Origin of the sequence: Lacibacter sediminis (genome assembly GCF_014168535.1) — a bacterium.
GTDB classification, from domain to species: domain Bacteria; phylum Bacteroidota; class Bacteroidia; order Chitinophagales; family Chitinophagaceae; genus Lacibacter; species Lacibacter sediminis.
The window spans coordinates 2,364,535-2,479,877 of the sequence record NZ_CP060007.1; the positions used below are offsets into that span (position 1 = coordinate 2,364,535).

Consider the following 115,343-nt stretch of genomic DNA (forward strand, 5'->3'; position numbering starts at 1 on the left):
GGTTTGAATTTGTAAGACAATTTTCCAATGTTTTAAACCGCACAGAGTCCGGAAAAATCGTTTTTTATTGCTTACGAGTAATAGATATCCGGATTTGGGATAATCGTTGCAACAGCATGAAAGTTCGCTTTGTATTTCTTGCTGTTCATTTTATAGTACCATGCACCTCTTTTTGAGTTTTCCTTATCCTTTTCATTCAATTTTTCCAACAGGTTCATCGAAAGTATTTTCCTGCTGAAGTTGCGGTTGTCCATTTCAATATTATATACTTCTTCATACAGACTTTTCAATTGAGGTAAAGTGAATTTCGCAGGAAGTAATTCAAACAGGATGGGGTGGAAAGCAGATTTGTAGCGTAACCTAGCTTTGGCTTTCGCTACCATTTGTTTATGGTCGAAAATGAGTTTTGGGTGCTTATTGATATCAAACCATTCTGCATGGAAATCGTCGGTAATTTGTTTTTTATACTTATTGATATCGATCAACGCAAAGAAGGCTACTGAAACTGTTCGTTCAACAGGGTCACGGCCCGGCTCACTAAAGGTTGATAATTCTTCTAAATAGACATTCGATAAACCCGTGCGTGTGTGTAGCACACGTGCAGCTGCCTGCTCAACATTTTCGTTGGCAAAGACAAATCCGCCCATTAAACTCCAGCTGCCCATTTCCGGTTCCAGTGCCCGCTGTACAAGGAGTATTTTTAATTGCTTTCCATCAAAGCCAAAGACGATACAGTCGACAGCTAAGAAAACCCTGGCTTGGTCAGGATAACGGCTCATAGTATTAACGGTTATTAGTAAGATAAAAATAACTGTAATTTTGACAGTTAAAAAATTTTATTTTACTTTGTTAGACCCGAAAGGGTCATAATCAATAGTCGGCGGGTGGTTTCCACTCTCCGCCCTTTTTAAAATCTTTATTTTAAACAACAGTTTATTTCGTTTGAGGTTGACATTTTTTTATCAAACAAATAATACTGAACGAAACTGAATGCTATATGAAAGAAAAATTAAAGGCTCAATTTATTGAGCAGTATCAAACAGAGCCTTCTGTTATTGTACGTTCTCCCGGTCGTGTAAACATTATTGGTGAACACACAGATTATAACGAAGGTTTTGTATTACCCGCAGCAATTGATAAAGCTGCTTACATTGCTTTATCTCTTCGTGATGATGATGAAATTCATCTTACTGCTTCCGATCTTAATGAAACATTCTCTACAACTGTTGCAGAGTTAAAACCGGTTGGCGATATCAGCTGGCCCAACTATATTCTCGGTTCGGCAGCGCAATTCATAAAGCGTGGAGTTAAGTTACCGGGATTCAATGCTATTCTTTCAAGTGATGTGCCGATAGGTGCAGGTTTATCTTCATCTGCAGCGGTTGAATGTGCAACGGTATATGCATTGAACGAATTGCTGCAAACAAATATCGATCGAGTTGCAATGGTGGAGATGGCACAAAAAGCCGAACATGAATATGCCGGTGTAATGTGTGGTATCATGGATCAGTTTGCATCAATGATGGGAAAGAAAGATCATGTGATAAAACTTGATTGCCGTTCGTTAGCTTATGAATATGTTCCGTTTAAACTTGACGGAATAAAGATCTTGTTGCTGAATACAAACGTAAAGCATTCTCTTGCTTCATCTGAATATAACACAAGACGCAATGAATGTACACAGGCAGTTGATTGGATAAAAATTCATCACCCTGAAGTAACATCGCTGAGGCATGCAACCATCGCAATGTTAAATGAACATGTGTTACCGAAAGATAAAACCATTGATGATCGCAGCCGTTTTGTTGTGGAAGAGATCGAACGCTTGATTACAGGTTGTGCCGATCTTCAGAAAGGTGATATTGCAGCACTAGGCAAAAAAATGTTTGCCACACATGATGGTCTCAGCAAAATGTATGAAGTGAGTTGTAAAGAACTCGACTTCCTGGTTGATTTTGTTCGTAACCGTCCGGAAGTAATTGGTGCACGCATGATGGGGGGTGGTTTTGGTGGCTGCACCATCAACCTGGTAAAAGAATCTGCTATTGAAGAATTGGTCAAGGCAATTAAACCGGCTTACGAATCTGAAATGGGTTTACAACTCGATTATTACATCGCTTCTATTGAAAATGGAACAGAAATTATATAATTATGTTTGACAGTAAAGAACATTCACACACACGTTTAAACATTCTTACAGGCGACTGGATACTTGTTTCACCACATCGCATGAAACGTCCATGGCAAGGTAAAGTTGAAACAGTGCCGGCTGATAACAGACCTTCATACGATCCTACCTGTTATCTCTGCCCGGGAAATAAACGTTCTGACGGAAGTATGAATCCTGCTTATACAGATGCATATGTTTTCGTCAATGATTTCTCTGCGTTGTTACCTGAAACACCGGATGGCGGAGAAAGCGATCAGGGCTTACTTGTCAGCAAAAGTGAAACAGGTATTTGTAAAGTCATTTGTTTTTCGCCTGATCATAGTCTCACGCTTCCTGTGATGCAGGAGGATGCAATCGTAAAAGTGATCCATTTGTGGAAGCAGGAGTTTGAAGAACTTTCTAAGCATAAGCACATCAGGTATATCCAGATATTTGAAAATAAAGGTGAGATCATGGGTTGCAGTAATCCGCATCCGCATGGACAAATATGGGCTTCATCTTCGTTGCCATTGGAACTCACAAAAGAAACCACGCAACAAAAAAAATATTACACACAACACGGAAAGAGTTTGTTAAGCGCCTACCTCGATCTTGAGTTGGAAAAACAAGAACGTATTGTTGTGGAAAATGAACATTTTGTGGCACTGGTTCCATATTGGGCAGTGTGGCCTTATGAAACAATGATCATCAGCAAACGTCATGTGCAAACTATTTTGCAATTCACTCCTGAAGAAGAAAAAGCATTTGCTGCTATTTTGAAGCAACTTACTACCAGGTATGATAACCTGTTCAATATCTCTTTCCCTTATAGCGGAGGTATGCACCAGGCTCCTGTAAATGATGGTGAAGATCATGCCGAATGGCATTGGCACATGCATTTTTATCCGCCTTTATTGCGAAGTGCAACGGTTAAGAAATTCATGGTTGGTTATGAAATGCTGGCGAATCCGCAACGGGATATTACACCAGAAGCAGCCGCTGCCACTTTGCAGCAGTTATCTGAAATTCATTATTCGCTTCGTTAGAGTAAATTCATTCAAGGAAGAAAACAACTGTTTGTATGCAGACAAACAGTTGTTTTTTTATGCATACTATGTATTGGTCATAGAGTTTTTTAGCTTTAGTTTGAATTAATGCAATCGTTTTCTCAGCTCATTTCAAAACGGATTGAATATATTTGGGCTCTTATTTAAAAAATTTAGAAAGTATGGCCAGAAAGACTGCTTCCATAGATCTGCTCGATAGTTTTGAGAAAATCCCTACCAAGATTTTTACTGATGCAAAAGAAGGTTCAGCCTATGCTGCATCACAGATCGCTGCATTAATTCGTGAAAAACAGTCGAAGAATGAAAAATGTGTGCTTGGTCTGGCTACAGGCTCAACTCCAAAATCATTGTATGCTGAACTGGTGCGCATGCACAAAGAAGAAGGACTCAGCTTTAAGAATGTAATTACATTCAATCTCGATGAATATTATCCCATCGAACCTGATGCCATCCAGAGCTATCATCGTTTTATGAAACAGCAGTTGTTTGATAAAATTGATATTGATCAGAGCAACTGTCATATTCCTGACGGTACAACAGCCAAAGAAAATATCAAACAACATTGCTCTGCTTACGAACAAAAGATTGCAGATGCGGGTGGGGTTGACTTACAGGTTTTAGGTATTGGTGTGAACGGCCACATTGGATTTAACGAACCGGGTTCGAGTGTTTACACCAAAACAAGATTGACTACACTCACCAACTCTACACGATTAGCAAACAGCTACGAGTTTGCCAATATCAGTGAAGTGCCACGTTTGGCCATCACAATGGGTATTGGTACAATTCTGAAAGCAAAGAAAATTATACTCATGGCATGGGGCCCTACAAAAGCTCCGGTTATTCAGCAATCAGTTGAAGGTGATGATACAGAACATGTGCCTGCTTCTTTATTGCAGAATCACGATGATGTAACATTTGTAATTGATGAGATGGCTGCGGCTGAGCTTACCCGTTATAAAAGTCCATGGCTTACCGGTGAATGTGAGTGGACGGATAAGATGATCAAGCGTGCGGTGGTGAACATGGCACTTAAGCTCAATAAGCCAGTCTTAAGTTTAACCAATACAGATTATAACGAATACGGTTTAAGTGATCTGCTGGTAGAGAAGGGTGATGCATATGAAATTAACCTGCAGGTTTATTATATGTTGCGTGACAGTATTACGGGCTGGCCCGGCGGTAAACCCAATGCGGTAATACCAAATCATCCTGAGCGCAGCAATCCTTACCCCAAAAAAGTGATCTTGTTTTCGCCTCATCCTGATGATGATATTATTTCGATGGGTGGAACCTTCCAGCGTTTACACGATCAGGGACATGAGGTGCATGTTGCTTATCAAACAAGCGGCAACATTGCAGTAACTGATGAATTTGTTACACGCTTCCTCGATTTTGCAGTGGGCTTTGAGCAGATGTTTGGTATTGATGCCGATAAATCGAAGAAGATATTAAGCGAAGCAAGAGGCTATCTTGAAAAGAAAAAGTCGAATGAAGTTGATACGCAGGCAATACGTGAGATAAAAGGATTGATCCGCCGTTGTGAAGCAGCAGCCACCTGTCGTTATGTTGGATTGAAAGAAGGGCAATGGCATTTTCAAAACCTTCCTTTCTATGAAACAGGTACCGTTGAGAAAAATCCGATGGGTGAAGAAGATGTAAGATTAACCATGGAGCTGTTCCGAAAAATAAAACCACAACAGGTGTATTGTGCAGGGGACTTTGCAGATCCCCATGGAACACATCTTGTATGCTTCAACGTTGTGCTTGAATCTTTGAGAAGAATTAAAGCCGATGGTGATGAGTGGATCAACGATTGCTGGTTGTGGTTATACAAAGGCGCATGGCAGGAGTGGAACATGGAAGAAATTGAAATGGCCATCCCCATGAGTCCTGAACAGGTGATGAAGAAACGCTTCGGCATTTTTATTCATCAATCACAAAAAGACATGGTGCCGTTCCAGGGTAGCGACAGTCGTGAGTTTTGGCAACGTGCTGAAGAACGCAATGCAGCCACTGCTGATCTGTATGGTAAGCTTGGCTTAACACAGTATGCAGCTATGGAAGCATTTGTGAGGTGGCACTATTAATAAAACAAAAATGATTTTTCGAAAAGCTGATCAATTCATTGGTCAGCTTTTTTTGCTGTAATAATTTAAGTTTCCGTTTGTCAGTTTTAATTTCCGTTCATGCAGGTAAAACAACTTGCGGGAGAGAATACATAAATATGTCAACACGTAGAAAATAGTTTTGCTCCACAAAACAAAACCTTATTATCTATGCGTTTCACATCTATCGCAATGGCAGCATTACTTCTGCAATTGTTCATTTTTTCAGGTTGTAAAAAAAATACACAACCACAACCACAAACACCAATTGATATTTCAACAATCAAGATTAGTGACTTTCGTTTTTCGGAGGTGAATTATTCTTCAATCGATATTGATCATCCAACTGTTGTTAATGGGATTGAAACCGAACCTGGTCGCATTACCATCAAAATTCCAAGAGGTACTACGGGATTACAGTTGACACCCCTTGCAACAAATTTTCAAAAGCAAGGGTTCAGCATCGCTCCGCAGTTGGGTGTAAAAACTGATTTTCTGTTTAAAGAGTTGTTGTACAGCATCACATCTTCAAGCGATCCGCAGAAAAAAATAAATTATCGGGTAACAGTGCAGGAAGAACCGGTAGCCGGCACACTGGCAATTACGAATTTTCGTTTTTTAAAATCTATGAATGCCCAACTTTCAGAGGATATCTCTGCGGTTCAAATTATTCATGAAAGTAGTTCGATCGGTAAAATACATGTGATTGTTCCGGCAGGCACTCACTTTGGAGCATTAACACCTGTGATCGATCATAACGGAGAACAATTACGGTATACACAAAATGCATTTGAAGTGCCGGCGAATAGTGCAACTATTTATCCGCATACGGGTTTGTCAATTGATTTCACTTATCCCAAAGGTTTTTACATTGCTGTGAAGAGAGGTGAAGAAGTGAAGACCTACAGTGTGATTGTGGATGTTGAAAAACCAATCGTGTTTGTGAACGATCATGTGATCATCTCTGGTTTGCGAAGTGGTATCACCCAAACGGTAAAAGTAAGCGAGTTGTATAATCGTGGTAACAGGCCCATATCAATTACACAGATCGCTCATAGCGATCATATACCCTATGGATCAGACTTGCGCACTTTTGCAGCAGTACCCTCAATGGGACTGTTGCCAGGTGAGAAAACAGATGTAACAACAACCATAACAGAAGGATTCTTTTTTAGCGGCACATACGAAGTAAAAGCCAGCATGCGGCCAAGCTTTTTTCAGGAACCTGAAATGCAGAGTTTTTTGCAGCCTTCATTCTTTAATCTGAAAGTGCAGTTGCAATAAAAAAATAAAAGGAACTGCATTAAGCAGTTCCTTTTATTTTCAATACGGTAAAACGAGATTAATCTTTTATTTCAATTACCCGTTCTTCAACATTTTCCATTCCTTCTGCAGTAACTTTTTTGGTTGACACACTGTAAATAACCCAACCATAATCGTGTATACGTGAACCTATCTGTAGTTCATTCACAAGGTTTTTAATGCCAAGGTCTTTAGGTGCAGTTTTTCCGGCTGTTTTTGCAATTTTGCTGACATATTCTGTTACTGCAGCCAACAGTTGTTTTTCATCAACAGTTTGTTCATAGCGTAGAATATAGTTTTCATCTTTTTCATTGATCTCATCAAGATAAAGTAAGGCGTCTGCATCAAATGGCTTCCCGCCCATTACGTTTGGTACTTGTATTGTGGCTTCTATTGTTTCACCTTTGATGTATTTGGCACCATAAAACAAATAAAACTGTTGAATATCATTAATGGCAAGGGCTTCAATATTTTCTTTGCTGTTATAAATCTTTCCCACTTCGGCCATGACCTCCATTAGTTTCGGTTCGTTTTTAAATTCCTGCAGTAAAAGGGTAGTTGTCTTTTTTATGTGATCCCTTACTTCCTGCCAGTTGAGCAATTCGTCGAAACCTCCCATTTCATCTGTTTTAAAACGGATAGTAAGGTCCTGGAAAAAGGCATCAATTTTTTGCCTGATGAGTTCACCACCGGTAACTCTGTAATTACTGTACTTCCATTCGATTACATATGAATTTGCTGTTGAATCAACGATGGTAATATCTACATCATAAGTGAGTTGCGATTTAGAAATGGTGTCGCCTTCTCTTATTTTAAATTTATCAGTAGTGATGATATAGCTCTGCTTTTCATTTTTATCCCAATAACCAATGGCCTGCACACTTGAATCTTTGAGATTGATTTGTGCAGAAGCAATTACAGTTATAACTATTGAAAATAGCAGGAAGGCGGTTTTCTTCATGAATGCTTTTTTGCAAAAGATAGGAAATATTTTATGAGTTCGACTATACTTCTCTGACCTGTGTATGTATGTTACTAAAGTAATTGTGTTGGTAGGAAAGGAGAAGTAACGGATGGTATCAGGTCAGAAACCTGCACCAGAAAAAAAGGTCAAACACCCACGTCAGAAATGACAACAGTTTATTAATCAATCAATATACCAATTTAACTTTCCTTCAACTTCAGAACATAACCCAATTCCAGCCTTTCCAAAATCATCGAATGCAATGTGATATTCTATTGTCAAATCGTTTCTTGTTACAATGTCATTTAATTCAGTGAATGCTTTTGATAAGTCCGAAAATGAAGATTTTAAATCGGCAAGCTCCTGAAGTATATTTTCTTTCGAAATGTTATTGAAATTAATGGTGCTTGTCCAGCCAGTCACTAAAAGTTTACCTGAATCTTTCGTTCGAATAGTCATGTTATCCAGCTTAAGTGGAATGCCGTCTGCAATTAGCCAGATTCTTTTTCTTATATTTTCGTCTGAATACATTTTAAAATTGCTGCTCTCAAGCCTATATATGCAACTTTTAGTAGGCGGCCTGTGTAATAAATTTATGAATACGTAGTTTGCTAGATAGTTATAAAGATTGAAATTGATACAATTGTTCTACATGCAATTACCCAATCCCCTCCAAACTTCCTCCCTTCGCAAACAACCGATCAATCTTGTTTTCAACCGCAGGATCTTTTTCCAGCGCCGGTGCATTATGCGGCTTCATGCGTACATCAAATACAACAGGTCCTCTGCAGCCCCAGTGTTTGTGTGTAATAAATGAATCAATACCATACACGTCATGACTTGGATTGCAACGTGTGTACGTTACCCATAAATAGTTTTTCAACGTTGCAGCTGTAAAACTGCTATCGTCACAAACAATGATCTGTGCTACGGTATTTAATTCGCCATTCACTATTGACAACTGACCATTCAGCATTTCCATTTCTTTCACCGCTTCTTCATACGTTGTAAACTTTTTCGTTTGTAACGCAACAACACCCGGCATACAGAGTTGCGGATTTTCGAACTGTTGTAATTCTTTTAATGCAGAAGGTACTTCCCTGCACAATTCCCGTTTTTTATCACCATAAGCTGCCAATACTAATTTGCTCCCGCTGTTTAAACCGGTTCCGGAATAATCCAATGTATCGATCGTTGTGTTGGTGTGAAAGTGAAGATCTCTTGTAAGATCGATGCGTTCAAAAATATATTCTAAATAAGGCTGTACCTGGTGTGTGTGCAGTTGATTGCTTTCATCTGCAGTTATAAATAAAAATTTTGCTAAGCTTAATTGCCCGGTACCAAGCACATGATTGGCGATGGTTAATAATTCTGCCGGTTGTTTGGTGGGCATGTAAGGTGTGTAACGTTCGCTGCCGATTGCCAATAACAACGGATGTACACCCGCTGCATCAACTGCATGCACTTCTTTCAATCCCGGTACTTCCTGTGGAATAGCATTGCCCGTTAGTTCATGTATCAGTTCGCCAAAGCTGGTATCTTCCTGTGGAGGACGACCAACAACGGTAAAGGCCCAGATAGCATTCTTCTTTGCATACACATTGTTCACCTTCATCAACGGAAAGGGATGTGTTAAACTGTAGTAACCCAGGTGATCACCAAAAGGCCCTTCAGGTTTATTCTGCAGCGGATCAACTTCACCGGTAATCACAAAATCAGCATCGGTGCTGATGGCATTGCCCAATGCATCATACGCATAACGAAAACGTCGTCCGCCTAATACTCCTGCAAATGTCATTTCGCTGATACCTTCAGGTAAGGGCATTACCGCACTTAAGGTATGCGATGGTGGTCCGCCAACAAAACAACTTACTTTCAGCGGTTGTCCTTTTGCGTTAGCTTTTGTTTGATGAATACCAATTCCACGATGTAGCTGGTAATGCAATCCAATTTCTTTATTCAATTCATATTCATTACCGCTTAGCTGAATGCGATACATACCAAGATTCGATTTCATAATGCCGGGCTTATCTGCATCTTCAGTATACACCTGTGGTAATGTAACAAAGGCACCGCCATCCATTGGCCAATGTTGAATGAGTGGAAGATCACTCACCTGTATTTTATCAAACGAAAACGAAGATTGTTTTTTGGGTAATGCTTTCAGCGCTGCCAATCCCGTGCTGAGGTTTTGAATCGGACTCTTTAAAGCTTTCATGGGATCGCCTTTCAGTTCAATGAGCTTTTGCACTGATTGCAATGTGTCACGAAAGATGAATTTACTGCGATCGAGTGTGCCGAAGATATTGGAAGCAGCACGGTATTTTGATCCTTTCACATTTTCAAACAAAAGTGCAGGGCCTTTTGCTTCGTACACACGGAGATGAACAGCCGCCATTTCCAGGTGCGGATCTACTTCTTCTTTAATACGAACAAGATGACCGTTCCGTTCAAGATCAAGTAAACATTCTTCGAGTGAGCTGTATGCCATAGTGCAGCAAAGTTAGGGGAGGATAGTTTGTAGTTTATGGTTTGTTGCAGGTTACAGTTTACAGGTTTCAGGTAGGGCACGCTACATTGTTATACAACTAAACAAGTAAGGGTAAAAGTTATAAGTACCAGCAACTGGTAACTTGCAGCCTGCAACGTTCTTCTACCCGTAACTCCTGACACTTAACTTCCTCTTTTCTAAACAAAATCGTCTCCTCCTTGTTTAAACAACTTCACACATCTTTGCAGTATGGTTCAGGCGTATAATTTTTTAGCATCATGGCAGTTGTTCCCGGAAAAATGCAGTTACGAATTTGGCGAAACACCCAAGAGTGGCAACTGTAAAATTGAATCGGTGAAGAACGGGGCGGCATTGATGATGAGCACCAACTGGGTTACACATCTTAACGAAGCGTTCTATACCTCTTACAACTTTGTACCGGATGGCGCTCTGCATCCGTTTGAAAATACAGAAGTGGCGCAGCAGATCCGTTCAGAGATTCCTAATTCTTCCACCATGATCGTGGAGTTACTTACGAACGGACAGGTGAAAGTTTCTGCTACACATGAAATACTTTCCAATGGTTTTTTAAAGATCACACACCAGGGGTTTACACCGGAATACAAACGGTTCACCAATGTGGAAGTGTATCACAAGCAGATGAGTGTGTTGCCTTACGCATCGAGCATTAGTGGTGTGGCTATACGTCCAACAAAGGAAGGTGTTATCCGTCACCAGGCATTAACAGCCATGGAAGAGCAAACCAATATGCAGCTCGACCAGATCAAACAACAAATTGAATTACTGGCAAGGCAGGCTCAGGAAATAGTCAAGCGAAAAGAATTGTCGTTAATGATCTATGATGCAAAACTGAACTTCCGTCCTGTTATCGGACAGGTGTATCATTTGTATCAGAAAAACGATGACAGTTATTTGTTGTCGATGGTGAGTCCGAAAGAGTGGGGCGGTACCGGGCCGTTTAAGCAGTTTGTTGCTTCTGCAAAATTGTTAGCTGATCATACGTGGATGGAAGTGAGTTGAAGTACGAGGTAGGAAGTACGAGGTACGAAGTAAGAAGTATGAAGTATGAAGACTCCGAAAGCGGTAAGGTTGTTTGGAATTTGGTTTTTGGGTTTTGGTTTTTCTTGTGCCTTGTACCTTGATTCTTGTATTTTTAATCTATGAACTTTCCCATTGAAGTAAAGAAAAGCAAGGTGGCAGGCAAAGGTGCGTTTGCATTAAAAGCGATTCCTGCAAAAAAGAAACTCGGCAATATGGCCGGCGAAATTATCAGTTACAAAGAAGCGCAACGAAGAGTGAAACAACAGCATGCCGGTGAGTTGCTGATGGTGGAATTTGATAATGATCCGGTTGCTCTCGATGCAAGCATCAACCGTAACGCATTATCCTACATTAATCATTCCTGCGATCCCAATACGTATATGCGTCGTGCATACAGGCAAGTAGAGTTCTACAGCAAACGACCCATCAAAAAAGGAGAGGAGCTTACTTGTGATTATGGTGAAACACATCATGATGGTAAGCTGCCTTGTAAATGTGGGGCGAAGAATTGCAGAGGATTTATTTAGAAGGCGCAAGAAAGAAAACAAGGGACAAGATTAATACATCGAACTGTGCGAATAAATGTTGAGACGTAAATCTTGAACCTTGTCCTTGTCCCTTGTTACTTGCGCCTTGTCTCTTGTTCCTTTTGTATTCTTCTTACCTTTACACCATGACGAAGCTCTCCGTTAACATCAACAAATTTGCCACGCTCCGCAATAGTCGTGGTGGTAACAGGCCAAACGTTTTGCAGGCTGCTATTGATGCACAAAAATTTGGCGCTGATGGTGTAACCGTTCATCCACGACCTGATGAGCGGCATATCCGTTATGATGATGTGCGACAGATCAAACAGATTATCACTACTGAATTTAATATTGAAGGTAATTGCCGTGAGCAATCATTTGTTGATCTGGTGCTGGAAGTAAAACCCGATCAGGTAACACTGGTGCCCGATACATTGGGACAACTCACCAGCGATCATGGTTGGGATACCATTCAGAATAAGAAGTACCTGATTGATATGATTGCGGTGTTTAAAAACGCCGGCATACGCACTTCGATTTTTGTTGATCCTGAAATAAGAATGATCGAAGGTGCAGTTGAAACCGGAACCGATCGCATTGAACTTTATACCGAGGGGTATGCCAAACGTTATACAACCGATCCCCGAGAAGCTGTGCAGCAATACCTGGTTGCGGCTACTCGTGCCCGTTCGATGGGCTTAGGTATCAATGCCGGTCATGATCTTGATCTGCAGAATCTGCATTATCTCGTGCAAACCATTCCCTGGATCGATGAAGTGAGTATTGGTCATGCATTGGTTTGCGATGCATTGTATCTAGGTTATGAAAATGCTGTGCAGTTATACAAGCGACAGTTGAATGTGGAGTAGAGATGACAGGGTACTGGTCACGGGTTCTAATCAATCATCAATAGTAACACATTATACAAATTATTTAAATTTTCTCTGTGACTGATCCGGTATCATGAAGAACCGGCAACACAGGGTAGCGGTTAAAAGTTCTGCTGCAAACAACATTAAATTTATTCAGGCGAATTTCTTAGCTTTATTTCACAATCGATTCTGCACGTTTATCATAAAATCTCCCCTTGCAAACTCGATAAGCTTTACCTCGTAGTTTTTGTAGTAAGATGTTCCTGTGAACAAACTTCGTATTACATTATTCCATCCCTGGCTTGCTGATACAATTATTTATTTACAATAAAACCAACGATTATGCGTAAGTCATATTTATCGCTTATCATGGGCTTGGTATTCATTACCATTTCGTTTAGTAAATGCGCTGATAACGAACAATCCCAAACAGTGGGTGAGTCTGCCACAGGATCAGAAAAAAACAAATTCGGAGGTTATGAAACAAAGGAAAAATGGGGGGAGCATCTCGTTACCATTGCCGGTTGCAATGATTGTCATACACCAAAGATTATGACACCCCAAGGGCCGGTTGATGACAGCAGCTTGATGTTATCGGGTCACCCTGCCAGTTTGCCTGCACCGGATGTTGACAGGAAGCAAACGGAAAGTAAAGGGCTGGTGGTTACCGCTGATTTTACCGCCTGGATAGGTCCATGGGGAATTTCTTATTCAGCTAATCTTACGCCACACGAAACAGGAACCGGCAATTGGACCGAGCGGCAATTTGTTTATGCTATCAGGAACAGTATCAGTAAAGGAATTCCGGGATCACGGTCATTGATGCCACCCATGTCTATGATGCCCGTTAAACATATGACAGATGATGAGCTGAAAGCAATATTTGCTTACCTGAGAACAGTTAAGCCTGTTGAGAATAATTCGGTTCAGCCAACGCCTCCTGTGTTAGCAGCAAAACATTAACAACGTACTGCAAACAGCTGCAATAAACAGCATTCAGGCGCAAAGTCATTAACGCAGAAATAAATAAACTGCCGTTAATGTGTTTTCTTTGTGCCATAGCCAGCGCCTTTGAGGCAAAATAATTTTATTCATATGTCAAACATCAATCTCATTATCGAAGAACGTGCAGTTAACATTGGAAAGTTTATGGTGGGCAGGTTGCTTCCGTTCCGTCAAAAAAGAATGGTGGGCCCGTTTATTTATATCGATCATATGGGTCCGGTACAAATGAACGAGCGTGAGAACGTTGATGTGTTTGCGCATCCGCACATCGGACTTAGTACACTCACGTTTTTATTTGAAGGAAGCATGATGCACCGTGATACCATTGGTACAGAAGTGGAAATTAAACCAGGTGCGGTGAACTGGATGACGGCCGGCAAAGGAATTGTTCATTCAGAACGTACACCTGAATACCTGCGACATTCAAGTAAATCAATGCATGGCTTGCAGATATGGGTGGCTTTGCCGAAAGAGCTCGAGCAAATGGAACCTGAATTTTTTCACATTGAAAAAGAACAGATACCTGCCTGGGAAGAAGATGGGTTGCAGTATAAATTAATTGCCGGTGAAGCATGCGGCAGAAAATCGCCTGTGCCCGTTTACAGTAAATTGTATTTGATCGAGATCAAAGCTGACACTACACAAACCGTGAAGTTAGGAAGCGAGTTGTATGGCGAATCGGGTTTGTATATTCTTGAAGGGAGTATCGAAAGCGAAGACAATGTGTTTGCCCCAAAACAATTACTGATTGCAAAAGACAGCAAGCTATGCGAGTTTACCATTAGAGCAGGCAGCAGCATTTATATTTTTGGAGGCGAAACTTTTCCTGAAGAACGTTTTATTGATTGGAACTTTGTATCATCCGATAAAGCACTCATTGAAGAAGCAAAACAAAAATGGATCGCACAGAAATTTGATAAAATAAAAGGAGAGGAAAATGATTTTGTTCCTTATCCGGCACCGAAGAGATAATTGTTAATGGTGAAGTCTTCTCATCACTGATCATTTATTGCTTTCACGGTACTCATAACTCAATCTCCACATTTGATTCACTGTTTCTGCCATTACATGCATCCTGTTGTTTCACATTGTTTGAAAGCAAAATAGTTTTGATGAAAAATAAAACATCATGAACTACATCTTGCCACATGCCATTGAAAATGTACTGGGTGAAAAACTTGTATTCCTATCAGCCGAAAAAGGAGAGGAAGGAGATAAACTGATCGTTGAGAATTTTGTAGATCCGGGTTTTGGTCCCATCATGCATACACATTGGTTGCAGGATGAAAGTCTTACTGTTGTAAAAGGACGTATCGGTTATATGGTAAAAGGCGGCACTGAACAATTTGCCGGCGAAGGAGAAACAGTGCTGTTTAAACGTGGAGTAGCGCACCGGTTTTGGAATGCAGGCGAAGAAGAATTGCATTGCAGGGGATGGATCTATCCTGCCCATAACATTGTGTTTTATCTTACTTCCATTTTTGAAGCGCAAAACAAATCGGGCAAAGCACAGCCCGAAGCATTTGATGGCGCTTATCTCATCACCCGTTATAAATCAGAATTCGATGTAGATATTATACCGCCGTTTGTAAAAAAAGTGATTCTTCCCGTTACCTGTTTTATTGGTAAGCTGTTGGGCAAGTACAAACACTTTGAGCATGCACCGGCGCCGGTAAGAAAATAAGCAGGTATTTGTAAAACCTATTTAAGGACAAGCCAAAATTGTCGACGCCTTGATTTGTGAAACACAAATCAAGGCGTCGATACAAAAATGAATATCTAGATAAAACCAACTGTCCGGCAACTTAAAACTCAGAACTTAAAAATTTCTATCATCCCCCCGTTTGCCCTGTTCTCACTTTTATCTTTTTCTTGCCGGCATTCTTTTTTTCGTAATCGAGTATCTCTTTGGGTTTTACTTTTTCTTTGGGTGTTTCCTTCTTTGTTGTGTTGGCATCGGCAGGATCATTAGGATCTTTTTTGATGATGCCGTTTGCTGAACCTGTGCCATCATCAAGCTTGCCGAGTATGAAATTTTCTTTACGTAATACTTTGCCTGTACCCGGTTCATAAATGGTCCAGAAACCGTGTGCAACTGAAGAAGCTTCCAGCTTTACTTCTACGAGGTAAACTTTTTTGGGATCGTTTACATCATACACTTCAATAGTTTCAGTAGGTTTCTCCGGATTTTGTGCAAGCCAGCTTTCTTCACGTATCATATCGCCCATGGCATTAAAGTATTGTTGTTTGCCGTGCTTATTTCCCCAGCGGTAATATTCTATGGCCAGCACATCGCCCATGAGTGTGTACACACGCCATGGACCTTCTTTTTTCCCATTACGGAATTCACCTTCTTCTTCATAGCCGGGTTCGCCACGCACTTCTTCGTAACGCACTATCCATTTACCTTGTTTCATGTCTTTCATGTCGGTACAGTTCAAGGTATCGCCTTTTACACTAATGGTATAGTCTTTACATTGTGCCGAACCGTTCATCCAAAAAAGGAACATCGCCACAACAGTTAAGGCGGGTATTCGTAAGTTTGAAAGGTTGAATAGCTGATTCATTTGTTTATTTTTCATTTGATGTTGGCCAGTTCTTCTATCAAAACATGAGATTAAAAAACCAAAGCTGTATGCTCTATTACAAAACGACCGCAATGTTCAAAAATTGCCTGCTCAAAGTTACCCCTGTTCTTTCGTTTCTGCTCTTTGTTCTTACAACTAATGCACAAATTAAGCCAACCCCTGCCGATGAAAGACTGAAAGGCATGCAGGTGCGTAAGGAAATGGAGAAGAAATCTTTGTTAAAAGATGTAAAGTTCCGCAATATCGGTCCGTCGGTCATGAGCGGAAGGGTAAATGATGTGGAAGTGAACCCTGAAGATCCTACTGAATTTTATGTGGCTTATGCCAGCGGTGGTTTGTGGCATACCAAAAACAACGGACAATCTTTTACACCCATTTTCGATAACGAAGATGTGATGACCATTGGCGACATTGCTGTAAAATGGTATGGTAGTCGTGTGATATGGGTGGGCACTGGTGAAGTAAACAGCAGTCGTTCATCTTACGCAGGTAATGGTGTGTACAAAAGCAGCGATAATGGAAAAACATGGGAATACCTTGGTTTGCCTGAAAGTCATCATATAGGTAAGGTGCAGTTGCATCCAACCGATCCTAATACTGCATGGGTGGCAGCACTGGGTCATTTATATTCAGCAAACAAAGAACGTGGTGTGTATAAAACAATTGATGGCGGTAAAACATGGAAACTCACATTAGCTGTTGATGATAACACAGGTGCTGTTGAAATGGAAATGAATCCTAACAACCCGAATGAATTGTATGCAGCGATGTGGCACCGTACCCGTCGTGGCTGGACGTTTACAGAAAGCGGCCCTACAAGTGGTATTTATAAAAGCATGGATGGTGGTAATACCTGGAGCAACATTACAGCACCCGGCAGTGGATTTGCAGAAGGAAAGAAACTCGGCCGTATTGGATTGAGTGTGTTTGCCCAAAATCCAAATATCGTTTATGCAGTTATTGACAACTATAATCCATTACCTGATACGGCAAAGAAAAAACTCGTGAGTGATACTGTTCTTCAGCTCGATCAGTTTAAAACAATGACCATTGATAAGTTTCTGGCCATTGATGATAAAAAGCTGGATACGTTTATGCGCAGGCAACGCTATCCTGCAAAGTATACAGCAGCATCAGTAAAAGAAATGGTGCGTGCAGGAAAAATTCAACCTGTTGCCATGTGGGATTATTTTGATGCCGGTGATGATGGTTTCAGCAACAGCGGTATCAAAGGATGTGAAGTATACCGCAGTGATGATGCCGGTAAAACATGGAAACTGGTGAATAATAAATTGCCGCAGGTGTTCAGCACCTATGGTTATTACTTCGCAAAAATTTACGTGTCGCCAACAAATGCAGATAAGATAGTGATACTTGGTGTAAATGCATGGATGAGTACCGATGCAGGAAAGAGCTTTAAAAATATTGAAGGAAGAAATGTGCATTCTGATCATCATGCGTTGTGGATCAATCCCAAAAAAGATTCACACATGATCAATGGAAATGATGGCGGTATAAATATTACTTACGATAATGGTGCAAACTGGTTTAAAGCTAACTCCGCTTCGCTTGGTCAGTTTTATGCCATTGCGGTTGATGATGCAAAACCTTACAATGTATATGGCGGTTTGCAGGATAACGGTACATGGTTTGGCCCAAGCAACAACCGTGAAACAGTTGACTGGCATGATAACGGCAGCTATGCGTTTAAATCAATTGGTGGCGGCGATGGTATGCAGGTGCAGGTTGATACAAGAGATAACACAACTGTTTATGCAGGTTCACAATTTGGTGCTTATAGTCGTGCTAATAAAAATGCTCCGTTTGCCGGTCGTGTAAGTGTGCGTCCGCAACATGAGCTTGGCGAAAAGCCATTGCGTTTTAACTGGCAGTCACCCATCCTCTTATCAAGACATAACCAGGATGTATTTTATTTTGGTACCAATCGTTTTCACCGCAGCTTCAACAAAGGTGAAAACAGTGTAAATCTCAGCAGCGATCTTACCGGTGGAAGAAAAGAAGGCAATGTCCCCTTTGGTACATTGGTAACCATGAGTGAATCGCCTTTACGTTTTGGTTTGATCTACACGGGTAGCGATGATGGCTTTATCCATATAACAAAAGATGGTGGTTATAGCTGGAGTGCTGTTCATACAAAATTACCCAAGAATGTACAGGGGCTTTATGTAAGCCGTGTCATTGCATCGAAATACAAAGAGAGCAGGGTGTATGTTACATTGAATGGTTATCGTAACGATCATTTTGCAGCATGGGTATTTGTAAGTGAAGATTATGGCATCACCTGGAAACAGATCTTTACTGATCTGCCTGCAGAACCGGTGAATGTGATTCGTGAAGATCCGAAGCAGGAGAACCTTTTGTATGTTGGAACTGATCATGGATTATATGTATCGTTTGATGGTGGTGCAAGCAGCCAGGCATGGATGAGTGAGTTGCCACGTGTGGCCATTCATGATATTGCTATCCAGGAAAGAGAAAATGAAATTGTGCTGGGAACACATGGTCGCAGTATTTATATTGCTTCTCTTAGCGAAGCTCAAAAACTGGCTGCCGACAAGGCTTATTACGACAAGAAAAAAGCAGATTTAAAATAAGATTAATAGCCATTTGTCAATCAGGCAACAATATTGCTGGGAATTTGTTTTAACTTGAAACCTTAATAAAAAACAGAAGAACATGAAACGTATAACAAGTCTATTGTCTGCCTTTACGTTATTCGTAGCGTTTACAGCTTGCGCACAAAATCAGAAACCTAGTCCTCCTGCATCAACCGAATTTAAAGCAGGTGGAGCAAACATCAAGATCAGTTACAGCGCTCCTTCCGTAAAAGGAAGAGAGATCTGGGGCAAACTGGTTCCTTATGGCGAAGTGTGGCGCACAGGTGCTAACGAAGCAACCGTTTTTGAAACCGATAAGGATATTAAAGTAGAAGGTAAAACATTGCCTGCCGGTAAGTACGGACTGTTTACAGTACCGGGTAAAGATGAGTGGGTGATCGTTTTCAACAAAACATGGAAACAGTGGGGCGCATACCAATACAAAGCAACAGATGATGCTTTGCGTGTAACAGTGAAACCTGCTGCAGGGGAAATGACAGAAACACTTAAGATCGATGGTGCCACTGACGGTGTTACCATCAAATGGGAAAAATTAAGTGTACCATTTAAGATTTCACAATAAGTATAAACCATCAATGTGTGATCGATCCCCTGAGCAATCGGGGGATTTTTCATTTCACAGCTTATCCACAACCAGCAAGGGTTTCAACGCAGCACTGTAATTAATGAGTAGTTTGCACGGGAATGAAGGATACAAGGAACATACTGCTGGTGATCGTTTCGCTTTGTTTGATCGGCACATGGGTTTATCATCTCTATGATAAAAATAAATATGCCAATACAGATGTGTTGCTGCCGGTAAAAGATTCGTTGGCAGAGCAAACAAAAGTGAATGATTCGCTCCGTGTTGCCTACAACGGCTTGTTGCAGCAGATCGATTCATCACGCTCAGTTGCAGTTGTTGATACGGCATTTGTTCCACTCGATTCGACCAGTAATGCCATCGACAGTTTACGCAATGAAATAGCTGCCATCCTCGCCATCAATAATATCACCAAAGAAGATCTGCGCAGGGCAGAAGAAAAGATCAAACAGTTGCAGCAACGTTTATCTTCTTCAGCTTCAACGCCTGTTACAACTTCAACTGAAATAAAAAATACAACTACTCCGGTAACAAACCGTGTGGAGACTATCAGCAAACCAATAGCAGAAGAACCGGTGTTTACGGCATCAGCTATCAGTTTCCGTGCCATGCAATCGGGCAAAGAGCAGGTAACAGCCAATGCAGATGCCACGGGTTATTTCAGCATTGCCTGCACGGTGCAAAATCCAACAGCTTCCTTTAGCGATACAGAAGTATACATGGCCTTGATCGATCCTTCAGGTGATGTGGTGCAGGATGATCCCTGGCAATCAGGGATGTTAACTACTTCAGGCAATGATCGCATTCCTTATACACGCAAAACAAAATTATCCTATGCAAAAGGAGATGCAAGCCGCATTGCCATGAACCTGAAACTGCCTGCTTATGATAAGGGTATGTACAGTGTTCAATTCTATCACAATGGGGTGCGGATTGGCAGAGGCAATCTTCGTCTCAATTAACAACACCTATAAGGTTTGCCGGGTTGAAATTGCTGCGCTGCAAACCTTATAGGTGTTGTTGTTAATCACATTTTTTTCACAGTTGTTCAAATGCGCATCATTATTGGGTTTAACAGAGTTCCTTTGTGTTACTTTTACCCAAAGCACAACCTACATTATGTTGAAGAAGCAAGTTTTGTTACTGATGTCCCTCGTTATAATGTGGGGTTATCAGTCATCTGCTCAAACCAGCACCCAAACCAAATACACAAGTGTTCCTGATCTGTACGCAGGCATTGAAGTGGGATCGAAAGGCGTTAAGCTGAGTGTGATTGAAATGAAAAAGAATAAAGAGACCGGTAATAGTTTCTCCATTGTTAAGGATACCTCTTTCAATACCGATTTTATTTCTTTCACACAACCAACCTTTGATGCAACGGCCAACAGTTTTGCCGGTATGTTTCAAACAGCGCTCACAAAATTCAACATTCCATCTAAAAGAGTTTTCACCGTTATCAGCAGTGGTGTAAAGATTCAGGCCGAGAAAGAAAATAAAAAAGACTGGGTGGAGAAACTCATCAAAGAGTTTCGTTCAAAAGTAAATGAACCGCAACGGAAAGTAGAAGTGGTGGATGTGCAGCAGGAAGCAAAATTATCGCACCAGGGAATTGTGCCGGTGAACCGTCGTTACAATACATTCTTGATTGACATAGGCAGCGGCAATTCAAAAGGTGGCTTCTTTCCTTATGGCAATGATAGTTATTTCTATCTCTTTCAATTATCATGGGGCACCAAGAGCACAGCCAATGCAACTGAAAAAATGTGTGGCGATGATAAGTCGCATGAAAATTATACACGCCAATTGTTACGTGTAGCAGCAGGGGCTGAAAATTCGGAGATCGCTTATACTGTTAATACAAGTGGCAGTTATCCGGTGAGTGATCATATTGCATTCAGTGGTGGTATTGCATGGGCAACAGCAACATTGTTGTACCCTGAATTAAATAATAATCCTGTTGTGCCCGTTACATACGAAGATGTTGAGCGTTTTCACAAACGTGTTACAGAGAATTATTCTTCTTTTTCAGAAACCTATTTAATGAGTAAGCTCACGAATGGCAAGTGGGATAAAAAAACAATCTCAACTGAAATAAAACGTGTGCATGGTGTGTTCGATCAGCGTTCACTCATGGCCGGTAGTGCTTTATTACTTCGTATTATGCGCCAGTTTAAATCGGTGAACGAAGCCAAACAGTTTTACCTCATCAAGAACGGCCAGGTAGGCTGGGTTTCAGCATATGTTGATAATGCTGTTGATTAAAGTGTACTTCTACTCCATTATATAAAAGCTCCGGCATTTGCCGGAGTTTTTTTATTGGGGCATTAAACCGCTGTATTTTCTCAGGGTCTATGCATCCGGCCTTTGTATTATTTCGTAAAGTAGAAGGGCATTTAATCCGTCACCATAACAATCGTAATAATAGTTTGGCATGGTGTTTGGCAATCATCAAAAAAATTACGTTTATGAAAATCAAACTTATTTGTCTTGCTTTTTTTGCTGTAACGATCAGTAGCGTGTCAGCACAAAACTCTTCAGTATTTATTAAAGCCGGCTATAACATGGCGAATATCTCTGTTACTGAAAGTGGAAATATTGATGAAGCACGAATGCTTTCCAGTTTCCATGTAGGTTTACAAGGTGATATTCCGGTAATTAAAAATATTCTTTCTATTCAACCCGGTCTCCTTTTTACAGGAAAAGGAGCAAAATTTCAACAAGGCAGCACCAGCGATGCCAGTTACTATCGTGAGTCTACAAACCCAATGTATCTGGAAGTGCCTGTTAATGTAGTTGTGAAAGCACCATTAGGTGATGGAGCAAAGTTTTTTGCAGGCGCAGGTCCTTATGTAGCTATGGGAATTGCGGGGCGCAATAAAGTGGAGGGTAAGTTATTTGGAGTTGCGTTCGACAGCAATGAGAAAATTAATTTTTCAAACGACGATCCAACCACATCTGGAGAAGAAGGTGCAGGTTATGGCATTCTTCGTCGTTTCGATTATGGTTTAAATGGCACCATTGGATTTGAAGGTGAAAAAGCAATGTTCTCTGTCAACTATGGATTGGGATTGGCTAAAATTCAATCGGGCACTAACAGTAATGCGGATGATAAAAATAAACATAGAGTCCTGAGTTTTACAGTCGGTTTCCGTTTGTAATAACCTGCCGGACTGAGAAGGGCGCATTGCTTAGCAATGCGCCCTTTTGTATTTAACCACTGATGAAATAATTTTTTTGATTCGAATGAGTTAGCCACAGATGGGCACTAACGAACACAGATTATCAAATGGGTAATGTATTTGCTTACCACTTTTTTCTATTTCTTAAACTTATTCTTCAAAGCCGCCAAAGCATCATTTACACTAAGGTTGCTTAAATCTTCTTCCTTCTTTTGGAATTTGGCGCTTGGGTTTTTATTCAGCCTTGTGCCTCTTGCAGGTGCTTCCTGTGTTTGTTTGATGGATAAAGCAATCCGTTTACGTGGAATATCTACCTCAACCACTTTCACCATTACTTTATCATTCAATTTTAATTTTTCTGCAGGATCAGTAATGTAATCATGTGAAATTTCAGATACGTGTACTAATCCATCCTGCTTCACACCAATATCAACGAATGCACCAAAGCGTGTAAGGTTAGTAACAATACCCGGTATCACCATGCCTGCCGTTACTTCTTCAATTTTGAATATGTTAGCATATTCAAATGCCTGTACTTCACTACGTGGGTCAAGACCGGGCTTCACCAATTCTTTCAGGATATCAGTAATTGTTAATTCACCAATTGTTTCACTCACATATTTTTTAGCAGAGATCTGTTTGATGGTTGTTTCATTACCGATCAGTTCTTCCACTTTCAATTGTAAATCATTGGCCATTTGTTCAACCACAGAATAGGCTTCAGGATGTACGGCGCTTTTATCCAATGCATTTTCTCCATCAGTGATGCGTAAGAAACCTGCACATTGTTCAAATGCTTTGTCGCCGAGGCGAGGCACTTTTAATAATTGCTTACGTGATGAGAAGCGGCCGATCTCATTTCTGTACTTCACAATATTTTCTGCAATGCTGCTATTAATACCACTTACATAGCTTAGCAAATGTTTGCTGGCTGTATTTAAGTTAACGCCTACCTGGTTTACACAACTCACTACTGTCTGATCGAGACGTTCTTTTAAACGCACCTGGTTTACGTCATGCTGGTATTGTCCAACGCCAATACTTTTCGGATCGATCTTTACTAATTCAGCCAATGGGTCCATCAAACGCCGACCGATACTTACAGCACCACGTACCGTTACATCTTTATCAGGGAATTCTTCACGTGCCACTTCGCTTGCACTGTAAACAGATGCACCATCTTCATTCACCAAAAAAATCGGCAAACCAAGATTTAATTTTTTAATGAACTGTTCGGTTTCTCTTCCTGCAGTTCCATCACCAATGGCAAATACCTGTGTCTGGAATGCATTCACCAAATGACGGATGGTCATTTCAGAAGTATAAAGTTTACCAGGCTCATGAATAAAAATGAGATCAGTTGTTTGCAGTTCGCCTTTTTCATCTAAGCACACAACTTTACAACCGGTGCGGTAACCGGGATCAAGTGCAAGAATACGTTTGCTGCCCAGCGGACTGCTCAACAACAATTGGCGAAGGTTTTCTGCAAATACAGTAATCGCTTCTTCATCGCCTTTTTGTTTTAACAGCGAACGGAATTCTGTTTCCAGACTTGGTTGCAGTAAACGTTTATAAGCATCTTTGATTGCTTTCTTTACATGCGTAGTGCTTTCGCTCATGCCTTTTACATACTGTGCATCGATCAACTCAATAGCCAGTTCTTCTTCAGGTTCAATACTCATCTTTAAAATACCTTCTGTAAATCCACGGAGAATTGCAAGTATTCGATGTGAAGGAATTTTATGCACGGGCTCACTGAAATCAAAATAGTCTTTGAATTTAACGCCATCGGCTTCTTTGTCTTTCATCACAGTGCTCTTCACCAACGCTTCATCTTCAAAGAACTTACGCAGCTTGGCACGCACATTCGCATCTTCATTCACCATCTCCGAAATAATATCCCTTGCACCTTGCAAGGCATCATCTGCTGTTGCCACTTTATCATTAATAAAAGTAGCAGCCTGTTCGGCTACCGAAATATCCTTTTGCTCAAGTAACAACAAAGCCAAAGGTTCTAAGCCATTTTCTCTTGCAGTTTGCGCTTTTGTTTTGCGTTTGGGTTTGTAGGGGAGGTAAATATCTTCCAGTTCATTTAGGGTTGTTGCTTTATCAAGCTTTGCCTGCAAAGCATCCGTCATCTTACCTTGTTCAGTAATTGTTTTTTCAATAAAGGTTTTACGTTCGGTAAACTCTTTCAGAAATTTTGCCTGGTCCTGTATCTGTTGAATAGCCACCTCATCGAGGTTGCCGGTTTTGTCTTTACGGTAACGGGCAATAAACGGAATAGTGGCTCCTTCGTTCAATAATTCGATCACGGCCTCGACCTGCTGCACACGCAGGCTCAGTAAGCCTGCGATCTTTGATGAAAATTCTGTCATTCTTCTTCAGTTATACTTGTTAAAAGGGGATGCAATATAGTTGTGCTTCAGTAGAAAAAAAATTTGTTCATTTCAAACAGCAGAACAAAAAAACAACTAAAGAGCGATGACGTTATCATGACAAAACACATGCAAAATAAAGATGTTATGTAAAAAACGTACAATTGATGTTTCGTTCAACCCGACTTTTTTGCCACTCTTCAAAACAAATACGTTAAAACGCAGCATCACATAAATATGTGTTGTCAGTTAATTCATAGTGTACGTTATTCGCACACTTTTAATTGATCTTAACAAAGAGAAAGGATCAATCAATTTATTCATCACATCAAAACCTTATCATTCATGACAAGAGAAAACCTCCGGGTTCTCTTTGCATTTGTGATTGGTCTGTTCTCCGTTGCCTTTGTGCAGGCACAAACAGTAACGGGGAAGATCACATCACAAACAGGAGAGCCGCAACCTTTTGCTACTGTTCAGGTAAAAGGCACACAAACCATCACCACTGCTGACGCACAAGGAAATTTTTCAATCAAAGCAAAACAAGGCGATGTGCTTATTTTCACAAGTACTTCTTTTGAACGTAAAGAAGTGCCTGTTGATGGCGCAGTGATGAATGTAACTGTAACCGCTACGGTTAACGCATTAAAAGAAGTGGTGGTAACGGGTTACACCACACGTTCAAAACGTTCTAACATTGGTTCAGCCTCAACGGTTGTGATCGACGACATCCGCACACAACCCATTGCATCATTCGATCAGATTTTACAAGGACAGGCGCCTGGATTGAATGTAAAAACAGGTTCGGGTCAACCCGGTCGTAATGCGGATGTGATCATTCGTGGACGTACATCTGTAAATGGTTCTGTTGATCCATTGTATATCGTTGATGGGGTAGAAGTAAGAGCCGGTGATTTCAGCACTATGAACCAAGGCGATTTTGAAAGTGTATCTGTATTAAAAGATGCTGCATCAACAGCTATCTATGGTTCACGTGGTGCAAATGGCGTGATCGTTGTTACTACCAAAAAAGGTAAAAGTGGTAAAGTCCGTTTTGCCTATGACGGTCAGATAGGTGTTTCAACATTGCCAGAGAACAAGTTGAAACTGATGAACACGCAGGAGAAACTTGATTTTGAAATGAACATTGCAGGTAATCCATGGGGTTGGTCGCCTGCAGAAGTTGCTGAATTCCGCAATGTAAATACAGATTGGAACGATGCTGTTTTCCGTGATGGCAAAATGCAATCGCACCAGGTAAGTGCAAGCGGTGGTAATGAGAAAACAACGTTTTACACATCGTTCAATTATTTCGATCAGGAGGGTGTAACCATTAACACTGGTTTAAAACGTTATAACGGACGTTTAAATCTTTCACACGCAGAACGTAATATTAAGTTTGGTGTAAACTTAGCCGGCGGTTGGTCTAAATTCAGAGGAACATTTGAAGGTGATCAAAGTATTGGTTCACCGTTGAACACCGTTATCTGGGCATTGCCTTATGAGAAAGTGTACAATGATGATGGTACTTATGCCGGTTCGGTACAATTCCCGTTCTGGTTAAACCCGGTTGAAGAATTGGTTGTAAATGGCGACAACAGCTGGCAATTAAAATCAACAGGTAATGTGTTTGTGGAATACAATATTCCATGGATCAAAAATCTTACTTATCGCTTAAATGCCGGTGGTGATTATTCTCAAACCGAAGCATTTGGTATTACAAAGAATGGCACACAATCGGCTCAGCAAAATGCAGCATTCGGAAGTGCATTTGCAGGAGAAGGCGCATTGGCAAGAAGTCTTGATCGTCGTTTCCGTTCAACGATCACCAATAGTCTTACTTATAAAACAACCTTTGGCGCAAATGATGATCATGAGTTAACTACTTCTTTATATACTGAGTATATCAGACGCAGAGGTCGCAGCTTTAATTTTACAGGTTATGGTTTATTGCTGCCGTTTGATAATGAAGCAGGTCTTGTTACAGGTACTGCTGCCAATGGGTATATTCCTGTAGTTGGTGGTGGTTTTCCTGAAAACAGTTCATTGCTTTCTTATTTCGGTACAGCAGATTATTCTTTCCGTAACAAGTACTTCCTTTCACTTTCCGGAAGAACAGATGGGTCATCACGTTTAAGTCCTGCAAATCGTTGGACACAGTATGGTTCAGTTGGCGCAGGTTGGATCATTTCAGAGGAGAAATTCTTTAATGTAAATGCGATCAATTACCTCAAGTTAAGAGCAAGTTTTGGAGCTGTTGGTAATCAAAATGGTATTGGTGAGTTCCCATATATACAACAATACGGACGTGGTACTTATGGCGGACAAGGAACATTAAGTATCAATAGTCTTGGGAATTCTGAACTTACCTGGGAAAAGAGAAGAACTGCAAACGTTGGTGTTGAAATGGAATTCTTTAAAAGCCGTATCAGAACATCTGTTGAATACTATAACAGCTTAACAACAGGTTTATATTTCCAACCTACTGTACCTGGAACAAGCGGTGGTAACGGTACTATTCTTGCAAACAATGGTAGTATGGAGAACCAGGGTATTGAAGTAAATCTTTCGGTGAAAGTGATAAATGCAAAAGATTTTAAATGGATCATTGATGCAAACTATGCATACAATAAGAATACCATCAAATCATTGCCAGATAATCAAACCTTCCAATTGTTCAAGAGTTTTCAGGCATTGCAGGTGGGTAAACCTTTGAACAGTTTTTATCTCGTTCAATATGCAGGTGTAAATCCTGCCAATGGTAATTCACAATACCTGAAAGCTGACGGAAAAACCATCACAGAAGATTATGATGCAAATGATCTTACTGTATTAGGAGGAAGCGATGCGCCTCATAACGGAGGTCTTACAAATACATTCAACTTTAAAGGCTTGGAGCTTTCTGCCTTCTTTGTTTATTCACAAGGTAACTATGTGTATAACAATGCACGCTATAATGTTGAGTATTATGCATACACTACATCAGGTTTTGCACGCAGTGGTTTAACTGCATGGACAACTCCCGGTCAGCAAACAAACTTCCCTCGTATTGATGAAGCTACACAAGGACAAACAACACGTTTCCTGGAAAAAGGAGATTTCCTTCGTTTGCGTAATGTGATGCTTTCTTATTCACTACCAAGAAGTGTAACAGAAAAACTGAAGATACAGGGCTTGCGTGTGTTTGTACAAGGCCAGAATCTTTACACATGGCACAAGTTCCAGGGATGGGACCCGGAAGTATCAACTATTGTTAACTCCGATGCTAATTCCAATGCTGCGGTAAGTGGTGCGCAATATCCATCCTTACGTAGTGTAAACTTTGGTTTGAATTTAAATTTTTAATGAACGAAATTTTTAAGATATGAAGATGACACTAAAACCGGTTTACATCATGCTTGCCCTGCTGCTCACAGGATTCATGGCATGTAAAAAACCATTAGACACAATACCTGATACTTCATTAACGGATCTAAAAACCTTTGATGATGTACGCAGTGCTTTACGAGGAGCGTATGATGGTTTCCAGAGTAATAATTACTATGGTAGCCCAGCAGCTTCCGGTACCGCCAGCGCATGGAGTGCATTACCTGAATTGATGGGTGATGATTTTGTAGAGGCATTGGAAAGTTTAGGCAACTGGAATATCATGAGCGAAATGAGTTATGCTTCAGATAACGGAGCAGTTGCAGCCGCTTTTATTCAACCGTATGAAATTATTTCAAGGGTGAATAATCTGCTGAAGTTTGTTGAGAAATATGAAACAGGTTCAACTGAAGCTGAAGCAAAACGCATCAAAGCACAGGCATTGGCTATTCGTGCACATGCGCATTTTGATCTCATGCGTTATTTCGCACAAGATTTTGGTCGTAACTCAACGGCACTTGGCGTGCCATTCGTAACTGTTTTCGATCCGCAAAAGCCGTTTGCTAACTTACCTGCCCGTAACACCGTAAAAGAAAACTATGATGCCATTCTGAAAGATCTGGGTGATGCACTGGTTGCTTTTCGTGCCGGCGGTAACACTACAGGAAATGGTTCACGCAATTATATTGACAGTGTGGTTGTATACGCTATGCGGGCACGTGTAAACTATTATGCGTCTGATTGGGCAGCTGTTATTGCAGATGCAAATATTGCATTAGCATTGAGACCTGTGGGTACTGCCGCCAATTATATTTCCACATTTGCAACAGCCGGAGAAGCTGCTCCTTCAAGTGAAGTGTATTGGGCTGTTCCTTCTGATAATGCTTTACGTCCCGGTGGTGCTATTAGCGGCACTAGTCCAAACTATCGTGTAACTGCCGCTATGAGTGCAATCTTACAGGCACAAGGTGGAGCTTATGTTGATCCAGGTATAAACCGTTTCAACCAGGCAGGCTCAGGCGGTATTCAACGCACACTTTGCTGGAAGTATCCCGGCATACGCAGCTTCAAAGTTTTCCGTGCAGGAGAACTGTTATTGATGCGTGCGGAAGCAAAACAACGTACCAATGATCTTTCTGCATTAACTGATCTCAACAGCTTGCGTACAAATCGTGGCGTAGCTATTGGTGCTGAAGTTGGCGCTGCATTGCTTGATGCCATTTTATTGCAACGCAGGGTTGAATTATTGGGCGAAGGTCATCGCTGGTTCGATCTGCGCAGATCAACCAAAACAATTGTACGTGCTGAATGTGGTGTTGCCAACGGCTCACGTGCCGACAATTGCAACATCCTGCCCACATCAAGGTCATGGACATTCCCGATCCCTTTCAATGAATTAAAAGTTAATCCGAACCTTGTTCAAAACCAAGGTTATTAATTACAGTAAGGCTTTATAAGAAAAAGCTGTTCAGGTAATACTGAACAGCTTTTTTCTTTACGATTGTTGCTGTTGCTCTTCCTGTTGTGGAAGATGCGCATTCATCACTTCTTCGATCTTCTCGTGCAACACCGTAGTTGAAGAGGTCACCCAATCGGGCAGATCATGGTTTTCCAATATTTTCCACCTGTTATCTTCTTTGTGCATTTTGAAGAGTAACCTGTTCCCACGTTCATCGGCCACATCTACACTAAAGGTGCCTTCCTGTAAGCCACCAAGCTTTCTGAAGTTGAATTCACGTAAGCGTCCGTCTGCTTTGATCAAACGGGTGAATTGAATGTTTTTTACGACTTGTAGTTTCATCTGCTCAAATTTTGTGGTTTTTGATTGCCAGATGTTATTCGTCCTGAAAATGATCATTGATTTGATGTACAAATTGACCGATCATTTTTATGACTCATTTCATCAGTAAGTTTTTAAAAGTTGTGCGTTCAGTGATTTACTGATGCGGATATGGGATATTTTATAGAGCAAAACTCATGCACAAATGATTTTTTGTGGAAAACTTGCCTTTTACAGCTGTTAAAAAAACAGATTGTTGTTGATCTGTTTTCAAGGTTGATTGCTAAATGAATATTTCAGTGCAATAATTAAACAAACGGTCAGTCTTTAATGATCCGTGCTTCTTTGATGATATCGATCTGCGGAAATTTGTTGATGAACCATTTATTGCCTTTGAAGTAGATGGTATCAGCAGGTTTCATGGCATCATTACCATAACCTGAAAAGAACTGCCTCACCACGTCCATACCAGTGATCACTTTTGCGAAAGGTACAAAACCTTTAACGCCTCCGGCATTTAATGTGTCGTAGGTGAGATTATTACGCAGGTTGATGAAGATGGATGTTTTACGGGTGTTGGGAGCGCCACGTGAAAAGCAAATGGTGCTGTCGGTATTGGAGCCAACAACGGGTTCGTCTTTGAGATTCTTTCCCTGCCAGAAAATATTCTTCTGTTTGTCTTCGCTAACGCCAAACTGCACCAAAAAATCTTCCACCACACGGAAAATGATGGTGTTGTTGTAATAACCGCTGCGGATGAGTTGATAAAAACGATCAGCTCCCAGCGGCGACCAGCTTCGATATACTTCAACAGTGAAGTTTCCTTTGCTGGTAAAAAACTCTGCTTTGAAGGTTTCCGGTGCTTTTAGCTTCAAAAGGTTGGCATCTGTTTTTAATATCTGTGCGTGGGTTTGTGCAAACAAAAGAGAACCGAGTATCAAAAATAAAAGCGATTTCATGTTGAATAGTTGATACCGAAAATTACAAAGCTTTCAGTAAACAGGCGGCAATAAAAAATCCTCACAATTTAGTTGTGAGGATTTTCTTTGTGTTCATTGTGAAAATCTTTGTTACATCTGTGCTACTTAAAAATTACACAAAGAGCACGAAGAATTCACAAAGAAAACGGAGCGTGTCGTACTTCTTACTTCGTACCTCGTACTTCATTCATCATTTCTTAGCAACACCACCCTTCTTACTATCAACACTGATCGTGTACTTTCCGCTCCCTTGCACCACCCAGCGAACAGTAACAGTTGATAAGCCCGGGATGTTCTCTACTTCAATTTTCTCAGGATTACTTGTTTGTTCTGTTGTGATGTTGAGATCAGCATTTTCAACGATCATTCCTGCAATTGCTTTTACACCGCTGATTGAAATACAATCGGGACGTTCGATCTTGTACTTTAAATCATGACTGCTGTGTGTTGGCATAATGCGACTGTTAGAAATAACAGCCGTCACTTCTTTCAACCCATTGCCCAAATCTTTTTCTGTAACCGTATCTACTTTCAGCAACGGAGTATGGTATGCATGGTAGATAGTGAAGGCCATGTTCCGGTGCGCATCGCTTTCTAACAAAAAGCCCGGATGTGCACGGCCAAAATTTTTCTTGAAACCACCAATTTCAATTTTACCGTATTGCGGATGATCGTATTCATGCCAGTCAACAAATGCATCTTTAAACAAGAGGTAGGTGTCAAAATTGAAGTTGGTATTATCCTGCGGGTTACGTGTTGCATCTTTATTGAACATCAAATACGGTGTCCATAATTCATTGGAGTAGGTGTAGATACCACGACCACCATAAAACCAATCGAGCTCACCACCATAAGCAGGGTAGAGATCTTTGTGTACAACGAGATAACGATAGCCTGGAATCAATTCTTCACCTTTCTTTGCAATGATATCATACACCTGTATGTCTTGTGGATTGTATGTAACCTGGTCGGTAGGATCGCCGGGGCCACGTAAGATCATGCCACCTGCATTGTGATACGATTGTGCACCTGCAATATTCGGATGCTTCATAACAAAGTCCATCACCGCTCTTGTTTCAGGTAATGAGAACGGATATTTATAGGCACCATTCTGTATATAGTTTGGTTGCCATCCCCAGCCCCAGTCACGATTGGGATCGTATTGAAACGTATAGCCATCTTCATTTACCACACCATCACCATCATTATCTTTTCCTTCAAGTCCAAGCATTTCATATTCACCTTTTTCATCCGGACCAACCTGGATCATCCTGCGTGGATCAGAAGGATCAATACGTAAACGTCCATTTGGATTTTTGCGACGCATGATCAACACTTCATTATCGCCATCAAGATCATCATAACCATCTTCATCAACTAAACCATCACGATCATTATCAACAGGCAATACACCCGAACGTGGTGAACTTCCGGTGTTAGGTTCATGAAAATAACTGTCACGACCATCAGGATTAATTGTTGGAACGATGTAAAAAACTTTGTCAGCCAATAATTCTTTGATGAAACGTGTATCTTTGAATGACTCGGTTAAGTACCATGCAGTGTACATGGAGAACTCAGCACCTTGTACTTCATTGGAGTGAATATTCCCATCGATGTACATGCCGGGTTTCTGATCTGCATTTCCTTTTTTGAAATCAGTGATCGTAAGACACCAGATATCACGGCCTTTAAATGATTTGCCAATGGATTGCAGTTTCGCTAATTCGGGATGTGCTGCAGCAATCTTTTTTAGGATATCTGTTATGCCTGCATGATCGTAATAACGGTTCCAGCTAACCGTAACTTTCGGATTGGCTGGCGAGCCTGCTGCTTTAAATATCTGATCAGCAGTTTGTGCTGTCGCAAATAGTGCTGTAACGCTGAGTGCAGTTACTGCGATGAATTGTTTTATCTGAAGTTTCATACTTGAAAATTTTGGAGTGAACATTAAAGCGTTACCTCAATTGTTTTTGTTCCGGTGGTAGGACTGCCGGCTTCAATTGTGATCTTGCCGCTTCCTTTGATCAGCCAGCTCAATTGTTTAGAAGTATAACCTTCCAGTGTATTCAGCAGTTGAATTTTCTTACCACTGATGATCGATTGAGCATTACTGCTGTTCACTTTTACATTGATGCGTTTAACCCAATAGCTTCGTTCGCCCAATTTTGAATGTGAAGGCAATGCAGATTTATTAATCACATCAAGCGTTACTCTTGTTAAACCGTTCGCCAGTTTTTCTGTTTTGATATTTACGATATCAATCTCTGGTTGTGTTGCGGCAAGTTTTATTAAAAAGCTGCTGTGTTTCTTCACCAGATCAGCAACAAGTGAGTAGGGAGGTGTGTGCAATGCAAACGGATCAACGCCGCCCACTTCTACTTTTTGATTGGGGAAATCAGGATGTTGAATCGTCTTCCATTCCGTATAAACATTGCTGCTATTTTGTTGCGATGCCCAACGCAGGTAATTCGCTGAAGGATCTTCTACTGTAAATGCTTTTTCATTCTTAGCTGTATCAGGTTTTGTTTTCGGCACCCACCAGCCCGGTGTACTGAAGCTGAAACGGCCATAGTGATAATAACCCCACGATAACAGATCGCCACCAGTTGCTGATGATGCAGGTGCATCTTTCAAACCAACTGTTTTGTTATACAGATCACTCACCATGCTGTTCACTTTTGTATCGGGCATTAACCAGCCTGCAAGAATAGGAGCCGTTGCAGCTTGCGGGTTAAATGCATAAGGGGTACTTAAATTATTGTTGCTGCTGAAACTGATGACCGCATATACATTGAACCGATCGAACAATTCATCTAGCAATGCTCTTGTTTCTTTTTCTGATGCAGGAAATTCGCCGGCGCCTTGTGAGAAAGACGGATGTTTGAAAGTTAAGTTCTTGTTGAACCATACACCGCCTTCACCATCTTCATTAAAACTACCATCTTTATCATTGTCTTTTCCTTCAGCAAAAACAAGATAGTTTCCTTTTTCGCCTTTGCTTACATCAGCTTTGATTAATACTCTTGGGTCATTCGGATGAACACGATGCGTGCCAATTGGTGATTCAACACGCATCCAGGTGATCTTTCCGTTTCCATCGAGATCATCATATCCATCTTCATCACTACTGCCATCACGGTCATCATCAGTTGCAGTTGCATTGCCCATTCGTTCGTAACGAAGCGATGCAAAATATTGTTCCATTGCATCAGGACTCATATTCGGAAAAATGTAGAAGGTTGTTTTGTTGAGCAGGTTTTTAATGCTGTCGGTTGCAATGCCCTGCATTAATTGTTCTGCAAAACCAATGGCGAGCTCTGTACTCAAAGGTGCATTCCCTTCCACGCCACCAATCACTGCAATCGCAGGTTTTGTTTCTGTGTTGCCCGAGCCAATGGTGATTTGCCAAATGTCTTTGCCGCCGTTTGTTTTCGCAAGCGATTTTACTTTCACCCATTGTGGATTTGCTTTTACCAATGCATTGATGCGGTTGGTTTGCTGGGCGAAATTGCTGTAGCCGGTTTGTGCAGTTATGCTGTTGTAACATAACAGGCACAGCAGATAAATACCTATTCTTTTCATCATAAAGAAATTGTTTTGGAAACCGAATATACTGAAAACAACACCCCGCCAAATTGCTTTTGATGAATGGTGGAATAGGGGGATAGAGAGTGGTAGTGAAAACAGGAATTCGGAATCAGGAGTTAGTAGTTGATAGATTAGACTGCATTTAGCAGGTCTAATCTATCTGAATTTTGCAGAGATGGTATAACAAACCTTTTCGTTAATACGATAAAATATTTCGTTGTTTACTTTTCTTTGCCGCCGTAGGTTGCGTCTGTCGAGCAACACTCCTTTTTCATCGTAGTATTGTGGCTGATTATAAAACGTAAGAATAAAATATTTTTCGGGAGCAAAAGGTGCACGAAGCGATTTATTGCGGATAGACATAAATGTGAGCAAGCGTTTTTGCCCATCAACATAATAGTCGAGCTTGTTTACCCAGGTGCAATGTGCTTGCTTCATATACTGCAATAAATAAGCAGTTGCGGTTGTATCGTAGCCGTACTTAAATAAGCTGTCGTACAATGACGGATCATTGAAATTAAATTCATACACATAACGTATGCTGTCGGTTTTCATTTCGATCAATACATGTCTGTAGTCTCTATCGGTAAAGCCAAGCGAAAGTAATTTTGGTTGTGCAATATGGCTATAGACAGCTTCAATTCCTACAATATCTTTTTCGTGTTCGTTGTAATAAGTTATGGGGAACTGTCGTGATACCGAACAGGAGCTCATAGTTACAATGAGCAATAAGAAACAGATGATATGTTGTAAGCGGTTGTTCATTTCCTGTTTCTTACGCTCCAGCTAACGCCATAGAGTAAACGTTTAAAAGTGCTCAATTCAATTTGCCGCAGCGTAGTGAAGCCTGCATCCCAATAGGTCATGGTGACGATACCGTTTTCTTCTGTCAGGCTTTTTAGAATGACGAAGTGAGTGGGGATGTGTTTTTTTACTTTTCCATGATTCTTGCGACGAAGAACTGCGTTGTTGAGATAAAGAAACACATCGCCGATCTCTAATTTTTCCTGCAGGAACTGCACCGTCTGTTTTAATTTAAGCCGTGTAAGATCGTAACCACGTGATTGTATTTCTGCTTTCATGGTTACACGCAGCATATCATTAAACTTCGAAAGATTGGTTGCGGCCCAAAGACCAAGTTCTCTCCCTTCTTTGTAACGAAGGTGAAAAAGATTGATATAACCTTTGAAATGATCGGCCAACGTAAAGAAGAGCATCTGGTCGGCATCGTTACGATCGAGCTCTCCTTCATATAAAACCAAGCCCACCTGTTTTCGAACCGCATCAGATGGTTTGTACATCACACCTGCATATTCAGCTTTGCCATTTTTGTAAAGACTGATCATAAATTTTACATACCCCAATGGATCTTGCCTAGACATAACATAACCAACTGCTGCAAATGCACAGAAATTGGTGTTACGGCCTGCATAGAGAAAAACCGGTTGCTCAATATTCCGTTCAAGATTCTGTAAAAATAATTGCTGACTCACCGAAGTCCATTGGCTGCTGGCGCTAAGGGTAGTTTGTTTCAGAAAGGCTAAAGCCTGCTTCTGTTTGCTGACAACAGGACTCGCATTTGTTTGTGAATGGGAACAAATGGGTACAATGGAAATGAAGCAGAAATAAATAAAAACCGTTGATATTCTCATCCTTGAGCGCTGTTGGCGGGTAAATGTAACGAGAAACTTGTTATGACGAATTTCTATTAAAAGCCATTTTCTATTCAGAATTTTTGGCTTCAGTGCTTGCATTTCGTACATGAAATGTTTATTTTAGGATACTTACTTCCTGTTGTCCGCCTCTATCAATTCTAATTGCTGCTTAATCGATCTTCATAATTAATAGCAGCATATGTTCTTACCCTTCGTATTATTTAAAATCTTAAAACAAAAAGCAATGAAAGAGAAAACGCAAGAACATGTACCGGCACGCAGAAAGTTTTTAACTGCGGTTGCTGCAGGTGCTGCTGCATTAGGGTTGGCTTCTTTGCCAAAAGCAGTTCAATCAGCACCGGTATTAAATGAAGACTTTGTAACCGATGAAAGTAATCCTGACGAATGGTTTAAACAGATCAAAGGAAAACACAGGATCGTGTTTGATGCCACACAGCCGCATGAGCTATTTCCGTTTGCATGGCCTAAAGTTTTTCTTTTAACGAATGAAGCTACGGGAACCGGACCTAAAGACTGCAGCGTTGTTGTGGTGTTAAGGCATACCGCAATTGGTTATGCTATGGAAGATAAACTCTGGGAAAAGTATAAGCTTGGTGAATTATTTAAAGCGAATGATCCGAAGACAGGTACAGCAGCTACACGCAATCCTTTCTGGCAACCAAAACCAGACGATTTCGTTATTCCAGGTATTGGAGCAATACCACTCGGTATTAATGATCTGCAGAAAGAGGGGGTGATGTTCTGTTATTGCCAGGCTGCATTTGGTGTTTATTCAGCCGCTGTGGCTGCTAAGATGAATATGGATGTGGAAGCTGTTCGTAAAGAATGGTCTGCAGGATTGTTGCCGAATATTCAACCTGTACCTTCAGGTGTTTGGGCTTTGGGCCGGGCACAGGAACATGGATGCGGTTATATTTTCGCTGGATAAAAAACAAAAACCCGTTTCAATTGAAACGGGTTTTTTATAAAGCCTAAGCCAGTAGCTTTCTGCTTCTATTAATAACGATACAATTCAGATTTGAAAGGACCATTCTGCGGAATGCCGAGGTACTCAGCTTGTGCAGCTGTTAACTCGTCTAATGTAGCACCAACTTTTGCAAGGTGTAAACGTGCAACTTTCTCATCCAGATGTTTAGGAAGAACGTACACTTTGTTTTCGTACTTGCTGTGGTTCTGCCATAATTCAATTTGCGCCAATGTTTGGTTGCTGAAAGAGTTACTCATCACAAATGATGGGTGACCTGTTGCGCAACCTAAGTTTACCAAACGGCCTTCAGCTAACAGGATGATATCTTTACCATCGATGTTATAAAGATCAACCTGTGGTTTAATAGTGTCTTTTGTGTTACCGTAGTTAGCATTCAACCAGGCAACATCAATTTCAATATCAAAGTGGCCAATGTTACAAACAATAGCTTTGTCTTTCATTGCTTTGAAATGTTCAGCAGTGATCAGATCACGACAACCAGAAGCAGTAACAATGATGTCAGCTTCTTTTACTGCATCGATCATACGCTTAACTTCAAAACCATCCATAGCAGCTTGCAACGCACAGATAGGATCGATCTCAGTTACAATAACACGGCAACCGGCACCACGTAAACTCATGGCGCTTCCTTTACCCACATCACCGTAACCACCAACTACGGCTACTTTACCAGCCATCATTACATCAGTTGCACGACGGATCGCATCAACTAAACTTTCCTGGCAACCATATTTATTATCGAACTTCGATTTTGTTACAGAATCGTTTACATTGATCGCAGGCATTGGTAATGTACCTTTCGCCATACGCTCATATAAACGGTGTACACCTGTTGTCGTTTCTTCACTCAAACCTTTGATACCGGCAACGAGTTCAGAATAGTTATCTAATACGATGTTGGTTAAATCACCACCATCATCAAGGATCATGTTTAACGGACGGTCAGGTGAACCAAAGAACAATGTTTGTTCAATACACCAATCAGCTTCTTCCTGCGACTGACCTTTCCAGGCATATACGCCAATACCTGCAGCAGCAATTGCAGCAGCAGCCTGATCTTGTGTTGAGAAGATATTGCAAGAACTCCATTTTACTTCAGCACCCAATGCGATCAATGTTTCGATCAACACAGCTGTTTGAATGGTCATGTGCAAACAACCGGCGATACGTGCACCTTTCAAAGGTTGTGAAGCACCATATTCTTCACGAAGACTCATTAAGCCGGGCATTTCTGCTTCAGCCAAACGAATTTCTTTGCGGCCCCATTCAGCCAGTGTGATATCTTTTACTTTGTACTTCAGATCGAAGTCAATTGTGTTTCTTGTGAGCGTTGACATATGTAATGTTTTAGATGGCAAAGGTAGTTTTTCAGGATAAAATAATACGAATGTGAATAAATTCAGGAAATCATTCTAATTTGGTGGTTGACGGGAGGATAAAAACCTGTTTACCCATGGCAAAAGCAACGAAAACAGAACAAATCACTAAAGAACCGGTTACGCTCGATAAAACTGACCTCAGTATTCTACGTCTTTTGCAGCAAAATGCAAGGATGACGGTGAAAGAGATCGCCGATAAAGTACATTTAAGTACCACGCCAGTTCATGAGCGTATCAAGTGGCTCGAACGAAGCGGTGTGATCAAACAATATGCGGCATTGATCGATCATGCAAAAGTAAAGAAGGGATTGATGGTGATATGCTATGTATCATTAAAAGAGCACAGCAAAAATGCGGGCACGAAATTTATTAAACATATTAATGAGTTGCCGGAAGTGATCGAGTGTTACAACATCTCAGGTGAGTTTGATTTTATGTTGAAAGTGGTGGCGGAGAATATGGATGATTATTATAACTTTCATGTAAACAAACTGAGCCAGAGCGAAAACATGGGCAATGTGCAGAGCGTATTTGTGATGGGTGTGCTGAAGGAGACACATGTGATGGTGTAGAAAAAAGTGGAAAGTGGGAAGTTGAAAATAGGAAATAAGTAGTACGATAGCTCAGACACCCTCGTAGGACGGTTAACAATAAGCAATTATTATTTATCAACTATAAATTAAACATCTATGTACAACTACGATACAGTAACGGAAGCGATCAGCGATTTAAAAGCAAGAGGCTTTACACTTGATTTCAATTTGCAGACAAATGCTTTGCAATGTTTCAACCCTGATATCAATCTTGAGCCCGAAGAATTCGAGATCAAAGAGATCTATCGGTTTGAAGGTGATACCAATCCTTCTGATGAAGAAATTGTGTATGCTATTGAATCGAAAGACGGGCATAAAGGTGTGTTTGTAAATGGCTATGGTGCTTCAGCTGATGTGGTGGGATCTGAAATGATGAAGAAGCTGGTTGATCATCATAACCAATGATCTTATTCCATTTTTGGAAGCAGGTAAACAATGAAGCTGAAGAATATGATGAGAGCCGATACATGAATAGCAACAAATGGTTTTGCTTCAGGTTCTCCTTTTGTCAATTTGATAAAGTATCGTGCAGCAAATAACAGGCTTATTACCGGGAAAGTCCAAAATGCATAAACAAGAATTGCATTACGATAAGGGAAACCGGGTGTCATGTAAACATTGAACAAATTAACGATGTAGAGCAAATAGGAGACGATGGTAATGCTGATGTTTAGAAACCGGTCGGTGAAATTGAGCTTCATGTTGACTTGTATACTTAGCTTGAGTTTGTTGTAAATTTAAATGTCGGGGTGAAACATATTCTTTGAAAGATTATGATGCTCTTTAATGGCTTTCTTTGAAAGCCATACTGCAAAGATGAAGGAAGCAACTGCACCAACAAACAGCAAACTATCACTCAGGTATTTGTTTACCGTTGGATTGCCTTGCAGGAACAAAAAGAAATCGTATGTTCCATGAAAGAATGCGGCCCAGAAAATCCCCGTGAATAAATAAAACTTTCGTCGTTCAGGTTTAAATTTTGCTTTGCCTGCAAAATAACCCATGAGAACTGCAAAAGTTGCGTGGGCAGGTACACTTAAAAACATCCTCAGAATAGCTGTGCCTAAACCATGTTGCTGCACGTATAAAATATTCTCAACTGTAGCAAAGCCCATCCCGATCATGACACTGTACACAATGCCATCAAAGGGTTCGTCAAAACTTTTCCTGGGATAAGCATAAGAACGAAGCATAATGTATTTACTCCATTCTTCGCTCAGCCCGACAATGAGGTATGCAAATACTGCTGTATATAAAATTCCTTCGCCCATCAACCTTTCAACAGGTTTTACCGTTAGTAGTTGAATGATAATTGCAGGGATGATACTGAGGCAGCCCAGCAGAAAACATACAAGCAGGTTGAGATGCGGCTCACGGTTAAACCGGTCTTTCAGAAAAATATAAAGACTGATAGCAATACCGGGTGCAATGGAAAGGGCGAGCAGGAGCATAGCGGTGAAATTGCTTAAAGATACTTGCAGAAGATGATTTTATTTGCTCAGTTCAATTTATTTTTAAGTATGAATCGGAAATCTTTTAGCACAACGATTGTATTTTTTGTTTTATCGATTTGCCAGTTAAATGCCCAGCGTTTTGGTGGTAATCCATCTTCACTTAAATTTTACCAGTTGAATACAGATACGGTGCGTATCATCTTTCCAAAAGGACTGGAAAAGCAGGCGAGGGAAGCAGCCTGGCTATCGCATCAGTTGGTGCGTGATTCCTTCTCTTCATCACTTGGAAATAAACTGCGGAAGTTTAATGTAGTGCTGCAAAACCAAACCACAACATCCAATGCATATGTTGGTCCGGCTCCATGGCGCAGCGAATTTTATATGATGCCCGATCTTACTAATCTTGGCAGCGGTGCAGTTCCCTGGCACCAGTATCTTTCATTGCATGAGTTCAGACATATTGAACAGTTCTCCAACTTCAATCGAACGATTCCGAAAATCGCAGGTTTCTTTTTTGGTCAGGAAGGGCAGGCTGTTGCTATGAACCTTGCTGTGCCCGATTGGTTTTGGGAAGGCGATGCAGTATGGCAGGAAACTGTGAACAGCAGACAGGGGCGTGGCCGTTTGCCTTCGTTCTTTAACTCTTACCGTTCACTTTGGCTGGCTGATAAAAATTATTCTTACCAGAAATTACGCAATGGTTCTTATCGTCACTTTGTTCCTAATCATTACGATCTCGGATATCTCTTGGTGAGTTACGGTCGTGAAAAATACGGCAATGATCTCTGGACAAAAGTGAACAATGATGCACTTGATTTTAAAGGTTTGTTCTATCCTTATCAAAAAGCAGTGAAGCGACATACAGGTGTTGCCTACAAACAGTTTGTAAACGATGCGTTTGCCTGGTACAAAAATGAAATGAAAACAAAGGAAACATCTGTGTTTCAATCATTGCAATCGATCAACAAGCCTGTAAAGAACAGTGTGGTGAATTATGATTATCCATTTATTACAGATGATGGAAGTGTGTTGGTGTTGAAATCGGGTTACAGGCAAATACCAAGATGGGTGCGTATTCATACAAATGGTGAAGAAGAAAAGTTGAGAGTGAAGGATATTGCTGAAGACAGTTATTATTCTTACAGAGATGGAAGAGTGGTGTACACAGCTTTCAACACGGATGCCCGTTGGGGATGGAAAACTTATTCGGTACTCAAGGTATGGGATACAAGAGTAAATGAAGTAAAAAAGATCAGCAGCAAAACTAGATTGTTTCAGCCAGATATTTCACCTGATGCAACTACAGTTGTTGCGGTGAATGCAGGAACTGATCAGCAAACAAACCTCAGGTTAATACAATTAAACGACAGCGGCGCTGTTGATCTGCCGAATCCTAATCAATACGTTTACACCTATCCACGTTTTTCTGCTGATGCTTCTTCAGTCATCAGTGCTGTTCGAAATGCAGAAGGAAAGATGACATTGCTGCAAACGGATCTGTCATCGAAACAGGAAGAAGTTTTATTTCCCTTCAGCAATGCAATACTTTCCTATGTGCAAGTTGCAGGTGATACTGTGTTGTTTACTTCATCACAAAAAGGAACAGATGTATTGTACCTGTATGATGTAAAAAGTAAACAGCTATTACGTGCAGCCGATTTGCCCAATGGAAATTACCAGGCAAGTCTTGATACAAAATCGCAAACAATTATCTGGAACACGTTCACTGTTGATGGCAATATGTTGCTGAAACAAAAGTTAAGTGAAACGAAACTTGTTGAGGAAAAATCAGTGGCCCCATTAAGTGATCTGTATTTCTCTGCTAAAACATTTGCAGCAACTGACCTGTTGAAGAATGTCCAATCTCAGCCGGGTGAAGTGCAACGTTATCGTTCAGGCAAAGGGTTGTTGAATATTCACAGCTGGCGGCCATTTGCTCAAGACCCTGATTATGGTATTACATTCTACAGCCAGAATATCCTGAATACATTCATTGGCGAATATGGATATACCTACAATCGAAATGAAGGTTATAACCAGGTGTCGGCGGATCTGGTTTATGGAGGTTGGTATCCGCAATTGTCAGTTGGTGCATCGCAAACATGGAACAGAAATTTTGCATTGAACGAGGATACAACGATCACATTCAACCAAACAAACCTGAATGCAGGATTTAGTATTCCGCTCAACTTTACGGGAGGTATGACGTATAAGAATCTTACACTCTCTGCTTCCTACAATACCGAGCGGTTTAATTTTACCGGTATTGCAAAGAATATTTTAAAGGATCAACAATTTAACTATATCAATACAGGTCTTAGTTGGGTAACACAAAGTCAGCAGGCGAGGCAACAGATATTTCCCAAGTGGGCCAATGTTATATCGTTGCGATACAGGCGAACAACAGATGGTCAGTTAGGTAATCAGTTACAAGGCAATATTGGATTTTATGTTCCCGGTTTGTTCCGGAATCACAGCGTTGCATTTTTTGCTACTGGATTTGTACGTGATACCTTACGGGGTTCTGTGTTCAGCAACAACTTTCCTTTTGCAAGAGGATATGCTGCTTACAACTATCCACGAATGTGGCGTTTCAGCACCAATTATCATTTTCCGATTGCTTATCCTGAATTTGGAATTGGACAGATGATCTACATCATGCGGGTTAGAGCAAATTTATTTTATGATTATACGGCTGTAAAAAGTTTGCGGACTGGTAATGTGTTTCCGTTTGAATCGATTGGGGGAGAGTTGTTTTTTGATACACGTTTGTGGAATGTGCAGCCGTTCTCGTTTGGTGTGCGGTACAGTTATTTGCTGAGTGTGGATGATCTTGGATTAAACCGGAACCCGCATCAGTTTGAATTAGTGTTGCCGTTGGATTTGTTTTAATACTGATCAGGTAAAAATAAAAAGCCGGTTGAAAACTCAACCGGCTTTTTATTTTCTGAAGTATAAATTACATCACCTTTATCTTGATTTCCGGTGCAGTATAATAATAACCCCACTTGTCCTTTACTATAATATCTGTGATAATGATCTCGTCTTCTTTTTTAATGATCTCGTAAAGATTCTTTTGCCAGATTTTTGGTAAATAGCCTGAATTTCTGACGTTGGTAGCAGTTGAATTGTACTTGCTTTTTATTTCACCGGTTTTTTCATCTTCATACTTATCCTTGCTGCGATGAACTACAATAAAACGGGATACATGATAACGACTTTTTTTGTCATCGATCACCCATATTGCAGAATCGATCGTTGTTAAGACCATTTCAAGTGGAAGGTCGCCGCCTTTTGTTTTACCCCAAAAGCTCTGGAGTGGTGGTGGTTTTAAGGTGGTGGGCTTCGGTTTGTCCTGCGCCTTTGTTTGTACGCTAAAAAACAGCACAAACAATAGCAAGAGTAAACGGAACGGTCTTTTCAGCAACATGGATCAAATTGATTTGTGTTATAACGACGCAAGGCTTTCTTCTATTGCTTTGATCTTGGCTTCTGCATCGGCTTTCTTTTTCTTTTCAATATCCACCACTTCTGGTTTTGCATTCTGCACGAAACGTTCGTTGCCGAGTTTCTTTTCAACCGATAGAAGAAATCCTTTCAGGTACTCAAGGTCTTTGAGCATCTGTTCTTTTTGAGAAGACGTGTCAATTGCCTGTTCCGTTGCAATGTAGAATTTATCCTTTTGTATAACAGCTGAAATAGTGCCTGCTACAGAGGCCGATACATAAGAAATGCTCTCGGCATTCAGTTGTTTGGCAAGTATTGTTTCAATTGATTTATAGGATTTTTGCTGATCTGTTTCAATTGAAAGTTTGATGGCTTCTTTGGGTTTGATCTGGTTCTTCACCCGAATATCACGCAGAGCAGTGATCACTTCTTTCAATTGTATAGCAAGTTGTAATACTTCTTTATCTGTTTTCGCAGCTGTTGAAAGTTGTTTGATGGTGATGTCATCGCCTGCAGCTCTTTCTTTTAATGCATGATAGATCTCTTCCGAAATAAACGGCATGAAGGGATGAAGTAATTGCATCAGCTCCTCAAAGAAATCAACTGTTTTGTTATACACTGCAGCATCGATCGGTTGTTCAAAGCCGGGCTTTACCCACTCTAAATACCAACTGCAGAAATCATCCCATATAAGAGAGTAGATCGTTTTCAACGCTTCACTCAAGCGGAATTCATTGAACAGTTGCTCGATCTCTCCTTTCGCTTCATTCAATCGGTTTTGAAACCAGTTGGTCGCAAAGTTTGCTGTTTGTGGCTCGTTGCTTGCAGCTTGTCTTCCTTCCCACATCTTCACCAACTTCAACGCATTCCACAATTTGTTATTGAAGTTGCGGCCTTGCTCATTGCTGCTTTCATCCCATAACAGATCGTTACCTGCAGGGGAGGAGATGAGAATGCCGAAGCGGCATGCATCAGCCCCATATTTATCGATCAACTCAAGTAAGTCCGGAGAATTACCGAGGCTCTTGCTCATCTTGCGTCCTTGCTTATCACGTACAATGCCTGTGAAGTAAACTTCCTTGAATGGAATTTCTTTCTGGTATTCCATACCCGCCATGATCATACGTGCTACCCAGAAGAAAATAATTTCAGGAGCCGTTACCAATGTATTGGTTGGATAGTAATACTGCACGTCTGCATTGCCCGGATTGCTGTAGCCTTTAAACACTTCAAAAGGCCAGAGCCAGGACGAGAACCATGTGTCGAGGCAATCTTCGTCTTGCGAAAGTTTATTACCGGCAGGAGCTTTGCCGAATTTTGTTTGATAATGTTGCAAAGCATCTTCATGTGTTGTGGCAACAACATAATTTCCATCTGCATCATACCAGGCAGGAATACGATGCCCCCACCACAACTGGCGACTGATACACCAGTCTTTGATGTTCTCCATCCAATGGCGATAGAGATTTTTGAATTTAGCAGGATAGAATTTTATTTCATCATTCATCACGACATCCAACGCAGGGCCGGAGATCTTTTTCATATCTACCCACCATTGCAAACTCAAACGTGGTTCAACCACTGCATCGGTACGTTCGCTGTAACCAACTTCACTGGTATAATCTTCCGTTTTAATCAGGTGACCTTTTGCTTCCAGTTCAACCACAATTTTCTTTCTTGCTTCAAAACGGTCTTCACCAATTAATATTTGTGCCTCTTCATTCAGGGTTCCATCTTCATTGAAAATATCAACTACTTCCAGGTTGTGTTTTTGACCCAACTGGTAATCGTTCATATCATGAGCCGGTGTAACTTTTAATGCACCAGTTCCGAAATCCATTGTTACATATTCATCGGTAATAATTGGAATGCGGCGATTGATCAACGGAACAAATGCGAACTTGCCATGCAGGTGTTTGTAACGCTCATCTTTTGGATGTACACAAATCGCCGTGTCACCCATGATGGTTTCAGGACGAACAGTGGCAATGATGATATGATCATCAGTTCCTTCAATTTTATATTGAAGATGATAGAGTTTCTGATTGGTTTCTTTACGGATCACTTCTTCATCACTCAAAGCAGTTTTTGCTTTCACATCCCAGTTGATCATGCGCTTGCCACGGTAGAGAAAGCCTTTGTTATAAAGATCAACAAACACACTGATCACAGATTGATAATAATCAGGATCCATCGTAAAGCTGGTGCGTTCCCAATCTAAACTGCAACCCATCTTTTTCAACTGCTGCAAAATGATGCCACCGTATTTCTCTTTCCATTCCCAGGCGTAGCCGAGAAATTCATCACGACTGATAGAAGCTTTCTGAATTCCTTTTTCACGGAGCATCTGTACCACTTTTGCTTCAGTGGCAATCGAAGCATGATCGGTACCGGGTACCCAGCAGGCATTTTTGCCCTGCATGCGTGCACGACGAACAAGTACATCCTGGATGGTATTGTTGAGGCAGTGCCCCATGTGCAGTACACCTGTTACGTTGGGCGGAGGGATGACAACAGTATACGGCTCTCGGTCATCAGGAGTGCTGTTGAAATACTTCTGTTCGTTCCAGTAACTGTACCATTTTTCTTCGGATGCTTTATGCTCAAAATTCTTGCTCAGTTCCATGCAGGATGTATCTTTTTTGGTGGGCAAAGTTAAGGAAAGCAGGGCTGATTGGCCGAAGGAATCCAGTGCTTGAAAGAGTGATAAAAAGGAAAAAGCTCCGTTACCGGAGCTTTAAAAATAAGGTGAATAAGGTACTTAGCTGTTCTTACGAACAGCAATTGAGTAAATTTCTTATCATAGGCAATGATTAACCGAACATTAATAAGGTAATCAATGCAATCGCTGCAAAAAATACAATTACAAAAATTGTAGTTTTCACTGTGTCACTCATTTGTGATGAATTTGATGCCATAACTTTTAAGTTTAGAAGGTTACAAATTACTTCACAGGAAATACGGAATTCTAATCGTACTGTTGAGTTCTTACAGGAGTGGTTGAGGTAAATCTTATACGAATTTACTTTAGTTTTCGCAGCCGACAAAAAATCTGCCCTTTTTATTTTAATTTGCCAATACGTGTTTTTACGTGGTTATGCTTTACGCTATTACAGATACTGAGACAACAGGGGGGTATGCAGCTTCAAACGGTATAACGGAGATAGCAGTTTATATCCATGATGGCCAGCAGATTGTGGATAGCTTTGAAACGCTGGTGAACCCTCATCAGCCCATTCCCAGGTTCGTACAATCCTTAACAGGAATTACAGATGAGATGGTGCAACTGGCTCCTTCTTTCGAGGAAATTGCTCCACGATTGATGGAGCTTTTCCAGGGAAAGGTATTTGTGGCGCATAACGTGAACTTCGATTATTCGTTTGTTAATCATCAACTACAATCGCTCGGTTATAATCTGAACTGTAAAAAGCTATGTACCGTCCGGTATGCAAGAAAGATCTTTCCAAAACTGGCATCGTACAGCCTCGGGAACTTATGCAGGCATTTTGAAATTCCGCTTTATAACCGACACAGGGCTGCAGGTGATGCAAGAGCAACCGTTCAACTGCTGGAATTGTTGCGAAAAAATGATGTGAATAATCATTTGCATACCATGCTTGGGAAGCAATCGAAAGAGCAATACCTGCCACTGCATTTGAACAAAGAAGATATTGATCAGTTGCCACTCACGCCCGGTGTATATTATTTTCATGATGCAAAAGATAAAATTGTTTATGTGGGCAAAGCATTGCAGTTAAAGAAGCGTGTAACAAGTCATTTTTCCAATAATAAGCCTTCACGACAGAAACAGGAATTTCAACGAAACATTCATCGTATTTCTTACCAGCAATGTGGCACAGAGTTGATGGCTTCGGTGCTGGAGACAATCGAGATCAAACGACTATGGCCAAAGTATAACCGGGCCATTAAAGGGTATGAAGCCAGCTACGGTTTGTATGTATATGAAGATGGAAATGGGTATATGCGGTTAGCTGTTGACAGGAAGCATAAACATCTCCCGGCTGTGCATTTGTTTTACAGCAGATACGAAGGTGTAACAGAATTAAAGCGATTAGTAAAGGAATTCGAGTTGTGCAATAAACTTTGTTTTATTGATCGGTCAACCGATCCTGTTTGCAGTGCTGAAGGATGCAAAGGGGCTTGCCATGGTACCGAAACTGCAACTGACTACAATCAACGGGTACAAAAAGCGGTTGACCAGTTAAAACAGGAATTGCCAAGTTTCGCTATCAGGGAGCGATCTTATTTTAATGAAAAAGACAGTTGCATCTTAATGGAAGGTGGCCGTTTTTACGGAATGGGATATGTACCTACAGAATTTGATTTTGCTGCAAAAGATGAACTGCGTAATCAATTGCAGGAATATCCTGAATATGATTTTGTGCGAAACATCATTAAACGATATGCTTTAGAGCAACCGGATAAAGTGGTTTGGTTGTAATTGTAAGGCACAAGAAAGAAAATCCAAAAACCAAAACACAAGGAACAAGTGTAAAGGATTAAACCACAAACTGAGAACTTACGACTTCTTATTTGTTTTACTGCCTTGTCCAGGTATCTGTTCTTCCGATCAGCGAAACACCAATGTATCCCCGCACTTTGATTGAGTTGTTATTTTCCATGGAAATTTTGCAGGAGTAGGTTTTACCATTTTTTGGATCATAAATTTTTCCACCCGTCCATTCGTTTGAAGAACTGTATTTGAATCCCCACATGTTTACCAAACCCAAAACAGGTCGTGCATGATTCTTTTCGTCGGGGTGATTGATATCTGTTTTTGGTTTGCCTGTTTTAGGATCGTTGGGTTCTTTTAACCAGGTGATCTTTCCCTGGTACTTGTCGCCATTCTTGTAGATATTGATGATGCCTGTTCCTTCGCCATTTTTCCAGCTACCAACAATTGCATCAGGGTTATCTTGTTTTACACTAAAAGAAGAGATGGCCACCACAAGGCAAACAGACAATGTTGCAAGAAGGACTTTTTTCATATGACAAATTTTTAATTGTTAGATTAGACCTAGACGTTTGCAGCGCAGCAAACCGGCCCGGCAAACCTCATAGGTCTGATCACTCAAAAGTAAACAACCATTAGTATAATTTGTTACATGTAATGCTTCTTTGAAAAAAAATTTGATTATTTAACTGTCATACAACATCTTTGCAACACAATGAACAAAGCAATTGTAAATAATCAGTGGTGGTGGCATACAACTCTAAGGGGTCTGTAATGCTATTACTGTGATTGTTCCAATCATATTCAGACCCCGAAGTTTTTCGGGGTTTTTTATTTGCTGAAACTGAAAAGAATTAAACGGATCATGAAGAAAATTAAGATAGAAACGACCTGCAAAAAAATGCTGGCAGATGTATTTACACCTGTTGGCATTTACCTGCGGCTAAGGGATCGGTTCAGAGATACCATCTTGCTCGAAAGTACAGATCATCATGCAGCAGAAAATAGCTGGTCGTTTATTGGCATTAACGCCATTGCGGGAATGGAGATTACTTCAACAACCAGCATTGAATTTAAACTGCCGGGACAAAAACCTGAACGTATTGCAATCAAGCAACCAACCGAAGTGCCACAGCAGTTGTTTGACTTCATGAATCATTTTGAAGCAAGTGGTGATTGCAAGGAAGCAAAGTTTGCACAAGGGCTTTATGGTTACACCACCTACGATGCTGTTCAATTCTTTGATACCATCAAACTGAATGCAGAGCGAAAAGATCCAGCTGCAATTCCATTAATGCGTTATCGTCTTTACCAATACATCATTGCCATCAATCATCATAAAGATGAATTGTTCATTTGTGAGAATAAGATCGCAGGTATTGAAAGTGATGTGGCTGTTGTTGAAAGTTTGATCCGCAGTAAAGATGTTCCTGTTTATCCGTTTGCGGTGAAAGGAGAAGAAAGCTCCAATGTTACCAATGAGGAATATGTAGAGATGGTGAAGAAGGGCATTGCCAGTTGTCACAGAGGCGATGTGTTCCAGATCGTATTGAGCAGAAGATTTCAGCAATCTTTCACTGGTGATGAATTTAATGTGTACCGTGCATTGCGCAGCATCAATCCTTCTCCTTACTTGTTCTTTTTTGATTATGGTGATTATAAGCTGATGGGTTCATCACCTGAATCCCAGATTATCATTAACAATGGAAAAGCAGTTGTTCATCCGATAGCCGGGACATTCAAACGTACAGGTGATGATGAAATTGATCAACGTGAAGCCGCTCGTTTGCTGGAAGATGCAAAAGAAAATGCAGAGCATGTAATGTTGGTTGATCTGGCAAGAAACGATTTGAGTCGTGTGTGCGATGATGTAAGTGTGGCACATTACAGACAAGTACAGTATTACAGTCATGTGATTCACCTGGTGAGTGAAGTGATTGCAAAAGTTCGTCCTAATTCGAATCCGTTTGAATTATTAGCTAAAACATTTCCTGCAGGTACATTAAGTGGTGCGCCAAAGATCAAAGCCATGCAGTTGATCGATGCAAATGAACCAACTGCACGAAGTTATTATGGCGGTGGCATCGGCTTCATGGGTTTTGATGGAAGCTGTAATCATGCGATCATGATCCGTACGTTCATGAGCCGACAAAATAAATTGGTGTATCAGGCGGGAGCAGGTGTAGTTGCTGCAAGCAAACCTGAAAGTGAATTGCAGGAAGTGAATAATAAATTGGGAGCGTTGAAAAAGGCAATTGAGTTTGCAGTAAGTATTAGTTAATAGTTGATGAACATTACAATAATGAAAATTTTAGTATTCGATAATTACGACAGCTTTACTTATAACCTTGTTCACCTGGTGGAGAAGATCACACATATAAAAGTGGATGTGCATCGCAACGATCAGATTCCATTAGAGAAGGTGAAGGACTATGATAAAATTATTTTATCCCCTGGTCCGGGTATCCCTGAAGAAGCGGGATTGTTATTGCCGTTGATCAAAGAATATGCTGCAACAAAATCAATTCTTGGTGTTTGTTTAGGTCACCAGGCAATTGGCGAAGCATTCGGTGGAACGTTGACGAATCTTTCAACCGTATTTCATGGAGTAGCAACACCGATTAAAATCCAAAATCCAAAAAATCCAAAACCCAATGGCGTGTTGAATGGACTTTCAGATACAATTGAAGTCGGTCGCTATCATAGCTGGGTGGTGAATAAAGAAGGTTTTCCTGTTGATCTTGAAATTACAGCTGAAGATGAAACAGGAATGATCATGGCCTTGCAGCATAAAACATTTGATGTGCAGGGTGTGCAGTTTCATCCGGAAAGTGTGTTGACGCCAGTAGGAGAGACAATACTTCGTAATTGGTTGAAGGCTTAATTTGAAAATGAGTGAATTTGAAAATTTGAAAATGAAAAAAATACTTCAGTTACTGTTTGAACATAAAAGCCTCGATCGTCATCAGGCGAAAGATGTACTGTTGAATATCGGGAAAGGTGTTTACAACGAACATGAGATCACTGCTTTCATGACGGTGTATCTTATGCGCAGCATTACCATTGAAGAGCTGCAGGGTTTCCGTGATGCATTGCTGGAGCTTTGTGTGCCGGTTGATCTCAATGGACATGCGGTGCTCGATATTGTTGGTACAGGTGGTGATGGAAAAAACACCTTCAACATTTCTACGCTTTCCTGTTTCATTGTGGCAGGTGCCGGACAAAAAGTTGCCAAGCATGGTAACTACGGCGCATCAACCATCAGTGGTGCAAGTAATGTGATGGAGCAATTGGGTTATAAATTCAAAAACAATGTTGATCAGTTGAAACGTGAAGTGGAAGAAGCCAATATCTGTTTCATGCATGCACCGATGTTTCATCCTGCATTAAAAACAGTTGGGCCTATCCGTAAGAACCTCGGCATGCGTACCTTTTTTAATATGCTTGGGCCAATGGTGAATCCTGCAAGTCCGGCGTATCAACTGGTGGGAGTATTTAGTTTAGAGATGGCAAGGGTCTATAATTATTTGTTGCAACAGACAGGTGGTGCATTCACCATCATTCATAGTCTGGATGGATACGATGAAATATCATTGACGAACGATACCAAAGTGATCACAAATAAAGGTGAATTTATCATGACGCCTGAACAGTTGGGCAAACGCATGGTGCAGCAAACCGATATTCACGGTGGTAACAGTATTGAAGAAGCAGCAAAGATCTTTACAAAGATTTTGAGTGGTGAAGGAACATGGGCACAAAATGCAGTGGTGATGGCGAATGCAGCAATGGGTTTGTATTGCACCGGTGCTTATAAAACCTATGATGATGCGTTTGGAGCTGCAGTAGAAAGCTTAGAAAGCGGAAGAGCAAATGATTGTTTGAAAAAGTTAATTGAATTGCAATAAGTACCAGGTAGTAAGTATTAAGTTATAAGCATGAATATTCTAGATAAAATAATAGCACAGAAACGGATTGAAGTAGAGGAGCGGAAATCAAAGACGAGCGTAGCAGAATTGCAGCAGCGACCATTGTATGCAAGGCCGGTTCTTTCATTAAAGCAGTTTCTGCTCGATGATTCGAAGACGGGTATTATTGCAGAGTTCAAACGTCAGTCGCCATCAAAAGGTGTGATAAATGGTGAAGCAGATGTGGTGGATGTAACAACTGCTTACACAAACAATGGAGCATCCTGTTTAAGTGTGCTGACTGATGAAGAGTTCTTTGGTGGCAGTACAGATGATCTGCTGAAAGCAAGGGTGAATGAAATTCCTGTCTTAAGAAAAGACTTCATCGTTGATGAATACCAAATTACGGAAGCAAAAGCAATGGGTGCTGATGTAATTTTGCTCATCGCTGCCTGTTTAACGCCTGCAGAAGTGAAACGATTGGCGACATTTGCCAAATCGCTTGGACTGGAAGTGTTACTGGAACTGCATGCAGAAGAAGAGCTGGAGCATATTTGTGAAGAAACAGAGATCGTTGGTATCAACAACCGTAACCTAAAAACATTTGAAGTGGATATTGAACGTAGCTTGCGGATGGCAAAACAGATACCGTCAGATAAAATAAAAGTAGCAGAGAGCGGTATCAGTTCCGTTGAAAATATATTGTTGTTCAAAGCAAACGGCTTCAGGGGATTTTTGATTGGTGAGAATTTTATGAAAGAAGAAAACCCCGGACAGGCATTTGAACAATTCACACAACAATTAAAAAAGCAGAAGCATGAATATTAAAGTTTGCGGTATTACCCAATTGAAACAGGTACAACAGTTAGAAGGATTGGACATTGATTTTGTCGGGTTTATTTTCGACAAGGATTCTCCACGTTATGTTGAAGGGAAGTTGGATAAGAAAGAGATCAAGAAAGCGGATTACGACATGAAGAAAGTAGGTGTGTTTGTAAATCCTTCTTACAGTGACATCCTTGATGCGATAGAAGATTATGGTTTGGATGTAGTGCAATTGCATGGTGAAGAAACACCTGAGTTTTGTTCTGACCTGAATGAAGATGTGGAAGTGATCAAAGTATTTCATATTGATGAATCAGTAAAAGATATTGATGCATTGGTAGCGCCTTATGACGAAGCATGTGATTATTATTTGTTTGATACGAAGAGTGGTAATCAGAAAGGTGGCACAGGCAAACAATTCGACTGGGCTGTAATTGAAAAAAGCAAAATTGAAAAACCGTTTTTCCTGAGTGGTGGTATCGGTATTGAAGATGTAAAACGGATCAAAGCATTCAAGCATCCTGATTTTTATGGCGTGGATATTAACAGCAAAGTGGAGAAAGCACCGGGTGAAAAAGATATGAGTTTAGTGCTGCAGTTTAAGTTGGGAATGAAATAGTGAGTTCTGCCGTCTGACGCCCTAGTCTTACGGATTGGAGATGGCCATTCGAAACGATTGCTTTTGTTTACAACCAACCCTTTAAAGCAGAGCTTATGAGAATTAAAGTTTGCGGCATGACGGATCTTGCACAAATGCAACAATTGGGCGAGATGGGTGTTGAATTTGCCGGTATGATCTTTTATCACAAGTCACCAAGGTTTGTGTTGAAACATTTAACCGGTGTGCAGGTGAAACGGGCAAAGCTGAAAGTGTACAAGGTGGGTGTGTTTGTCAATGCGTCGTATGATGAGATCATTAATCATGTGGAGAATTTCGGGTTGGACATGGTGCAGTTACATGGTGATGAAACACCGAAGTTCTGTGAAAAGGTGAGTGATTATATTTCGCTGATCAAGGCATTTCGTATCACAGAGGATGATAATATTCCCTGGAAGATCAAAGATTATGTGGAAGCGGTGGATATGTATATGTTTGATACGATGGGTGCCGGTTATGGGGGAACAGGAAAGAAGTTTGATTGGAATATGCTGAAGGGATTGACTATCGGTAAACCGTTTTTTTTAAGCGGTGGCATTGAGCCGACCGATGCAGCAGCCATCAAAGAATTTGTAAAAGAGGAGGTAGCGAAGGATCTCTTTGCATTGGATATGAACAGCAAGTTTGAAACGATGCCCGGTGTGAAGGATATGGAATTGGTGAAGAAGTTTGTGGGAGAGTTGAGATGACAAGGTTGAAACACAGAGATACGGAGGCGCATAGCATGAATCTATGTAAACGAAGGTTTTTGGACATCAGCTTTGATAAACAACTATTATGAAAAAGACTATTTGTTTGTTGATCTTGTTTTACGCCAATTATGCGGTTGCTCAATTAAGAGTCGAAGAGTTGACCAACGATTCTTTGTTGAAACTATTTATTTGTCAGCAAACAGGAAAGCAATATAAGAATGTGCATTTTGTAACTGGAAAGGAGTTGAAAGAAAAGAAACAGATTGCCGAGAATTCAATATTTGATTCCATACAAAGCATACAAAAAATAACTACTGACTTTAATAATGATGGTAAGTTGGATTTGGTTGTTAGTTATGCTGAAAGAATGCTGTTTCAAAAGTATTTCGATGGGTTTAATATCACGGCAATTGTATCTAATCCATCGGGTAATTACGATGTAAAATATCTTTGGCAACGATATGAGCATTTTATTGGGAGTGTTGTTAGATTGTTGAATGGGGATAATCATTTCATTTTGGCAAGACTTTTCCAAGAAAAAAGGAAAGAAGTTGTTCGGTTTGATACGCTTAATTATTATCAAGGGGAGTTCGTGAATGTGGGTAGTAAATGTAACAAAGGGTTTGATAGCATTAAGTATTACACTTCCTCAAATTGGGTTTCATCGTCGTATCGGTACAGCCATCTTACTTTGTTTGCTAATGGAGTCATTCGAAGGGAAGATTTTGAAATGGGTAAAAAAAAGATTTATCAATTCCAGTTAGAACAAAGAATATTTGATAGCATAAATAATTTGATTTGCCAGGTTAACCTTTGGAAGTTGGAAGATAGTTTTGAAATGGAAAATATTTACGATGCTGGAACTTCTCACCTGGTAATTAATTATAAAGGAGGTGTAAAAAAGATTGATGATTATGGACACTGGGGAAATTTTGGATTGGGAGCTTTATATAAGGCTTTGAATAGATTAAGCAGTGAGGCCCAATGGACTTTATTGATTCCGCCGAAAATAGAATATCAACCTCGGAAAATAGGAAAGCTTAATTGATGCTTTTTGCACAACCGATGAAGGGATTGCGACGCAACAGTTGATGCCATGAAAAACAAAAGCTGGTATCATTAAAATATAAAACGATGGAAACAACATATCAAAAACCTTCTTTGCAAGGTTATTACGGAAAATTCGGTGGAGCGTATATCCCTGAAATGCTGCATCGGAATGTGGAGGAGCTGCAGAGCCGTTACCTCGATATTATGAGCGATGCTGCTTTTCAAAAGGAGTTCAGGTCGTTGCTGAAAGATTATGTCGGTCGTCCCACGCCGTTATTTTATGCAAAGCGGTTGAGCAAACAATTCAATACCAACATTTGGTTGAAGCGGGAAGATCTTTGTCATACCGGTGCGCATAAGATCAATAATACCGTTGGACAAATTTTGCTGGCTGAACGTCTCGGTAAAAAACGCATTATTGCAGAAACAGGTGCGGGGCAACATGGTGTGGCAACAGCAACGGTGTGTGCGTTGAAAGGTGTGGAGTGTATTGTGTACATGGGCGAAAAAGATATTGAACGCCAGGCGCCGAATGTGGCCCGTATGAAAATGCTGGGTGCAAAAGTTGTGCCTGCAACAAGCGGCAGTAAAACATTAAAGGATGCAACGAATGAAGCCATTCGTGACTGGATCAATAATCCGAACGATACACATTATATCATCGGCAGTGTGGTAGGTCCGCATCCTTATCCTGATATGGTGGCGAAGTTTCAAAGTGTGATCAGTGAAGAAATGCGCTGGCAGTTAAAAGAGCATACGGGTAAAGATTTGCCAACGCATGTAATGGCATGTGTGGGTGGCGGCAGTAATGCAGCCGGTGCGTTCTATCATTTCTTAGATGAATTGAGTGTGCAGTTGATCGCTGTTGAAGCAGCAGGTCATGGTGTGAATAGTGGGCTAAGTGCAGCAACAACACAACTTGGTAAGCCGGGTATTTTGCATGGCAGCAAAAGTTTGTTGATGCAAACTGCAGATGGACAGGTGGTGGAGCCGCATAGTATTTCGGCAGGATTGGATTATCCCGGCATTGGTCCGATGCATGCAAATTTATTTGAAAGTGGTAGGGGTGTATTTTTAAGTGCAACAGATGAAGAAGCATTGGATGCGGCGTTTGAAGTCAGTAAGCTGGAAGGAATTATTCCGGCGTTGGAAACAGCGCATGCGTTTGCAGTGTTGCATAATTATAAATTTAAAGAAGACGACCAGGTGATTATTTGTTTGAGTGGAAGAGGAGATAAGGATTTGGCGACGTATATGAAAGTAATGGAGAGTTGACTTGACCTCACCCCAACCCTCTCCTTGAGGAGAGGGAGAAATGTCACTCCGAAATTTAAATTTATGTCAGACTCACACAACGATAATTTGCATAAAGGTTCCGTTGGGAAGTTATTTGAGTATGCCAGAGACTTGCGAAAGAATGAAACGGTTGCAGAGGATTTATTGTGGAGGAACTTGAGAAGCAGAAAACTGGATGGACTGAAGTTTAGGAGACAACATCCGCTTGATAAATTCATTGCTGATTTTTATTGTCATGAGAAGAGATTGGTGATTGAGGTGGATGGCTCAGTGCATAATAGCAGAGACGCAAAGGAAAGCGACGAGGGAAGAACGTACGAATTAAAAGAATTGGGAATTATGGTGCTTCGATTTAGAAATGAAGAAGTGCTAAATGATATGAGTTTGGTGTTGAAAAAGATCAGAGAGTTTGTTGAGAATATGCCTGATAAGAAATAGAATACCAGATTATAAGTACAAAAGAAACATTATAAACTAAAAGCCTGGCTTCCTTCTCCTCGAGGAGAAGGTGCCCGAAGGGCGGATGAGGTTATGAGCAGAATTAAAACATTATTCGACAGAAAAAGCAAGAACGTTCTCAATGTGTATTGCACAGCAGGTTATCCTCAGTTGAACAGTACAATTGAAGTAATGAAAGCGTTACAGGAAAGCGGTGCCGACCTGATTGAACTCGGTATGCCATATAGTGATCCATTGGCAGATGGTCCGGTGATACAGCACAGCAGCACCATTGCATTAGCAAACGGTATGACGATCGAAACGTTATTTGTCCAATTAAAAGATGCACGAAAAGAAATTAATGTGCCCATCATTTTAATGGGTTACATGAATCCTGTATTGCAATATGGCTTTGAACGTTTTTGTAAGGATGCGGCAGCGGTTGGTGTTGATGGTTTGATCTTACCTGATCTTCCGGAGTATGAATTTGAAACAGAGTATGGTTCAATCATCAAAGCAAATGGATTAGATTTTATTTTCCTGGTGACACCTGAGACAAGTGATGAGCGTATTAAAAAGCTAGACAGTTTAAGTACTGGTTTTTTATATGCTGTTTCTTCTTCTTCCACAACAGGAAGTAATAAGAATATGACCGATGTAAATGCGTATCTGCAAAAACTAAAAGCGATGCAGTTGAAAAATCCTTTGTTGGTTGGTTTTGGTATTAAAGACAAAGAAACGTTTGATAAGGCTTGCGCAAATTCGAATGGTGCTATTATTGGTACTGCCTATATTAAAGCATTGGAAGGAACGAATGATGTTGCAGGAGCAACGAAACAGTTTTTGGCTGGAGTGTTAGGTTGAGCGACAAACGGGACTCGAACCCGCCACCTCGAGTTTGGGAAACTCGCACTCTACCGGATGAGCTATTGTCGCTAATGATAAAAGAAAGTTACTATGAATTTGGCAATTGTAAAATACAACGCAGGAAATATTCAATCGGTGCTGTTCGCATTGGAGCGGTTGGGTGTTGATGCAAAAGTGACGGATGATCAGGATGAATTGTTTGCTGCTGATAAAGTCATCTTTCCCGGTGTGGGGGCTGCACGCAGCGCCATGGATAGTTTGAAGGAGAAAGGGTTGGATGCGATCATTAAACAACTGAAGCAACCGGTATTGGGTATTTGTGTGGGTATGCAGTTGCTGTTTGAGCATTCAGAAGAAAATGATACAGAGTGCCTGGGTATTATTCCTGCGAAAGTGAAATTGTTCCGCAGCGAAGAGATCAGTCCTGATATTCCGATCAAAGTGCCGCAGGTGGGCTGGAATGACATTTACAATTTAAAGACTGATCTATTTAAAGATGTGCCTGAACACAGCTATGTCTATTATGTACATAGTTATTATGCAGAAATGAATCCATATTGTATTGCAACATCAAACTATGGATTGGAGTATGCAGGTGCAGTACAGAAAGATAATTTTTATGGCGTACAGTTTCACACAGAGAAGAGTGCGAAAGTGGGTGAACAAATTTTAAAAAACTTTTTAGACCAATAGTATGCAGATCATACCAGCCATTGATATCATCGACGGGAAATGTGTGCGTTTAACAGAAGGTGATTACGCTCAAAAGAAAATTTACAACGAACATCCTTTAGAAGTAGCAAAAGAATTTGAAGGAGCAGGATTGCAGCGTTTGCACCTCGTTGATCTCGATGGAGCAAAAGCTGGTGCTGTCAAGAACTGGAAAGTGCTTGAGACGATCACTTCTAAAACTTCACTCATAATTGATTTTGGTGGTGGTATTAAGCAGGAAGAAGATGTGAAGATTGTTTTGAATTCAGGTGCAGCATTGGCTACAGTTGGGAGCATTGCGGTGAAAGATGAAACAAAGTTTGTCAGCTGGTTGCAACAATTTGGTGCAGCGAAATTTTTATTGGGTGCTGATGTAAAGAATGAAAAGATCGCTGTGGGTGGTTGGTTAGAAACAACAGATATCTGGATCTACGATTTTATTGAAAAATATATCAATCATGGTGTGCAGCAGATCTTCTGCACCGATGTAAGCAAAGATGGTCGTCTCGAAGGCCCATCAACAGAACTTTATAAAAACATCCTTCAGAAATTCCCTCAACTGCATTTCATTGCAAGTGGTGGCGTAAGTTCCATGAAAGACTTGGATGAATTAGCTGAGATCGGCTGCAATGGAGCAATCGTAGGTAAAGCCATTTACGAAGGAAGAGTAACATTGAATGAGTTGAAGAAATTCAGTTAAGTTATTTTCTTCCGAAACGTTTCTTCACCACATCCACTAATTGCAAGGCATCAGGTGTAAGTTTTAGCGCAAATACAGTCGCAGTAAATATTGTTGCAAATAAACTGCTGCGCAATACAATACCTATCCAGCCTGTCATATTATTTAAAGCATAATAACTGATAAAGTAAGCGATGATTCCGGTTGCAAGTGCAAGTACAGTTTTTATACTGAACGGTTGCAGGTTGTAACGTTTCCATAAAAATGTATAACGAACGGCGTTGTAAATGATGAAAGCAACAAGGTTGGCGTAGGCGCTTCCTTCAATACCAAATTTTTTGATCAAGACATAGTTTAAAGGCAAGCTGATCGACAATAACAATACACCCGTAAGAAATTCAAATTTCCATTGTGTAGAGGTCATTATGATCTGCGAGTTTACCCCTGTACCTGAATCAATAATTCTCGATATGCCGAGAATAAAAACAACAGCAAGTCCGGTACTGTATTGTGATTGAATATCCAGTAAACGAAATGCATCTTCAATGTTGAGCCATATTCCTCCAAAGATAAACAGTGCAGCAACTAAGAGATTAATTGAAGATCGTTTGTAAATACGGTTGATCTCCTGCATGTTTTTATCTTTCCACGCCTGCGATAAAGCAGGAAGTGTAATGGAGATCATACTACGTTGCGGTATCTGGATTAAATTTGCGATGTAGGAAGAGAGAGCAAAGATGCCTGTGGGAACAAGCCCCATTAAGCTCGCAATAAAAATACTGTCCATTACCTGCGATAAAATAAAAATGACCTGCCCCGAAAAAACAAATGCTGCAAGGGTGATCATCTTTGCTTTGAACTTCTTTGTTACACGACTTGCCGTAAATGTAAAATGGAGTTGACCGTTCTTCTTCAATGAAATGGCGAGTAGTATTGCAGTAATGAGAAAGCTGAATGAAAATACTTTAATAAACAGATCAAAGCTGAGCCAGTTGAAAAGGTATAACGTAATCAGTATGGTTGTGATTAACCTGAACCCTGTTTCACGGAGAAAAGCCGGGTAAATGGTTTTCCTTGCGTTGTTACTTAATGTTTCAAGAATGGTAAACAACAGCAGTCCCAAGCCAAAGGGGAATACCCACTTGTAATAATCAACAAACAAAGGCGAGCGACCGGAAAATTTTTGCACGATCAACGGTTCAAAAATAAGTCCGCCAATCACTACCAAACAGAAACCGCCAATTACTGTTACAAGTACCCACGTTGCTAAATCATTTTCTTTTGGATCAAGATTGTCTTTGTAGTAAGGAAAAAATTTGTAGATAACCGATATTGTTCCAAGACTGGCAACCGCATACATGAGCTGACCTACATCAAAAAACAAGCGGGTAAGTGCATATTCTTCGGGAGTGAAGATGCCGTTTTTGGTGAAAAGCCAGGTATTGATAAAACCAACAAAAAAGCCAATGTAAATAACAATGCTGGAGATAATGGCTTGTTTCCTGATTTGTCCCATGAGTGGCCGAAGATATTATTTTACTTTTTTATAAGTAACATAAAAGTTCTTATCCATCAGTTTGCTGATGTCTTCACCTTGTTTAAAATTGGTACGGAATTTCTGCCAGTTTTCAGTAGCCAGCAGCAAACCATATTTTGGATTGCTGTTGCCGGGCAATCGAATAGGCATATTAAAACCTTTCACGCAATTCGTCCAGCGGTAATATAATAACTGTGTGTTGTTTTCTGTAGTAAGAAAATATTCCAGCGTTGGTACCTGGGTAGTACGCAGGTATTGATCAAACATTTTATCGAGGTTGTATCCTGTACGTTTCGAAATAAAATCTTCGATCTCTGCGCCTGTAACAGTTTTGTGGTAGTATTTCTCATTCATATCACGTAAAAGCATGCGAAAGCTGCTTTTGTCGCCAATAATCTGGCGCACCATATGAATCATATTAGCCGCTTTTGGATACATATCACCACTTCCTTCTTTGTTCACATTGTATTTGCCAACAATCGGAATATCGTTACGGATATTTCTGCGCACACCCTGCACATAAGCATCACCTGCCTCTGTGCCAAAAATATAATCAGTGTAAAGTGTTTCGCTGTAATTGGTAAAACCTTCATGCACCCACATATCGGCAATGTCTTTGCTGCTGATGTTGTTTCCATACCATTCATGACCACTTTCATGAATGATGATGAAATCGAATTTCAATCCCCAGCCAGAACCACTGAGATCGTTCCCTTTATAACCATTCATGTATTCGTTGCCGTAAGCAACGGCACTTTGGTGTTCCATGCCAAGATGATTACTTTCTACCAGTTTGTATCCGTCCTCATAAAAAGGATAGGGGCCAAACCAATATTCAAACGCACGAAGCATTGGCTTCACCTGTTCAAATTGTTTTTTAGCTTTATCAAGATTGTAATCGAGAACATAATAATCAAGATCAAGTTTTCCTTTCTCTCCATTCAATGTATCGCTGAAATGTACATACTTGCCTACGTTCATTGTTATATTGTATAGATTGATAGGTTGCGTTACAACCCATGTCCACACTTTGTTTCCTTTTCCATCTGCCACTACGTTTTGTAATTTTCCGTTTGAAACATTCATCAACGTGTCAGGAGCAGTTATGCTGATGCTTACACCATTATCCGGTTCGTCGCTTTGGTGATCTTTGCATGGCCACCATACACTTGCACCCAAACCTTGACATGCAACATTGATCCATGGATTTCCGTTCTTGTCTTTTTTCCAAACTACCCCGCCATCCCAGGGAGCACGTAAAGCCGGCTTTGGTACACCATGATAAACAAGGTAGAGTTGATGCAGATCTTTATCGGCAGTTAACACTTTGGGCATTCTGCGTTTGGGCATTTCAATATACCATGCATGTCCGTCACGGCTGAAATTCACAGGAACTCCGTTTAAGACAGCACTATCAATGACCAATGGATCCTGCAGATCGATCTGCATACGGTTGCCTTTCTTCTTCACCAATTTAAAGGAAATTGTATTGCTGCCACTAATGGTAAAATTCTTAAAGTTGGGGGTTACAGCTAAATCATACTTCACCACATTCCACCAGGCACGCTCAGGAGTTATGGAGCCACGTAATGTATCTTGTTTCGTAAGTTTTTCGTTATTATGAAAAGATTGCGATTGAACAAGTACGGATTGAAATAACAGGAACAGAAATAAGCTGAGGTAAGCTGATAAATTCTTTTTTTGCACCGGATTTATATTTGAGCCTAAATTTAGCTGTAATTCTTTATGCAGAAAGCGAAAAATAAAAGAGAAGTAAGAATGGTAAGCAAAATATTGCTCCCGGTAAGCGCATTTACTCATTTTTTATTTATCATTCTTCATTTTTCATTTTTAGTCCTCCTTTCCTGCGGCAAAGCCAAAAAGAATGAGCAGAATATTTTTCGTTACAATGAAGTAAGCGGTATCAGTTCACTTGATCCTGCATTTGCCAAAAGTCAATCTGTCATTTGGGCAACGCATCAGTTATACAACACACTCGTTGAAACAGATGATCAACTAAACATTGTTCCTTCGCTGGCAAAAAGCTGGCTTGTTAGTGATGATCGCCTGCAGGTAACTTTTTATTTACGTGATGATGTGTTCTTTCATGATCATAGCGCCTTCCCGAATGGAAAAGGACGAAAGATGACGGCGGCTGATGTGGTCTATAGCTTTCAAAGGTTGATGGATAAGAGTACAGCAAGTCCTGGTGCATGGATATTCAACAACAGGGTTGATGCAGCAACAGGTTTTACTGCTGTTGATGATACAACATTCCGTATTACGGTGCTGCGACCTTTTGTGCAGATACTTGGTGTGCTGAGTAATGTGTATTGTTCCATTGTGCCAAAAGAAGTGGTAGAGAAATATGGACCTGATTTCAGACGCAATCCCTGCGGTACAGGGCCTTTTCAATTCAAGGCATGGGAAGAAGGTCAGGCGTTGATTCTTGTAAAGAATAAAAATTATTTCGAAAAAGATAGTGCAGGTGAAAGTTTACCTTATGTTGATGGTGTGAAAGTGAGTTTTCTTGATAATAAGGCGAGTGAGTTCATGGAATTCAGGCAGGGGAACCTTCATTTCATTAATGATATTGATGCTTCGTTTAAAGATGAGGTGCTGAATAAAAAAGGTGAGTTGCGTGCAGAATGGAAGGATAAAGTGGTGCTTAATAGACATCCATATCTCAATATTGAATATATCGGAATACTGGTTGATTCAACTAATCCGTTGGTGAAGAATTCTCCATTGCGGTTAAAGGCAATAAGGCAGGCGATCAATTATGGATTTGACCGCAGAAAGATGATGCTTTATCTCCGCAACTCTATAGGAACTGCTGCTGAAAGTGGCTTTGTGCCAACAGGTTTGCCAAGCTTCGATTCAACGATTGTGAAAGGTTATTCGTATGATCCTGCAAAAGCAAAAACATTGTTGCAGCAGGCTGGTTTTAACTCTATGAAAGATGTGCCGGAGATAAAACTATTGACGATTCCTATCTATGCTGATCTGGGTAGTTATATTGCCCGGCAGTTGCAGGATATTGGTTTGAATGTAAAAGTGGAAGCGGTGCAAAAAAGTTTATTGCTTACCCAAACATCAAAAAGCGAAGCGCTGTTTTTTCGTGCAAGCTGGATCGCCGATTATCCTGATGCAGAAAACTATCTCAGTGTGTTCTATGGAAAAAATCCTGCACCACCGAACTATACACGTTATAAAAATGCTGCGTATGATGCATTGTATGAGCAATCAACAAAAGAACCAAACGATTCCGTCCGTTACAAACTCTACCGGCAAATGGATCAAATGCTGATGAACGACGCTCCAATTGTACCGTTATGGTATGATATGGTGATCCATCTCGTGCAGCCAGCTGTAAAGGGATTTAAACCAAATGCATTAAACTGGCTGGAATTAAGAAAGGTAAAACTCAGGTAACCAGGCTCAAGCAAAAATAACAAGGCACAAGGTTCAGTTGCCTTACTTCTTGTGCCTTGTTCTACTTGTATCTTGTACCTTTAATTTCTTAACTTTTTCTCTTCTTATCCTTGAATACTTTATCAAACTTATCCAGCTTGGGTTTAATTACATAATAGCAGTAAGGATTTGAATTTTTATTGAGGTTGTAATAATTCTGGTGATAGTTTTCTGCTTCGCTGTAGTTTTTGTAAGCTTCAACTGTTGTAACAATCGGGGCACTGAACGCACCACTCTTGTTTAGTTCTTCTTTATACTTTTCGGCTTTTGCTTTCTGTTCTGCATTGTGATAAAACACTGCACTTCGGTATTGCGGACCCACATCATTTCCCTGGCGGTTCAATGTTGTAGGATCATGTGTTTGCCAGAAGATTTCCAGCAATTCATCAAAAGAAATTTTCTTGGGATCAAAGATGATCTGTGCTACTTCTGCATGGCCGGTGGTTTTTGTATTCACCTGCTCGTAGGTCGGGTTCACAACATGTCCGCCACAGTAACCGCTGGTTACTTTTAATACACCTTCCACTTGTTGAAATACAGCTTCCACACACCAGAAGCACCCTGCGCCAAATGTGGCAGTATCAGTAGCTGCTCCTTCATTGCCGGTGCTTCCTGCAAAGGCAACGCTTGATAAATTATCGCTCATAGTTTTATTATTCGGTTCACTTGTAACACAGGAAAAAAATTGAAACGATCCGGTTACAGTCAAAATGCTCAAAAGTAATTTGCTCCACATATCGTTCTTGTTTTTTTGCAATATGCAATGTACGTGCAAAATTGTGCCAGAGGTTTTCATCTGGCTGTAGTACGGACGACAATTTAATGATTTTAGAACGCCTTTAACGTTTCCTTTCAAGTTTTATCTTCTTGTGCTATCTTCAAATTAAAGAATGATAACAGATAAGATTTTAAGAAATGGACAAAAGCACAGTTATTACTTTACTCATATTAGCTACACTTGGTATATCATGGACCATAGTTTACCTGTTGATTATTTACCGGTCTTTTAAAGATAAAATGTGCGGAATGCCTGCAATTGTATTGGCATTTAATATGTTTTGGGAATTTTTGTATTCGTTTGTTTTTTTGAACCAAGGGCAGGAAATTCAAATATGGGTTAACAGGGTTTGGTTTTTTTTTGATGTTGTGATTTTTACTTCTTTCATCCTGTACGGAGCCAGAGCATGGCAAGAAACCAACCGTCGTTTTTTCATACCATTTGTGTTATTCACCTTAATTTCTGCTTTTAGTTTTCTCTATTTAATGCAATTGGATTTTGGTGAAAAAGCAATTACATATTCGGCCTTTCTGATCAATGTGTTTATGTCTGCCTCTTTTATCGATCTGTTACTAAAACAACAGGACCTACGAGGTCAATCGTTCGGTATTGCATTTTTGAAGATGACCGGCACACTTGCTGCAACAATTGTGTTATTCCAGCGCTATAGTTATTTCCTGCAGCTTCTTGGTGTATTATGTTTTGTGTTGGATATGATCTATATCGTTATGATTGTTGATCGGTATAAAAAATTAAACCTGCACCTGATAACCCGCAGGTTGAAAAATTAATTATTTCGTATAATTCAGTTCGCCTGCTTTTATGGCTACAGCCAAATCGTTTTCTTTTGGTGGAATAGGGCAATTGTACCCTGTTGTATAGGCGCAATAGGGATTATAGGCTTTGTTGAAATCGATCACATATGTATTGTTGCTTATATCAGAAATATTCAGATCAATATAACGACCGCCTCCATAAGTTTCTCTGCCCGATGTGAGATCGGTAAAGGGTATAAATAAATGTTCCTTATACTTTTCAGAACTCATGAGTGAGCGTGATTGATAAATGTGCAATGCAACTGCTGTGTCATAAATATTGAAACGGATGATCCCATACACTCGGTATTGTTGTTTGGTGTTGCCAGATGTGCTCATCATAAACCATGGGCTGTTTTCTTTTCGCTCAAAAACAGCGTTAATCCGGTACTGTTGCTGCACCGGGTAAAACTTCATCTTTTGCTTATCGTTGCCGGTTACCACTTCATGATCGGCTACATATTTTTTCAGGAACAGGTTGAGCGAATCCTCATAGCTGGTTTGTGTAAAAGCAAAGCAGGGAAGAAAAGCAAGAAACAGTAAACAAAATCTCATCAGTCAGTTATTTACCGCAATTTAAGAAACCGGGCGGAAAGCTACATTGAAGATAGTTGCTGCGGCGGGCATTGTTGTACAAGAGTGCGACGCAAGGAACGCTGAATAGAATTACCTTTGCCGGCAACATAAAAGTGGTTTTTCTGTGATTAAATTTTTTCCCGATTCGGCCCTCGTGCAGCTGGAGTTTGATAAAGTGAAGGCGTTGTTACATGAGCATTGCAAAACGGAGTATGCAAAAAACAAGGCACAGGAGCTTCGTATCCATACACGAAAGGAATATATAAAGCTGGAGTTGCAACAGAGTTATGAGTTTATGCTGTTGCTGCAGCAGGGTCAGTATTTCCCTACTGATTATATTCTCAATCTTTCACGTGAACTGAAATTATTATCAATACCCGGTGCGGTGTTAACGGAAGAGCAATTGGTGCAGATCCGCAAACTGGCCATTAACGCACAAAGTATTTTTCGTTGGTTTGATGCAGATCGCAGATCGGCTTACCCTGCTTTAACAGAAGTAATTGAAGGAACGTACTACGAAAAAGTAATTCTTGAACTCATCAATGATGTACTGGACGACAGTGGTGTGGTGAAGGATGATGCGAGTGAAGAGCTGGGAAATATTCGCATGAGTTTATACAGAAAGCGAAATGAATTACGTCGTGAGTTTGAAAAAGTGTTGAAGCGTTTACAGAAACAAGGTTATGTAGCTGATATTGAAGAATCGTTTTTAAGCGGTAGAAGGGTAGTGGCATTGTTTGCAGAACAAAAGCGACAGGTGAAAGGTATTCTGCATGGCGAAAGTGAAACAAGAAGAACAGTATTTGTTGAACCGGAAGAAACCATTGAGCTCAACAATGATATTTTCAGTTTGGAAAATGAAGAGCGCAGGGAAGTGTATCGCATTCTCCGGGAATTAACGGAGCAACTTTCTGTGTATGCATCGTTGCTTACAACTTATCACGGCATATTAGGTGAATATGATTTCATCAGGGCAAAAGCAAAGCTGGGCGTTGATATGCAGGCAAATTTCCCAATGCTGACGGATAAAGCAGTGATCGACTTAAGAGAAGCCTATCATCCGTTGTTGTTGTTGTACAATAAGAAAAATCAAAAGCCAACGATTCCTACAAACATTCGTCTTGATGAAAAGAGCAGGATATTGGTGATCTCAGGACCCAATGCCGGTGGTAAAACAGTTACCATGAAAACAGTTGGGTTGATGCAATTGATGGTGCAGAGTGGTTTGCTTGTACCTGTGCATCCAGATAGTGAGTTTGGTATTTTCAAACAGGTGATGATCCATATTGGTGATACGCAAAGCATCGAATATGATTTGAGTACTTACAGCAGTCACTTGCTGCACATGAAACACTTCATGGAAACAGCAAATGGCCGCACCTTGTTTTTTATTGATGAGTTAGGAAGTGGCAGTGATCCCAATCTTGGTGGTGCATTTGCTGAAGTGATCTTACAGGAGTTGGTGAAGAAACATTCACTTGGCATTGTTACAACACACTATCTCAATTTGAAAGTAATGGCGAACCACACGCCCGGTATTGTGAACGGGGCCATGAGTTTCGATGAAAAAAGTTTGCAGCCTTTATATAAACTGATATTCGGTAAGCCCGGAAGTTCTTACACGTTTGCCATTGCAGAACGTATCGGCTTAAGCAAACAATTGATCGACCGTGCAAGGGCATTGGTAGATGAAGATCATTTCCGGTTAGATAAATTGTTGAATACGGCAGAGAGTGATCTCCGTCAGATCGAGAAGAAAGAAAAGGAACTGCATCGTTTGCTGAAAGAAAACGAGCGGTTGAAAAAAGAGATGGAGCAGGTGCTCAATAGAGAAAAACATCAGCAGCAGGTAGAGTTGTTGAAACAGCAGAATAAGATCACGGAAGACCGCATCGCTTATCTCAAGGATATGGATCGCAAACTCAAAGCCATTGTGCAGGAGTGGAGGAGAAGCGACAACAAGGCTGACGTTATGAAGCAGATCAATGCTTTGCTGTTTGATCAAAAGCAGAAGCAGGTGGCTGAGAAAAAAGACAAAAAGCTCAACGAAAAATTCAAGGAAGTGGGTGGGGAAATAAAGCCAGGCGTAAAAGTGAAAATGATGAAGAACCGCCAGGTGGGTATTGTAAAAGAACTACGGGGCAAGAACGCAGTGGTTCAGTTGGGAGCTATTCCGATTACGGTAAGTTTGACGGATCTGGTGGTTGTGGTGGATAAGTTGGAAGAAGAAAAAACCACCGGCAATTAAACATAAGCGTCACCACCTATTCATTTCTTAAAGCAGATTATTTTTTTCGTTTTCGATGTAATACATTTTTGCGTTGTAAAAAAATGTATATGAAAACGGACATTCAATTATTGCGAAATGCAACAGTTGTCATTAACACAACCGGGCTTCAGTTGCTGGTCGATCCGATGTTTAGTGCAAAAGAACATCTCGATCCTATACCTTGGTCAGATGACCGCAGAAATCCTTTGGTCGATTTGCCGGTTTCAAAGGAGATGTTGCAAAATATTATCAACTCAACAGATGTAATCTTATTAACACATCTGCATCCCGATCATTGGGATGAAGAAGCAGTTGCTTTACTGCCAAAGACAATGCAGGTGATCTGTCAGCCAGAGGATGAACCCGTATTGCGGGCACAAGGATTTTGTAATTTAATTACAACTGAACAATCTCTTTGTAATCATGTGCTTGTTGAACGTGTGTCTGCGCAGCACGGGCATGGCGAACTGCTCGACAAACTTTCTCCTGCAAGTGGATTTGTAATTCAATCGCCACATCAAACAATTTATGTAACCGGCGATACTGTTTGGGGCGAATCATTGAAGCATAACCTGCAACGTTTTCAGCCCGATGTGATCATTGCAAACAGTGGTGCGGCACAATTTAGTTTCGGTGAGCCGGTAACACTCAACAAAGAGGATGTGCTGCAAATGCTTTCTGCATGTAAGCCGCATGCAACTGTGGTTATTGTGCATATGGAAGCGGTGAATCATTGCCGTTTAACAAGAAGTGAATTGCAGGATTTTCTTAAACCGCATCAGTTTACCCAAACGGTTCTTATTCCTCTTGACGGAGAATTTATTGAAGTATAATTCAAGTTTATGCAGTTTGCGGATTTGATAAAGCTGTTGCTCCTGGGAGCTATCTGGGGCAGTTCGTATTTGTTTATGAAACTGGCATTGCCTTTAACAGGCGCTTTCTTTACGAGTGCTGCACGTATTGTCATCGGTACTGTGTTTATCTTGCTACTGGCATTCGTAAAAAAGCAGTTACCCGATTTCAAATCGAACTACAAAGCGTTCCTGCTCGCAGGCTTATTGAATCTTATCGTGCCTTATGCTAGTATTACCTATGCCTCCCGTTATGTAACTGCGTCAACTGGTGCCACACTGAATGCCACAACACCCATTTTTACATTGTTGCTGGCTGCTGTTTTTCTTAATGAAAAAATCACAGTTCGTAAAATAGCAGGCATCTGTCTTGGCATTGTTGGTGTGGTTGTACTTGTGGGTTGGAATAGTCATCCGCAACCTGCAAGTGCGTTTAAAGGAACTGCTCTTTGTTTGTTTGCTGCAGTGGCTTATGCTTCGGCTAATATTTATACTCGTATAAATTTTAAGAACCTTGGTGCTTTGCAGATTGTAACGGGGCAAATGCTGTTCAGCTCACTGTTACTTTTACCCGTTGCGCTGCCGCTGAGTATAACCATACACTTAACGGCCAATACAGTTGTGATTATTTTATGTCTTGCGTTACTCAGCACGGTGGCTGGTTATCTTTTATATTTTCAGTTGGTACAGAGTGCGGGACCGGTAAAAGCGTCGTTGGTTACATTTATCATTCCTGTGTTTGCTTTTTGCTGGAGCAGCCTGTTTTTCAACGAACCGGTTACGGGTAATTTACTGGTAAGTTTTCTATTGATTGCAAGCGGCTTGGTTTGCATTTTGTATCCGCTTAGAGGTAACAAACAACAGTAGGTTTTCATGGTAAACTGGTGTAAAAGGTTTGAACATCTTTTCAAACCTTTTCTTATTTTAGTATATGCCACATCAATTGCTGCTTGACAATATCCGGAACTTCATTCAACTTACTCAGGAAGAAGAGGAGTTAGTGCTCGACCGTACAACTCCAAGAGAATTTAAACGTGGTGAATTTTTAAATAACGAAGGAGAAGTAAACCGCTTTACAAATTTTATTATTAAAGGCAGCGCCCGTGTTTACTATATTGAACCAAGCGGGCATGAGCATGTTGTACAGTTGGGCATCAGTAAATGGTGGGTGGGTGATTTTCCAAGTTTCATCACGCAAACAAAAGCCAGCATGTACACACAAGCACTGGAGCCAACAGAGGTATTGGCTTTTTCTTATGAAAATCTGCAGGTTTTATATCACGAAGTACCAAAGATGGAACGCTTTTTCCGATTGTTGATACAACGGGCATATGCTTCTTTTCATCGGAGAGTTTTAGAAGCGCTGGGCATGGATGCAGAGCAGCGTTATCTTGCTTTCAGGAATGTATATCCTGAAATGGATATGCAGATTCCGCAAAAACATATCGCTTCATACCTTGGAATGTCGCCGGAATTCTTAAGTACACTAAAGCGCCGGATAGTAGACAAAGAACGGGGGCGTGTACGGAAGTAGAATTTAAAAAAAAGCTTACGCAGAAACAAACCTGTATTCACTTTCACTTTTGCAGGATAGCTGTATTCGTTTTCATTAACAGCAATGCCTGTTTGAAATTTCTTTAAGTATATTTTTGAACGTGCACGCTGGTAACTTCTGTTGCGATGGGAAGGCCCCACATTGCTCATTATCTGAAATCCCTGTTCAGGTTTATTTTGGATGCCAACTGTTTCAATTTATTTTGATGACCCCAACGGTCCTCGTTGGAAGTTATTGACATATTACCCGGCACACTCAAACCGGAAATGAACGTAATCAGCTATGAAGATTGGCTTCACTTGAAAAGCTGATCATGAGTTATAATAACGTTTGAAAAGCTGCATTTTTTTTCGCTTTTTCTTAATCCACATTATTTTTTAGTCCCATAATTCCTGAGAATTTTGATTAAAAATATACTAGTAATGAAACGTATTCTGGCAATATGTGCAAGCAATAAACCGAACTCTATAAACAGGTTGTTACTTTCTGCAGCGTGTTTAAAACTCACAGGTGCTGAAGTTCAAACCATGTTGCTTTCTGATGTTAGTATTCCTTTTTACAACGAATTGATTGAAGAAAATGAAGGCGTGCCTGGCGAGGTGTTGCGTATTCATCAAACCTTCACCGAAGCAGATGGATTTGTATTGGCTTGCCCTGAGCATAACGGGCTGCCGCCGGCAGTTTTTAAAAATCTTTACGACTGGTTATCGAGAATAAACCAAAGAGTTTTTGCAGATAAACCCGTGATGCTGCTAAGTACTTCACCTGGCGAAAACGGTGGAGCAAGTAATCTTTCATTGATCCGTGAGTTACTGCCGAGATGGGGCGGCATTCCTGCAGGTTTTTTTGCGCTCGGAAAATTTTACAGCAACTTCCACTCGTCAGAAAAGCGAATCACAAATCCTTTGCTCAATCTGATGCTGGACCAAGAAATCGCTGTATTTGAATCGGCCATTCATCATCCTCAATTCGCTTGATATGATGGATCAAACGTTTTTTAATTTTAAACAGTTTTTGGTGAAAGGACTATCTGTTGGTTGCTTGTTTTTTTCTGTAGCCCGCAATGCACAATCGGGGAGCTACAACAGAGCAGCCCGACAAACAGATTCGTTAATGCGGGCTAAAATGGAAGAGCTTCATATACCGGGAGCAGCAGTAGCTGTTATCCAGAATGGTAAATTGTTGCAACAATCAGTTTACGGACTTGCTAATTTAGAATGGGGAAATGCCATTACTGTAAATAGCAATTTTCAATCGGCATCCTGTACAAAATTGCTTACATCAACTCTATATTTAAAAGCGGTACATCATCAAAAAATTTGTCCCGAAGATCTTTTGTGTGTTTACCTGGAAGATGTTCCGGAAGGATGGCGCAACATCCGTATAAAACATCTCATCAACCACTCTTCGGGCATAAAAGAATTCATAGGAGACCCCAATCTTTCATCTGTTGCATGGTTGAAGGCAGTACAAGATTCTGTTTTGAATTTTGAACCAGGTTCAAAACAGCAGTATACACAGAGTGATTTTGCATTGCTCGCCGTCATACTTGAACAGCTGTACCGGCAGCCCTTCGACCAATTACTGCAGAATGAAATTCTGTATCCTTTAGGCATGCAGGATGGAAGTTATGATGCGGAGCTGCGGCAACCGGCTTTCACCAATTCAAATTTAGTTAAAGAGAAGGTTTCAACTTATTACTTTAATGACGTTTTCAGGTTGTATAAATTTCTTTACCCGTTTTACAATTATGCGGCAGGAGGTTTTTATGCATCAATAAGTGATTGGACAAAATGGGCTATTAGCCTAGATACTGAAGTACTATTCCCGGTTTCGCTGCTGAACAACTCCAGTCATTTTCCAAACACTGTTGACAAACCGTTTTTTTCGAATGCCGGATGGCTCAGGCAGCAAGTACAGGGACATACAATTACCGGACATACTGGTGGCCCAGGTTTATCGGAGGTTTGGCGTTTTACGGAAGCCGGATTTACATTTATTGTACTTACAAACGATACAGAATTGTTACCGGGTCTTGCGTTGCAGATTGCATCGTTCTATTTACCTGGCTTTTCGGCACCTGAAACAATATCAAAATTTAAACGATCAATTAAATAATCATTTATGAATATTTCTGGAAATACAATTCTAATTACGGGTGGCGGATCGGGAATAGGTTTAGCCACTGCAAAACTGCTGGATCAATTTGAAAACCGATTGATATTAGTGGGGCGTAACAAACAGAAACTGCAATACGCAGTTAGTCAACTTACAAATGCTGAATTTTTTATAGCAGATGTAACTGATCCGCATGACGTGCAAAGCCTGGTAAAACATGCGGAAAGTGAGTTCCCCGATTTAAATATCCTCATCAACAATGCCGGAGTAGCATATACGTATTCCATTCAACGTATTGAAGATTCTTTTGAAAAAGCAACTGCTGAAATAAATACCAACTACCTGGCAAATGTTCATCTTACAACAAAGCTGTTACCGTTGTTGTTGAAAAATAACGAATCGGCTATTATTAACAACAGTTCAGTAACCGCACTGGTGCCAGCACTCAAAATTCCAACCTACAGTGCCAGCAAAGCTGCCTTACATTCGTTTTCGCAATCGCTCCGATATTTGTTACAGGCACAAAGCAATGTAAAAGTTTTTGAAGTGCTGCCGCCGCTTGTGGATACCGATTTCTCCAAGGAAATCGATGGACCAAAAATTTCGCCTGAAAAAGTTGCTGAAACAATTTTGCACGGAATGGAAACAGATACGTATGAAATTTTTGTTGGGGTGGCCGCAGAGCTGTCAAAGGTGGTTCGAAATTCGCCGGAAACAGCAATTAAACTGCTCAATCAACTTGCTTAATTACAAGTTGATTTTGTTGCCGGCAAATTCACAACAGCTTGACTAAAAAATAATTGAACAAAAGAGTTAGTTTTTTTGGCTCAAAAAACTAGTACCCTTACTTTTGCGCCGGAGAGATGGCAGAGCGGTCGAATGCGGCGGTCTTGAAAACCGTTGAAGTGAAAGCTTCCGGGGGTTCGAATCCCTCTCTCTCCGCCAAAGCTCAGTAAAGCGAAAGTTTTATTGAGCTTTTTTATTTATACTTTGGAGGATTTCTGTTTTATCAAAAAGTAATTATCTTTCTCGCCTTCTTCACAATAACCATCAAACTATGATCAAAAAAGCATTACTGGCCTTTCTGTTGCTGCCTTGTGCAGTGGCTTTCAGTCAGTCAAAAAAAGAAACAAAGGAACCGCAACCGATCGGCTGGAAGGATGTGCCTGCCTGGCGCACGATCAATAATTTCCAGGTAACACTTTCGCCTGATGGTAAATGGGCTGCTTATCCCATTACTGCCGCAGAAGCCGACGGCGAACTGGTGGTGAAGAAATTAAACGATACAGTTGAAAGAAGATTCCCTATCGGTTTCAGCAGTTTTCCTCAATTCAGTTTTTCTGAAGATGGCAAATGGCTCGTGTTTAAAGAATCCCCCAAATTCAAAGAGGTAAAAGCAAATGAAAAAAGCCCCGGCAAACAGTTGTTTGAAAAACTGTACTTGCTTGATCTTGCCAATAACAAGAAAACAGAATTCGACAGGGCAGGTAGTTTTGTATTGAACGGTAAAACATCCTCTCACCTCGCCATCAAAATTGTAAAAGAACGCAGCATTGGTGCAAGACCTGAAGATGCACAGGGCGGCGATCTTTTACTTATTGAACTTGCAAATGGTAAAGCCATCAACATTGGTAATGTGGGCGAATTCAGTTTCAACAAAGCAGGCAATCTTTTAGCGTATACAATTGATGCTGCAAACAAAACCGGTAATGGTTTATATCTCTACAATATCAACAGTCGTCAGACAACAGTACTTGATAACGATAAAACAACGTATAAGTTTCTTGGATGGGACGCAGAGAAAGATGCAGTTGCCGTATTAAAATTGAAAAAAGATGAGAAGTATAAAACAGAGAAAGGAACTGTATTAGGCGTAAAGAATCTTTTGCAATCACCATCTGTGTTTACGTATGATCCTGAAAAAGATTCGCTCAGCTTTCCTGCAAAAATGACCATCAGTGCAATGCGTCGTCCATATTGGAGCGAGGATTTGAGCAGAATATTCTTTGGCATCGCAGCATTGGAACCTGTAAAGAAAGAAGAAGACACTACCGGTAAATCAAAGCCAGCAGTTAAAGAACCGGATTCATTAGTGCTGGTTCGTATTAAAGCTGATACGAGTATTAAATCTGTTGCAGATTTGAAACGTGCATTAGAGAAAGCAGAAGCAAAAGGAAAGCCTGAAGCGAAACCTGCCAACGATGCAACAAAACCTGACATGACCATCTGGCATTGGCAGGATAAGCGTTTGCAAAGTCGCCAGCAGGTGCAGGAAATGCAGGATAAGAATTTTTCTTATGTTGCAATGGTTGATGCGGCAACAAATAAATTCACACAGTTGAATGATGGCAATACCCGTTCATTAAGCATAATGCCCAAACAACTTTATGCTATTGCAGAAGATATTGATGCCTATGAACTGGATCAGAATCTTGATGGACAGAGTTATTCTGATCTGTACATGATCAATCTTAAAACAGGTGCAAAAACAAAGTTCAAAGAGAAATTTTATCGACCATCATTCTCTTCAACTCCCCGTCCTTCACCTGATGGGTTGAAATTTACTTATGGAGATGATGGACATTACTACGTGTATGATCTCACAACAAACACATCTACCAATATCACACAAAAAATTGCAACAAGCTTTGTGAATTCAGAAGATGATCACAATGTAACAAAGCCGCTTACTCCTGTAATTGGCTGGAGCAGCGACAGTAAATATGTTCTCATTCGTGATCTGTGGGATATCTGGCAGGTAGCTGCAAACGGCAGCAGTGCTGTTAATCTTACATTGAATGGAAAGAAAGAGCAAATACGTTACACCAATCGTTATTCCATTGATGAGGAAGAAAAAGGATTTGATCTGAAGAAGAAAAACTATTTCCGTATTTACGGTGAGTGGACAAAGAAAAGTGGTATTGTAACACTTGATCCCGGCACGAACGGACTAAAACCAGGTGCAACTGTATTGCTGTGGGAAGATGCTTCTGTTGGTTCATTTGCAAAAGCAAAGAGTGCGAATGTGTTTATGTATTCAAAAGAAGATTTCAATAAACCGACAGAATTTTTCACTGCAAATGATAAGTTGGCTGGTCCTGTTCAGTTTACAAAAAATGCACCTGATTATTCAAAATACAAATGGAGTGCGGGTACACAATTAGTAAACTATGTTTCAGATAAAGGCGATACACTGCAAGGTGCATTATTTCTGCCGGCAGGTTATGAGAAAGGGAAGAAGTATCCAACACTGGTTTACTATTACGAAAAACTGTCACAAACATTACACAGCTATAGCAATCCCGGTTTCAGTGGTACCGGTTGGAATCCTGCTATGTATACCAGCAATGGATACGCCGTGTTTATTCCGGATATCGTTTACAAAATGGATGATCCGGGTATGAGCGCTGTATGGTGTGTATTGCCTGCAGTAAAAGCAGCTATTCAAACAGGTGTGATCGATGAAACCAAGATCGGTATTCATGGACATAGCTGGGGTGGTTACCAAACAGCTTTCCTCATCACCCAAACAAATATGTTTAAAGCTGCAGCTGCAGGTGCACCATTAACCAATATGGTGAGTATGTACGATCTTATTTACTGGAACAGTGGCGGAGGTAACATGTCGATTTTTGAAGCATCACAAGGCCGTTTCCGTGGTGCTCCCTGGGAAAACTGGGATTCCTATTTGCGCAACTCACCTGTGTATCATGTTAAGAAAGTGAATACGCCATTGCTCATGTTGCATAACGATAAAGATGGTGCGGTTGATTTTACACAGGGTATTGAATATTACAATGCATTACGTCGCTTGAAAAAACCGGTGATAATGATGCAGTATAAAGGTGAAAATCATGGGTTGGCCAAAATGGAAAACCGCAAAGACTACAGTGTTCGCATGATGGAATTTTTTGATCATCATCTCAAAGGCAAAGAAGCTCCCGATTGGCTGAAAAACGGGATTGATCGTTTAAAACTGCCTGATCATTTGGAGAACAGGGCCTTTTAATTGTCCGCAAACGTTTTCTAACCGGGATGTAACGAAAATCATCCCGGTTTTTTATTGCTCTCTTGACTATAAACCTCAGAATTTCACTATTTTACCGCCCAATTGTTGATTATGAAGATTCAATTCTATCTGCGTTTTTTTACGCAGTATGGCCAAAGCCTCTTTGTTTCGGGAAATTGTGAGGCGCTTGGCAATAACGATCCCGCTGCTGCTTTGCCCATGCAATACTTAACAGATGAATTCTGGACGGTAAGTATTGATCTTGGAAAGGATTTCGAAAACGATCTTCAGTATAACTATATTCTCAAAAATGATAATGGTGGAGATGTTGTAGAATGGGGTAACGACCGTGTGGTGGAAGTAATGAAATTAGGGGTGGATGAACTTACCCTCATTGACACATGGAACCACGCAGGTGAATTTGAAAATGCGTTTTATACACAGCCTTTCCTGAATGTGTTACTAACGAAACATAAAGAAACGAAAGCAAGATCGTTTAAAGGAGTTACACATGTGTTTAAAGTGAAAGCGCCTTTGTTGAAAGAAGACGAAGTGCTATTTATATCCGGCAGCAATGACACGCTTACGAAGTGGGGCACCACAGAACCTGTGCTCATGCATATGGAAGATAACTGGTGGACTACCAGATTGAATCTTTCTTCCGAAAGTTTTCCCGTTGCGTACAAGTATGGTGTGTTCAATACAAAAACAAAAAGCTTTGTTGCCTTTGAAAGTGGGAACAACCGTATTCTTTACGACAGTTATGGCAGAAAGAAGATCACAGTATTGCACGATGGATTTGCGTTGTTACCTAATAACACCTGGAAAGGCACTGGTGTTGCCATTCCTGTTTTCAGTTTGCGTACACAAAAGAGTTTAGGTGTTGGAGAGTTTACTGATATAAAAGCATTGGTTGATTGGTCGAAGAAAGTGAATATGAAACTCATTCAAATTCTTCCGATCAATGATACAACTGCAACACATAGCTGGCAAGACTCGTATCCATACGCAGCTATTTCAGCCTTTGCATTACATCCCATCTATCTCAATATTGAAGCGGTTGCAGGCAATGCCAATCATCCCGTAGTAAAATCGCTTAAGAAGAAACAAAAAGAGCTGAATGGATTGATCGATATCGATTACGAAGCAGTGATGAAAGTGAAATGGGCTGCAGTAAAAGAATTGTATGCAGAACAAAAGAAAGCAATGCATGAAGATGCGTTGTTCTTTGAGTTCTTTGAATTGAATCGTCATTGGCTGGTACCTTATGCTGCATTCAGCTATCTGCGTGATAAATACAAAACACCTGATTTCAGTCAATGGAAATCACATAGCGTGTATGATGAACATGCTGTTCAGGAGTTTGTTGATCCCACAAAAAAACATTACGATGAAATAGCTCTTTATTACTTCATTCAATATCATTTGCATTTGCAGTTGCAATCAGCAACGGCTTATGCACATGCAAACGGCATTGTGGTGAAAGGAGATATTCCCATTGGTATTTACCGGAACAGTTGTGATGCATGGGTTGAACCTGAACTTTACAATATGAGTATGCAGGCAGGTGCACCGCCGGATGATTTTGCAGTGAAGGGGCAGAACTGGGGTTTCCCGACTTACAACTGGCAACGTATGGCGCAGGACGATTTCAAATGGTGGCGTCAGCGTTTTGAGCAAATGAGCAGTTATTTTGATGCATTCCGCATTGATCATATTCTTGGTTTCTTCCGCATCTGGAGTATTCCCATGCATGCAGTAGAAGGTATTCTTGGCTATTTTGTACCTGCTACACCTGTTCACATAAGCGAGTTTGGTCCACGTGGATTGTGGTTCGATTATCAACGTCTTTGTCGTCCATTCGTGAATGATGATGTATTGCGTGAATTCATGAATGGTGATACAGAAGTGCTGAAGCCATACCTCAACCATATCGGCAACGGACAGTTTGAATTAAAAGAAGAATTCAACACACAACGAAAAGTAGAAGCGCATTTTGCAAAGCTTGAAGCAAACGATCATAACGATTGGATTAAACATGGTTTGTACGATTGCATCAGCAATGTGATCTTGTTTGAAGTGGAAGGGAGTCAATCGCAGCAGTTTCATTTCCGCATCAGTATGAGTTCAACTTCATCGTTCCGTTATCTTGATGCAGATACAAAGCGAAAACTGGATGATCTGTATGTAAATTATTTTTACCGCAGGCAAGATGATTTCTGGCGCAAAGAAGCAATGGCAAAATTGCCTTTCCTGAAACGCTCAACCAATATGTTGGTGTGCGGAGAAGATCTTGGTATGGTACCTGATTGTGTGCCCGATGTAATGAATCAACTTGGTATGTTGAGTTTGGAAATTCAACGTATGCCGAAAGATCCATCGAAGCAATTCTTTCATCCCTCAACAGCTCCTTACTTAAGTGTGGTTACACCAAGCACACATGATATGAGTACGATACGTGGATGGTGGGAAGAAGACCGTACACAAACGCAAAAATTTTATACGCATGAAATAGGTCAGCTTGGTGAAGCACCTTATTTCTGCGAACCGGGAATTGTAAAAATCATCATCTCACAACATTTGTATTCACCTGCTATGTGGAGTATTTTCCAGATACAGGAATTGCTGGGCATGAGTGCTGAACTGCGAAGAGAAAATCCAAACGATGAGCGTATTAATGTGCCGGCCAATCCAAAACATTACTGGCGCTACAGAATGCACATCAGTCTTGAAGATTTACTGCAGGAAGAAAAATTCAATGAAGAGTTGAAAGGACTTATTGTTGCGAGTGGGAGAGGATAAGAGTTATAAGTCATAAGTTCTAAGTTTTAAGTTCAACCGTCTTCGAAGGTGATTCTCCGATCACGTTAAGTTTGCTGTGATTCGTATTTGTATTCCTTGTGCTTTGGATTTTGATTTTTGTGTTTTCTTCCTGTGCCTTGTCCCTTGCGTCTTGTACCTTTGCCTAAAGTTTTTCAATTAGATGCCTTTACAACTTCGTTATAAAAAAACAGAACTTCCGTTTCGTTATCCGTTTACAATTTCCAAAGGAACCAAAACACATCAGCCTGCATTGATCGTTGAACTCGAACATCGAGGTGCAAGAGGCTTTGGTGAAGCGCCTGCCATTGCTTATTACAATTTACCGGTTGAAAAGATGGTGGAAGATCTCGAACGAAAAAAAATGTTCGTCGAAAAATTCGCTTACACCGATCCTGAACGTTACTGGCATTACCTGCATCATTTATTTCCGCAAAATAATTTTCTTGTTTGTGCACTCGACATTGCCAGCTGGGATATGTATGGTAAACTAAGAAACAAACCATTGTATCAACTCTGGAATTTAGATTACAGTAAATCGCCCGTTTGTGATTATACGATAGGTATTGATACAGTGGAGAAAATGGTGGAGAAGATGATCGAAAAACCATGGCCCATTTACAAGATCAAAGTAGGAGTGCCCGGTGATATTGAACTTGTTGCAGCATTACGAAAACATACAGATGCTGTTTTTCGTGTGGATGCAAATGCTGGTTGGACATTGGAAGAAGCATTGGAAAAAATTCCGCACTTAAACGAATTGGGTGTTGAGTTTATTGAACAGCCGCTTGCAAAAGATAATTGGGAAGGCATGAAGGTATTGTACAACAAATCACCTTTACCATTGATTGCTGATGAAGCTTGCGTGTTTGAAGCCGATGTGCAGAAGTGTCATCAACATTTTCATGGAATCAATATTAAATTAACGAAATGCAGCGGTATTACACCTGCAAAACGCATGATCGATAAAGCAAGAGAACTGGAGATGAAGATCATGATCGGTTGTATGAATGAATCAACAATCGGCTCTGCTGCTATTGCCCATCTTGCACCATTGGTTGATTATATTGATATGGATGGACCTTTGTTACTGGCAGAAGATATTGCCACCGGTTTAACCTATGATCAAGGAAAAGTAAGTGTGAGTGAGAAACCCGGCCTTGGTATTTCTACAAACCTCTTTGAATAAAAAAAGGCCGGACAAATTGCCCGGCCTTTTATCAATAGTGAGTCTTTCAATTTAATGTTCTGCTTCCCACACCAATGCGCTGGCGCCAAGAATAGCAGCATCTGCTTCTTTTAAATCACTGTAAAGAATTTTTACTTTGTTCTTGAATATCTGAATAAGGTTCGCCTCCATAGCCTGTACGGTCGGCTTCAGAATTAAATCGCCGGCTTTGGTTAAGCCGCCAAATAAGATAATCGCTTCCGGTGAAGAGAACATCACAAAATTGGCCAATGCTTCACCAAGAATTTCACCGGTGAATTCAAAAATATGGTTAGCAATGGCATCGCCTTGTTCTGCACACTTAAATACTGTTTCACTTGTCAATTCATCGATGGAATAATTTCGAAGCAGGCTCGGCGCATCGGGTTGATCAGTTAAAAACTCAATGGCGGTTTCACGCACGCCGGTAGCAGATGCATACGATTCAAGTGAGCCCCGCATACCTGTTCCTTTATGTAAACGTCCACCGGGGCGTACTGTTACGTGCCCCAATTCACCTGCAAAGCCATCATGCCCCACAACAATTTTTCCATCGATCACAATACCACTGCCAACGCCTGTGCCAAGCGTAATAGTGATAAAATGCTTCATGCCTTTAGCCACACCATACATCATTTCACCCATGGCCGCTGCGTTCGCATCGTTGGTAAGTTTGGCGGGAATACCAAACTTTTTCTCGATCAGGTTCGCCATGGGAATAATGCCTTTCCATTTCAGGTTTGGTGCATATTCGATTGTGCCCGTATAGTAGTTGCCATTCGGCGCACCTACACCAATACCTTTGAACTTTTCATTGCCGCCGTGTTTAGCAATAAGCAAGGAAAGGTTGTCATATAATTCTTCAATAAAATCTTCTGCATTTTCATGTATATCGGTACGTATACGGCCTTGTTCAAGAATGTTTCCTTTACGGTCAACAATTCCGAATTTGGTGCTTGTACCGCCAATATCAATTCCTACTGCATAATCTTTAATCATGATTCAATCTTCTTTTATCGCCAAAAATAATATAATCATTAATGTCCGCCACCGCTGACCTGATTGTCGAAGTCTAATCCCTGTGCTTTTAAAATTGATTTGAGCTTTAAAGCAATCAGAACAAGAAACCCGAAACATAAAGCTGCAATCAGATATGAATAGTGTAAACCGATAGCAGGTACATCACCTAAAGAGCCCTGGAACGGAGGAATAACTGCACCCCCGAGGATCATCATGATCAATAAAGCTGAGCCCTGGCTCGTGTATTTACCTAAACCTCCTACACCAAGTGAGAAGATACAGAGCCACATTACAGAACAGAATAACCCGCCAGCCATGAATGCGTAAACAGATAATAACCCTGTTGTGAATACACCAATGATCATTGAAACCATTGCAAGTGCTGAAACAGTAACCAATGTTTTAACCGGCTTTTCCTGTCCATAGAAAAATGCCACAATAGCAATCATGATACAAACTGAATACAGGAAAAGATCAGAAATGTCATTACCATACAGGTAGTTCACAAACATAATTATTGCAAACGCCAGAAATGGCACAACAATCATTGCAATTGTTTTCTTTAAGCCTTTAAGATTGAATACGCTTACAGCACCAGTCCAGCGCCCAATCATCAGACTCCCCCAATACAGCGATATATATTTGGATATCTCACTTTCATCAAGACCGGTTTCATTGAAATACCCTGGTATTTTCAGAAGTGCACCGAAGTTATTATCGATCGTTACCTCCACACCCACATAAACAAAAATTGCAATCATGCCATAAAGTAATTGCTGGTATTTCATAGCACCCCAGCCTTCGCTGTTCTTTGTGGCGCTGTTGTTTGAATAAAACAGAACACCCAATACAACAACGATGGTGGCAATGAGCAGAGGAAGTTTCGGAACTTCTGTTAACTGTCCGATGATAATGATAGCAGTAACAAGTCCGGTCATTGTAAGCAACGAAGCTGCGGCTTTATTTTCTTTCTCCACTTTTGACTCATTAATGCCGGCCGGGAGTTTCGAAAAAGTAAAGAATAACGCAACAGCTGCAAAAACACCCGCAACAATTAAATACAATGTGTTGATGTTTGTTACTGTTACTTCCTTGTGCTCGCCCCCCACAGAACCAAATAAAAAGAAGCTTACAATAATAGGCCCCAGTGTTGTGCCAAAAGAGTTAATACTTCCTCCCATATTTAACCTGTGCGAACCTGTTGAAGGATCGCCAAGTGAAATAGCAAAAGGTTGTGCCGATGTTTGCTGTAATGAAAAGCCCAGCGCAACAATAAAAAACGAAGCCAGAATTGCAGGGAATGAATTTGCATTTGCCGATGGTATAATCAGCAATGCTCCAATTACAGAGATCCATAATCCGTAGATGATTCCTTTCTTATATCCGATCTTGTTAAGTATATCGTAACCTAACGCATTCGACACAAGAAAAAGGATGAGGGAGCCAATAAAATAAGCTCCATAAAAAGCCGAGCCAATCAGTTGCGATTGAAATTGGTTCAACTCAAAATGTGATTTACAGAATGGAATAAAAATACTGTTGGAAGCTGCAATAAAGCCCCAAAAGAAGAAAACGGTTACCAGGGTACCTAAGGCACCATAATTTGTTGGTTGTTTAGCGGCGCTCATACAATCGAGAATAGTAGTTGTTTGTAAAGGCTGAAAGTATAAAGAATTTGCTTTGCGAAAAATTATTTATTGTTTTTTGGTGTAAGCAAAACTCCTTCCTATATTCAATGCAACAAATAGTTATAATTTCTTGCCAATGGAAATTCTTCATGTGAGTGCCGAATGTTACCCGGTGGCCAAAGCAGGCGGTTTGGGCGATGTGGTTGGCGCCTTACCTAAATACCAACAAGACGTAGGTCACCAGGCAAAAGTGGTGATGCCCATGTACCGTACCAAATTCCTGATGAATAATGAATGGGATGTGGTGCACAAAGGCTACACAAACATTGGTGACTACTTCTTCGATTATACCATCATCAAAGAAAAAACCAATGTACTTGGCTTTGGTCTTTATTTGGTTGATGTGAATGGCTTGCTCGACAGAGATAAGATCTATGGCTACGATGACGATGTGCAACGCTTCACAGCGTTCCAGGTATGTGTGGTTGATTGGATCGCTTCCTGGCAGTTTAAGCCCGATGTAGTGCATGTGCACGACTATCATGCAGGATTGATTCCTTTCATGATGCAGCATTGCTACCGTTATAACCAGTTAGCTTCAATACCAACTGTATTAACGATCCATAATGCGCAGTACCAGGGTTGGATGACATGGGAACAGAGTGTACTTCTTCCGCCTTACGATGAATGGAAGCGTGGTATGCTGGAGTGGGGCACCAGTATCAATCCGCTGGCAAGTGCCATTAAATGTGCAACCAAAGTAACAACTGTAAGCAACAGTTATCTTGAGGAGCTGAAGTTCATGAGCAATGGCCTTGAGGCTTTGTTTGAATACGAAAAAGGTAAATGCAGCGGTATATTAAATGGTATTGATACAGATGTTTGGAATCCTGAATCGGATAAATACATTAAACACGATTATTCACTTGCAACAGTTGAAGAAGGTAAAGCAAAAAATAAAGCACAGTTATGTGAAACATTCGGACTTGATATGAACAAGCCTTTGTTTGTTTTCATTGGCCGTTTGGTGGGGGAGAAAGCTGCCGATCTGTTGCCCGGTGTAATTGGCGATTCGTTCTATTACATTGGCAGGCGCATGAACTTCCTCATTCTTGGAAGTGGTGAGCCTGATGTGGAAGCAAAACTCAACGGCATGACGCCCATTTCGCAAGGCGATTACAGTTGTTATATCGGTTATAATGAAGGGTTGAGTCACCTGATGTATGCGGGTGCCGATTTCTTATTGATGCCAAGCCGTGTTGAACCTTGTGGTTTGAACCAGATGTATTCCATGCGTTACGGAACTGTGCCTTTGGTACGTAATACCGGTGGCTTAAAAGATACAGTGAAAGACATTCTGTTACCAAATGGTTACGGACTTGTTTTTGATAATGCTTCTGTTGGTGATGTGTGCAATGCCGTTTGGCGTGCCTGTGAGTTATACAGTAACAAAGAGAAATTTTCTGCTGCTCGTGAGCGTATGATGCAGCTCGATTTCAGCTGGGAATCCAGCGTTCAACAATATCTTGCTTTATACCAAAGTTTGCGATAATTTTAGAATAAGACCCTTACACTTAAATTAGTCATATGAGTAAATCAGCTGCAAAAAGTACGTTGGCCGTTATCCTTGGTGGTGGCGCCGGTACACGTTTATATCCTTTAACAGCAAGCCGCAGTAAACCCGCAGTTCCCATTGCAGGTAAATACAGGTTAGTTGACATTCCCATTTCTAACTGTATCAACTCGGGCATTAACCGGATGTTTGTATTAACACAGTTTAATTCTGCTTCGCTCAACAAACACATCAAGAACACGTATCACTTCAGTATGTTCAGCAGTGCGTTCGTTGATATTCTTGCGGCAGAGCAAACACCTGATAATTCAGGTTGGTACCAGGGAACTGCAGATGCTGTTCGTCAATGTATCCGTCATGTGCAGCAACACGAAGCCGATTATGTGTTGATCCTTTCAGGTGATCAATTATATCAAATGGATTTTCAGCAAATGATCGAAGACCATGTTGCAGGTGGTGCAGATATCAGCATTGCAACTATTCCTGTTGCAGAGCGTGAAGCACCGGAGTTTGGTATTTTGAAAGCAGATGATAAGAGTTGTATCACATCATTTATCGAGAAACCTAAGAAAGAAATATTAGGAGAGTGGGTAAGTGATACGGGTGATGAGATGCGTAATATGGGGCGTGTCTATCTCGCATCAATGGGTATTTATATTTTCAATAAACAATTGTTGATCGATCTGTTACAGGAAGAATATAAAGATGCAACTGATTTTGGTAAAGAGATCATGCCGAAGTCGATTGAAAAATACAAAGTTGTCAGCTATCAGTATGATGGTTACTGGACAGATATCGGAAATATTTATTCCTTCTTCGAAGCCAATCTCGCATTAACGCAAGAGATCCCTGATTTCAATTTGTTTGATAATACGAAACCTGTTTATACACGTGCACGTATGTTGCCACCGGCAAAGATCAGCGGTACAACACTTGAGAAAACAATTATTGCCGAAGGTTCCATTATTCTTGCAAGCAGGATCGAGAACAGTGTAATTGGTATTCGCACACGCATTGGTCATGGTACTACTGTTGTAAGCAGTTACCTGATGGGTGGTGATTATTTTGAAACACTTGATGAAATGAATCATGCAGCAGCACGTGGTATTCCAAAGATCGGAATCGGCGAGCGTTGCTATATCAAGAATACAATTATTGACAAGAACTGTCGCATAGGTAATGATGTACGCATTAACGGTGGTCATCATTTGCCTAATACCGATCATTCTTTGTACACAGTGAAAGATGGCATTGTGGTGATCAAGAAAGGCGCTATTATTCCAGATGGATTTGTGATCTAACTTTTTCTCCCCGGGATAAGGTTAGCTTATACTACTATTGATTATGAACTTAAATATGATCTTCTTTCAGGGGGAAGAAGATCATTGATTGCTATGGCTGCAGGTACTTCCATGGGCTCTTCTTCTACGGGATTAGTGCCCAAACCCAAACTCTCTTTTTGGCAGATCTTCAATATGAGTTTCGGGTTTCTCGGAATTCAGTTTGGCTTTGCTTTACAAAACTCCAATGCAAGTGGCATCCTTCGAAACTATGGTGCAGATGTTGAACATCTTTCCTGGTTTTGGCTGGCCGCACCTGTGGTTGGTTTAATTGTGCAACCCATCGTTGGTCATTACAGCGATAATACATGGACGAAACTTGGCCGGAGAAGACCTTATTTTCTTGCGGGTGCAATTCTTTCATCGGGTGCATTAACCTTAATGCCCAATGCGGGGATTTTGGGAACCATTGCTCCGTTGGTGATCATTGGTGCAGGCTTTCTTATGATCATGGACGCATGTTTCAATCTTTCGATGGAGCCTTTCCGTGCATTGGTTGCAGATAATCTTCCCGATTCACAACGCACCATGGGTTTCTCTATTCAAACATTTTTGATTGGCATTGGTGCGGTGTTAGGTTCATGGTTGCCGGCCATACTTGCTTACTTCGGCGTATCAGAAAGTGCGCCCGATGGAGTAGTAGCCGATAATGTGAAATATGGTTTTTACATTGGTGCAGCAGTGTTCATCACCAGTATTCTTATTACTGTATTCAAAACAAAAGAATATCCACCTGCTGAATATGAAAAGTATCATGGCAAATCAGAATCGCATAACACCGGACTTGCAAGCATCTTTACTGATTTGAAAAAGATGCCGAAGACAATGAAGCAACTTGGTCTTGTGCAATTCTTCAGTTGGTTTGCTTTGTTCGGTATGTGGGTGTTTACAACAGATACGATTGCTACGCATATTATGGGATTGCCCATTGAAGACCGCAGTTCAGATATGTATCGTAAAGCACAAAGCTGGACGGGTGTGATATTTGGTGTGTACAATCTTGTGTCAGCTATTTATGCATTATGTCTTCCGTTTATTGCCAGCAAGATCGGCCGTAAACAAACACATGCATTATCGTTGATCATTGGTGGTATTGGTTTGATCTCTATTTTCTTTGCACCCAATAAAGAATTTCTCATCTTCTCGATGATTTGTGTAGGTATTGCATGGGCAAGTATACTGGCAATGCCTTATGTAATTCTTTCCAGCTCTATCCCTGCAGGTAAGATGGGTATTTACATGGGCATCTTCAATTTCTTTATTACACTGCCGCAAATTCTGAACGGGATCATTGGTGGCCCTATGGTAAAGAATGTTTACAATAACCAACCGGTGTATGCAGTACTCACAGCCGGTATATTTATGATCTGTGCGGCAATCAGTGTGATCTATGTGTACGATCCCGGGGCGATTATTATCAAGCAGGAGAAAGAAGTATCGTAATCAGGAATAATATTCATACTGAAAAAACTAATTTAAGATGAAACAAATAATTATAACCTTCAAGTTACTGCTCCTCGCAGTAACTTTTTCATTTGCACAGAATACCTACAATCTTTATCCGGCAAACTGGTGGGTGGGGATGAAGTATAACAAACTTCAGATCATGATCAATGGTACTGATGTTGGAAAACATTCAGGCTTTGCAATCAACTATCCGGGTATTACGTTAACAAAGGTGAATAAATTTCAGAGTAAGAATTATGTGATACTGGATGTAACTATTTCGCCTGCTGCAAAACCCGGAACAATTGGTATCCGTTCTAAATCGGCTGAAGGTAAACAGGTAAACTTTGAATTTTCGTTACAGCCAAGAAGACCTGGCCGTGGATCAGTTTTTGCCAATGGTGCAACTTCATCTGATTTGATGTATCTCATCATGCCCGATCGTTTCAGCAACGGCGATCCATCAAATGATCGTGTGCCGGGTATGCTTGATCAAACACTTCGTCGTGATACCGTTTTCAATCGCCATGGAGGTGATCTGAAAGGTATTGAGAATAAACTTGATTACTTAAGTGATCTTGGTGTAACAGCTTTATGGCTGAATCCAATTATTGAAAATGATATGCACGAACGTACGGAACATGGTTATGCATTTACGAACCATTATCGTGTTGATCGTCGCTTAGGTGGCGATTGGGCATACAAGCAACTTATTAAAGCTGCGCATGCAAAAGGATTAAAAGTTATTCAGGATGCTGTGTACAATCATATTGGTTTGCAGCATTTCTTATTTAAAGATCAACCGGATAGTACATGGTTTCATCGCTGGCCAAAGTTTACACAAACCAACTATAAAGACCAGGTATTGTTTGATCCATATGCTGCATCAGAAGACAAGCGTATTATGAGTGATGGCTGGTTTGTAACCTCCATGCCCGATTGGGATCAAAGTAATCCTTTTGTTGCAAACTTTTTAATTCAACATGCTGTGTGGACAGTAGAAGAATATGGTATTGATGGTTGGCGTATTGATACCTATGCTTACAATGATCTTGCTTTCATGAACCGTTGTAATAAAGCATTGTATGATGAATATCCCAAGATCAGCATCTTTGGTGAAACATGGGTGCATGGTGTACCTAACCAAAGTTTCTTTTGTGAGAATAACTACACGATCAAATACAAAAGCAACCTGCAGGCAACAACTGACTTTCAAACATTGTTCTATGGAATTCAACCTGCATGCAATGAAAAATTCGGCTGGACAGAAGGAGTAAACAAGCTCTACACAACAACAGCGCAGGATTTTCTTTACAAAGATCCTATGCGCCAGGTGATCTTTTTGGATAATCATGATCTGCCACGTTTTTATTCTGTAGTGGGAGAAGATACATCGAAATATAAAATGGCTTTTTCGTGGATGCTTACATTCCGTGGTATTCCGCAAATGTATTATGGTAACGAAATTTTGATGACGGGATTAACATCGCCCAACGATGGTTATGTGCGCCAGGATTTTCCCGGTGGATGGGAAGGCGATAAAGCAGATAAGTTTACTACTGCCGGCCGTACAGAGAAGGAGAACAAAATATTTAATTATATCAAACGACTGGCGAACTTTCGTAAAACTTCATCAGCGATTAAAACGGGAAAGCTGATGCAGTTCCTGCCAATCGACGGCGTGTATGTTTATTTCCGTTATGATGCAAAGCAAACCGTGATGTGTATTATGAATACAAATGCAGAACCAAAGACAATTGATCTCAATCGTTTCATGGAACGCATCAAAGGATTTCAAACAGCAGTTGATGTGGCCGCAGGTGTTGAGTTTCGGTTAGAAAAGAATCTGCAGTTAATGCCCGTATCGAATTTAGTTTTGGAGTTGAAATAGGCTTCTTAGGTTTCGAAGAGTCTGTAAACAAAAAGAGGTGATCGTTACAAACGATCACCTCTTTTATGCTTGAAATATATTATCTACAGCATACTGTTCCACAAAACCTTTGCGCCATACTTTCCCCATTCGCTCATTGCCTTGTTCAAATCTTTTTCATAGGTTGCCCATGTGGCCGCTTTGCCTTTTTGTTTAGGAGTAAGCGCTGTAGCAGAGGGTTCTTTCAATTCCACTTTTGTAGCAAACCATGTCATTTGTAAACGGGGTACTGCTAAGCCAAGTATCATACCTGGTAAGCCGCCAAAACTTTCCGGTCCGCTGCTGACTGTGATTTCATCTGTATAAAATGCAACGATATAAACAGAATCAGAAATGATGGTTACGGCTTTACGGCATTCGAAACCTGCAATGGTTCTTGTTTCATTGGTCATGCGCCATTTATAGTTGCGTAAGCTGTCTTTTATTAAATAGGTCTGTTCAAAAATATCACGCTGTAAAGAGATCTGCCCGGTTTTAACATCTTTAACAGTAACATCGTTTTCGCTTGGTTTTCTTCCCCAAACATATTTTCCTGCAGGATCTTCCTTCAGCATTTTATAAACAGTTTTCTCGTCGTTGAAATCCATTACATACGTTTCACTCACCATTTTCGGAAAGGCTTTCTTCATTTCAACTACCCATGGACTTTGATCATCTTCCTGGTCGTAGTAAGAAAATTGATTACTGCGTTTTTCAAATTCAATTCTTCCGCTGCTGATGAATTTCACCTGTGCATCTGCAACAACACATGCAACAAATAAAAGACTTAATAAGAGGTATCGTTTCATATTTATAAACATTGATAAGATTAGAAATTAGAGGGTGATCCGTTCTTTGTAAAATTCCACGTGAAAGAAAGCAGCCAGAAGCGACGGATATTCTGGAATGTGTTCTCAGAAATGAAATTGCTGGTGATATTACGTCTGATACCAAGGTTTTGATTCAGCAGATCATTCACTGAAAGCTTTACTTCAAATGCATCTGTTTTACTAAATGTGCGACGTATCGAACTGTTTAAGAGAAACACATTTCGTTGACTGGCAAAAGCAGATGTCTTTTGATAGAAATTCAATTCGCCATTCAGGTTAAAATATAGTTTTTGCTTTTTGAATTTCGTTTCAATATAAGGGTAGGCATTTACACTCCAGTATTTTGTTACAACTCCTTTGTTAATAGAGGAACGGGAGTTGTTATACCTTGGTTCAACATTAACATTAAAGTTAAGCCACTTGTCGCTCCATTTGCCCATGCCAAAGCCTGCGCCAATGCTGTAATTATCACTTACGTTTCGGGTGTTATTTACTTCGTTTACAAATCGACTCACATTACCACTTGCATTGAAATGAAGGTTAACACCTTTAAATACTTCGAACCCATACATCGTCCAAACGTTGCCGTTGTAATTGCCATTTGTATTGATAGTTTTATTTGTTCGTTCACCAGTGAGAATATTAAGTGTATTTGAATTGGTGATGGCATTATTTACAAACGAAAAATTTCCCGACAGGTAAAAATTCCTGCTTTTAATGATCTTGTAATCATTCATATTGAGTGAGAAATTATGACGGAATGCCTGCTTCAGATCGGGGTTGCCAATTGTGATATTCAGTGGGTCTATGTTGTCAATGATCGGGTTGATCTGTTGCAGCGTTGGATTTTGTGTGCTTCCGTTATACGATAGCGTAAAGCTCTTTTGTTTTTTTGGAGTAAACCTGATGCTTGCTCTTGGCAACAGATTTGTAAAGGCAATTGAGCGAACTTCTCCTTTGTTCAATTCTTCGAGATTAAAATTGGTACGCCCAACGGCTGTGCCAAATGAAGCCACTATCTTTTTACCATTGTACCTGAACGAAACGCCTCCGTTATGATCTGTTGTACGGAATAAAAAATGATTGCTTAGTGTATCAACGATGTTTTTATAACTATCAATAAGAGTGGGCCGCTCAAATGTGTTACGCTCGGCATTGTTACGGCTGAAATTATTCTTGTAAGTCAATTCAAGATTCCAGGTTTTACTTAGAGGTTCTGTGTAAATAATACTGTTCTGGATCGTTTGCTGGCGTTCGTTGTTTGTCTTTTTCTGATCGACATCATCTTCATTGACCATTAGGCCGTTTTCATAGAATTTGTTATTCGAAAAAAGAAAACCATCACCTACACGAGTATTGTTACTATAGTTACCTGTATAGCTGATCGTACGGCCCGCTTTTTTTAAACGCTTACGGAAACTTAATTCAGAAGTAAAGTCACGGTTCTCCGTTTCAGTGGCGGTTCTTCTTGTTTGCTCGTTGATCAACTGTCCATCATCACCAAAACTTTCTCCGGTAAACTCATTATCTCTCTGGCCGGTAACAAGCGATCCGTTTGCTTTTAGTTTTAAACTGCTGCTTGAATCGATGGTCCAGTCGTATAAGGCATTGAGTTTATTTCTGCGTCTGTAAGTATTAAATATTTCCGAAGTTGTATTGGTGAAACTGCTATTCTCTAAAATGCTTTGTGTGATACTGCCGTTACGACCTGTTACTGTTTGATCATTAAACTGGTAACTGCCGTTAATGCTGTTCTTATCTTTATTCCACTTGTTGATGTACGATAAACCGCCTGTTGTCGCAACAGGCAAGCCTTGTCCACGTGCAAAATCATCACCACCATCGCTCCAGATCATCATACCACCATCTTCCATGATCTCCATATTTTGGTTTGAAGAGCTTCCGAAGTTGCGTTGTTCATTCCAGTTCAAACCCTCAAAGCTGGTATTGTTGTGCGTAACGTAAGCGGCGATCTTTTGCTTTTTCTTAAAGGAGTTAATCATTGCTTTACCTGTTCGGTAATTATCGAAATCGCTGCCTGCTTCAATTTTTCCAAAATAACCCTTCTTCTTATCGTCCTTCAATTCAAGGTTGATCGTTTTTGTTTTTTGTCCGTCATCCACACCTGTGAATTCAGCCTGTTCACTTTTCTTATCAAACACCTGCACTTTATCTACAATATTGGCTCGCAGGTTTTGTGTTACCACAGCAGGGTCATCACTAAAAAACTCTTCTCCATCAACCAGTATCTTTTCAACTTTTTGTCCTTGTGCAGTTATTTCACCTTTGGAATTCACTTGTAGTCCCGGTAATCGTTTCAGCAGTTCCTGTACGTTTGAATTAGCATCAACCTTAAAACTGTCCGCTTTATATTCTGTTGTATCGCCTTTTATACGAATAGCACTTACCTTCTGCTGAATAATAATTTCTTCCAATAACTTGCTTCGTGGAATAATGGTGACCATTTTGTTCAACGTAACATCACCATTAATATCCACTTCGTCAACATATTCGGCATAGCCGGGGTAGCTGATCATGAAAATATACTTCCCCTGAGGAATGTTCTTCAACTCGAAAAAACCTTCATCGTTTGTGCGTGTAAACTTTGAAAGAATTGAATCCTGTGTGCGGATGAGACTAACAACTGCTTGTGATAATCTCTTTCCTGAACTGGTATCGGTTATGTAACCGGAGATTTTGTTTTGCTGACTGAAAGATTGGAAAGAACTGAACAAGCAGATACTGATAAACAGTAAGAGTTTGGGTGATTGCATGGTGTTGGTTAAGAGATGATGAAGGTTTTGGTTGATAATTGAACGCTATATTAAAATCTTTTTGCTACACATAATGTAGGAAAGATGTTAAAGTGTTATATTTCCATACAAACGGTACTGCCTTTTTTTACAAGTGTGCAGATAGGGAAATAAGTGCCAACGTTCAACCAAAAAACAAGACAAATGGAAGCTGAAAAAAAATACGAAGACTATCATTTTGTTGATACGACAAAGCCTGTCTGGAATTATTCCCGTTTTGAAGGGGACGATATTGCAAACTTTCAGAATGGTACTAACTATCGTTGCGATGAATTATTTGGTTCGCATGTAATGGAAGTACTTGGCACAACAGGTTATTACTTTGCTGTGTGGGCACCCAATGCCACGTTTGTTTCGGTGTTTGGCAATTTCAATGAATGGAACAAAGAGAGCCATCCATTATTTGTCCGTCTTGATAATTCAGGAATATGGGAAGGATTTATTCCCAATCTTCCACAAGGCTCTTCTTACAAATATCACATACATGGTTATGCCGGTCAGAAATTAGATAAGGGTGATCCTTACGCTAATTACTGGGAAGTGCGGCCCAATACTGCATCGAGAACATGGCAACTTGAATATGAGTGGCAGGATGCAGAGTGGATGGAGAAACGTAAGGAACATAACAAACTTGATGCGCCATGGAGTGTGTATGAAGTACACCTTGCCAGCTGGATGCGTCCGGATAAAAACAACGAAGAGGTTTATCATTCTTATGATTTCTTCAGAGATAAGTTGGTGAACTATGTAAAGGAGCTAGGCTTTACACATGTGGAGTTGATGCCTATTATGGAACACCCGTTTGACGGAAGTTGGGGTTACCAGGGTGCTGGTTATTTTGCACCAACATCACGTTACGGAACGCCGCAGGAGTTTATGAAACTTGTTGAGGCTTTTCACAACGAAGGTATCGGCGTGGTGCTCGACTGGGTACCATCTCATTTCCCTTATGATGCGCATGGACTTTTTATGTTTGATGGAACACATACCTACGAGTATGCCGACATGCGCAAAGGTTATCACCCGGATTGGAACAGCTATATTTTCAACTATAAACGTGGTGAAGTAAAATCATTCCTCATCAGCAGTGCTATGCATTGGTTCCGGAAATATCATATCGATGGCATCCGGGTTGATGCGGTATCGTCCATGCTCAAGCTTAATTATTCCCGTACAGCAGGGCAGTGGGAGCCAAATGAATTTGGCGGCGATGGAAACCTGGAAGCCATTGCTTTTATCAAAGATCTCAACGAAACCATCTTCCGTGACTTCCCGGATGTGCAGACAATTGCTGAAGAAGCAACGGATTGGCCCGGCGTAAGTAAGCCAACATTTGGTGATGGCCTCGGCTTTGGTATGAAGTGGATGATGGGTTGGATGCACGACACATTAAAGTACTTTAAGCAGGATCCGCTATATCGTCAATTCCAACAGGATCAGTTCACTTTCAGTATGATGTACTATTATGACGAAAATTTTATGTTACCTCTAAGTCATGATGAAGTGGTGCATGGAAAAAGCCCTATGCTGTACAAAATGCCGGGTGATGAATGGCAGAAATTTGCCAACCTAAGGTTGATGTACAGCTATATGTTTACCCATCCCGGCGGTAAGCTTTTGTTCATGGGTAACGAATTTGGTGCCACCAGTGAATGGAATTACAAGAGCGAATTACAATGGGAACTGCTTCAGTTCGATTCACATAATGGTGTGCTTGAATGTGTAAAGACTTTGGCCAATCTCCTTAAATCAGAACCTGCTTTGTACGAGAATCAATTTAATAAATTCGGGTTCGAGTGGGTTGATCTGAATCGTGGTGCTGAATCGGTAATGGTTTACCGAAGGAAAGGGAAAAAGCCTGAAGATGATATTTTGGTGGTCTTGAACATGACACCGGTTGTGCGGAGAGATTGGAAGCTACATGTGCAGGGAAAGCAGAACTGGACAGAGCTATTCAACAGTAACGATCAGAAATTCTGGGGCACAGGTGATGTGTTTAATCCTGAAGTTGGCGTTAGAGTGGTAGATGGTCAGGCCGGTTGGTACGAGCTAAACCTTCATTTACCTCCTTTGGCCGCAGTTTTATTAAAATAAACCCTTAAAAATGGGAAAAATGGCAGGATTTATGCAAGTAAAAGTACGCTTGTAACTAAATTTATAATCTATAATTTTACAATATCCAAAATAGAAATCCCATGAAAACCCGGTTATTTATTACCGCAACCACATTACTCCTTTCTTACTGTGCAATTGCACAAAACAGGGACAGTTCCAATGCCGTTTTACAAAGAGCTATTACTGCCAAACAGGAGCGTCGTATCCAGCTGGCAATTAATCTTTTTGAAACAGCGGTAAAATACGATACCACCAATATTGATGCCTTAAAAGCAATGGGTGAGTACGGTTTGGAAAGCAAGAACTACCGCCAGGCAGTTGATGCTTACACCCGCTGGCACAGATTAGAGCCAAACAACGAAGCAACTTTTCAGCAATTAGCAAATCTGTATTTTAATCTTGGTCGCCATAAGGATGCCTTGGAATTTACATCTAAATGGGAAAAGCTGCATAAGGATAAACCTATGCATTACATCTCTGGCATGTGTCATTATTATTTAGAAGATTATCCGCAAGCCATTAACCGATTATTGCATGCAGCAGAAACAGACACAGCAAATGCAGTGATGTATTATACTATTGGCCGCAGCTATTTGGAAATGGAACGTTACAAACAAGCTATTCCTTATTATCAAAAAGCAGCCAATGCCGATCAAAAGAATGCACGTTATCTCTATGAAATGGCAATGGTGTATTACGCCATTCCGGACGATAAGAACGCCATTGCAACATTTGAACTTGCTGCTCAACGTGGCTGGCAACAAAATGCCGATTTCTTTGAAAGCTTAGCTTATTGCTACATGAACCTTGGCAACTTTGCAAAATCAACAGAGAACCTTGAAAAATCATTGGAAAAGCGTCCGCACAGTCAAACTGTTCGTTATGCATTGGCTGAGTCTTTATACAAAGGCGGCCGGTATAAAGATGCTATCGATAATTGGGACATGGTTTTACAAACAGATAATAAAAACGCCAGAGCTTTATATATGATTGGCATGGCCTATCAGAAAATGGGGCAGAAAGATAAAGGCATGGCGCTTTGCGATAAAGCAATTGAAATGGATCCATCTTTAAACAGCTTGAAACAGAAGAAAATGGACATGGGCATGTAAGATTTTTTGCGATTCCTTATACGTTACGGGCTGCAATTCTTTGCGGCCCGTTTCATTTTACACATTTGTGGATAGATGAACGACAGTTTAAACATCAAAAAATCAATAAATTTGCCGTTTATGGCAGAAGTAAAACAGGTACGTGTTGCAATATTGGATATGTATGATGGCGTTGCCAACCAAGGCATGCGCTGTATACGTGAAATACTTAACAGCTTCGCCGATATTAATGTATTGGATCTGAGTTGGGATGAGTTTGATGTGCGTGGTAAATGTGCAGTGCCTGATATTTCTTCCTACGATGTATTTATTTCTTCCGGTGGCCCGGGTAGTCCTTTGGAAAGCGAAGGCACAGATTGGGAGAATACTTTTTTCAAATGGGTAGGTGATGTAAAGGCGTGGAATGATAATCCATTGAATGAACAGAAGAAGCCGGTGTTTTTTATTTGCCATTCTTTTCAACTCGCCTGTCGTTATTTTAATGTCGGAAATGTTTGTGTACGGAAGTCGACTGCGTTTGGTGTATTCCCGGTTCATTTTATTGGTAATGCCACCGATGAGGTTGTGTTTGGCGGATTGAAAGATCCGTTTTATGCAGTTGACAGCCGTGATTACCAGGTGATACAGCCAGATCATAAACATCTCAGGGAAATCGGTGCCACTTTGCTATGCATTGAGAAGGAACGTCCGCATGTTCCGTTTGAACGTGCAATTATGGGTGTGCGTTTCAATCAATACATGATCGGTACACAATTTCATCCTGAAGCTGATGCTATTGGTATGAGCATGTACCTGCAAAAAGAAGATAAAAAGAAAACGGTGATCGATAATCATGGATTTGAAAAATGGAAAAGCATGATCGAGCACCTGGAAGATCCTGATAAAATTCTGTTGACCTACTCTCACATACTACCCAACTTTCTGCATCATGCTGTGTTTTCGATGGACACAGTAGAAGCATAAATTCTTTCTCATGTAAATAAAATCAATACTTTTAGAAGACAAAACATCTTCTATGGTTCCTTCAATCCGCAAGGCGTTTAACAGCAGTTTTACCAGTGAAAAATATGAAGCCTTCTTACAGGATCTGCACAGCAAATATCCGGGTGATATTGAATTTCGTGTAAGTGAAACACCTGTATTTGTTGATAAGGCTTTCAAACAAAAAATGCTTGATGCCTGTGAAAGTATTGTTGATGTTATCTGCAATGAAAAGTTCCTGGCAATGACGGAGCGTGCAATTCCTGCAGGCGAAAAAGTGCCGAATGAAAATAAACAATCGCACATGATCGCTTTCGATTTTGGTGTGTGCATGAATGAAGAAGGTGAACTGGAACCTCAACTGATCGAGATGCAGGGCTTCCCAACTTTGTTTGGTTTCCAGGTGTATTATCCTGAGGTGATTGAACGACATTTTCCGATACCTGCAAACTACAGTCAATACCTCAATGGTTATACAAAAGAAACGTACATTGACATGTTACGCAAATTACTCATCGGAAATTTGCCGGCAGAGAATGTTGTGTTACTCGAGATAAAACCTGAAGAACAAAAAACACGTATTGATTTCTCCTGCACAAAAGATTATACCGGTGTTGAAGTAGTTTGCTTGACCAAGCTTATTCAAGACGGTAAAAAATTATACTATTTAAAAGATGGAATAAAAACGGAGATCAAACGGATTTATAACCGCATCATTTTTGATGATCTCAAAGCCAATAAAGAAAAGCTGGGTGATGTGGTGGATATCACACAAGACCTTGATGTGGAGTGGGTGCCTCATCCTAACTGGTTCTACCGTATCAGCAAATTCACGCTTCCGTTTATTGATCATCCATATGTACCGGAAACTTTTTTCCTGAACGAGATCAAACAATTGCCAACTGATCTGTCGAATTATGTATTGAAACCATTATTTTCTTTTGCCGGGCAAGGTGTGATCATTGATGTAACACAGGATGATATTGATGCTATTAAAGATCCGGAGAATTTTATTCTGCAGCGAAAAGTAAAATATGCTGATGTGGTTGAAACACCAGATGATCATGCGAAGGTTGAGATTCGTATGATGTATGTATGGCCCGATGGAGATGAGCGTCCGCATGCTGCTATTAATCTTGCACGCATGAGTAAAGGAAAGATGATTGGTGTGCGTTACAATAAAGATAAAACCTGGGTGGGTGGGAGTGTAGCGTACTTTGAAAAATAAAACCCGTCTGATAATGATATCCGACGGGCATTACTTTTATTTCTTCGTTTAAATTAAGTTCCGCTCAAAAACTCTCCGCCTATATAATCCACAACAGCCGGAAGACTTTTTGTTTCTTCATATACCTTCAATTGCCTGTCGGCACCAGTGCCTCTCTCCAGCATAGTAGGGATGTAGTTGATTGCATGCCTGCATCCTAGTTCATCAACCACATCATCTACGAAATCTAAAAGCTCATAGATCAATGCACGTGTGTTGGTTTCTTCTTCTTTGCCAAAGTCGATCAAATAGCCATCAATACCGTAACGGCTTGCACGCCATTTATTTTCGTTGATCAAAGCACGTTGATATTGAATATAATTCATGTTCTTGTTCCGCAACTTATATAGCTTGGCTGTAATGCCCTGGAACAAAGCAGTGATCGCAATAGTTTCCATCACCGTCATTGGTACATCACAAATGCGAAACTCGATTGTATTAAAGAATGGATGTACACGCAGGTCCCACCATATTTTCTTTGCATTGTCAATGCAATTGGTTTTGATCAACAGCGCAACATAATTATCGTATGCTTCAATACTTTCAAATGTTTCTGGTATACCTGTACGTGGAAATTTATCAAACACTTTTGTGCGGAACGATTTATAACCCGTCATCCTTCCTTCCCAAAAAGGAGAATTTGTACTGAGTGCATACACGTGTGGCAAAAAGTATCTTGCGCTGTTGGCTAAGTGAATCGCCATTTTCCTGTCTTCCATACCAACGTGAACATGCAAGCCAAAAATGAGATTACTTCTCGCAGCTTCCTGCAGTTCATTTACAATTTGATTGTAACGCACATGATCGGTGATGAGCTGATCCTGCCAATGACTGAAGGGATGCGTGCCACTTGCTCCTACTTTTAATCCAATGGTGCCAGCAATACCACTAATGGTTTTGCGTAGCAGCGATACATCTGCATAGGCTTCGTCAATATCCTTGCAAATGTCAGTGCCAACTTCCACCACAGCCTGGTGCATCTCTGCCTTTACTTTGTCTTTAATTACTTTTTGGCCTTCGCTTACAATTTTCTGTTCATGGCTTTTTAATTCCCTTGTAATGGGATCATACACCATGTATTCTTCTTCAACACCTAATGTGAATTGTTTATAATTAATGTTACCCATTGTTGTTAATCAAATTAATAAAGCGGTTGTTTGTTTGCACCACGTTTTACATATTCTCCCCATGTTAAATTATCTGCACCATCTTTTTGTTCAAGCGCACGTTCAATGGCATAGCTGGCGGCTGCTTCAACTACCCAATCAAAATTTTCCTGACCTACGCTTGCAAGATCAGCATCAGGAGCGGGGTTGCAGAAATCAATTGCATAAGGAACGCCATCTCTCAATGCTAATTCAACAGTATTAAAATCGTAACCGAGATAGTTGTTGATGCGGAGCACAATGTCTGTCATCATCTCCAACTTCTCAGCTGATGGTTGAAAATCGGCCACATAACGCAAATGATGCGGGTTGCGTGGTTCATAACTCATAATGCGCACATGCTTGCGGCCAATGCAATAGCAGCGGTAATATTCTTCAAACACAATTTCTTCCTGCAACAACATTACCAACTGTCCGGTTTCGGCATGCTTTTCAAAAAACTCTTCAGCATTCCGGAGTTTGTATACGTTTTTCCAGCCACCACCGGCATAGGGTTTCATGTAAGCAGGAAAACCGATATAGTTGAACATGCCTTCCCAGTCCATTGGATAAGCAAGGTTGCTGAACGATTCATCTCCGGTATCATCAGGCGTTTCTTTTGAAGGAAGGATCACTGTTTTTGGAACAGGCACATCAATTTTTGTTGCAAGACAGTTATTAAAAAACTTATCATCGGCACTCCACCAAAACGGGTTGTTGATAACAGCGGTTCCGGTAATGGCTTCATTTTTTAAATAGGCACGGTAATGCGGTACATCTTGTGAAATGCGATCAATGATCACAGCATAACCGTTGTTGACACCCTGTACTACTTTATCAATACGTACAGGCTCCGCCATAATGCCTGGAATGTTTTTACTGTTGATCCTTTCAACAAAAGCAGTGGGAAAGGAGCGTTCTTTGCCATGAAGAATACCGATCTTTTTCATGTGTTTATTTTTTATTGTTTTTTGGACACATAGAATAACCAAGCAATTTTGCCCAATTTGGCTGCTGAAATAATCATCTCCGGTTGGTGCAAAAAATGGTCTTTTGAATGGTTATTTCATATAAAATGTTTATGGTCTTGAAAATAATGTTGAAGCAGCAGGCAACCTTGTTGTTAATTATTGCTTTAATATAGTACACAATTCGCTAAGATTAACTTGCGCCGTAAAATAATTTTACCTGCATTTCCTTATTTTTGAAAATATGCTTAAGGAGAAAATGAAGCACATGGTATTTGAATCGGTGCTGTTGAAGTCGGAGTTGCTTGAACGGGATGTGAAAGTTGATATGTATCTCCCCACGTCGGTACATGATCCGGCAAACATGAGTTTATTGCTGATTAACGATGGTCAGGATCTTCCCAAAATGCCGTTTATTGAAATACTGGAAGAGTTGTATGAGCAGCAAAAAATAACGCCTCTTTTTTGTGTGGGTATTCATTGCGGTGCCGATCGTAAAATGGAATATGGTATTGCCAGCCAGGCCGATTATCTTGGTCGTGGAGCAAAAGCAGGAGCCTATACCAACTTTATTTTTGATGAGTTACTTCCCTTCTTACGCAGTCAGTATAACGTACCACATTTTAAAGAAAAATCATTTGCAGGATTTTCTTTGGGAGGTTTAATGGCAATGGATATTGTATGGAACCATCCGCATGAGTTTAGTAAAGTGGGTGTGTTTTCCGGTTCGTTCTGGTGGCGGCAAAAAGCATACGAAGATGGTTATACTGATGAGGCCGATCGTATCATGCACAACCAGGTGAGAGATGGTGTTGCTGCGCCGTGGTTAAAGTTCTTTTTCCAAACCGGATTACTTGATGAGAAACTTGACCGCAACAATAACGGGATCATCGATTCAATTGATGATGCAACAGACCTGATCGCTGAATTGAAAAAGAAAGGTTATAGCGATGAAGCCATCCGTTATCTTGAAATGGAAGACGGTAAACATGATGTGCCAACCTGGGCAAAAGCGTTTCCAGAATTTTTGGAGTGGGGTTGGGGGAAGTAGTGTTTAATTATTTACGGTATTATTTTAATGATCGCTTAACATACTTAAATAAAAAAGTCCCGAATAAATTCGGGACTTTTTTATTGTAATACTGTTTTATCAGAATGTATAACGGATAGTTGCCTGACCTCTCCAACGAGAGGCGTTATAAGCATCGCTTCTAACATCAAGAATGTCACCCGCAGTTCTATTACTGAGATTTCTGTAAGTCATATTGGGTTTCAATTGACCATTAACTAATGTTGAGCTGTAATTGGTAGACTCAATTGTGATCAGTTGATATTGGTCAACGCCCGGTGTTCGATATACACGCCCCCAATTTCTGTTAAGCATATTTGTAAAATTGAAAATGTCGATAATAACAGATAGCTTATTATTTACATTTCCGGTTTTCAAAACAAAATCCTGCTGGATTCTTGCATCAACGATGTTACTGAAAGGTAAAGCCGAACCATTTCTTTCAGCAAATTGGCCTCTCCGTGAATTAAGATATTTATCCTTGCTGATGTAAGCATCAAGTGCAGTCCACTGATCGGCTACTGAATACGTGGTACTACCCGATGTGTAAGGTACTGCCATTCGGCTCCAGTCAGCCAGATCTCTAGGAACATAAATCAGATCATTAGTTTCGTTGTTCACACCGTTTCTGTCATAAATAAGACTACGGCTGTAAACGTATGAATATGGTGATCCCGATTGACCGTTATAGAATGCAGTAATGGTAGTTGCAAATCTGTCTTTCAAATAAGAGAATTTTTTAGAAGCGTAAACGGTAATTCGGTGAAGTTGTGCAAAATCACTTCTACTCATTTGCAAATCACTTCTTCCCGTAGATGTTTCCATAAAACGCCAGTTGCTATTATTCTGGCTACTTGTACCATCAAATACACTATAAGAATCGCCATAAGAATATATAGCGTTTGCTGCCCATCCTTTTGCGAACGCCTTGTCTACTGCAACGGAGAAGTTGTAAGAAAAGCCTTTTTGTTTTGCATTTGTGATAAGGAATATACCTTCTGAATAAGGATTTTGTGATCCTGCTACAGTTCCATTCATATCAATACGGTTATAGGTAGTACTGTTAGAAAGGTATGTCGTTTGACCAAGTATATTCGTTAAGCCTTTGTAAGCAAATACGTTCTTGTAATCAACTTCATTTATATTTTTCTGATACAACAAATCAACTGTCAGATTCCATCTGTTGCCCAGTTCTTTTTCAATGCCTAATGAAGTTTTCAACACTTTTGGCAGTTTAAAGTTAGCTGCAATGAGATCGATCTGGCCACTTGGTGGTCTGAAAGTTTGACCAACATCCTGGGGATCGTATTGACCGAATGGATCAGGTCTGAAAGTAAAGCTGGGAAGTGCGTTAATTGCTGCACTGTTCAGAGAAATTCCACCTACGTTTACACCCGTATTGTTGTAAGCCCCGCCAGGCCATACCAAGGGAATACGGCCTGTAAACATACCTATTCCACCTTTAATGCGAACTTTTTGTTCACGGATGTTATAGGTAAAACCTATTCTTGGAGATATACTCATCTGTGCATCTGGTCTTCTTCCTGATCTTGCGCCCAGTAAATCATGATATAAACTTATCTGGGGAATTGCGTACTTATTGAAAAATGTATCCTCATTCGGAATTGTAAGGAACTCAAAATTATCAAGACGAACGCCGTAGTTTAATTGGAAATCATTTGTAATGTCCCATTGGTCCGCTACAAATATTCCCATGCGGAGGGTGTTGAATTTTGCTGCAGCATTGCTACCATCACCATCTTTGTCATCTATTAAAGAAAAAGAACGGTTATATGTAGCGGGTTTAGCGTTATTCAACCAATCCAAAGCGCTGTTATAAGTATAAGATCCATAATTCTGACGAATAAACAAATTGTAAGAATTGCTAAACTCAAGATCAACACCTGCTTTTAATTCATGGCCTTTACCTAAACGAAATTTTAGCTCGTCAAAGAATGCGACGTTGTTTTGAATCAATTGGTTTCCTGTTGAAAACTCTTCTGTTCCAAAAACGTAACTAGTTCCGTTTATAGAATTCAAAGTAACACGTGGGAAATCTTTACCAAGGGCATCTCTGTCATCATTCACATTAGTATAGGTGAGTAATGCTTTGTTTGAAATGTTGTTCGTGAAATTTGTCAGCAATTCAATAGATGCAGAATGCGTCTTGCTTGGAAATAAATAACCTCCGTTAAAGAATCGTAACGTGGTTGACGAGCTCGGCGTTGTTAAACTACGCTCAGAGCCAGTATAACGATACGATACATTCAACTTATTTTTTGTATTGAGATTGAAGGTAAGTTTTGCTGCAATCTTATTACTTACAACCAGATCAGGAATGTTTTCCCAATCTCCCGGTTCATATCCAAATCCGCTGAGCTTGTTACGAATAAGATTTATAGTATCACGGAATGTGTTTACACGAAAAGTAGTTGCGTCGAAAGGCTGCGGTCTTTCGTCGTCCTGACGTTCAAAGCTAACAAAGAAGAAAGCCTTATTCTTAATAATGGGGCCACCCAGCGTAATACCAAAAGTCTGCGCAGAAAAGCCTGGTAATTTTGTAGCTGCCGCTTTTGTGCCTGATGGAGTTATACCTGCTAATGTTTGATTTCTAAAAATGTAATAAGCAGAACCAGTGAACTTGTTAGTACCGCTTTTGGTTGTTGCATTTATTGATCCGCCGGTAAAGTTACCCAACGAAACGTCATAAGGCGACACGCCCACCTGAAAACCGTCAATTGCATCAATACTAATGGGGGGTGATCCTGTTTGACCGCCATTTGCTCCTGTTTCACTAATCCCAAATACGTCATTGTTTACAGCGCCATCAATCATCAATTGATTATATCGGTTGTTTTGTCCTGCAATTGAAATACCACCGCCGTAGGTCACACGTGCTTGTGGAGTTAATCTAACGAAATCGGTCAGTTGTCGACCAACGGTAGGAAGGTTCGCCAAGCGATCTCTTCCAATGTTTGTTTCCATACCGCCTTTAGCGCCTGATCTTGTACGGCTTCCCGTAACCACAATTTCCTGCAGGGTTACATTAGCAGGCGCTAGTTGAAACTCCAAACGGAAAGTTTCACCAAGATTCAGGTAGATTTCTTCCTGTTTTTGTGCCTGTAAACCAGCAAAAGTTACCTCAATTGTGTAAGGCCCACCGGGAGCGATATTAGATAACGTGAAGGCACCACGTGAAATAGTGGTAGTTTGGTAAACAGAGCCGGTTGGTTGATGTTTAGCAACCACGGTTGCACCAACCAAAGGTTCTTTTTTGTCTGATAATACAACACCGGCTAAGTTACTTGTAGTAACCTGTGCAGCAACAGCAAGTGTGAAGAACATTGCCAGTACCGCCAGCAGCAGTTTTCTGATTTTTAGCATACTTGTATAGTTTTACGTGTGCAAATAAACAACAATCTTACCTATGGAAAGCAAACAAATATTAACATTTCGTAAAGAAAGACAACCCTGTTGTAAATCTTGCTGCAATTGAAAACAGATCATTTAACAGTTGGGGATGATTTGTGGAAAGCCTCTTGTTTTCAACTAACTTTGCGGCCTTAAATCTATTTATGCTTCATACTATCGAAAGTGCGATCGAGGATATCCGGAATGGTAAAATGGTGATTGTGGTGGATGACGAGGATCGTGAAAATGAGGGTGATTTTATTATTGCAGCCCGCCATGTAACTCCCGAAGTGATCAATTTTATGAGCAAAGAGGGCCGTGGACTCATCTGTGCTGCAATTACCGACGAACGCTGTGTAGAGCTGAAACTGGAACCAATGGTTTCATCAAATACGTCTTTGCACGAAACCGCCTTTACTATTTCAGTTGATCTTACCGGTCCTGGTACAGGTACTGGGATTTCTGCTCAGGACAGAGCTAAAACTGTACAGGCACTGATAAATAAGGATACAAAGCCGGAAGATCTTGCCCGTCCGGGACATATTTTCCCTCTCCGTGCAAAGCCTGGTGGGGTATTGCGCCGCAGCGGTCATACAGAAGCCACCATCGATCTTGCACGTTTAGCCGGTCTTGAACCAGCAGGTGTGTTGGTTGAAATTATGAATGAAGATGGCAGCATGGCCCGTCTTCCTCAATTGGAAATACTGGCTCAAAAATTTGATGTAAAGATCATTTCCATTAAAGACCTGATTGAATACAGACTAAAAATCGATTCTCTCATTGAAGAGATCGTTCGTGTGGAAATGCCAACTGCTTACGGTCATTTTAAACTGATCGCTTTTCGTGAAAAAGAAACTGCACAGGAACATCTTGCATTGATCAAAGGAACATGGACAAATGATGAACCTGTTTTAGTACGTGTGCATTCATCTTGTTTTACCGGAGATATTCTTGGTTCTCTGCGTTGCGATTGTGGGGATCAATTACACAGTGCTATGCAAATGGTGGAAAAAGAAGGAAAGGGAGTTGTGTTGTACATGAACCAGGAGGGTAGAGGTATTGGATTATTCAATAAACTGAAAGCTTATAAACTCCAGGAAGAAGGTTTAGATACAGTTGAAGCAAATCTACATTTGGGTTTACCAATGGATGCAAGAGATTATGGCGTAGGTGCGCAAATACTTCGCACACTCAATGTTTCAAAACTTAAACTTATTAGTAATAACCCAAAGAAAAGAGCTGGTTTATTAGGCTATGGTTTAGAGATCGTGGAAACAGTTCCTGTAAGGATCGCTCCTAATGAACATAATCAGAAATACCTTGAAACAAAACGTGATAAATTAGGTCACGAAATTTTGAAGTAAGATCAGAATTCGAAATCTCTCACATAAGAGAAACTGATACCTGTTCTGTTGGCTGCCCGCCATTGCACATCGTATACACTGCGGTAAAAACCAATTAAACGGAGTTTGCCATCGGGAGTAAGCAACCATTCCAGCGTAAAGTCGGGTGTCAGCTGGTTGTTGTTTTGAATAGGTGTGTTTTGCCCTGTGTTCACTAATAAAGAACCACCTGCTTTTAAAATCAGTTTACCATTTAATAATCGCTTGGTTACACCAAACCTGCTGGTGCCACCAAAGTTTTGTGACTCAGCATCAGTGCCTGAAATCAATCCCGGTGTAAATGTTACGTAAGGATCAAGATTCAGTTTATTGATTCCCGGAATATTTTTTAAGATAAGACCAAGACCCGATTGTACCTGCTGCGCCAAAAACTCGGTTAGTGTACCGGCGACACTTGTACCTATTCCGCCAATAGCATTTGCTGCGTTTGCATTATTGCTCAGGAATTGATTAAACACCAGTAACGAGAAGACCTGGTTATTCAATTCATTCGGATTGCTGTACATGCGTTGAAAACCACTGATTGTAATTGGGTTGCTGCGACATGGATGGCCTTGCGGTAATTCGAAACGGAATGAGATAACGGGGTTTGATAATGAACCTGAAAGATTACTGATAACAGTTAATGAGTTTTGTTCGTTACTGCTGCAAAGATCAGCAGGTAATGCAACCCGTTCTATTTCATAACGGGCATCAATATTAATACGTGCATTGTAAGGGTCACCATTCCATTCAACAACACCATTGTTGATGATAAATTGTTTTTTGATGAGTGCCTGCCAGTTAAACGTATAACGTCCTTTGGTAATGTTGTAACGGCCACTCATAGACGTACCTTCATTAGTGCTAACTCTGATGTTCAGATTGCCATTACCTTGTCCTTCAATAATATCATTGGTGGTTTCATCAAGAATCAAATAAATTTTTGCAAGCGGATTAGGGAATACATCAAGATCTACCGTAAGGTTGGATGATTCTTTTACTTTCGATTCAACCTTCATCTCTTTACCGTATTGACGGAAGACAATAAAATCAGCTGTTCCGGTTACCCGTGAATCAGATGTTGGCAGATAAACTTTAGAGCTATCGGTTGGCTCACCTCTGAAGCGAAGAACAATGTTGTCAACTTCACCTCTCACTGTGCCGCTTGCATTTGCTACAACATGACCATAAAACTGACTGTTGTCTCTTTTCGTTGTGTTCAGCACAAGGAAACCTCTTTTTGTATCATTAGCATGAAACTCCATGTCAAACTCCATCTCCTTGAAAAACTGGTGTTGCATTTTTCCTGAGAACGTAGCGGTGCGTTTAGCCGTATCAGTGAGTATAATGCTGCCAAAATCAATTTCTCCCTGCCTGAAAGCGATCTCGGCGCCTTCATTCATTTTATAACGACACTTGGTGTAATCAAGTACAAAAGATGCATCGCTCAATTTTACATTACCAATAAGATCAGGTGCACTGGCATTTCCCTGTAAACGGATCACACCATTTGCCACACCTTTCATATCCGTCATAATAACCGAAAGATATTTCTCAAGAATACTCAGCTTCAGATTTTTTGCATCAATCACCTGATCGATCGTGGGGTTCTTTGGATCTTTGATGTTGATCTTTCCACTGCTTAAGAAATCATACAATGGATTATCAGAAATAATATTTGAATTGATCTCACCTGTTTCAACATTGTAATTACCTGTGATGGTAACCACACCAATTGAATCATTATTAAAACGGAAGCGCTCGGCTTTAAGATCTGCATCGATCCTGATTTTACCATAAGGATTTGTAACGTTTACCTGGCCGGTTACCTGCCCTTCAAGTCGGGGGTCTTTTAATACATATGGCATCACATCCTCGAGATGTACGTTGTTTAATTCTACTACAAAATCTTCGGTTGTACCTGTTTCTGAAAACTTAGTATAGGCTTTAATGGATTCATTTCCCGATTCAAGTTTTATACTTTCAGAATGAATCATGTTCTTTCCAATGAAAAGATCACTCTTGTCTTCAATATTCCAAACCTTATCATTGATCACTAATGTGGAAGGTTGGAATACAATTTCAACACCATCTCTGTTGGTTTTGATCTTTGCATTCAGGTTTGCATCTTTTAAGGTTTGCGATGCTCTTGTACGAATATTCACAGAACCTGTATCGTTCGCTGCAGTAACATTAAAAGTTGTTTGCGGTAAACTGAGACTATCGTTTAGAATTACTTCACTGATAGCGCCTTTCAGATCAAGTTTTTTATAATCGCCTGTTGCTGTAATGGCAATGCTGTTAAATCCAATGTCTTTATATTTAAATTCAGGTACATCGGTTTGCAGGTTGAATGTACTTTCATTGGTACTGATACGTCCTTTGATAATACTATTGTCAAAACCTTTCACCGGTATATTGAGCAAATCAATATACTCAGCAATATTCCTGGTGGTAATGTCAAATGTAAAATCCTGGTCCTTCACCTGTTTCTTTGGCTGCGGAATGTAAGCAGGGAAGTAAATGTTTAAGAACGACAATGCTGTATTAGGCAGATCAAGAATATTAAAATTCCCGACGATGTTTACATCTGCCTCATTACTTCTGGCTGCCAATTGTTTTTTTCCATCAATAATAATAGATGATAGTGAAAGATAATCGAATGAAAGTTGGTTTGTGTCGTTTGTCAATACTGCATTTTGCAGGTTGGCAGTGCCCAGAAAATCATCGATCGTTTTTCCTTTGAAATCAAGATTTACAAATGATTTCAAACGAAGTTTATTTTTTGTAAGTCCAAGTTCTTTGAAGTTGATATTATACACATCGCCGGTTACATTATAACTTGGTGTGTCTCTGCTTAAGTTCACCATGCCCGTCAGGTTGACGGAAAGGTTGCTGTCTTTTACAATAAAGGAACCATCGAATTTTCTTTTCTCGTACACACCTTTTGCTGTAATGTTCCGGTAAGTATAGCCATCAAGATAAAATGCTTTGATATTTCCATCAACTTCAGCAAACAATGTTTTGGGGTTAAATCCACGTCCTTTTAAGGAGCCATCCATCACAATTGTTCCAAACAGTGGATCTTTAATAAAAGTGCCCAATGCAAAACCATCAGTTTTGATCTTGCCTGAATAAATCGGTTCGCTTTTATCGGGAAGCTTAAGGTTAATATCTGTTACGAGTGTTCCGAGGTTTGTTTGCAGGGTACCATAGGTTACAAAGTCTTTAAAGAAGCCTGTAAATGATCCAGAAAAATTGAGATAGCTGATCTTTGAAATAGCAGGGTAGGTGATCTTACGTAACGGTGGATAAATTGATACTGCATCTTCATACGACGTTTGAAGCTTGTTGGCTTTCAAATCGAGGAAGGTATTGTTAATGTCAGGAAGGCCATCCATGGTAAAACTTCCATCGAGCACAGTTTGTCGCAAGGTGTTAATGACAATATCCGTTCCTTTTAAATGATCAACTGTGCCTCTTACTTTGCCTTTAATGCTGATCTTGTCGTTCCAGTCTTTTAATACAGGAGCGAAGAAGGCAATATCGTCGCTATGCAGTTCGCTGTTTTCAAAAGAACCTTCCATACGAACATGGGTAATGAACTCACTCATGTCATGATCAAACTGCTCATACCTCATAGCAAAGAAATTACTTAACCTGCTCTTGTTGGTGCGGGCCATCAGGTTTTTAAACTCCATGCCTTGCGGGTAAAAAAGAAAATCTGCATCAAGCTGCTTTACTTCAAGCCCGCTTCTTTCTTTTGCAGTGAGGTGAATATTGGCAGTTATGCTATCACCAATGAACTGCAGATTTTTAAACTGCCCGTTCAACTTTGTAAAACGAAGATGAGCGCCATCAAAATATTCAAGTGGTTCACGATCTGTTACGTTATCAATCCTGAATTCACCATTATCAACCTTTACGTTCTTAGCACTCATTTTCCATCCAGCCTCATTCCAATGTTGTGCAACTGTTTCTTCTGCATGATAAACACTGTCGGATTTTGGCTCACTTCTCTTTCTCCTGCCTACATAATTGTTAATAGCAAAGTAGGGTGAGGTGATCTCAATGGTTTCGGCTTCAATGATCTTATTGGGAAGATCAAATGTCTTGAGGTCAACGAGCAGGTAGCCCAGTCGTCCGGCCATTGTCTGCCCACGCCATTCATCTTTCTGAATAATAGAGATATTCCGCAGTTCAATTTTTTTTAACTGAAACTCCTTTTGTTTTTTCTTACCGGTAGATTTCGTGGGCGAAGAAAAATAGTCGATCAGGAACTGGTAATTCCAGACGCTGTCGGTGCGATGGGCGTATAACTGCGTTTGTTCAAGACCGATATACTTGAGTTCGATCTTATCACTCAGGAAAAACCAATCGGTAAGATTGGTGCTGAGGCGACCGATATAGGCAAGCGAATCTTTATTCCGGTCTTTTACTAAAACACCTTCAATAAGTGCTTTATTGAATAAGGCAAAGTCTACATGCTTTACCGATACTTCTGTCTTTAATTCTCCTGCAAGCCAGTTGGCCGCTTTTTTGGTGAGCCAGTTTTGAATGAAACTTGTTTGAATGAGCAACCACACCGCCACTAAAAGCAGGAACAGGGCGAGTAAAATGCGGGTTAGTATTTTTAAGATTCTTCTAGCCAAGGTATTTGATCTGTAAAAGTAACCATTCGTGCTGTTACGGCAAATTCAATACCACTATTAACAAAACAAATAAATGCCGGTTCATATTGCAGCATGCTTGTTAAAGCGGCTGAAAATCTTAATGAAGGATTTCCTGTACGTGCTTTTTGATGTTGGAAGCGATCTTTTCCATTGGCAGATCATTAGCATCAATGCCAAAAGGATCTTCAATTTCCTCAGCCACCAGTTCAAGACTGGCCAGTACATAAAACACAAATGTTACAACCGGTATTACGTAATAACCCATGGTAAACACATAGCCAAAGGGGAGCGTCATCACATAAAAGAAGATAAATTTCTTGATGAACACACTGTATGAAAAAGGGATGGGCGTGTTTTTGATTCGCTCACAGGCACCACATATTTCAGCAAATGACTGGAGTTCGGCATTAAGAATGATCAACTCGTCACCCGAAATTTTTCCCTGCTGATGCAACAAATGCACCCGTTTAAACAGTTGTGCGGCTATCTGGTTAGGAATATGTTTTCCCTGGTCGATATTCGCCAGCAGGTGGCCATGATCATCCTCGTCAAACAAAGCGGTTTTTGTTGACTCCTGCTGTAAATGGTTCATTAAACTGTACGCATAAAATGGAATACTGCTACTGAAGAACATACGGTTATTCTTATCATCTTCTTTCAGAATAGCCGAGAGCTTAATGGATAAGTTGCGACTGTTATTAACAAGCGCACCCCAAAGTTTGCGCCCTTCCCACCAACGGTCATAAGCAGTATTGGTACGAAATACGAGTAACATTGAAATTGCAAAGCCAAGCAGGCTATGCATCATCGGTATGTTCTTGAGGTGGTTGTTATCGGAAAGATTGAACACTTCCACTTCAAGCACGGCAATAATTGCAGAATATACAGCTATGCCAAGCAACAACGGCGACAACTTACGGATGGTATCCGATTTATGTAACCGGAATATGAACGTAAACCACTCTTTAGGATTATACCTGATCATAACAGTAATTGGTAAGCGACAAAGTTCTTACTTTTTCTTTCCGAACCAATAACCAATTCCTGCGCTGATAGTTCTGTATCTTAAATTACCCGCATCATTTGTATTGATCATGTTGCTCAGGCCATGTGCATAATTGAGCAATAAACGAAGTCCGTTTGTGGTTTCGTAGCCAAGCCCCAGGTGCCACTCAGCATCAAACTGGCCGTAACGTGTGAAACCGTAATGAAGATCTCTGTCAACCGGGCTGCCGTTCTGATCCTGTTTTGTTTGTTTACCCAACAAACCAAAGCCCAGTGAAGGACCGGTGCTGATGAACAACGTGTTTTCGTTTCGGTCCGGATGTTTAAATTCGATTTGAACCAATGGCATTACCCTGAACTGCAGTTCATTTACTTTACTGAATTCATTCGGCACTAACGATTTTGCTTTCATTCCCCTGTAGTTAAAATCAACCTGAGGTGTAAAGAACAAACGGTTATCAAACGGGATCTTCATCATTACACCTGCATTACCGCCATGTGTGCCTTCTGTTTTTGTTACCGTGTAAGCAGAGAGAACGTAGCTGTAACCTCCTCTAACGCCATAGTATATTTTTCCAAGACCTTGCGATTTTGTAACAGATGTAAAAAGGGTACAACAGGTAAGCAGCAGAAAAAAAGATTTCATTTTATACATTGATTTAGTGATTGCCGTATTGGTTTAGTACTGCTCAATTAACTGAGCAAGCTTTTCAAGATCGGATCTTAAATGGAGGGCATTCACAACGATCCGGTTCACGGGATCGCTTTCAGGATGAGGATAACCGAAGGAAGATATGATAACATTGTTCTGTAACAGGTACGGGGCGATGCCTTTTTTCGCTACTACAAACACAGGAGTTCCTTCACCGGCCACAAATGTATAGTTTGTTGTGAGTTTTTGCAAGTATTCGATGTTTTGCAGCAATATTTCCCGTTGTTGACTGAATAAAGCGGTTGCTTCTGTCCAGGCATAAGCTAATGAAGGCATCAACGGCGTACTGGTGGCATAGTTCACATGCCTGCGTACAGCGGCTATCCATTTCCGTGAGCCGGTGATTGCGCCGCCATTGATATGAAATGCTTTTGATAGAGAAAAATTCAATAACAGATCGATATGTGCGGGCAAGTTTAAAAGTGATGCAATTCCTTTTCCATCTTCCCCTAGCCAGCCGATTCCATGCGAATCATCAACAATTAGTGTAATGGTAAAGGATGGGGGTGTTGAACTGATGAATGAAAAATTGTTGATGTGCCCTGGAGTTGGATTGATGCTGTCTGCAGTAACTGCAAATCTAAATTCACCCACAGATGCACGCTCATTCAGGAATTGTTGCCATGATAATGTCTCCGGAATTTTAATGATACCCGTTAATGCAGATGAAGCAGGGTGTGTATGCGGCAAACAATACACATTCATTTCATTACTCACCACATCAACTGCTGTGCGTGCTGATAAAAAGCCCGATGAAAAAACCGCAGCATCTTCTGCAGATGTAAATACAGCAAGCTGTTCTTCCATTTTTGCATACAGATCAAGTGCAGTGTTGGAGATGCGTGAAGAAGGATAAACTACTCCATACAAATCGATACCTTTTTTTACGAGATCAGTAAAGCTTTTATTTAAACCTAAACCCAAATAGGAGTAACCAGAAAAGAATAAATATTCTTTTCCATCAATGATTGTTGTTCTGCCAGGTGCTTGTGATAAAGTAACCATCAGGGTTTTTGCATTTGATCATTGAATTGTTGTGATTGGCCCTTTGGTATCGACAGGCTTTGCCATTGGTTATCTTTTATCATGCGGCCAATGTAAACGATTTGTCCTACATGATAGGGGTAATGTGCCAGTTGCCGATTCAATGCATCAACAACAGAAAG

General features: G+C 40.5%; 90 protein-coding genes and 2 tRNA genes (1 of these 92 running past the window's edge). 57 read left to right on the forward strand and 35 right to left on the reverse strand.

Annotation, left to right across the window (positions count from 1 at the left end):
• Positions 1–71: 71 nt before the first annotated feature.
• Positions 72–779: an NUDIX hydrolase gene (locus H4075_RS10100; RefSeq protein WP_182806389.1), complete on the reverse strand. Its 708-nt coding sequence runs from the start codon at positions 777–779 to the stop codon at positions 72–74.
• 218 nt (positions 780–997) lie between these two features.
• On the opposite strand from H4075_RS10100, the gene galK reads away from it, so the two are divergent.
• From galK to H4075_RS10120, 4 genes are all read left to right on the forward strand, one after another.
• Positions 998–2,149 carry a galactokinase gene (gene galK, locus H4075_RS10105; protein WP_182806390.1) on the forward strand — a complete coding sequence of 384 codons (1,152 nt, stop codon included), beginning with the start codon at positions 998–1,000 and terminating at the stop codon, positions 2,147–2,149.
• A 2-nt stretch (positions 2,150–2,151) separates the two neighbouring features.
• Entirely contained in the window at positions 2,152–3,195 is a 1,044-nt protein-coding gene (locus H4075_RS10110) for a UDP-glucose--hexose-1-phosphate uridylyltransferase (protein WP_182806391.1), read from the forward strand.
• 182 nt (positions 3,196–3,377) lie between these two features.
• Positions 3,378–5,306 (forward strand): glucosamine-6-phosphate deaminase, encoded by a 1,929-nt coding sequence (gene nagB, locus H4075_RS10115; RefSeq protein WP_182806392.1) that lies wholly within the window; start codon positions 3,378–3,380, stop codon positions 5,304–5,306.
• Between the two features lie 189 nt (positions 5,307–5,495).
• The gene (locus H4075_RS10120) at positions 5,496–6,608 is read left to right on the forward strand and encodes a hypothetical protein (protein ID WP_182806393.1); all 1,113 of its coding nucleotides are present in this window, start codon (positions 5,496–5,498) and stop codon (positions 6,606–6,608) included.
• A gap of 58 nt (positions 6,609–6,666) precedes the next feature.
• On the opposite strand, the gene H4075_RS10125 is transcribed toward H4075_RS10120, so the two are convergent.
• The 3 genes from H4075_RS10125 to H4075_RS10135 form a co-directional block, all read right to left on the reverse strand.
• A complete protein-coding gene (locus H4075_RS10125; RefSeq protein WP_182806394.1) occupies positions 6,667–7,587 on the reverse strand; it encodes a hypothetical protein in 921 nt (306 codons plus the stop codon).
• 186 nt (positions 7,588–7,773) lie between these two features.
• Entirely contained in the window at positions 7,774–8,121 is a 348-nt protein-coding gene (locus tag H4075_RS10130; RefSeq protein ID WP_182806395.1) for a hypothetical protein, read from the reverse strand.
• A gap of 127 nt (positions 8,122–8,248) precedes the next feature.
• Positions 8,249–10,081 (reverse strand): UbiD family decarboxylase, encoded by a 1,833-nt coding sequence (locus H4075_RS10135; RefSeq protein WP_182806396.1) that lies wholly within the window; start codon positions 10,079–10,081, stop codon positions 8,249–8,251.
• A 249-nt stretch (positions 10,082–10,330) separates the two neighbouring features.
• Here H4075_RS10135 and H4075_RS21615 point away from each other — a divergent pair, with 249 nt between their 5' ends.
• From H4075_RS21615 to H4075_RS10165, 6 genes are all read left to right on the forward strand, one after another.
• Positions 10,331–11,122: a DUF2452 domain-containing protein gene (locus H4075_RS21615; protein WP_220494941.1), complete on the forward strand. Its 792-nt coding sequence runs from the start codon at positions 10,331–10,333 to the stop codon at positions 11,120–11,122.
• A 140-nt stretch (positions 11,123–11,262) separates the two neighbouring features.
• Positions 11,263–11,670 carry an SET domain-containing protein gene (locus H4075_RS10145; protein ID WP_182806397.1) on the forward strand — a complete coding sequence of 136 codons (408 nt, stop codon included), beginning with the start codon at positions 11,263–11,265 and terminating at the stop codon, positions 11,668–11,670.
• Between the two features lie 146 nt (positions 11,671–11,816).
• Positions 11,817–12,539, forward strand: coding sequence for a pyridoxine 5'-phosphate synthase (locus H4075_RS10150; protein ID WP_182806398.1), 723 nt, complete (start codon positions 11,817–11,819; stop codon positions 12,537–12,539).
• A 345-nt stretch (positions 12,540–12,884) separates the two neighbouring features.
• Positions 12,885–13,505, forward strand: coding sequence for a c-type cytochrome (locus tag H4075_RS10155; protein WP_182806399.1), 621 nt, complete (start codon positions 12,885–12,887; stop codon positions 13,503–13,505).
• A 132-nt stretch (positions 13,506–13,637) separates the two neighbouring features.
• A complete protein-coding gene (locus H4075_RS10160; RefSeq protein WP_182806400.1) occupies positions 13,638–14,519 on the forward strand; it encodes a pirin family protein in 882 nt (293 codons plus the stop codon).
• Between the two features lie 157 nt (positions 14,520–14,676).
• On the forward strand, positions 14,677–15,231 hold the full coding sequence (locus tag H4075_RS10165; protein ID WP_182806401.1) for a cupin domain-containing protein: 555 nt from the start codon (positions 14,677–14,679) through the stop codon (positions 15,229–15,231).
• Positions 15,232–15,379: 148 nt separating this feature from the next.
• Here the strand turns inward: H4075_RS10165 and H4075_RS10170 are convergent, their stop codons facing one another.
• Complete coding sequence (locus H4075_RS10170) at positions 15,380–16,114, reverse strand: toxin-antitoxin system YwqK family antitoxin (RefSeq protein ID WP_182806402.1); 735 nt, start codon at positions 16,112–16,114, stop codon at positions 15,380–15,382.
• 92 nt (positions 16,115–16,206) lie between these two features.
• Between H4075_RS10170 and H4075_RS10175 the strand changes: the two genes are divergently transcribed.
• The 5 genes from H4075_RS10175 (at position 16,207) to H4075_RS10195 (ending at position 22,515) form a co-directional block, all read left to right on the forward strand.
• Positions 16,207–18,750 carry a VPS10 domain-containing protein gene (locus H4075_RS10175; protein ID WP_182806403.1) on the forward strand — a complete coding sequence of 848 codons (2,544 nt, stop codon included), beginning with the start codon at positions 16,207–16,209 and terminating at the stop codon, positions 18,748–18,750.
• 82 nt (positions 18,751–18,832) lie between these two features.
• Entirely contained in the window at positions 18,833–19,336 is a 504-nt protein-coding gene (locus H4075_RS10180) for a DUF2911 domain-containing protein (RefSeq protein ID WP_182806404.1), read from the forward strand.
• Positions 19,337–19,458: 122 nt separating this feature from the next.
• Positions 19,459–20,319: a hypothetical protein gene (locus H4075_RS10185; RefSeq protein ID WP_182806405.1), complete on the forward strand. Its 861-nt coding sequence runs from the start codon at positions 19,459–19,461 to the stop codon at positions 20,317–20,319.
• A gap of 157 nt (positions 20,320–20,476) precedes the next feature.
• On the forward strand, positions 20,477–21,619 hold the full coding sequence (locus tag H4075_RS10190; protein ID WP_182806406.1) for a hypothetical protein: 1,143 nt from the start codon (positions 20,477–20,479) through the stop codon (positions 21,617–21,619).
• Positions 21,620–21,822: 203 nt separating this feature from the next.
• Entirely contained in the window at positions 21,823–22,515 is a 693-nt protein-coding gene (locus tag H4075_RS10195) for a porin family protein (RefSeq protein WP_182806407.1), read from the forward strand.
• Positions 22,516–22,673: 158 nt separating this feature from the next.
• Here the strand turns inward: H4075_RS10195 and H4075_RS10200 are convergent, their stop codons facing one another.
• Positions 22,674–24,914, reverse strand: coding sequence for a Tex family protein (locus H4075_RS10200; RefSeq protein ID WP_182806408.1), 2,241 nt, complete (start codon positions 24,912–24,914; stop codon positions 22,674–22,676).
• A gap of 345 nt (positions 24,915–25,259) precedes the next feature.
• Here H4075_RS10200 and H4075_RS10205 point away from each other — a divergent pair, with 345 nt between their 5' ends.
• Positions 25,260–28,259 carry a SusC/RagA family TonB-linked outer membrane protein gene (locus H4075_RS10205; RefSeq protein WP_182806409.1) on the forward strand — a complete coding sequence of 1,000 codons (3,000 nt, stop codon included), beginning with the start codon at positions 25,260–25,262 and terminating at the stop codon, positions 28,257–28,259.
• A 19-nt stretch (positions 28,260–28,278) separates the two neighbouring features.
• Complete coding sequence (locus H4075_RS10210; protein ID WP_182806410.1) at positions 28,279–29,718, forward strand: RagB/SusD family nutrient uptake outer membrane protein; 1,440 nt, start codon at positions 28,279–28,281, stop codon at positions 29,716–29,718.
• Positions 29,719–29,775: 57 nt separating this feature from the next.
• Here H4075_RS10210 and H4075_RS10215 read toward each other — a convergent pair whose 3' ends face one another.
• The 6 genes from H4075_RS10215 to H4075_RS10240 all read right to left on the reverse strand — a co-directional run bounded on the left by H4075_RS10215 (position 29,776) and on the right by H4075_RS10240 (position 36,283).
• Entirely contained in the window at positions 29,776–30,081 is a 306-nt protein-coding gene (locus H4075_RS10215) for a hypothetical protein (protein ID WP_182806411.1), read from the reverse strand.
• 299 nt (positions 30,082–30,380) lie between these two features.
• Entirely contained in the window at positions 30,381–31,019 is a 639-nt protein-coding gene (locus H4075_RS10220; RefSeq protein ID WP_182806412.1) for a peptidylprolyl isomerase, read from the reverse strand.
• A gap of 211 nt (positions 31,020–31,230) precedes the next feature.
• Positions 31,231–32,967, reverse strand: a complete 1,737-nt coding sequence (locus H4075_RS10225; protein ID WP_182806413.1) for a M14 family metallopeptidase — start codon at positions 32,965–32,967, stop codon at positions 31,231–31,233.
• A gap of 23 nt (positions 32,968–32,990) precedes the next feature.
• Complete coding sequence (locus H4075_RS10230; protein ID WP_182806414.1) at positions 32,991–34,628, reverse strand: M14 family metallopeptidase; 1,638 nt, start codon at positions 34,626–34,628, stop codon at positions 32,991–32,993.
• 159 nt (positions 34,629–34,787) lie between these two features.
• Entirely contained in the window at positions 34,788–35,396 is a 609-nt protein-coding gene (locus H4075_RS10235; RefSeq protein WP_182806415.1) for a hypothetical protein, read from the reverse strand.
• Positions 35,393–36,283 (reverse strand): hypothetical protein, encoded by an 891-nt coding sequence (locus H4075_RS10240; RefSeq protein WP_182806416.1) that lies wholly within the window; start codon positions 36,281–36,283, stop codon positions 35,393–35,395. Before H4075_RS10240 ends, H4075_RS10235 begins: the two co-directional genes overlap by 4 nt.
• Before the next feature lie 247 nt (positions 36,284–36,530).
• Between H4075_RS10240 and H4075_RS10245 the strand changes: the two genes are divergently transcribed.
• Positions 36,531–37,235, forward strand: coding sequence for a twin-arginine translocation signal domain-containing protein (locus H4075_RS10245; RefSeq protein WP_182806417.1), 705 nt, complete (start codon positions 36,531–36,533; stop codon positions 37,233–37,235).
• A 68-nt stretch (positions 37,236–37,303) separates the two neighbouring features.
• Here the strand turns inward: H4075_RS10245 and ahcY are convergent, their stop codons facing one another.
• Positions 37,304–38,632: an adenosylhomocysteinase gene (ahcY, locus tag H4075_RS10250; protein WP_182806418.1), complete on the reverse strand. Its 1,329-nt coding sequence runs from the start codon at positions 38,630–38,632 to the stop codon at positions 37,304–37,306.
• A gap of 116 nt (positions 38,633–38,748) precedes the next feature.
• On the opposite strand from ahcY, the gene H4075_RS10255 reads away from it, so the two are divergent.
• Complete coding sequence (locus H4075_RS10255; RefSeq protein WP_182806419.1) at positions 38,749–39,246, forward strand: Lrp/AsnC family transcriptional regulator; 498 nt, start codon at positions 38,749–38,751, stop codon at positions 39,244–39,246.
• 117 nt (positions 39,247–39,363) lie between these two features.
• Positions 39,364–39,672, forward strand: coding sequence for a phosphoribosylpyrophosphate synthetase (locus H4075_RS10260; RefSeq protein ID WP_182806420.1), 309 nt, complete (start codon positions 39,364–39,366; stop codon positions 39,670–39,672).
• 2 nt (positions 39,673–39,674) lie between these two features.
• Here H4075_RS10260 and H4075_RS10265 read toward each other — a convergent pair whose 3' ends face one another.
• Both H4075_RS10265 and H4075_RS10270 read right to left on the reverse strand, forming a co-directional pair.
• Positions 39,675–39,968 (reverse strand): hypothetical protein, encoded by a 294-nt coding sequence (locus H4075_RS10265; protein ID WP_182806421.1) that lies wholly within the window; start codon positions 39,966–39,968, stop codon positions 39,675–39,677.
• Between the two features lie 36 nt (positions 39,969–40,004).
• The gene (locus H4075_RS10270; protein ID WP_182806422.1) at positions 40,005–40,718 is read right to left on the reverse strand and encodes a PrsW family intramembrane metalloprotease; all 714 of its coding nucleotides are present in this window, start codon (positions 40,716–40,718) and stop codon (positions 40,005–40,007) included.
• A gap of 69 nt (positions 40,719–40,787) precedes the next feature.
• Between H4075_RS10270 and H4075_RS10275 the strand changes: the two genes are divergently transcribed.
• The gene (locus tag H4075_RS10275) at positions 40,788–43,613 is read left to right on the forward strand and encodes a hypothetical protein (RefSeq protein WP_182806423.1); all 2,826 of its coding nucleotides are present in this window, start codon (positions 40,788–40,790) and stop codon (positions 43,611–43,613) included.
• A gap of 67 nt (positions 43,614–43,680) precedes the next feature.
• Here H4075_RS10275 and H4075_RS10280 read toward each other — a convergent pair whose 3' ends face one another.
• Both H4075_RS10280 and H4075_RS10285 read right to left on the reverse strand, forming a co-directional pair.
• Entirely contained in the window at positions 43,681–44,151 is a 471-nt protein-coding gene (locus H4075_RS10280; protein ID WP_182806424.1) for a hypothetical protein, read from the reverse strand.
• Between the two features lie 18 nt (positions 44,152–44,169).
• Positions 44,170–46,794, reverse strand: a complete 2,625-nt coding sequence (locus tag H4075_RS10285; protein WP_182806425.1) for a valine--tRNA ligase — start codon at positions 46,792–46,794, stop codon at positions 44,170–44,172.
• 471 nt (positions 46,795–47,265) lie between these two features.
• Here H4075_RS10285 and H4075_RS10290 point away from each other — a divergent pair, with 471 nt between their 5' ends.
• Positions 47,266–48,630, forward strand: coding sequence for an exonuclease domain-containing protein (locus tag H4075_RS10290; protein WP_182806426.1), 1,365 nt, complete (start codon positions 47,266–47,268; stop codon positions 48,628–48,630).
• Between the two features lie 97 nt (positions 48,631–48,727).
• Here H4075_RS10290 and H4075_RS10295 read toward each other — a convergent pair whose 3' ends face one another.
• Complete coding sequence (locus tag H4075_RS10295; protein ID WP_182806427.1) at positions 48,728–49,177, reverse strand: DUF2147 domain-containing protein; 450 nt, start codon at positions 49,175–49,177, stop codon at positions 48,728–48,730.
• Positions 49,178–49,507: 330 nt separating this feature from the next.
• Here H4075_RS10295 and H4075_RS10300 point away from each other — a divergent pair, with 330 nt between their 5' ends.
• The 10 genes from H4075_RS10300 (at position 49,508) to trpA (ending at position 58,373) form a co-directional block, all read left to right on the forward strand.
• The gene (locus tag H4075_RS10300; protein ID WP_182806428.1) at positions 49,508–50,923 is read left to right on the forward strand and encodes an anthranilate synthase component I family protein; all 1,416 of its coding nucleotides are present in this window, start codon (positions 49,508–49,510) and stop codon (positions 50,921–50,923) included.
• A gap of 21 nt (positions 50,924–50,944) precedes the next feature.
• A complete protein-coding gene (locus H4075_RS10305) occupies positions 50,945–51,526 on the forward strand; it encodes an anthranilate synthase component II (protein WP_182806429.1) in 582 nt (193 codons plus the stop codon).
• Positions 51,527–51,557: 31 nt separating this feature from the next.
• A complete protein-coding gene (gene trpD, locus H4075_RS10310) occupies positions 51,558–52,550 on the forward strand; it encodes an anthranilate phosphoribosyltransferase (protein WP_182806430.1) in 993 nt (330 codons plus the stop codon).
• 30 nt (positions 52,551–52,580) lie between these two features.
• A complete protein-coding gene (gene trpC / locus H4075_RS10315) occupies positions 52,581–53,378 on the forward strand; it encodes an indole-3-glycerol phosphate synthase TrpC (RefSeq protein ID WP_182806431.1) in 798 nt (265 codons plus the stop codon).
• Complete coding sequence (locus H4075_RS10320; protein ID WP_182806432.1) at positions 53,368–53,994, forward strand: phosphoribosylanthranilate isomerase; 627 nt, start codon at positions 53,368–53,370, stop codon at positions 53,992–53,994. Before trpC ends, H4075_RS10320 begins: the two co-directional genes overlap by 11 nt.
• 95 nt (positions 53,995–54,089) lie before the next feature.
• A complete protein-coding gene (locus H4075_RS10325; protein ID WP_182806433.1) occupies positions 54,090–54,722 on the forward strand; it encodes a phosphoribosylanthranilate isomerase in 633 nt (210 codons plus the stop codon).
• Between the two features lie 88 nt (positions 54,723–54,810).
• The gene (locus H4075_RS10330; RefSeq protein WP_182806434.1) at positions 54,811–55,773 is read left to right on the forward strand and encodes a hypothetical protein; all 963 of its coding nucleotides are present in this window, start codon (positions 54,811–54,813) and stop codon (positions 55,771–55,773) included.
• A gap of 86 nt (positions 55,774–55,859) precedes the next feature.
• Complete coding sequence (gene trpB, locus H4075_RS10335; protein ID WP_182806435.1) at positions 55,860–57,050, forward strand: tryptophan synthase subunit beta; 1,191 nt, start codon at positions 55,860–55,862, stop codon at positions 57,048–57,050.
• A gap of 63 nt (positions 57,051–57,113) precedes the next feature.
• Positions 57,114–57,509, forward strand: a complete 396-nt coding sequence (locus H4075_RS10340; RefSeq protein ID WP_182806436.1) for an endonuclease domain-containing protein — start codon at positions 57,114–57,116, stop codon at positions 57,507–57,509.
• A gap of 93 nt (positions 57,510–57,602) precedes the next feature.
• A complete protein-coding gene (gene trpA / locus H4075_RS10345; RefSeq protein ID WP_182806437.1) occupies positions 57,603–58,373 on the forward strand; it encodes a tryptophan synthase subunit alpha in 771 nt (256 codons plus the stop codon).
• Here the strand turns inward: trpA and H4075_RS10350 are convergent.
• Positions 58,373–58,445: transfer RNA gene (locus tag H4075_RS10350), tRNA-Gly, on the reverse strand. The genes trpA and H4075_RS10350 overlap by 1 nt on opposite strands.
• A gap of 21 nt (positions 58,446–58,466) precedes the next feature.
• Here H4075_RS10350 and hisH point away from each other — a divergent pair.
• Together hisH and hisA are read left to right on the forward strand one after the other, a co-directional pair.
• Positions 58,467–59,069, forward strand: coding sequence for an imidazole glycerol phosphate synthase subunit HisH (gene hisH, locus H4075_RS10355; protein WP_182806438.1), 603 nt, complete (start codon positions 58,467–58,469; stop codon positions 59,067–59,069).
• Position 59,070: 1 nt separating this feature from the next.
• Positions 59,071–59,787 carry a 1-(5-phosphoribosyl)-5-[(5-phosphoribosylamino)methylideneamino]imidazole-4-carboxamide isomerase gene (hisA, locus tag H4075_RS10360; RefSeq protein ID WP_182806439.1) on the forward strand — a complete coding sequence of 239 codons (717 nt, stop codon included), beginning with the start codon at positions 59,071–59,073 and terminating at the stop codon, positions 59,785–59,787.
• Position 59,788: 1 nt separating this feature from the next.
• Here hisA and H4075_RS10365 read toward each other — a convergent pair whose 3' ends face one another.
• Both H4075_RS10365 and H4075_RS10370 read right to left on the reverse strand, forming a co-directional pair.
• The gene (locus H4075_RS10365; RefSeq protein WP_182806440.1) at positions 59,789–61,282 is read right to left on the reverse strand and encodes a lipopolysaccharide biosynthesis protein; all 1,494 of its coding nucleotides are present in this window, start codon (positions 61,280–61,282) and stop codon (positions 59,789–59,791) included.
• A gap of 15 nt (positions 61,283–61,297) precedes the next feature.
• Positions 61,298–63,010 carry a M1 family metallopeptidase gene (locus H4075_RS10370; protein ID WP_255460441.1) on the reverse strand — a complete coding sequence of 571 codons (1,713 nt, stop codon included), beginning with the start codon at positions 63,008–63,010 and terminating at the stop codon, positions 61,298–61,300.
• Between the two features lie 39 nt (positions 63,011–63,049).
• Between H4075_RS10370 and H4075_RS10375 the strand changes: the two genes are divergently transcribed.
• Positions 63,050–64,738 (forward strand): ABC transporter substrate-binding protein, encoded by a 1,689-nt coding sequence (locus tag H4075_RS10375; protein WP_255460442.1) that lies wholly within the window; start codon positions 63,050–63,052, stop codon positions 64,736–64,738.
• A gap of 88 nt (positions 64,739–64,826) precedes the next feature.
• On the opposite strand, the gene msrA is transcribed toward H4075_RS10375, so the two are convergent.
• Entirely contained in the window at positions 64,827–65,423 is a 597-nt protein-coding gene (gene msrA, locus H4075_RS10380) for a peptide-methionine (S)-S-oxide reductase MsrA (RefSeq protein WP_182806443.1), read from the reverse strand.
• A 269-nt stretch (positions 65,424–65,692) separates the two neighbouring features.
• Between msrA and H4075_RS10385 the strand changes: the two genes are divergently transcribed.
• Positions 65,693–66,346: a transmembrane-type terpene cyclase gene (locus tag H4075_RS10385; protein ID WP_182806444.1), complete on the forward strand. Its 654-nt coding sequence runs from the start codon at positions 65,693–65,695 to the stop codon at positions 66,344–66,346.
• Here H4075_RS10385 and H4075_RS10390 read toward each other — a convergent pair whose 3' ends face one another.
• Positions 66,347–66,925 carry a DUF1684 domain-containing protein gene (locus H4075_RS10390; protein ID WP_182806445.1) on the reverse strand — a complete coding sequence of 193 codons (579 nt, stop codon included), beginning with the start codon at positions 66,923–66,925 and terminating at the stop codon, positions 66,347–66,349.
• Positions 66,926–67,073: 148 nt separating this feature from the next.
• Between H4075_RS10390 and H4075_RS10395 the strand changes: the two genes are divergently transcribed.
• The 11 genes from H4075_RS10395 to H4075_RS10445 all read left to right on the forward strand — a co-directional run bounded on the left by H4075_RS10395 (position 67,074) and on the right by H4075_RS10445 (position 81,757).
• Positions 67,074–69,194, forward strand: a complete 2,121-nt coding sequence (locus H4075_RS10395; protein WP_182806644.1) for an endonuclease MutS2 — start codon at positions 67,074–67,076, stop codon at positions 69,192–69,194.
• 89 nt (positions 69,195–69,283) lie between these two features.
• The gene (locus tag H4075_RS10400) at positions 69,284–70,048 is read left to right on the forward strand and encodes an MBL fold metallo-hydrolase (protein WP_182806446.1); all 765 of its coding nucleotides are present in this window, start codon (positions 69,284–69,286) and stop codon (positions 70,046–70,048) included.
• A 9-nt stretch (positions 70,049–70,057) separates the two neighbouring features.
• Positions 70,058–70,933 carry a DMT family transporter gene (locus H4075_RS10405; RefSeq protein WP_182806447.1) on the forward strand — a complete coding sequence of 292 codons (876 nt, stop codon included), beginning with the start codon at positions 70,058–70,060 and terminating at the stop codon, positions 70,931–70,933.
• A gap of 64 nt (positions 70,934–70,997) precedes the next feature.
• The gene (locus tag H4075_RS10410) at positions 70,998–71,600 is read left to right on the forward strand and encodes a Crp/Fnr family transcriptional regulator (RefSeq protein ID WP_182806448.1); all 603 of its coding nucleotides are present in this window, start codon (positions 70,998–71,000) and stop codon (positions 71,598–71,600) included.
• Between the two features lie 443 nt (positions 71,601–72,043).
• On the forward strand, positions 72,044–72,598 hold the full coding sequence (locus H4075_RS10415; protein ID WP_182806449.1) for an NADPH-dependent FMN reductase: 555 nt from the start codon (positions 72,044–72,046) through the stop codon (positions 72,596–72,598).
• Position 72,599: 1 nt separating this feature from the next.
• Complete coding sequence (locus H4075_RS10420; RefSeq protein WP_182806450.1) at positions 72,600–73,739, forward strand: serine hydrolase domain-containing protein; 1,140 nt, start codon at positions 72,600–72,602, stop codon at positions 73,737–73,739.
• A 6-nt stretch (positions 73,740–73,745) separates the two neighbouring features.
• Entirely contained in the window at positions 73,746–74,486 is a 741-nt protein-coding gene (locus tag H4075_RS10425; RefSeq protein WP_182806451.1) for an SDR family oxidoreductase, read from the forward strand.
• Between the two features lie 110 nt (positions 74,487–74,596).
• Positions 74,597–74,684: transfer RNA gene (locus tag H4075_RS10430), tRNA-Ser, on the forward strand.
• 112 nt (positions 74,685–74,796) lie between these two features.
• Complete coding sequence (locus H4075_RS10435) at positions 74,797–77,748, forward strand: S9 family peptidase (protein ID WP_182806452.1); 2,952 nt, start codon at positions 74,797–74,799, stop codon at positions 77,746–77,748.
• A 111-nt stretch (positions 77,749–77,859) separates the two neighbouring features.
• On the forward strand, positions 77,860–80,550 hold the full coding sequence (locus H4075_RS10440) for a 4-alpha-glucanotransferase (protein ID WP_182806453.1): 2,691 nt from the start codon (positions 77,860–77,862) through the stop codon (positions 80,548–80,550).
• A gap of 181 nt (positions 80,551–80,731) precedes the next feature.
• Complete coding sequence (locus H4075_RS10445; protein ID WP_182806454.1) at positions 80,732–81,757, forward strand: dipeptide epimerase; 1,026 nt, start codon at positions 80,732–80,734, stop codon at positions 81,755–81,757.
• 51 nt (positions 81,758–81,808) lie between these two features.
• Here H4075_RS10445 and H4075_RS10450 read toward each other — a convergent pair whose 3' ends face one another.
• The gene (locus tag H4075_RS10450) at positions 81,809–82,774 is read right to left on the reverse strand and encodes an ROK family protein (RefSeq protein ID WP_182806455.1); all 966 of its coding nucleotides are present in this window, start codon (positions 82,772–82,774) and stop codon (positions 81,809–81,811) included.
• A 38-nt stretch (positions 82,775–82,812) separates the two neighbouring features.
• Positions 82,813–84,423, reverse strand: coding sequence for an MFS transporter (locus H4075_RS10455; RefSeq protein ID WP_182806456.1), 1,611 nt, complete (start codon positions 84,421–84,423; stop codon positions 82,813–82,815).
• A 136-nt stretch (positions 84,424–84,559) separates the two neighbouring features.
• Between H4075_RS10455 and H4075_RS10460 the strand changes: the two genes are divergently transcribed.
• The 4 genes from H4075_RS10460 (at position 84,560) to H4075_RS10475 (ending at position 90,673) form a co-directional block, all read left to right on the forward strand.
• Positions 84,560–85,975, forward strand: coding sequence for a glycogen synthase (locus tag H4075_RS10460; protein WP_182806457.1), 1,416 nt, complete (start codon positions 84,560–84,562; stop codon positions 85,973–85,975).
• Positions 85,976–86,010: 35 nt separating this feature from the next.
• Entirely contained in the window at positions 86,011–87,297 is a 1,287-nt protein-coding gene (locus H4075_RS10465; RefSeq protein ID WP_182806458.1) for a glucose-1-phosphate adenylyltransferase, read from the forward strand.
• 93 nt (positions 87,298–87,390) lie between these two features.
• The gene (locus H4075_RS10470; RefSeq protein WP_255460444.1) at positions 87,391–88,779 is read left to right on the forward strand and encodes an MFS transporter; all 1,389 of its coding nucleotides are present in this window, start codon (positions 87,391–87,393) and stop codon (positions 88,777–88,779) included.
• Positions 88,780–88,816: 37 nt separating this feature from the next.
• Positions 88,817–90,673 carry an alpha-amylase family glycosyl hydrolase gene (locus H4075_RS10475; RefSeq protein WP_182806459.1) on the forward strand — a complete coding sequence of 619 codons (1,857 nt, stop codon included), beginning with the start codon at positions 88,817–88,819 and terminating at the stop codon, positions 90,671–90,673.
• A gap of 83 nt (positions 90,674–90,756) precedes the next feature.
• Here H4075_RS10475 and H4075_RS10480 read toward each other — a convergent pair whose 3' ends face one another.
• Both H4075_RS10480 and H4075_RS10485 read right to left on the reverse strand, forming a co-directional pair.
• Positions 90,757–91,500, reverse strand: a complete 744-nt coding sequence (locus H4075_RS10480) for a GLPGLI family protein (protein WP_182806460.1) — start codon at positions 91,498–91,500, stop codon at positions 90,757–90,759.
• 20 nt (positions 91,501–91,520) lie between these two features.
• Positions 91,521–94,295 (reverse strand): outer membrane beta-barrel protein, encoded by a 2,775-nt coding sequence (locus H4075_RS10485; RefSeq protein WP_182806461.1) that lies wholly within the window; start codon positions 94,293–94,295, stop codon positions 91,521–91,523.
• A gap of 183 nt (positions 94,296–94,478) precedes the next feature.
• Here H4075_RS10485 and glgB point away from each other — a divergent pair, with 183 nt between their 5' ends.
• From glgB to H4075_RS10505, 4 genes are all read left to right on the forward strand, one after another.
• Positions 94,479–96,428: a 1,4-alpha-glucan branching protein GlgB gene (gene glgB, locus H4075_RS10490; protein WP_182806462.1), complete on the forward strand. Its 1,950-nt coding sequence runs from the start codon at positions 94,479–94,481 to the stop codon at positions 96,426–96,428.
• A 101-nt stretch (positions 96,429–96,529) separates the two neighbouring features.
• Positions 96,530–97,561 carry a tetratricopeptide repeat protein gene (locus H4075_RS10495; protein ID WP_182806463.1) on the forward strand — a complete coding sequence of 344 codons (1,032 nt, stop codon included), beginning with the start codon at positions 96,530–96,532 and terminating at the stop codon, positions 97,559–97,561.
• A gap of 120 nt (positions 97,562–97,681) precedes the next feature.
• Positions 97,682–98,524, forward strand: a complete 843-nt coding sequence (locus tag H4075_RS10500) for a type 1 glutamine amidotransferase (RefSeq protein WP_182806464.1) — start codon at positions 97,682–97,684, stop codon at positions 98,522–98,524.
• A gap of 52 nt (positions 98,525–98,576) precedes the next feature.
• Positions 98,577–99,770 carry a hypothetical protein gene (locus H4075_RS10505; RefSeq protein WP_182806465.1) on the forward strand — a complete coding sequence of 398 codons (1,194 nt, stop codon included), beginning with the start codon at positions 98,577–98,579 and terminating at the stop codon, positions 99,768–99,770.
• A gap of 53 nt (positions 99,771–99,823) precedes the next feature.
• Here H4075_RS10505 and H4075_RS10510 read toward each other — a convergent pair whose 3' ends face one another.
• Both H4075_RS10510 and H4075_RS10515 read right to left on the reverse strand, forming a co-directional pair.
• Complete coding sequence (locus tag H4075_RS10510) at positions 99,824–100,936, reverse strand: carboxylate-amine ligase (RefSeq protein WP_182806466.1); 1,113 nt, start codon at positions 100,934–100,936, stop codon at positions 99,824–99,826.
• A gap of 14 nt (positions 100,937–100,950) precedes the next feature.
• On the reverse strand, positions 100,951–101,904 hold the full coding sequence (locus H4075_RS10515) for an ATP-grasp domain-containing protein (RefSeq protein ID WP_182806467.1): 954 nt from the start codon (positions 101,902–101,904) through the stop codon (positions 100,951–100,953).
• A gap of 262 nt (positions 101,905–102,166) precedes the next feature.
• Here H4075_RS10515 and H4075_RS10520 point away from each other — a divergent pair, with 262 nt between their 5' ends.
• The gene (locus H4075_RS10520) at positions 102,167–102,973 is read left to right on the forward strand and encodes an alpha/beta hydrolase (protein WP_220494943.1); all 807 of its coding nucleotides are present in this window, start codon (positions 102,167–102,169) and stop codon (positions 102,971–102,973) included.
• 99 nt (positions 102,974–103,072) lie between these two features.
• Here H4075_RS10520 and H4075_RS10525 read toward each other — a convergent pair whose 3' ends face one another.
• The gene (locus H4075_RS10525; RefSeq protein ID WP_182806468.1) at positions 103,073–106,375 is read right to left on the reverse strand and encodes a TonB-dependent receptor; all 3,303 of its coding nucleotides are present in this window, start codon (positions 106,373–106,375) and stop codon (positions 103,073–103,075) included.
• Positions 106,376–106,566: 191 nt separating this feature from the next.
• Here H4075_RS10525 and H4075_RS10530 point away from each other — a divergent pair, with 191 nt between their 5' ends.
• Positions 106,567–107,766 (forward strand): bifunctional 3,4-dihydroxy-2-butanone-4-phosphate synthase/GTP cyclohydrolase II, encoded by a 1,200-nt coding sequence (locus H4075_RS10530; protein WP_182806469.1) that lies wholly within the window; start codon positions 106,567–106,569, stop codon positions 107,764–107,766.
• 2 nt (positions 107,767–107,768) lie between these two features.
• On the opposite strand, the gene H4075_RS10535 is transcribed toward H4075_RS10530, so the two are convergent.
• From H4075_RS10535 to H4075_RS10555, 5 genes are all read right to left on the reverse strand, one after another.
• The gene (locus H4075_RS10535; protein ID WP_182806470.1) at positions 107,769–112,439 is read right to left on the reverse strand and encodes a translocation/assembly module TamB domain-containing protein; all 4,671 of its coding nucleotides are present in this window, start codon (positions 112,437–112,439) and stop codon (positions 107,769–107,771) included.
• 118 nt (positions 112,440–112,557) lie between these two features.
• Positions 112,558–113,445, reverse strand: a complete 888-nt coding sequence (locus H4075_RS10540; RefSeq protein ID WP_182806471.1) for a bestrophin family protein — start codon at positions 113,443–113,445, stop codon at positions 112,558–112,560.
• Between the two features lie 27 nt (positions 113,446–113,472).
• Positions 113,473–114,111, reverse strand: a complete 639-nt coding sequence (locus tag H4075_RS10545; protein WP_182806472.1) for a porin family protein — start codon at positions 114,109–114,111, stop codon at positions 113,473–113,475.
• Between the two features lie 33 nt (positions 114,112–114,144).
• A complete protein-coding gene (locus tag H4075_RS10550; RefSeq protein WP_182806473.1) occupies positions 114,145–115,182 on the reverse strand; it encodes an aminotransferase class I/II-fold pyridoxal phosphate-dependent enzyme in 1,038 nt (345 codons plus the stop codon).
• A protein-coding gene (locus H4075_RS10555) for a DUF1572 family protein (RefSeq protein ID WP_255460445.1) crosses the window boundary here: on the reverse strand, positions 115,182–115,343 show its final stretch. The gene runs 450 nt beyond the window's last position; only the last 162 of its 612 coding nucleotides appear in the window; its start codon lies off the right edge, out of view; the stop codon is at positions 115,182–115,184. Before H4075_RS10555 ends, H4075_RS10550 begins: the two co-directional genes overlap by 1 nt.

Coding starts and splice junctions, on each gene's coding strand:
- H4075_RS10150 (WP_182806398.1), top strand. CDS start 11,817: ATGACGAAGCTCTCCGTTAACATCAACAAATTTGCCACGCTCCGCAAT.
- H4075_RS10400 (WP_182806446.1), top strand. CDS start 69,284: ATGAAAACGGACATTCAATTATTGCGAAATGCAACAGTTGTCATTAAC.
- H4075_RS10185 (WP_182806405.1), top strand. CDS start 19,459: ATGAAGGATACAAGGAACATACTGCTGGTGATCGTTTCGCTTTGTTTG.
- H4075_RS10300 (WP_182806428.1), top strand. CDS start 49,508: ATGAAGAAAATTAAGATAGAAACGACCTGCAAAAAAATGCTGGCAGAT.
- H4075_RS10160 (WP_182806400.1), top strand. CDS start 13,638: ATGTCAAACATCAATCTCATTATCGAAGAACGTGCAGTTAACATTGGA.
- H4075_RS10130 (WP_182806395.1), bottom strand. CDS start 8,121: ATGTATTCAGACGAAAATATAAGAAAAAGAATCTGGCTAATTGCAGAC.
- H4075_RS10550 (WP_182806473.1), bottom strand. CDS start 115,182: ATGGTTACTTTATCACAAGCACCTGGCAGAACAACAATCATTGATGGA.
- H4075_RS10195 (WP_182806407.1), top strand. CDS start 21,823: ATGAAAATCAAACTTATTTGTCTTGCTTTTTTTGCTGTAACGATCAGT.
- H4075_RS10280 (WP_182806424.1), bottom strand. CDS start 44,151: ATGTTGCTGAAAAGACCGTTCCGTTTACTCTTGCTATTGTTTGTGCTG.
- H4075_RS10495 (WP_182806463.1), top strand. CDS start 96,530: ATGAAAACCCGGTTATTTATTACCGCAACCACATTACTCCTTTCTTAC.
- H4075_RS10415 (WP_182806449.1), top strand. CDS start 72,044: ATGAAACGTATTCTGGCAATATGTGCAAGCAATAAACCGAACTCTATA.
- trpA (WP_182806437.1), top strand. CDS start 57,603: ATGAGCAGAATTAAAACATTATTCGACAGAAAAAGCAAGAACGTTCTC.
- H4075_RS10525 (WP_182806468.1), bottom strand. CDS start 106,375: ATGCTAAAAATCAGAAAACTGCTGCTGGCGGTACTGGCAATGTTCTTC.
- H4075_RS10440 (WP_182806453.1), top strand. CDS start 77,860: ATGAAGATTCAATTCTATCTGCGTTTTTTTACGCAGTATGGCCAAAGC.
- H4075_RS10110 (WP_182806391.1), top strand. CDS start 2,152: ATGTTTGACAGTAAAGAACATTCACACACACGTTTAAACATTCTTACA.
- H4075_RS10505 (WP_182806465.1), top strand. CDS start 98,577: ATGGTTCCTTCAATCCGCAAGGCGTTTAACAGCAGTTTTACCAGTGAA.
- trpD (WP_182806430.1), top strand. CDS start 51,558: ATGAAAAAAATACTTCAGTTACTGTTTGAACATAAAAGCCTCGATCGT.
- H4075_RS10145 (WP_182806397.1), top strand. CDS start 11,263: ATGAACTTTCCCATTGAAGTAAAGAAAAGCAAGGTGGCAGGCAAAGGT.
- H4075_RS10425 (WP_182806451.1), top strand. CDS start 73,746: ATGAATATTTCTGGAAATACAATTCTAATTACGGGTGGCGGATCGGGA.
- H4075_RS10220 (WP_182806412.1), bottom strand. CDS start 31,019: ATGAAATCGCTTTTATTTTTGATACTCGGTTCTCTTTTGTTTGCACAA.
- H4075_RS10165 (WP_182806401.1), top strand. CDS start 14,677: ATGAACTACATCTTGCCACATGCCATTGAAAATGTACTGGGTGAAAAA.
- H4075_RS10325 (WP_182806433.1), top strand. CDS start 54,090: ATGAGAATTAAAGTTTGCGGCATGACGGATCTTGCACAAATGCAACAA.
- H4075_RS10420 (WP_182806450.1), top strand. CDS start 72,600: ATGATGGATCAAACGTTTTTTAATTTTAAACAGTTTTTGGTGAAAGGA.
- hisH (WP_182806438.1), top strand. CDS start 58,467: ATGAATTTGGCAATTGTAAAATACAACGCAGGAAATATTCAATCGGTG.
- H4075_RS10545 (WP_182806472.1), bottom strand. CDS start 114,111: ATGAAATCTTTTTTTCTGCTGCTTACCTGTTGTACCCTTTTTACATCT.
- H4075_RS10265 (WP_182806421.1), bottom strand. CDS start 39,968: ATGAAGCTCAATTTCACCGACCGGTTTCTAAACATCAGCATTACCATC.
- glgB (WP_182806462.1), top strand. CDS start 94,479: ATGGAAGCTGAAAAAAAATACGAAGACTATCATTTTGTTGATACGACA.
- H4075_RS10375 (WP_255460442.1), top strand. CDS start 63,050: ATGCAGAAAGCGAAAAATAAAAGAGAAGTAAGAATGGTAAGCAAAATA.
- H4075_RS10465 (WP_182806458.1), top strand. CDS start 86,011: ATGAGTAAATCAGCTGCAAAAAGTACGTTGGCCGTTATCCTTGGTGGT.
- H4075_RS10190 (WP_182806406.1), top strand. CDS start 20,477: ATGTTGAAGAAGCAAGTTTTGTTACTGATGTCCCTCGTTATAATGTGG.
- msrA (WP_182806443.1), bottom strand. CDS start 65,423: ATGAGCGATAATTTATCAAGCGTTGCCTTTGCAGGAAGCACCGGCAAT.
- H4075_RS10255 (WP_182806419.1), top strand. CDS start 38,749: ATGGCAAAAGCAACGAAAACAGAACAAATCACTAAAGAACCGGTTACG.
- H4075_RS10155 (WP_182806399.1), top strand. CDS start 12,885: ATGCGTAAGTCATATTTATCGCTTATCATGGGCTTGGTATTCATTACC.
- H4075_RS10475 (WP_182806459.1), top strand. CDS start 88,817: ATGAAACAAATAATTATAACCTTCAAGTTACTGCTCCTCGCAGTAACT.
- H4075_RS10530 (WP_182806469.1), top strand. CDS start 106,567: ATGCTTCATACTATCGAAAGTGCGATCGAGGATATCCGGAATGGTAAA.
- H4075_RS10460 (WP_182806457.1), top strand. CDS start 84,560: ATGGAAATTCTTCATGTGAGTGCCGAATGTTACCCGGTGGCCAAAGCA.
- nagB (WP_182806392.1), top strand. CDS start 3,378: ATGGCCAGAAAGACTGCTTCCATAGATCTGCTCGATAGTTTTGAGAAA.
- H4075_RS10210 (WP_182806410.1), top strand. CDS start 28,279: ATGAAGATGACACTAAAACCGGTTTACATCATGCTTGCCCTGCTGCTC.
- H4075_RS10240 (WP_182806416.1), bottom strand. CDS start 36,283: ATGAGAATATCAACGGTTTTTATTTATTTCTGCTTCATTTCCATTGTA.
- H4075_RS10435 (WP_182806452.1), top strand. CDS start 74,797: ATGATCAAAAAAGCATTACTGGCCTTTCTGTTGCTGCCTTGTGCAGTG.
- H4075_RS10225 (WP_182806413.1), bottom strand. CDS start 32,967: ATGAAACTTCAGATAAAACAATTCATCGCAGTAACTGCACTCAGCGTT.
- H4075_RS10520 (WP_220494943.1), top strand. CDS start 102,167: ATGCTTAAGGAGAAAATGAAGCACATGGTATTTGAATCGGTGCTGTTG.
- H4075_RS10445 (WP_182806454.1), top strand. CDS start 80,732: ATGCCTTTACAACTTCGTTATAAAAAAACAGAACTTCCGTTTCGTTAT.
- H4075_RS10455 (WP_182806456.1), bottom strand. CDS start 84,423: ATGAGCGCCGCTAAACAACCAACAAATTATGGTGCCTTAGGTACCCTG.
- H4075_RS10405 (WP_182806447.1), top strand. CDS start 70,058: ATGCAGTTTGCGGATTTGATAAAGCTGTTGCTCCTGGGAGCTATCTGG.
- H4075_RS10410 (WP_182806448.1), top strand. CDS start 70,998: ATGCCACATCAATTGCTGCTTGACAATATCCGGAACTTCATTCAACTT.
- H4075_RS10245 (WP_182806417.1), top strand. CDS start 36,531: ATGAAAGAGAAAACGCAAGAACATGTACCGGCACGCAGAAAGTTTTTA.
- H4075_RS10125 (WP_182806394.1), bottom strand. CDS start 7,587: ATGAAGAAAACCGCCTTCCTGCTATTTTCAATAGTTATAACTGTAATT.
- H4075_RS10365 (WP_182806440.1), bottom strand. CDS start 61,282: ATGGGACAAATCAGGAAACAAGCCATTATCTCCAGCATTGTTATTTAC.
- H4075_RS10305 (WP_182806429.1), top strand. CDS start 50,945: ATGAAAATTTTAGTATTCGATAATTACGACAGCTTTACTTATAACCTT.
- H4075_RS10100 (WP_182806389.1), bottom strand. CDS start 779: ATGAGCCGTTATCCTGACCAAGCCAGGGTTTTCTTAGCTGTCGACTGT.
- H4075_RS10450 (WP_182806455.1), bottom strand. CDS start 82,774: ATGATTAAAGATTATGCAGTAGGAATTGATATTGGCGGTACAAGCACC.
- H4075_RS10470 (WP_255460444.1), top strand. CDS start 87,391: ATGGCTGCAGGTACTTCCATGGGCTCTTCTTCTACGGGATTAGTGCCC.
- H4075_RS10175 (WP_182806403.1), top strand. CDS start 16,207: ATGTTCAAAAATTGCCTGCTCAAAGTTACCCCTGTTCTTTCGTTTCTG.
- H4075_RS10500 (WP_182806464.1), top strand. CDS start 97,682: ATGGCAGAAGTAAAACAGGTACGTGTTGCAATATTGGATATGTATGAT.
- H4075_RS10295 (WP_182806427.1), bottom strand. CDS start 49,177: ATGAAAAAAGTCCTTCTTGCAACATTGTCTGTTTGCCTTGTGGTGGCC.
- H4075_RS10390 (WP_182806445.1), bottom strand. CDS start 66,925: ATGAGATTTTGTTTACTGTTTCTTGCTTTTCTTCCCTGCTTTGCTTTT.
- H4075_RS10205 (WP_182806409.1), top strand. CDS start 25,260: ATGACAAGAGAAAACCTCCGGGTTCTCTTTGCATTTGTGATTGGTCTG.
- H4075_RS10170 (WP_182806402.1), bottom strand. CDS start 16,114: ATGAATCAGCTATTCAACCTTTCAAACTTACGAATACCCGCCTTAACT.
- H4075_RS10385 (WP_182806444.1), top strand. CDS start 65,693: ATGGACAAAAGCACAGTTATTACTTTACTCATATTAGCTACACTTGGT.
- ahcY (WP_182806418.1), bottom strand. CDS start 38,632: ATGTCAACGCTCACAAGAAACACAATTGACTTCGATCTGAAGTACAAA.
- hisA (WP_182806439.1), top strand. CDS start 59,071: ATGCAGATCATACCAGCCATTGATATCATCGACGGGAAATGTGTGCGT.
- H4075_RS10275 (WP_182806423.1), top strand. CDS start 40,788: ATGAATCGGAAATCTTTTAGCACAACGATTGTATTTTTTGTTTTATCG.
- H4075_RS10510 (WP_182806466.1), bottom strand. CDS start 100,936: ATGGGTAACATTAATTATAAACAATTCACATTAGGTGTTGAAGAAGAA.
- H4075_RS10180 (WP_182806404.1), top strand. CDS start 18,833: ATGAAACGTATAACAAGTCTATTGTCTGCCTTTACGTTATTCGTAGCG.
- H4075_RS10515 (WP_182806467.1), bottom strand. CDS start 101,904: ATGAAAAAGATCGGTATTCTTCATGGCAAAGAACGCTCCTTTCCCACT.
- H4075_RS10480 (WP_182806460.1), bottom strand. CDS start 91,500: ATGAAACGATACCTCTTATTAAGTCTTTTATTTGTTGCATGTGTTGTT.
- H4075_RS10135 (WP_182806396.1), bottom strand. CDS start 10,081: ATGGCATACAGCTCACTCGAAGAATGTTTACTTGATCTTGAACGGAAC.
- H4075_RS21615 (WP_220494941.1), top strand. CDS start 10,331: ATGGTTCAGGCGTATAATTTTTTAGCATCATGGCAGTTGTTCCCGGAA.
- H4075_RS10230 (WP_182806414.1), bottom strand. CDS start 34,628: ATGATGAAAAGAATAGGTATTTATCTGCTGTGCCTGTTATGTTACAAC.
- trpB (WP_182806435.1), top strand. CDS start 55,860: ATGGAAACAACATATCAAAAACCTTCTTTGCAAGGTTATTACGGAAAA.
- trpC (WP_182806431.1), top strand. CDS start 52,581: ATGAATATTCTAGATAAAATAATAGCACAGAAACGGATTGAAGTAGAG.
- H4075_RS10290 (WP_182806426.1), top strand. CDS start 47,266: ATGCTTTACGCTATTACAGATACTGAGACAACAGGGGGGTATGCAGCT.
- H4075_RS10200 (WP_182806408.1), bottom strand. CDS start 24,914: ATGACAGAATTTTCATCAAAGATCGCAGGCTTACTGAGCCTGCGTGTG.
- H4075_RS10330 (WP_182806434.1), top strand. CDS start 54,811: ATGAAAAAGACTATTTGTTTGTTGATCTTGTTTTACGCCAATTATGCG.
- H4075_RS10235 (WP_182806415.1), bottom strand. CDS start 35,396: ATGAACAACCGCTTACAACATATCATCTGTTTCTTATTGCTCATTGTA.
- H4075_RS10320 (WP_182806432.1), top strand. CDS start 53,368: ATGAATATTAAAGTTTGCGGTATTACCCAATTGAAACAGGTACAACAG.
- H4075_RS10540 (WP_182806471.1), bottom strand. CDS start 113,445: ATGATCAGGTATAATCCTAAAGAGTGGTTTACGTTCATATTCCGGTTA.
- galK (WP_182806390.1), top strand. CDS start 998: ATGAAAGAAAAATTAAAGGCTCAATTTATTGAGCAGTATCAAACAGAG.
- H4075_RS10270 (WP_182806422.1), bottom strand. CDS start 40,718: ATGCTCCTGCTCGCCCTTTCCATTGCACCCGGTATTGCTATCAGTCTT.
- H4075_RS10120 (WP_182806393.1), top strand. CDS start 5,496: ATGCGTTTCACATCTATCGCAATGGCAGCATTACTTCTGCAATTGTTC.
- H4075_RS10340 (WP_182806436.1), top strand. CDS start 57,114: ATGTCAGACTCACACAACGATAATTTGCATAAAGGTTCCGTTGGGAAG.
- H4075_RS10260 (WP_182806420.1), top strand. CDS start 39,364: ATGTACAACTACGATACAGTAACGGAAGCGATCAGCGATTTAAAAGCA.
- H4075_RS10285 (WP_182806425.1), bottom strand. CDS start 46,794: ATGGAACTGAGCAAGAATTTTGAGCATAAAGCATCCGAAGAAAAATGG.
- H4075_RS10215 (WP_182806411.1), bottom strand. CDS start 30,081: ATGAAACTACAAGTCGTAAAAAACATTCAATTCACCCGTTTGATCAAA.
- H4075_RS10485 (WP_182806461.1), bottom strand. CDS start 94,295: ATGCAATCACCCAAACTCTTACTGTTTATCAGTATCTGCTTGTTCAGT.